Annotated in this window: 87 protein-coding genes, 1 tRNA gene and 3 rRNA genes (2 of these 91 only partly in view); 62 read left to right on the top strand and 29 right to left on the bottom strand. The window is 68.9% G+C overall.

Going from position 1 to position 115343, the window contains the following annotated elements; all coding sequences use genetic code 11:
* Positions 1–374, top strand: the end of a protein-coding gene (gene eccB / locus DEJ48_RS10360; RefSeq protein ID WP_150215867.1) for a type VII secretion protein EccB. Its footprint begins 1159 nt before the window's first position; the window shows 374 of its 1533 coding nt (coding positions 1160–1533); its start codon lies beyond the left edge, outside the window; the stop codon is at positions 372–374.
* Positions 375–392: 18 nt separating this feature from the next.
* Positions 393–1637 carry a type VII secretion-associated serine protease mycosin gene (gene mycP, locus DEJ48_RS10355; protein WP_150221101.1) on the top strand — a complete coding sequence of 415 codons (1245 nt, stop codon included), beginning with the start codon at positions 393–395 and terminating at the stop codon, positions 1635–1637.
* A gap of 6 nt (positions 1638–1643) precedes the next feature.
* Here the strand turns inward: mycP and DEJ48_RS10350 are convergent, their stop codons facing one another.
* The 3 genes from DEJ48_RS10350 to DEJ48_RS10340 are packed head-to-tail and all read right to left on the bottom strand — an operon-like array spanning position 1644 to position 4979.
* Positions 1644–2162: a hypothetical protein gene (locus tag DEJ48_RS10350; RefSeq protein ID WP_150215866.1), complete on the bottom strand. Its 519-nt coding sequence runs from the start codon at positions 2160–2162 to the stop codon at positions 1644–1646.
* Positions 2163–2193: 31 nt separating this feature from the next.
* Positions 2194–4470, bottom strand: a complete 2277-nt coding sequence (locus tag DEJ48_RS10345) for a hypothetical protein (RefSeq protein ID WP_150215865.1) — start codon at positions 4468–4470, stop codon at positions 2194–2196.
* Positions 4470–4979: a hypothetical protein gene (locus DEJ48_RS10340; RefSeq protein WP_150215864.1), complete on the bottom strand. Its 510-nt coding sequence runs from the start codon at positions 4977–4979 to the stop codon at positions 4470–4472. Before DEJ48_RS10340 ends, DEJ48_RS10345 begins: the two co-directional genes overlap by 1 nt.
* A 368-nt stretch (positions 4980–5347) precedes the next feature.
* On the opposite strand from DEJ48_RS10340, the gene DEJ48_RS10335 reads away from it, so the two are divergent.
* From DEJ48_RS10335 to DEJ48_RS10320, 4 genes are all read left to right on the top strand, one after another.
* Positions 5348–5788: a hypothetical protein gene (locus DEJ48_RS10335; RefSeq protein ID WP_150215863.1), complete on the top strand. Its 441-nt coding sequence runs from the start codon at positions 5348–5350 to the stop codon at positions 5786–5788.
* Positions 5789–7394: 1606 nt separating this feature from the next.
* Positions 7395–8573: a S8 family serine peptidase gene (locus DEJ48_RS10330; RefSeq protein WP_150221100.1), complete on the top strand. Its 1179-nt coding sequence runs from the start codon at positions 7395–7397 to the stop codon at positions 8571–8573.
* Between the two features lie 97 nt (positions 8574–8670).
* Positions 8671–9009, top strand: a complete 339-nt coding sequence (locus DEJ48_RS10325) for a WXG100 family type VII secretion target (protein WP_150215862.1) — start codon at positions 8671–8673, stop codon at positions 9007–9009.
* 54 nt (positions 9010–9063) lie between these two features.
* Positions 9064–9366, top strand: a complete 303-nt coding sequence (locus tag DEJ48_RS10320) for a WXG100 family type VII secretion target (protein ID WP_150215861.1) — start codon at positions 9064–9066, stop codon at positions 9364–9366.
* 92 nt (positions 9367–9458) lie between these two features.
* Here DEJ48_RS10320 and DEJ48_RS10315 read toward each other — a convergent pair whose 3' ends face one another.
* Both DEJ48_RS10315 and eccCa read right to left on the bottom strand, forming a co-directional pair.
* A complete protein-coding gene (locus tag DEJ48_RS10315) occupies positions 9459–9764 on the bottom strand; it encodes a DUF397 domain-containing protein (RefSeq protein ID WP_150215860.1) in 306 nt (101 codons plus the stop codon).
* A 95-nt stretch (positions 9765–9859) separates the two neighbouring features.
* Positions 9860–13843 (bottom strand): type VII secretion protein EccCa, encoded by a 3984-nt coding sequence (gene eccCa, locus DEJ48_RS10310; protein ID WP_150215859.1) that lies wholly within the window; start codon positions 13841–13843, stop codon positions 9860–9862.
* Between the two features lie 368 nt (positions 13844–14211).
* Here eccCa and eccD point away from each other — a divergent pair, with 368 nt between their 5' ends.
* The 7 genes from eccD to DEJ48_RS10270 all read left to right on the top strand — a co-directional run bounded on the left by eccD (position 14212) and on the right by DEJ48_RS10270 (position 23039).
* Positions 14212–15738: a type VII secretion integral membrane protein EccD gene (gene eccD, locus DEJ48_RS10300; RefSeq protein ID WP_223831987.1), complete on the top strand. Its 1527-nt coding sequence runs from the start codon at positions 14212–14214 to the stop codon at positions 15736–15738.
* A gap of 93 nt (positions 15739–15831) precedes the next feature.
* Positions 15832–17259 (top strand): PQQ-binding-like beta-propeller repeat protein, encoded by a 1428-nt coding sequence (locus DEJ48_RS10295; RefSeq protein WP_150215857.1) that lies wholly within the window; start codon positions 15832–15834, stop codon positions 17257–17259.
* Positions 17260–17476: 217 nt separating this feature from the next.
* On the top strand, positions 17477–17764 hold the full coding sequence (rpsO, locus tag DEJ48_RS10290; protein WP_055568703.1) for a 30S ribosomal protein S15: 288 nt from the start codon (positions 17477–17479) through the stop codon (positions 17762–17764).
* A gap of 389 nt (positions 17765–18153) precedes the next feature.
* Positions 18154–20370: a polyribonucleotide nucleotidyltransferase gene (locus DEJ48_RS10285; RefSeq protein ID WP_150215856.1), complete on the top strand. Its 2217-nt coding sequence runs from the start codon at positions 18154–18156 to the stop codon at positions 20368–20370.
* On the top strand, positions 20367–21746 hold the full coding sequence (locus tag DEJ48_RS10280; RefSeq protein WP_150215855.1) for a M16 family metallopeptidase: 1380 nt from the start codon (positions 20367–20369) through the stop codon (positions 21744–21746). Before DEJ48_RS10285 ends, DEJ48_RS10280 begins: the two co-directional genes overlap by 4 nt.
* Before the next feature lie 48 nt (positions 21747–21794).
* Positions 21795–22547, top strand: coding sequence for a 4-hydroxy-tetrahydrodipicolinate reductase (gene dapB, locus DEJ48_RS10275; RefSeq protein WP_150215854.1), 753 nt, complete (start codon positions 21795–21797; stop codon positions 22545–22547).
* Positions 22548–22586: 39 nt separating this feature from the next.
* Positions 22587–23039, top strand: a complete 453-nt coding sequence (locus DEJ48_RS10270; RefSeq protein WP_055531432.1) for a tetratricopeptide repeat protein — start codon at positions 22587–22589, stop codon at positions 23037–23039.
* 36 nt (positions 23040–23075) lie between these two features.
* On the opposite strand, the gene DEJ48_RS10265 is transcribed toward DEJ48_RS10270, so the two are convergent.
* Positions 23076–23639 (bottom strand): hypothetical protein, encoded by a 564-nt coding sequence (locus DEJ48_RS10265; RefSeq protein WP_150215853.1) that lies wholly within the window; start codon positions 23637–23639, stop codon positions 23076–23078.
* A gap of 121 nt (positions 23640–23760) precedes the next feature.
* Positions 23761–24000, bottom strand: a complete 240-nt coding sequence (locus DEJ48_RS10260) for a hypothetical protein (RefSeq protein WP_150215852.1) — start codon at positions 23998–24000, stop codon at positions 23761–23763.
* Positions 24001–24200: 200 nt separating this feature from the next.
* On the opposite strand from DEJ48_RS10260, the gene thyX reads away from it, so the two are divergent.
* From thyX to DEJ48_RS10220, 7 genes are all read left to right on the top strand, one after another.
* On the top strand, positions 24201–24941 hold the full coding sequence (gene thyX, locus DEJ48_RS10255) for an FAD-dependent thymidylate synthase (protein WP_150215851.1): 741 nt from the start codon (positions 24201–24203) through the stop codon (positions 24939–24941).
* Between the two features lie 190 nt (positions 24942–25131).
* Positions 25132–26031 (top strand): 4-hydroxy-tetrahydrodipicolinate synthase, encoded by a 900-nt coding sequence (gene dapA / locus DEJ48_RS10250; protein WP_150172901.1) that lies wholly within the window; start codon positions 25132–25134, stop codon positions 26029–26031.
* Between the two features lie 148 nt (positions 26032–26179).
* Entirely contained in the window at positions 26180–27865 is a 1686-nt protein-coding gene (locus DEJ48_RS10245) for a ribonuclease J (protein WP_150215850.1), read from the top strand.
* 517 nt (positions 27866–28382) lie between these two features.
* Positions 28383–29908 (top strand): 16S ribosomal RNA (locus DEJ48_RS10235).
* 312 nt (positions 29909–30220) lie between these two features.
* Positions 30221–33341, top strand: a 23S ribosomal RNA gene (locus DEJ48_RS10230).
* Between the two features lie 87 nt (positions 33342–33428).
* Positions 33429–33545: ribosomal RNA gene (rrf, locus tag DEJ48_RS10225) — 5S ribosomal RNA — on the top strand.
* The 16S, 23S and 5S rRNA genes sit together here, the layout of an rRNA operon.
* Before the next feature lie 115 nt (positions 33546–33660).
* Positions 33661–34323, top strand: coding sequence for a DegT/DnrJ/EryC1/StrS family aminotransferase (locus DEJ48_RS10220; protein WP_150221099.1), 663 nt, complete (start codon positions 33661–33663; stop codon positions 34321–34323).
* Positions 34324–34326: 3 nt separating this feature from the next.
* On the opposite strand, the gene DEJ48_RS10215 is transcribed toward DEJ48_RS10220, so the two are convergent.
* On the bottom strand, positions 34327–35247 hold the full coding sequence (locus DEJ48_RS10215; RefSeq protein ID WP_223831986.1) for an alpha/beta hydrolase family esterase: 921 nt from the start codon (positions 35245–35247) through the stop codon (positions 34327–34329).
* Positions 35248–35364: 117 nt separating this feature from the next.
* On the opposite strand from DEJ48_RS10215, the gene DEJ48_RS10210 reads away from it, so the two are divergent.
* Positions 35365–35437, top strand: a tRNA-Thr gene (locus tag DEJ48_RS10210).
* Positions 35438–35541: 104 nt separating this feature from the next.
* Here the strand turns inward: DEJ48_RS10210 and DEJ48_RS10205 are convergent.
* Complete coding sequence (locus DEJ48_RS10205) at positions 35542–38163, bottom strand: SpoIIE family protein phosphatase (RefSeq protein ID WP_150215849.1); 2622 nt, start codon at positions 38161–38163, stop codon at positions 35542–35544.
* Between the two features lie 348 nt (positions 38164–38511).
* On the opposite strand from DEJ48_RS10205, the gene DEJ48_RS10195 reads away from it, so the two are divergent.
* The 10 genes from DEJ48_RS10195 (at position 38512) to DEJ48_RS40265 (ending at position 53816) form a co-directional block, all read left to right on the top strand.
* Positions 38512–44019, top strand: a complete 5508-nt coding sequence (locus DEJ48_RS10195; RefSeq protein WP_150215848.1) for a HAMP domain-containing protein — start codon at positions 38512–38514, stop codon at positions 44017–44019.
* Positions 44020–44263: 244 nt separating this feature from the next.
* Positions 44264–44947 carry a two-component system response regulator gene (locus tag DEJ48_RS10190; RefSeq protein WP_150215847.1) on the top strand — a complete coding sequence of 228 codons (684 nt, stop codon included), beginning with the start codon at positions 44264–44266 and terminating at the stop codon, positions 44945–44947.
* 146 nt (positions 44948–45093) lie between these two features.
* Complete coding sequence (locus DEJ48_RS10185; protein WP_150215846.1) at positions 45094–47910, top strand: DNA translocase FtsK; 2817 nt, start codon at positions 45094–45096, stop codon at positions 47908–47910.
* A gap of 228 nt (positions 47911–48138) precedes the next feature.
* Positions 48139–49059 (top strand): helix-turn-helix domain-containing protein, encoded by a 921-nt coding sequence (locus DEJ48_RS10180; protein ID WP_150215845.1) that lies wholly within the window; start codon positions 48139–48141, stop codon positions 49057–49059.
* 137 nt (positions 49060–49196) lie between these two features.
* Positions 49197–50669: a 30S ribosomal protein S12 methylthiotransferase RimO gene (gene rimO / locus DEJ48_RS10175; RefSeq protein WP_150215844.1), complete on the top strand. Its 1473-nt coding sequence runs from the start codon at positions 49197–49199 to the stop codon at positions 50667–50669.
* On the top strand, positions 50666–51376 hold the full coding sequence (pgsA, locus tag DEJ48_RS10170; protein WP_150215843.1) for a CDP-diacylglycerol--glycerol-3-phosphate 3-phosphatidyltransferase: 711 nt from the start codon (positions 50666–50668) through the stop codon (positions 51374–51376). The genes rimO and pgsA overlap by 4 nt, the downstream gene beginning before the upstream one ends.
* Positions 51377–51417: 41 nt before the next feature.
* Positions 51418–51975: a CinA family protein gene (locus tag DEJ48_RS10165; RefSeq protein WP_150221097.1), complete on the top strand. Its 558-nt coding sequence runs from the start codon at positions 51418–51420 to the stop codon at positions 51973–51975.
* Between the two features lie 109 nt (positions 51976–52084).
* Positions 52085–52459: a helix-turn-helix domain-containing protein gene (locus tag DEJ48_RS10160; protein ID WP_055564110.1), complete on the top strand. Its 375-nt coding sequence runs from the start codon at positions 52085–52087 to the stop codon at positions 52457–52459.
* Between the two features lie 205 nt (positions 52460–52664).
* Positions 52665–53135: a Dps family protein gene (locus DEJ48_RS10155; protein ID WP_150215842.1), complete on the top strand. Its 471-nt coding sequence runs from the start codon at positions 52665–52667 to the stop codon at positions 53133–53135.
* A gap of 318 nt (positions 53136–53453) precedes the next feature.
* Complete coding sequence (locus DEJ48_RS40265) at positions 53454–53816, top strand: hypothetical protein (RefSeq protein ID WP_411757528.1); 363 nt, start codon at positions 53454–53456, stop codon at positions 53814–53816.
* Here the strand turns inward: DEJ48_RS40265 and DEJ48_RS10145 are convergent.
* From DEJ48_RS10145 to DEJ48_RS10135, 3 genes are all read right to left on the bottom strand, one after another.
* Complete coding sequence (locus tag DEJ48_RS10145) at positions 53764–54534, bottom strand: SDR family NAD(P)-dependent oxidoreductase (protein ID WP_150215841.1); 771 nt, start codon at positions 54532–54534, stop codon at positions 53764–53766. The two genes, DEJ48_RS40265 and DEJ48_RS10145, sit on opposite strands and share 53 nt — an antisense overlap.
* 163 nt (positions 54535–54697) lie before the next feature.
* Positions 54698–55498 (bottom strand): Fpg/Nei family DNA glycosylase, encoded by an 801-nt coding sequence (locus DEJ48_RS10140; RefSeq protein WP_150215840.1) that lies wholly within the window; start codon positions 55496–55498, stop codon positions 54698–54700.
* A 222-nt stretch (positions 55499–55720) separates the two neighbouring features.
* Positions 55721–60415: an ATP-dependent helicase gene (locus DEJ48_RS10135; protein WP_150215839.1), complete on the bottom strand. Its 4695-nt coding sequence runs from the start codon at positions 60413–60415 to the stop codon at positions 55721–55723.
* A 79-nt stretch (positions 60416–60494) separates the two neighbouring features.
* On the opposite strand from DEJ48_RS10135, the gene DEJ48_RS10130 reads away from it, so the two are divergent.
* Genes DEJ48_RS10130 through DEJ48_RS10120 form a run of 3 tightly spaced genes read left to right on the top strand, consistent with a single transcriptional unit; the run spans position 60495 to position 62469 of the window.
* Complete coding sequence (locus DEJ48_RS10130; RefSeq protein WP_150215838.1) at positions 60495–61388, top strand: AraC family transcriptional regulator; 894 nt, start codon at positions 60495–60497, stop codon at positions 61386–61388.
* 59 nt (positions 61389–61447) lie between these two features.
* Positions 61448–62167: an AzlC family ABC transporter permease gene (locus DEJ48_RS10125; RefSeq protein WP_150221095.1), complete on the top strand. Its 720-nt coding sequence runs from the start codon at positions 61448–61450 to the stop codon at positions 62165–62167.
* Positions 62164–62469 (top strand): AzlD domain-containing protein, encoded by a 306-nt coding sequence (locus DEJ48_RS10120; RefSeq protein ID WP_150215837.1) that lies wholly within the window; start codon positions 62164–62166, stop codon positions 62467–62469. The genes DEJ48_RS10125 and DEJ48_RS10120 overlap by 4 nt, the downstream gene beginning before the upstream one ends.
* Positions 62470–62490: 21 nt before the next feature.
* On the opposite strand, the gene DEJ48_RS10115 is transcribed toward DEJ48_RS10120, so the two are convergent.
* Entirely contained in the window at positions 62491–63453 is a 963-nt protein-coding gene (locus DEJ48_RS10115) for a hypothetical protein (RefSeq protein ID WP_150215836.1), read from the bottom strand.
* A gap of 79 nt (positions 63454–63532) precedes the next feature.
* Between DEJ48_RS10115 and DEJ48_RS10110 the strand changes: the two genes are divergently transcribed.
* The 6 genes from DEJ48_RS10110 to DEJ48_RS10085 all read left to right on the top strand — a co-directional run bounded on the left by DEJ48_RS10110 (position 63533) and on the right by DEJ48_RS10085 (position 70862).
* A complete protein-coding gene (locus tag DEJ48_RS10110; RefSeq protein WP_055564104.1) occupies positions 63533–63727 on the top strand; it encodes a DUF3046 domain-containing protein in 195 nt (64 codons plus the stop codon).
* 115 nt (positions 63728–63842) lie between these two features.
* Positions 63843–65120: an AI-2E family transporter gene (locus DEJ48_RS10105; protein WP_150215835.1), complete on the top strand. Its 1278-nt coding sequence runs from the start codon at positions 63843–63845 to the stop codon at positions 65118–65120.
* Between the two features lie 283 nt (positions 65121–65403).
* On the top strand, positions 65404–66528 hold the full coding sequence (gene recA / locus DEJ48_RS10100; RefSeq protein WP_150215834.1) for a recombinase RecA: 1125 nt from the start codon (positions 65404–65406) through the stop codon (positions 66526–66528).
* 3 nt (positions 66529–66531) lie between these two features.
* Positions 66532–67365, top strand: coding sequence for a recombination regulator RecX (recX, locus tag DEJ48_RS10095; RefSeq protein ID WP_150215833.1), 834 nt, complete (start codon positions 66532–66534; stop codon positions 67363–67365).
* 144 nt (positions 67366–67509) lie between these two features.
* Positions 67510–68301: an ArsR/SmtB family transcription factor gene (locus tag DEJ48_RS10090; RefSeq protein WP_223831985.1), complete on the top strand. Its 792-nt coding sequence runs from the start codon at positions 67510–67512 to the stop codon at positions 68299–68301.
* Positions 68298–70862, top strand: a complete 2565-nt coding sequence (locus tag DEJ48_RS10085; RefSeq protein WP_150215832.1) for an ABC transporter permease — start codon at positions 68298–68300, stop codon at positions 70860–70862. Before DEJ48_RS10090 ends, DEJ48_RS10085 begins: the two co-directional genes overlap by 4 nt.
* Positions 70863–70903: 41 nt before the next feature.
* Here DEJ48_RS10085 and DEJ48_RS10080 read toward each other — a convergent pair whose 3' ends face one another.
* The 8 genes from DEJ48_RS10080 to DEJ48_RS10050 all read right to left on the bottom strand — a co-directional run bounded on the left by DEJ48_RS10080 (position 70904) and on the right by DEJ48_RS10050 (position 77538).
* Entirely contained in the window at positions 70904–71323 is a 420-nt protein-coding gene (locus DEJ48_RS10080) for a rhodanese-like domain-containing protein (protein ID WP_150215831.1), read from the bottom strand.
* Entirely contained in the window at positions 71320–71859 is a 540-nt protein-coding gene (locus tag DEJ48_RS10075) for a cysteine dioxygenase (protein WP_150215830.1), read from the bottom strand. The genes DEJ48_RS10080 and DEJ48_RS10075 overlap by 4 nt, the downstream gene beginning before the upstream one ends.
* A gap of 81 nt (positions 71860–71940) precedes the next feature.
* The gene (locus DEJ48_RS40945) at positions 71941–72012 is read right to left on the bottom strand and encodes a putative leader peptide (RefSeq protein WP_317850954.1); all 72 of its coding nucleotides are present in this window, start codon (positions 72010–72012) and stop codon (positions 71941–71943) included.
* Positions 72013–72123: 111 nt separating this feature from the next.
* Positions 72124–73779 carry an FAD-dependent monooxygenase gene (locus DEJ48_RS10070; RefSeq protein WP_150215829.1) on the bottom strand — a complete coding sequence of 552 codons (1656 nt, stop codon included), beginning with the start codon at positions 73777–73779 and terminating at the stop codon, positions 72124–72126.
* A 279-nt stretch (positions 73780–74058) separates the two neighbouring features.
* Positions 74059–75027 carry an amino acid ABC transporter permease gene (locus DEJ48_RS10065; protein WP_150215828.1) on the bottom strand — a complete coding sequence of 323 codons (969 nt, stop codon included), beginning with the start codon at positions 75025–75027 and terminating at the stop codon, positions 74059–74061.
* On the bottom strand, positions 75024–75671 hold the full coding sequence (locus DEJ48_RS10060; protein WP_150186559.1) for an amino acid ABC transporter permease: 648 nt from the start codon (positions 75669–75671) through the stop codon (positions 75024–75026). Before DEJ48_RS10060 ends, DEJ48_RS10065 begins: the two co-directional genes overlap by 4 nt.
* Positions 75672–75791: 120 nt before the next feature.
* Positions 75792–76712: a glutamate ABC transporter substrate-binding protein gene (locus tag DEJ48_RS10055; RefSeq protein ID WP_150215827.1), complete on the bottom strand. Its 921-nt coding sequence runs from the start codon at positions 76710–76712 to the stop codon at positions 75792–75794.
* 46 nt (positions 76713–76758) lie between these two features.
* The gene (locus DEJ48_RS10050; RefSeq protein ID WP_150172958.1) at positions 76759–77538 is read right to left on the bottom strand and encodes an amino acid ABC transporter ATP-binding protein; all 780 of its coding nucleotides are present in this window, start codon (positions 77536–77538) and stop codon (positions 76759–76761) included.
* 313 nt (positions 77539–77851) lie between these two features.
* On the opposite strand from DEJ48_RS10050, the gene DEJ48_RS10045 reads away from it, so the two are divergent.
* Together DEJ48_RS10045 and DEJ48_RS10040 are read left to right on the top strand one after the other, a co-directional pair.
* Positions 77852–78541, top strand: coding sequence for a response regulator transcription factor (locus tag DEJ48_RS10045; RefSeq protein WP_150215826.1), 690 nt, complete (start codon positions 77852–77854; stop codon positions 78539–78541).
* Between the two features lie 16 nt (positions 78542–78557).
* On the top strand, positions 78558–79973 hold the full coding sequence (locus DEJ48_RS10040) for a sensor histidine kinase (RefSeq protein ID WP_150215825.1): 1416 nt from the start codon (positions 78558–78560) through the stop codon (positions 79971–79973).
* 28 nt (positions 79974–80001) lie between these two features.
* Here the strand turns inward: DEJ48_RS10040 and DEJ48_RS10035 are convergent, their stop codons facing one another.
* Positions 80002–80997, bottom strand: coding sequence for a TAXI family TRAP transporter solute-binding subunit (locus DEJ48_RS10035; RefSeq protein WP_150215824.1), 996 nt, complete (start codon positions 80995–80997; stop codon positions 80002–80004).
* Between the two features lie 149 nt (positions 80998–81146).
* Between DEJ48_RS10035 and miaB the strand changes: the two genes are divergently transcribed.
* Together miaB and DEJ48_RS10025 are read left to right on the top strand one after the other, a co-directional pair.
* Positions 81147–82637, top strand: coding sequence for a tRNA (N6-isopentenyl adenosine(37)-C2)-methylthiotransferase MiaB (gene miaB, locus DEJ48_RS10030; RefSeq protein ID WP_150215823.1), 1491 nt, complete (start codon positions 81147–81149; stop codon positions 82635–82637).
* Positions 82638–82676: 39 nt separating this feature from the next.
* A complete protein-coding gene (locus DEJ48_RS10025) occupies positions 82677–83414 on the top strand; it encodes a class III extradiol dioxygenase subunit B-like domain-containing protein (protein ID WP_150215822.1) in 738 nt (245 codons plus the stop codon).
* A gap of 85 nt (positions 83415–83499) precedes the next feature.
* Here DEJ48_RS10025 and DEJ48_RS10020 read toward each other — a convergent pair whose 3' ends face one another.
* Both DEJ48_RS10020 and DEJ48_RS10015 read right to left on the bottom strand, forming a co-directional pair.
* A complete protein-coding gene (locus DEJ48_RS10020) occupies positions 83500–83784 on the bottom strand; it encodes an antitoxin (protein WP_150215821.1) in 285 nt (94 codons plus the stop codon).
* 25 nt (positions 83785–83809) lie between these two features.
* Positions 83810–84109, bottom strand: coding sequence for a hypothetical protein (locus DEJ48_RS10015; RefSeq protein ID WP_150215820.1), 300 nt, complete (start codon positions 84107–84109; stop codon positions 83810–83812).
* Between the two features lie 182 nt (positions 84110–84291).
* Here DEJ48_RS10015 and miaA point away from each other — a divergent pair, with 182 nt between their 5' ends.
* From miaA to hflX, 6 genes are all read left to right on the top strand, one after another.
* The gene (miaA, locus tag DEJ48_RS10010) at positions 84292–85230 is read left to right on the top strand and encodes a tRNA (adenosine(37)-N6)-dimethylallyltransferase MiaA (protein ID WP_150215819.1); all 939 of its coding nucleotides are present in this window, start codon (positions 84292–84294) and stop codon (positions 85228–85230) included.
* A 108-nt stretch (positions 85231–85338) separates the two neighbouring features.
* Positions 85339–85821, top strand: a complete 483-nt coding sequence (locus DEJ48_RS10005) for a hypothetical protein (protein ID WP_223832456.1) — start codon at positions 85339–85341, stop codon at positions 85819–85821.
* Between the two features lie 47 nt (positions 85822–85868).
* Positions 85869–86747, top strand: coding sequence for a diaminopimelate epimerase (gene dapF, locus DEJ48_RS10000; RefSeq protein WP_150215817.1), 879 nt, complete (start codon positions 85869–85871; stop codon positions 86745–86747).
* Between the two features lie 142 nt (positions 86748–86889).
* Positions 86890–89043 (top strand): RelA/SpoT family protein, encoded by a 2154-nt coding sequence (locus DEJ48_RS09995; protein WP_150215816.1) that lies wholly within the window; start codon positions 86890–86892, stop codon positions 89041–89043.
* A gap of 153 nt (positions 89044–89196) precedes the next feature.
* Positions 89197–90681 carry a M1 family metallopeptidase gene (locus tag DEJ48_RS09990; protein WP_150215815.1) on the top strand — a complete coding sequence of 495 codons (1485 nt, stop codon included), beginning with the start codon at positions 89197–89199 and terminating at the stop codon, positions 90679–90681.
* 195 nt (positions 90682–90876) lie between these two features.
* Positions 90877–92367, top strand: coding sequence for a GTPase HflX (gene hflX, locus DEJ48_RS09985; RefSeq protein WP_150215814.1), 1491 nt, complete (start codon positions 90877–90879; stop codon positions 92365–92367).
* 135 nt (positions 92368–92502) lie between these two features.
* Here hflX and DEJ48_RS09980 read toward each other — a convergent pair whose 3' ends face one another.
* Both DEJ48_RS09980 and DEJ48_RS09975 read right to left on the bottom strand, forming a co-directional pair.
* Positions 92503–93714 carry a trypsin-like serine peptidase gene (locus DEJ48_RS09980; RefSeq protein ID WP_150215813.1) on the bottom strand — a complete coding sequence of 404 codons (1212 nt, stop codon included), beginning with the start codon at positions 93712–93714 and terminating at the stop codon, positions 92503–92505.
* A 233-nt stretch (positions 93715–93947) separates the two neighbouring features.
* Positions 93948–95177: a trypsin-like serine peptidase gene (locus DEJ48_RS09975; protein ID WP_150215812.1), complete on the bottom strand. Its 1230-nt coding sequence runs from the start codon at positions 95175–95177 to the stop codon at positions 93948–93950.
* A 385-nt stretch (positions 95178–95562) separates the two neighbouring features.
* On the opposite strand from DEJ48_RS09975, the gene DEJ48_RS09970 reads away from it, so the two are divergent.
* From DEJ48_RS09970 to DEJ48_RS09950, 5 genes are all read left to right on the top strand, one after another.
* Positions 95563–97137, top strand: a complete 1575-nt coding sequence (locus DEJ48_RS09970) for a diaminobutyrate--2-oxoglutarate transaminase family protein (protein ID WP_411757442.1) — start codon at positions 95563–95565, stop codon at positions 97135–97137.
* Positions 97138–97240: 103 nt separating this feature from the next.
* Positions 97241–99292: an IucA/IucC family protein gene (locus DEJ48_RS09965; RefSeq protein ID WP_150215811.1), complete on the top strand. Its 2052-nt coding sequence runs from the start codon at positions 97241–97243 to the stop codon at positions 99290–99292.
* Between the two features lie 35 nt (positions 99293–99327).
* Positions 99328–100095 (top strand): GNAT family N-acetyltransferase, encoded by a 768-nt coding sequence (locus DEJ48_RS09960; RefSeq protein WP_190537309.1) that lies wholly within the window; start codon positions 99328–99330, stop codon positions 100093–100095.
* A 44-nt stretch (positions 100096–100139) separates the two neighbouring features.
* A complete protein-coding gene (locus DEJ48_RS09955; RefSeq protein WP_150215810.1) occupies positions 100140–102173 on the top strand; it encodes an IucA/IucC family protein in 2034 nt (677 codons plus the stop codon).
* 40 nt (positions 102174–102213) lie between these two features.
* Complete coding sequence (locus DEJ48_RS09950; protein ID WP_150215809.1) at positions 102214–104193, top strand: ATP-dependent DNA helicase; 1980 nt, start codon at positions 102214–102216, stop codon at positions 104191–104193.
* A 151-nt stretch (positions 104194–104344) separates the two neighbouring features.
* Here the strand turns inward: DEJ48_RS09950 and lexA are convergent, their stop codons facing one another.
* Positions 104345–105130, bottom strand: a complete 786-nt coding sequence (gene lexA, locus DEJ48_RS09945; protein ID WP_030778599.1) for a transcriptional repressor LexA — start codon at positions 105128–105130, stop codon at positions 104345–104347.
* Positions 105131–105625: 495 nt separating this feature from the next.
* Between lexA and nrdR the strand changes: the two genes are divergently transcribed.
* Both nrdR and DEJ48_RS09935 read left to right on the top strand, forming a co-directional pair.
* On the top strand, positions 105626–106171 hold the full coding sequence (gene nrdR, locus DEJ48_RS09940; RefSeq protein ID WP_150172995.1) for a transcriptional regulator NrdR: 546 nt from the start codon (positions 105626–105628) through the stop codon (positions 106169–106171).
* 137 nt (positions 106172–106308) lie between these two features.
* On the top strand, positions 106309–109206 hold the full coding sequence (locus DEJ48_RS09935) for a vitamin B12-dependent ribonucleotide reductase (RefSeq protein ID WP_150215808.1): 2898 nt from the start codon (positions 106309–106311) through the stop codon (positions 109204–109206).
* Between the two features lie 169 nt (positions 109207–109375).
* On the opposite strand, the gene DEJ48_RS09930 is transcribed toward DEJ48_RS09935, so the two are convergent.
* Positions 109376–109984, bottom strand: coding sequence for a TerD family protein (locus DEJ48_RS09930; protein WP_411757441.1), 609 nt, complete (start codon positions 109982–109984; stop codon positions 109376–109378).
* 111 nt (positions 109985–110095) lie between these two features.
* Here DEJ48_RS09930 and DEJ48_RS09925 point away from each other — a divergent pair, with 111 nt between their 5' ends.
* Positions 110096–110926 (top strand): arylamine N-acetyltransferase family protein, encoded by an 831-nt coding sequence (locus DEJ48_RS09925; RefSeq protein ID WP_150215806.1) that lies wholly within the window; start codon positions 110096–110098, stop codon positions 110924–110926.
* Positions 110927–110959: 33 nt separating this feature from the next.
* On the top strand, positions 110960–111565 hold the full coding sequence (locus DEJ48_RS09920; RefSeq protein WP_150215805.1) for a YdbC family protein: 606 nt from the start codon (positions 110960–110962) through the stop codon (positions 111563–111565).
* 38 nt (positions 111566–111603) lie between these two features.
* Here the strand turns inward: DEJ48_RS09920 and DEJ48_RS09915 are convergent, their stop codons facing one another.
* Positions 111604–112230, bottom strand: coding sequence for a TetR/AcrR family transcriptional regulator (locus DEJ48_RS09915; RefSeq protein WP_150215804.1), 627 nt, complete (start codon positions 112228–112230; stop codon positions 111604–111606).
* A 372-nt stretch (positions 112231–112602) separates the two neighbouring features.
* Here DEJ48_RS09915 and abc-f point away from each other — a divergent pair, with 372 nt between their 5' ends.
* The 3 genes from abc-f to DEJ48_RS09900 form a co-directional block, all read left to right on the top strand.
* The gene (gene abc-f, locus DEJ48_RS09910; protein ID WP_150215803.1) at positions 112603–114213 is read left to right on the top strand and encodes a ribosomal protection-like ABC-F family protein; all 1611 of its coding nucleotides are present in this window, start codon (positions 112603–112605) and stop codon (positions 114211–114213) included.
* A gap of 34 nt (positions 114214–114247) precedes the next feature.
* Complete coding sequence (locus tag DEJ48_RS09905) at positions 114248–114907, top strand: histidine phosphatase family protein (protein WP_150215802.1); 660 nt, start codon at positions 114248–114250, stop codon at positions 114905–114907.
* Positions 114908–115249: 342 nt separating this feature from the next.
* A protein-coding gene (locus DEJ48_RS09900; protein WP_150215801.1) for an ADP-ribosylglycohydrolase family protein crosses the window boundary here: on the top strand, positions 115250–115343 show its start. 815 nt of this gene lie beyond the right edge of the window; the window shows 94 of its 909 coding nt (coding positions 1–94); the start codon lies at positions 115250–115252; the stop codon falls past the right edge of the window.

Here is a 115343-nt window from a genome sequence, read left to right as displayed (position 1 = left end):
TGAGCACATGGGCCGGCACCGACTTCCCAGCCCCGCTTCCCACCGGTTCGTCCAGCGCGTACGTCACACCCGGATCGGGCCAGCTCTACCGCCAGTACCTGGGCTCCGAGACCAAGGCCGGAGGCATCTTTCTGGTCACCGACACGGGTCTGCGGTACGCGATGCAGTCCAACAGCGACAGCGCGACCGATGACGCGGGCATCGGTACCTCCGCGAAGCAGCGCAAGCAGCAACAGCAGGAAGCACAGCAAGCGCAGACTCGCCTCGGATACGGGGACAAGCACATCACGCCCGTCCCCGCGGCGTGGTCCAAGTTTCTGCCTACGGGACCACGACTGTCGACAGCCGCGGCACGCCAGCCGCAGGGCTCCTGAGGCGCGGGGAGTGTGGAAATGACGCACGATTCCGCCGTACGACGCCGCGTCACGATAAGAGCAGCCGGGGCGGTTACAGCCGTGCTGGCCCTCGCGGTGACCACACAGGCTCCGACGGCGGCCGCAGCAGACCCCCCGTCCGGTCAGTGCACGTTTCCGTCCAAGAAATACGAGGGGCGCCCTTGGTCCCTGCAACGCGTACTCCTGGACGAACTGTGGCTGCAGTCGACGGGCAAAGGAGTGCGCGTAGCGGTGATCGACACTGGTGTGGACACCAAGAACCCCCAGCTGAAACCCGCGGTGGACGCGTCCCGTGGCCGTAACTTCCTTCCCGCCAAGGACGAGAAGGGAGAGAAGATCGACCGGGGCAAGGCCAACGGCACAACGGACACGGTCGGTCACGGCACTCGTGTCGCGGGCATCATCGCGGCACGTCCCGCCAAGGGCACCGGCTTCGTGGGCCTCGCCCCGGGCGCGACGATCATCCCGATTGCGCAGAACGACGCGGAGGGCCACGGCACGGCGGCCACACTCGCGAAAGCCGTCGACCACGCGGTCGACGCCGACGCGGACGTCATCAACATCTCCCAGGACACCGCGAATGCGGCGGAGCCGGCCCCGGAACTCAAGCGGGCGGTGGACAGGGCGCTCGGGGAACGACGGGTCGTCGTCGCCTCTGCGGGGAACGACGGCTTGGGCGGCAACATCAAGAAGACCTATCCCGCCTCCTACGAAGGCGTACTCGCGGTGGCGGCCTCGGACCGCAACAACGAACGGGCCGCCTTCTCCCAGTCCGGTGACTTCGTCGACGTGGCGGCCCCAGGAGTCGACATGATTTCCACGGTCCCGGGAGGAGGCCACTGCGCCGACAGCGGCACGAGCTTCGCGGCCCCGTACGTCGCCGGCCTCGCTGCCCTCATCAAATCCAAGCACCCCACGTGGACCCCGCGTCAGATCACGGCCCAGATCCAACAAACAGCGGAACGCTCGGTGCCCGGCCACGACCGCCTGGTGGGGTGGGGGGTGGCAGACCCCGTGCGTGCACTGACGGACGACAGGCATCGGCTCGAGACACCGTCACCACGAGGAGGCGTCACTGTCGGGGAGGCGCCTACCCCTGCGGAGCTGCACCTCGGTGAGACGGCGGAGGAACGAATGGCACGCATTGCCACCTATGTCGTTGTGACCACGGTGATCGTCATCGTGGGGCTGGGTGGAATCGGTGTATCGGTACGGGATGCGCGCCGACGTGGTCGCGGTTGACGACTTCTACTGCGCCTGGCCCCACTTGCGTGTGCACTCTTTGGACGAGGCGACCGACGCGCTATAGGAAGTGATGAACTTCTTCATTTTTTCTTCCGTCGTGGCGTCTGCGGTCCTTACCGACACGTAGATCTTGCCCTTGAGGTCCTTCTGGTTCGGGCAGTCCACAGAGCCAACCGCTCCGGTGGACGAGTAGATGTAATTGTGGTCCGGCGTTGCTCTGTCGAACGGATCGACCCCGATGGCGTCCGTAGCGACGCGCTGCAGAGTGGTTGACGATCCCCACCACTCAACTGCTGCCGAGAATACTGGCTTTGCGTCGATCAGGAGACGGCAGCGCTTGGTGTAAGCGGAAGAAGTTGGGCTCGCGCTGATGGAGCCTCCGTCAGGAAGTACCGGTTCCAACGCGTCCGCGGGAACATCGATGCCACACAATGAGGAGGGCGTGGTATATCCGTCGCCGTCGGATCCCGAGCATCCGGCGATCAGTAGGCCGGCAGCGGAAATAGCGAGGGCGAGATTCATTACGCGTTGTCTGAAGAACATTCCTGCGGCCTCAGCTCTGAATTTCCGTTGTCAAATCGTCTGCCATCGCGCGCCCAGCTGTCGAGGCATCATTGAAGCCATCGGAAGTGCCCTCCCGAATCCACGCCGCTACGTCATCGGTGTGGGTGCCTCCATGTGACTTTGCTGCCTCACTCGCCGCCTTCAGGCTCCAGGCATGATTCTTGTCCTTACTGTCTTCCCAGAGGAGCGCGGAATCTCTCCCCACTCCTTTCAAAGTGTCCGATTCCGAGTCTTTGAAGAGCTGCTCCAGAAGCATGCTGCTGACAGTTCCTGCGACCCCTCCCACGGCTGCGCCAGCCACAGGCGAGGCGGCGAAGCTCATCCCCACACCTACCCCGATACCGGTACCAAGGGCGCCTGACCAGGCATTCTTCTTTTGGCTCACGGCGTTGTCGAAATCTCCACCTTCTGCATTCGCTGGGCCCAGGATGGCTTCCTGCCGCCCGATTGCGACTGTCCCCGAGACCTCAGAAGACCTACGGGCGATTTCTGTTATGGCTTCTCTGGTGGAGTTCGGGTACTTTTGATCCTCTGGCAAGTCGGGGTTCATGTGGTAGTCCATCAGGTTGGCCATGTAGGATTTCTGACCAACCTCCAGGGTGGCGCTACCTTCCGGTGTCTTACCCAAACTGACGAGGAAGCGACTGACGTCTGTGTGTTTCATCTCGGCGACGTCGCCTGCGATGGGGAAGAGCTTGAGGACGCTTCTGTCTTCGGTGGGTGCATCCGTGATGGATCTGTTGATGTCAGGAAGGTACTCCGAGGCGATCTGGGCGATGCTATCGGACATGTACCCGTGATCCGTGAGACTAGCGGGATCCTTTGAGATCGCAGATACGACTGACTCCATCAGCTTTGTCTGCTGTTCGTTGTGGGGCGGCGTGTCTGCCGTCGGAAGCTCACCCGCCGGGTGGCCGGTAGTAGCAGCCTCAAGGGCAAGTGCCAAATTGTTGCGCCCCGTATTGCTTGTTTCCCCTTCGGCGTTGACGTCAATAGGCCAATGTCGTTCCTCGAAGAGATACTGGAAGTTCGACTTTGCCTTCCCGTCGAATGGGTTCTTCTCTTCGTTTGCGGCAACGAAGGGGTCGCTGAAGAATTCGGTCGCGGCGTCCGGACTGTTCGACAGGCTTTTCAGGTATCCGGTCAATGGGTCCCAGCCTGTGTCGCTCTTCGTTCGATTCAAGTGGATATCCGTGCTCGTGCGCTGCCAAGCTCTCCCTTCGCCGTTGGCCGCCCGCTCCTTCTCGGCTGACATCATCCTGGAGCCGTAGTCGCGCAGGAACTGGTCGTCGAAGTCGCCCCAACGCATCAGGTTGCTCATTACCTGGAAACCTGCAGGCCCGCTGTTCCCGATGGGTTTGCTGCCCAGGTCCACCACCTTGCTGGTCCATTCGGTCATGCCGAGTGAGTCGCTCTGGGTAGCCGTGGCCAGCGTAAGGCTGAGATGTTTCTGAAGGTCGTCGAACTGGTCGTGCCGTGCGTTGTTCAACTGAGGGTTCGCATTTGGGTCGTTGATATCGGCCCAGAACTCCAGCGTCCCCTTGGCGCCGAGACTCGTGGCGAACCGTTCGGCGAACAGATCGTTGTCGGCATACTCTTTGAGGCCAGCGTTGAGGCGATCGAACTCCGCAACAGTCAGATCGGATGGGTTCTTCTTTGCCAGCTTGGCGAGCTTGTTCGCTTCCTCCATGGCCGCCACTGCGGTGTCCCTGCTCTTGTACTGAGCATCGGCGAATCCAAACCTGCTGAGGTCTGCGATCGCTTCAAGAGCTTTCGCCGCCGAAGAGTCACTCTTGGTCGCTTTGTTGAGAACCCTTTGAACGTCATCCCGTAGCGTGTCGACTTCAGCTTGACTGTGCTCCGGTACCGATGTGTCTTTAGCGGCACGGTCCGGATGGATGTTCATGGCGACCCGGAATCCGCCTCCGCCAGTCGACGAGACCGTCAAGTTCTTCTTCGCGGCATCCGCGATCAGGCCGACGAGTTCTTCCTGGTGCTTCCGCAGTTCTCCCAGGGTATCCCGCAGAATCCTGCTGATACTCTCGGCTTGGGTGTGCGCATCATCGAACTCACCTGCGGTCTTGTCGATGAACTGGCGGGAGACAGTAGCGTTGTACCCAGCCCAGTCGGCCTTCTTGGCCGCTCCCGTCAGCCCTTTCTCAGCGGCTCCTTTGAGATCATCGAGCCTGCCTACCATCTTCGACCAGTCACTGACAGCCTCATCGAGCAGCTTGAATTCCGCGAAGCGGAGTGCGTCGAGATCCATCAGTCGTCCTTCTTCTTCGGTGGGCCGTAAATGGGGTTGTCTTTTCCGGGCTTACCGACCTGTTCGTCGAAGCCGGCGTCGAGCGCGTCGATACTGCTCATCTGCCGCCGGATGTAATGCTCGTCGTCGGAATGCAACTTCTTGGTTACCTGCATGTGGTTGGCGATGTGTGCGCACGCGTCCCTGAGGGACTTGAGCTGCTCGTCCCAGCGTGTCGATACATGCTGGAGCGCGGAGCCCAGGGCGAAGCCCTGCCCCGTGAGGTCGGCTGCGGCCTTCTCGCTCCCGGAGAGTGCACCCCGCCCTTCTTTCCACAGCCGGTCGTAGAGTTTGAAGGCGTGATCGCCGATCTTCGCCAGATCGGCCTGAGCGACGCGCAGGTCCCCGTAGGAGGCGGGATCAGGTGTGGTACCGCCTCCCATGCCCGGCTCAACCTGGTTCAGTTGCATGTGTGTCGACTGCCGTTCCGCAGTCTGCGACTTCAACTGTTCCCACTCATCCCACGCCACGCGCGAGCCCCTTCCCCGTGTTCGAAGCGCATCTTCGGATGCCAGCTTTGCGCCTCAACCTAGCAACGCACCCAAGTCCAGGCGGCGTTGATCGACGGAGCGCCAACCGGCATGGCCGGAGCGTTGTTGACGCATGTCAGGCATACGGCACTTGGGGCACTTCGGGCGCGGCTCAGGTGGTTTACGCCTGGCTCGTTCTCAACCACGCGTGTAGATGGATGAGTTGGCCGCCACACAGAGTGTGACTAGAGTGACACATGCACGGTAAGTGACCGCCAGCCACACCGCGATCGCGAGAGGGTCGGGCAGGCAGGTAACGGGGAGGGAAGGCCCAGTGCTTTCTGCAGGACGTGCATGGGGGTGCCAGGGTGTCGTCAGGCGCTGATGTCAGACGCGGGCTGGAAGCGTTGAAGACATTCCGGCAGCGCATCAACACGCTTCTCACAGAGTTTGAGGGCTCGGCCGGCGGTTCCGCCAAGGTGGGTGCGCAGAAGGTTTCGCGTGCGTCCTTCAGCGGCGCGGGCAGTGCCTTTCCCGAGGCCGACGGGCTGTACGCGGAGTACGACCAGGTCCACGAGCGGCTGACTTCGCTCTCCAAGATGCTAGGTGACCAGATCGACGCGATGGGGATCGCAGTGCATGGCGCCGACGTCGGCTTCGACAACCTCGAAGAGGACCTGCGTCAGCGCTTCTGGGCCATCCAGACCAGGGTCGGCCGCCAAGAGATGCCGGACGGGCGCGAACGAAGCGGCAAGCCCGACGCGCAGGGCGGCCACGGCAGCGACAAGTCCGACGCAGGGTGGTCCTAGTGGGTTTCGAAGGCCACCGTCTCAACGACATGATCGACCTGGTCGACCAGGCCAGACCGGAGGACATCGAGAGCGCCGGCAAGGCGCTGCAGGGTGCCCGGAACGCGATCGCAGCTGCCGCCCGGGAGCTCGGCGGGCACATCGACCGCGTCGACTGGGAGGGCGAAGCGGGCGAGGCCTTTCGCAAGTGGGGCAAGAATCTGGTCAAGGACACGCACAAGCTGTCTGACTTCGCCGCTGCCGCGAGCTCCCACATGGAGTCGGCAGGGGCGGGGCTGGCGTCGGTGCGTGGCTCCATGCCACCCCGGGACAACCGAGCCGATCCGAAGTCCATGGAGGACATCCCCACCCCGAAGCGAGTCGAGGGGAACGAGGAGTACGACGCGGCCGTCAAGGCAGAGAAACACCGCCAAGAGGCGATCAACCAGATGAACCGGTTGGCGTCCTTCTACCTGGTGTCGCAGGAGGGGATGGCAAGCCAGGAACCGCCAACGTTCTCGGCGATGCCTGACGTGGGTTTGCCGCCCCCTGCGCGACTCTCGCCAGGCGTGGACGAAGGTAGGCAGCAGTCCTTCGTTGGGTCGAGCACGAGTGCCCAACCGCCCAACTCCTTCTCAGGTGGGGCGGACCAGAGCTCGCCCACGGCAGGCGATGCGGAAGCGTCGGGCGAAACCGGTTCGTCGAACGCACCCCCACCGTCGCGCCATGATGCCCTTCCTCCCACGGCTACTTCGGAGCGTCCTGTGGGCACGGAGATCGACAGCGTAGGCACCTTGCCCCCGCAGGACACGAGCCGAGTCCCGGGACCGCAGCCCACGACGACCGGCCCGACGCCGAACGACGGCGGACCGCCGCTGAGCGCGGGCCGCTTCGATCCGACCGCAGACGGCCGGACGGGGCGTACGCCAGGGCCTGGCCGAGACGTGAAGCGCCCCGTGCCGGCTCAGGGACGGACGGGCGCAGCTGGGCCCAAGGGGGTGCACGAAAGCACCGGTCGCGGCAACAGCGCGCCGGTCCAACGCCCAGGCCCTACGGCTCAGGGGCGGACCACCGGTGGGCCACCGCGGTCTGGACAGCCACCCATGGGACGCAGCGTCACAGGCGGCACTCCGAGGCCCATGGCGGCGTCAGGTCGCGACTCCGGCGCTCCGCACAGCACGGGAGCGGGGCATAGCCGGGGAGTCGTGGGAGGACGGCCGGCCTCGAGCTCCTCGCCCGGGGCGAGTGGCTCCGCCGGGGGAAGGGCCCAGGGGCGAATTCCGGGAGGCCGTGGAGGCGTGGTCGGGAGTGAGAAGGGTCCCGCTTCCGCTGCTGCGAGCCGCATGGGCGGATTCTCGGCCGGTGGTGCCGGCCTCGTCCGAGGCCCTTCAGGAGGCGGCCGCCGGAGTGACCCCGGCCGGGGCGAGGGCGACGACGCCAAACGGGCCGATTACGCGGTCGAGGACGAAGGAACGCACCTGCCTGACGTACGGCGACACGTACCACCAGTGATCGACTAGTTGTGAGCGAGGACATGCAGGGCATGGAGTCAGGGTTCGGTGAACGGCATGATGAGCCGCCGCTTGCACGTCGAACTGGGCGAAGAGTTGCCGTCGTTGGCTCCACGATGTGTGCGTTGACCCTGTTGACGTTGCAGTTGGCGCCGTCCGCGAGCAGTGCCGATGTCGAGCCCAAGCAGTGGTACTTGGACGCCATGAGTGCTGAGAAGCTGTGGAAGATCAGCACAGGTGAGGGCATCAAAGTGGCCGTCGTCGATTCCGGCGTAAGGGTCACTCCCTCTCTGAAGGGCCGTGTGCTGCCCGGCAAAGATGTCACCGGTAGGCCGGGCGGCGCCGAGGACGACTACGAGGGGCACGGCACGACCATGGCTGAGCTCATCGCAGGTTCTGGCCGTGGGGGAGGACTGCAGGGTCTGGCTCCGGACGCCGAGATCATTCCCGTTCGCACCACGACGGGCAAAGAGCTGGGCAAGAAGCTGGGCGACACCCCCGCTGCCATCCGGGCCGCAGCCGACAGCGACGCGCGGATCATCAATATGTCCTTTGGCAGCGACTACATGTCCCAGGCCGAAAGGGCTGCGGTGAAGTACGCGGCTTCGAAGGGCAAGTTGTTGTTCGCCGGCGTCGGCAACGATGCGCAGACCAAGAACTTCGTGGGCTATCCAGCGGCTTACCCAGAGGTCGTGGGGGTGTCCGCGGCCGGTCGATCGGGCAAGGTAGCCAAGTTCTCCGAATTCGGAGAGTACGTCGACCTCGCCGCCCCCGGCCTCGACATCCCCCGCTGGTGCGACAAGACCTTCCGCTCCTACTGCGACGAAGGGGGCGGCGGCACCAGCGCCGCCACCGCCATCGCCTCCGCCTCCGCCGCCCTCGTCTGGTCCAAGCACCCCGACTGGACCGCCAACCAGGTCCTCCGTGTCCTGATCGACACGGCGGGGCGCGACTGGCCGAAGGACGAGCCCAGCGACTATCTCGGCTACGGGTTGATCCGACCGGCCCGTAACGTCGTGAAAGGGGAGGGGAAGCCCGGCCCTGCGGACGTCGATCCCATCACCAACAGAAGGACCGACGGTTCCGATTCTGGGGGAGGCGACTCGCCCTCTGGCTCCTCCAAGCCCGCAGAAGTCGGGAAGGAGGCACCCTCGGACGGCGGCGAGAAGACTGCCGCAGAGGTGTCGGGGGACGACGACGGCGACAACCTGCTGTGGCCGGTCCTGGGTGGCCTCGCCGCAGTAGTGGTGATCGGCGGTGCTCTCGCCGCCATGCGTGCCCGACGTCGCGCCTGAACGGACTGAGCACGACCGATCAGCGGGACCATTCGGCACGATCGCGCGGCAGAACCATCCCACCCACCCAACGACAGTTCACGAAGGGAGCCCAGCCGTGGCTGAAGGCCAGAAGTTGAACAGCGAGCAAGTGGCGCTTCTCAAGAAAGAGATCGTGGGCAAGTACGACTCGGTTCAGAAGCAGCTCAAGCGTCTCCAGGGCACGCTCGACATGATGGAAGGCAACTGGCGGGGCATCGGAGCGCATGCCTTCGACAGGAAGCAGACCGAGATCAACGAGCACATGAGGGCGGTCGGAAACATCCTGGTCGACTTCCTCGAAGGCATCAGCGGCAACGAGAAGCTCACCGACGGACTCGAAGACCAGGTCCGGTCGACGATGGACAGTATCGACGTCCAGTACGGCGCACAGCACTCGGCGATCAACAGCTACTGAGTCACGTCGTCCTCGGGGGACGGATTTCCACAACTACTGAAAGACGGGGCAGACATGGCAAACGTGCATCTGGACGAACTCGCCGTCAAGTACGGCGGCCTTGACGCCATCACCACCGAACTCGGCATCCAGGCGAAGCAACTGGAGGCGGACCTCGCGGACATCAAGCGTGCGGTCGCCAAGGTGGCCGAGGGCTGGGAGGGCGAGGCACACACGGCGTACGTCGCCAAGCAGAAGGAATGGGACAAGCACGTCGAGGCCATTCACCGCGCGCTCGTGGACATCGGGCAGAAGGTCGGCCAGGCCGGCGGCGACTACCGGGGAGGCGACTTGAAGGGCGCCAGCTACTTCCGGTGAGCCCGGGCCGGGGCACGGCGTAGACGAGACGGGGTGGACGCGCGCGGGAGGCGTCCACCCCGTCCTACGCACGATCAGTACGCGGCTTCACCTCACTCGGCCGCCGCAACCCCGCCATTGCGCACAGAAGGCTCCAGGTCGAACTCCCCGTCCCGCGCGCCCAGGACGAACGCCCGCCATTCCGCCGCCGTGTACCGCAGCACGGTCTCCGGATCCAGCGACGACCGCATGGCCACGGCGCCCTCCGGCAGGTACGCGATCTCCACCCGCTCCTCGTGCTCCTCGGTGCCCGGCGCGCTGCGCCACTCGATGCCGGAGATGTCGAGGGCGTAGAGCTCCTCCTTCTCGCGTTGCTTGCGAGCCTTTTCCTGCGCCTCGGGGTCGGGTGCGTCGGTCATGGCGGAGGGTCCCTTCACAACGTACGAAAGAGCTGTGGAGCTACCCTACTTGCGGGCTCCGGCCCTGTTCAGAGGTTGGGCAGAACGGCAGCCCATCAGAATTCCCCGTCCACCAGACCCGTCTGCACCATGGGCTTCCCCCGCTTCCGCGACACGAAGATCCCCCGGCCGACCGGCATGGGCCGCGGCCGCACCCCGCCCAGGATGTCGCCCTCGTCCGGATCACCCGCCAGGACCACTCCCTGGGCCCCGAGCTCCTTCACGCGCTGCATGAACGGCTCGTAGGACGCCCGCCCCGCACCTGCCGTCGACCGGGCGATGATGAAGCGCACACCCACGTCACGGGCGAACGGGAGGAGCTCGGTGAGGTTTCCGAGCGGGTTGCCGCTGGACGTGGAGACCAGGTCGTAGTCGTCGACGATCACGTACACCGTCGGGCCCTGCCACCAGCTGCGCTCGCGGAGTTGCCGCGCGGTGACGTCCGCGGGCGGCGTGCGCCGCTGGATCAGATCGGCCAGAGCCGCCATGTGATGGTCCATGGCGTTGGACATCGGGATGTACTCGGCCAAGTGGGAAGCCGGGGCCGCGTCGAGGAGGGAGCGGCGGTTGTCGACCACGAAGAGTTTGCAGACATCGCCGCTGTAGCGCTCCGTCAGCCGCTTGATGAGCAGCCTCAGCAGGTTGGACTTGCCGGACTCGCTCTCCCCGAAGACGAGGAAGAAGGGGTCCTGCTCGAAGTCCACGAAGACCGGTTCGAGGTTGTTCTCGTCGAGGGCGAAGGACAGCCCCCGGTCCGGGAAGACATGGCCCGGGGGCAGCTCGCCCGCCGGCAGCTCGCGCGGCAGCAGACGGACCGCGGGCGCCCCCGGCGCCGTCCAGTGGCGCGCGACTTCCGTGGCCAGGGAAGCCGTGGCCTCGGCGAGATCCGTGTCGGACGACAGTCCGTCGATACGTGGGACGGCAGCCATGAAGTGCTGCTTCCGCGGTGTCTGCCCGCGACCGGGCACTCCGGCGGGGACGTTGGCGGCGACCTTCCGGTCGAACTCGGAGTCCATGGTGTCGCCGAGCCGCAGTTCGAGTCGGTTCATCAGGTGGTCCTTGAGGTTCGCGCGGACCTCCATGGACCGTGACGCGGTGAGGATCAGGTGGATGCCGTACCCGAGGCCCCGCGCGGCGATGTCGAGGACGGCCGGCTCCAGGCCCTCGTAATCGGATCGGAAGTTGCCCCACCCGTCGATGATCAGGAAGACATCGCCCCAGGGCTGGTCGGTCACCGATATATCACCCCTGGCCCTGCGCGCGCGGAAGTCGGCGATGGACGCGATACCCATCGTGCGGAAGTACTCCTCGCGCCGCGACAGCACCCCGTACACCTCGGCGACCGTGCGTCGTACCCGCTCGGGATCGAGACGCGAGGCGACACCGCCGACATGCGGGAGTCCGGCGACGGATGCCATGCCACCGCCGCCGAAATCGAGGCCGTACAACTGGACTTCGTGGGGAGTGTGCGTGAGGCAGAACGCCGCCATCAGCGAGCGCAGCAGGGTTGACTTTCCGGACTGGGGGCCGCCGACGATCTGCATGTGGCCGGCTGCTCCGGAGAAGTCGCACCACAGGGGCTCGCGACGCTGCTCGTACGGCTTGTCCACCAGACCCAGCGGTATGACCAGCCGTCCCGCGCCTTCGTAGCCGGGCTGGGTGAGGCCGCGGCCCTCCACTGCCGTGAGCCCCGTGAGCAGCGCGTCCAGCGGCGGTGGGCTGTCCAGCGGAGGCAGCCACACCTGGTGGGCGGCCGGCCCCTGTGCCTCCAGACGGCGCACGATCACGTCGAGGACGGTGTCGGCGAGAGCGTCGTCCGCGCTGCCCGGGTTCTGACCAGTGGCGGCGCTCGGCTCGGGCACGGTCACGGCCGCGTAGTGCACGGGAACCTCGGCGGCGGTGAACAGCACCGGACGCCGGTCCACGGGACGAGGGCCGCCCGGCGCGGTGGCCTGCCCCGATTCGGGCCGGTACACACCGGATACGTAGGCCGCCTTGAAGCGGACCATTTCGTCCGTGCCGAACTTCAGATAACCGGATCCGGGCACGTTCGGAAGTTGATACGCGTCCGGCACTCCGAGAGCGGCGCGCGACTCGGCCGCGGAGAACGTGCGAAGGCCGACGCGGTACGAGAGGTACGTCTCAAGGCCCCGCAGCCGGCCCTCCTCCAGGCGCTGTGAAGCCAGGAGCAGATGGACGCCGAGTGATCGACCGATGCGGCCGATCTGCACGAACATGTCGATGAAATCCGGCTTCGCGGTGAGCAACTCGCTGAACTCGTCGATGACCAGGACCAGAGACGGGATCGGCTGCAGCGCCGCGCCCGCCGCTCGGGCTTTCTCGTAGTCGTGGATGTTCGCGTGGTTTCCGGCGTCCCGCAGCAGTTCCTGGCGACGGTTGAGCTCGCCGCGGATGGAGTCGCCCATGCGGTCGACGAGGGTGAGGTCGTCCGCCAAGTTGGTGATGACAGCGGCGACATGCGGCATCTGCGCCATGCCCGCGAAGGTCGCACCGCCCTTGAAGTCCGCGAGGACGAAGTTCAGGCTTTCCGAGGAGTGCGTCACGGCGAGGCCCAGCACCAGCGTGCGCAGCAGTTCCGACTTGCCGGAGCCGGTGGCTCCTACGCACAGTCCGTGCGGGCCCATGCCTTCCTGCGCCGCCTCCTTCAGGTCCAGCATCACGGGGCGGCCGTCCTCGCCGACGCCGATGGGGACGCGCAGTCGTTCCGCGAGTGAGCGCGCACGCCATGTCCGCCGCGTGTCGACCGAGTCGGCGTCACCGAGGCTGAGCAGGTCCGTGAACTCCAGGTTGGCCAGCAGGGGTTCGTCGTCGTCGCCTCCGGACGGGACACGGAGCGGGGCGAGCTGCCTGGCCAGTGCCTCGGCTCCCTCGTACGACAGGACATCCGGAGTGCCCTCGTACACGAGGCCGTGGGCCGACTCGATCCGCAGCACTCCTGGATGCACCGCGAGTGACAGCCCGCCACGGCCCTGCGCCAGTTCGCCCGGTATGACCTCCACGACCGTCACGCCCTGCAGGCCCTCCGGCGACGCGAGCGCGGCTGTCGGAGGCGGCGACAGGCCATCGAGTACGACGACGATGTGCGGCTCGTCCGGCAGGGGCGTCCCCTCCGGGTGGAAACGCGGCCGTCCCTGGAGACGGGCGCTCAGCATGGCTTCCAGTTCGATCGGATCACCGGCGATGAGCCGACGGCTGCCCGCCCCGTCCGGGACACCCGGTGTCTGGCTGTGCGGCAACCACTTCGTCCACTCCCAGGCGGGCACGGAAGAGGGGCCCACCCCGACAGCGATCACCAGGTCCTGAGGAGAGTGCAGCGAGGCGAGGGAGGCGGTGAGTGCCCGCGCCGTGCTCCGTGCCGTCTCGGGGTCTCCGCTGACCGTCACGTGGTAGAAGGCGCGCAGGGAGATGGCCATGGGCAGGTCTTCGAGCGTGCTGTGCGCGGCGAGGAAGCGCTGCATCGCGCCCGCGGTCAGCGGCTCCAGTTCGTCCACCGGGGCCGTCTGCGGCGGGACGAGCGGAGTGGCGAGCGATTGTGGTCCGAGCCCGATGCGCACCTGCGCGAAGTCGGCGTCGCCCGTGCGGCGCTCCCAGACCCGGCTGCCCTCGGCGACCAGGGCCCACAGCTGTTCGGGGGAGGGGTGGAGGTAGTACTGCGCGTCGCGCTGTGCCCGCGCCGTCTCGACGGCGGTACGCCGGGTCTGCTTCAGGTATCCGAGGTAGTCGCGGCGCAGGTCCGCCAACTGCCCCTGATTGCCCCGGCGGTAGCGGATCAGCATCGCCACGGACATGGCGACCGTCGACGCCACCATGACCATGCCCATGACCTTCATGAACGGGTGCGCGCTCGGCATGAAGAAGAACACCACGGAACCGCCCATGCCGAGCATCGGCAGCAACTGCATCATCGCGCCCTCCTGCTGCCCACGCGGCAGCTCGGGCGGGGGCTGCAGCACGACCTCGTCGGTGGGGACCGCGGAGGGCAGAGCCCGAGGGGGGCGCTTCACGACGATGTGGCTCACTGAGCACCAATTCCCTTGTAGGGGCGGGCTTTCCGTTCGCCGCCCGGTGGCCGGGCGATGCGATCGCCGTGTGATCCTACTGACACCGGTAGTCACCACTCGGGGATAGGGTGCCCGATGTGCACGTGAGTGACGGCTGATCCAGCCGACCGGGGAGTGGGTCAACTGCCCGAATGGTATGGGCATTTCCCGGTTCGTATCGGGAGCTCCGCTCAAGAATCGGCCAGGGGGGTCAGTTCTCCCACGCCCGCGTCACGCCGTACGAGAGGGTCGGTGGACAGGGCGCGACCGCAACATCAGCAACAAGGGCACCGGAGTTGGTTGTGTCCGGCAGCGGCGCAGGCATCAGTATGGAGGGGGAACAGCAGGTGAGCACGACGGCCTCCACGACGGCCACCGGATTCGGGCGGACCGGCGGCGGGAACCCCCCTGAAAACCTTTCCGGACGCGGTTCGGGTACCGGCACCGGCACGGCCTTCGGCTTCTGCCGGGTCACCATCGTCGCGCCCGACAGCCGCATCGACGTGGCGCTGCCCGATGACGTCCCGGTCGCCGACATCTACCCCGAGGTCCTGCGGCTCTCCCGGCAGGGGCCGGCCGAGGGCGCTCCGGTCGGCTACCACCTCGTACGCCGCGACGGCACCGTCCTCGACAGTGCCCGCACCTTCGCTGCCCAGCACATCCTCGACGGCGAACTCCTCACACTGCGCCCGTTCTCCGAATCGCTGCCACCCGCCGTCTTCGACGACGTGTCCGAGGTCGTCGCGTCCGCGGTGACCCGTGACCACCTGCTCTGGACCGGTGATCTGACGCGCAAAGCCGGACTCGTCGGCGGGACCGTACTGTCGGCCCTGCTCGCCTACGTGGCCTGGGCAGCGGCCCCACACCACGACACACATGGACTGCCGGGCATCCTCGCCGCCGTGACGGGCGTACTGCTGCTCACCCTCGCGGGGGTCCGCGCGCGGGTGTACGACGACCGGGCCTCGGCCCTCGCCCTCGGGCTCGGCGCGCTGCCGAACGTGGCAGTGGCGGGCGCCGGACTGCTCCCGGTGGCCGAGGGACAAGGTGTAGGCAGGCTCCAGTTCCTGCTGGCCTGTGCCGCCGTTCTGACGGCATCCGTGATCCTCGGGCTGCTCTCACCACGCGGTGACGGCCCGTTCGTCGCGTTTGGCTTCGCCTCCGCGACGGGACTGGCCGCGACGTTCCTGGCGGCGCTGTGGCAGCTGACGCCCGTCGAGACCGCTGCCCTGTGCGCGCCGCTCGCGGTGGGGGCACTCGCCTTCCTGCCCGGGCTGTCCATGCGTTTCGCGCGGCTGCCCATCGGCTTCGAACCGCCGCTCGGCACGCGGGGCGGCTACGGAACGGACCCTGCCCCGCAGGAGCCCGTCGATGCCGAGCGCATCGTGGCCCAGGCCCGGCGTGGTCAGGAACTTCTGGTCGGGCTCGTCGGCGGTTGCGCACTCGTGGCGATCGGGTCCGGCGTGGTGCTCGCCTTCGCCGACGACACATGGGGACAGGTCCTGGCCTTGGCCACGGGGATCGCGATGTTGATGCGAGCGCACCTGTTCCGCTACACCGCCCAGGTCGCCGCCGTACTGGCCGCCGGTCTGATGACCCTCGTCCTGCTCGGCGTCGGACTCTGCCTCGCCCTGCCCGTGGCCTCGGCCGGTGACAGCGCGGAACTCGACCTGCGGACCATCTGGCTCGTCGCGGCGATCGCGGCGGCGGCTGCGCTGGTCACCGGTGTCGGCCTCATCGCCTCGCGCACCGGGGTGACTCCGTTCTGGGGCCGCTTCCTGGAGATCGCCGAGGCCTTCGTCCTGCTCACTCTGGTGCCGCTGACGCTCGCGGTCTTCGACGTGTACGCCGAGGCCCGGGCCATGACGAGCTGACCTTCGCCGCGTCCCCCCAACCCATTCGTCCCTGCGCAGAAAGGCTCTATCAGCGTGAGCTTCGGCCCGCCCCCGTCCCCTTTCACCCAGTCCATGCTGGCGGCAGCCGAGGGAAGGAAGCGCCGCACGGCGCTCGTCATCGGCGTGCTGCTCGCGCTGACCGCGGCGCTGTGCGCGGGTGGCTGGGTCCTGTGGGGGAGGGGCGGCGGCACCTCGTCGAATGAGCACGCGGACCGGGTCCAGCCCGCCGATGCCATCAGGGAGACAGTGGAGACGCCTCCCAGGACTCCTGAGGGCGGCACTGCCGCCGAGTACGTGGACAAGACCATCAAGGAAGGCCAGACCGCCTCGGCGAAGGGCACCTGGGCGACGGAGAAGATCGTCGCGAAGGCCATCGTGAACGTCGTCAAGGGCTTCAGGATCGGAGACTCCGAGGAGGTCTGGCAGCTCAAGTTCCCGGGCCCTGTCTGCGCGGTGACGCGCCACGTCAGCGTGGACGGCAGAACGGCCGTTGCCTACTCGGGGGAGCGGCCCAAGAAGGCCGACACGGGTGCCGGAGCCACGTGCGACCGAATCGCGGTGTTCGACATCGACACGGGCAGAAAGGTCTGGGACAAGAAACTGCCCGGTGAGAGCGCTCTGGCGATGGGCGTCAACGTGACGATGACACGGGGGACTGTCGTCGCGGTCTCGGGGCAGGCCTCGGTGGCGTACGACATGACCAGTGGACGGCGGCTGTGGACCGACACCGCGGTCACGCAGTGCGCCGACACGGGCTACGCCGGAGGCCGGGGCCTGATCGCCCTCGTCCGGTGCGGTGACTCCGCGGACCCCGAGTTCCGGATCCAGAAGGTCGCCCCGCGTACGGGAAAGACCCTGTGGACGTACAAGGTCGCCGCGTCGATCAAGGGGGTCCACCTGGCCTCCTCGTCACCGCCCGTCATCGCGGTCGCGGCCGGGAACCTGAGGTCGACCAACCTGATCGCCCTCAGCGACGACAAGGGCAGACAGCGCGGCACCATCCGGCTCGAGGGCGATCGCTACGTACACAGCTGCGACGAAACCTTCAGCGCCGAGGTGGAGCGCTGCACCGGGGTGGTCGTAGGGAAGCGCCAGCTCTTCATGGCGACGAAGCCGCGAGACTTCTCTCCGGAGACGTCACGCGGGCTGGTGGCCAATGAGATCGTCTCCTTTGACCTGGCGACCGGGAACACCGTACGCAAATTCGATGCCAAGCCCGGCCGCCCGATGTTCCCCCTGCGGATGAGCGGCGACCGGGTGATCGCTTACCGGGAGGGAGGGAGCGCGCCTTCCGCAGCCGTCAGCCTGGATCCGGACTCGGGTGAGGAGTCCATCCTGTTGCTCTTCGGGGAGAGCGAGGCCCCGACGATGGACGGTCTGGAGCCGCCGGACGTCGTCTACGAGCGTGGCCGCATCTTCCTCGCCACGACGAGTGTCACGAGGCCCAAGGGCGACGGGCCTCAGCAGTGGGTGATGAGAGGCTTCGAGAGCAGCCGCTGACCGCCGCTCCGGGGCCGTCACGCCGGCTGGTAACCTGTGTAACGACCGTCAGTCTGCATACCCCCGGATCCCGCAGGGATCAGGACGGGAAACGCAGGGACCCGGACCCGCGAGGGCCCGCCCGACGGCTCATCCCGGCCTCCCGAGTCACGGAAGCCCCCCTGAGATGTAGACCAGGGGCACTCGGAGGCACTCGAAGACATCACGAGGAGTACGCGTGTCGCTCGACGCCGCTACGAAGAAGCAGATCATGACCGAGTTCGGCCAGAAGGAGGGCGACACCGGCTCCCCCGAGGTTCAGGTGGCGCTGCTCTCTCGCCGCATCTCCGACCTGACCGAGCACCTCAAGACCCACAAGCACGACCACCACTCGCGTCGTGGTCTGCTGATCCTGGTCGGTCAGCGTCGCCGCCTGCTGCAGTACCTGGCCAAGAAGGACATCCAGCGCTTCCGTGCGCTGGTCGAGCGCCTGGGCATCCGCCGCGGCGCGGCGGGCGCCAAGTAAGACGGCGTGAAGGGAGCGGTTCCCACTCGAAGCACTCGAAGGGGGCCGCTCCCTTTGCTGTACATGCGCAGTGTCACCGACGCTTTGTAGTCTGGTGACATACGCACGTCCCCGGGGCAGGACAATCCCGGGGGCGGCGAGAACGACGTAAGAACGAAAACCCCCACGAGGGAGAGGCGCACCAGCCGCCGCCGGTCCTCGGTAGTGGCCCCCGGGAGACATCCCCGGGTGCTTCGATCGAAGACCGGCCCGCAACGACGGCGCGCTTCTCCACACCGTCCCGGCGGACGCGCACGACGCGCGGACGCAGACGAACGGGACACCGCCCGGGTCCACACGGGATCCAGGCGGGACGACGACACGTAGACACGTAGACACGTAGGAGAACAGTGGAGAACGAGACCCACTACGCCGAGGCTGTTATCGACAACGGCACGTTCGGCACCCGCACCATCCGCTTCGAGACGGGCCGCCTCGCCAAGCAGGCCGCCGGCTCCGCCGTGGCGTACCTGGACGACGACACCATGGTGCTGTCGGCCACCTCCGCTTCCAAGCGGCCCAAGGACCAGCTCGACTTCTTCCCCCTGACGGTGGACGTCGAGGAGCGGCAGTACGCCGCCGGCAAGATCCCCGGTTCGTTCTTCCGTCGTGAGGGGCGCCCCTCCGAGGACGCGGTCCTGACCTGCCGCCTGATCGACCGCCCGCTGCGTCCTTCCTTCAAGAAGGGCCTGCGCAACGAGATCCAGATCGTCGAGACGATCATGGCGCTCAACCCCGACCACCTGTACGACGTGGTCGCGATCAACGCCGCCTCCTGCTCCACGCAGCTGGCCGGCCTGCCCTTCTCGGGCCCGATCGGCGGCACCCGCGTGGCGCTCATCAAGGGCCAGTGGGTCGCCTTCCCGACGCACACCGAGCTCGAGGACGCCGTCTTCGACATGGTCGTCGCCGGTCGCGTCCTGGAGGACGGCGATGTCGCGATCATGATGGTCGAGGCCGAGGCCACCGAGAAGACCATCCAGCTCGTCAAGGACGGCGCCGAGGCGCCGACCGAAGAGGTCGTGGCCGCCGGTCTCGAGGCCGCGAAGCCCTTCATCAAGGTCCTCTGCAAGGCCCAGTCGGACCTCGCCGCCAAGGCCGCCAAGCCCACCGGCGAGTTCCCGGTCTTCCTGGACTACGAGGACGACGTCCTCGAGGCCCTGACCTCCGCGGTCAAGACCGAGCTCGCCCAGGCGCTCACCATCGCCGGCAAGCAGGAGCGCGAGGCCGAGCTGGACCGCGTCAAGGAGATCGCCTCCGAGAAGCTGCTCCCGCAGTTCGAGGGCCGCGAGAAGGAGATCTCCGGTGCCTACCGCGCGCTGACCAAGAAGCTCGTCCGCGAGCGCATCATCAAGGACAAGGTCCGCATCGACGGCCGCGGCGTCACGGACATCCGTACGCTGGCCGCCGAGGTCGAGGCCATCCCGCGCGTGCACGGCTCGGCGCTGTTCGAGCGTGGCGAGACCCAGATCCTGGGCGTCACCACCCTCAACATGCTCCGCATGGAGCAGCAGCTCGACACCCTCTCCCCGGTGACGCGCAAGCGCTACATGCACAACTACAACTTCCCGCCGTACTCGGTCGGCGAGACCGGCCGCGTCGGTTCGCCGAAGCGCCGCGAGATCGGCCACGGCGCGCTCGCCGAGCGCGCGATCGTGCCGGTGCTCCCCTCGCGCGAGGAGTTCCCGTACGCGATCCGTCAGGTCTCCGAGGCCCTCGGTTCCAACGGCTCGACGTCCATGGGCTCGGTCTGCGCCTCGACGATGTCGCTGCTGAACGCCGGTGTGCCGCTGAAGGCCGCCGTCGCCGGCATCGCCATGGGTCTGATCTCCCAGGAGATCGACGGCCAGACGCACTACGTCGCCCTCACCGACATCCTCGGTGCGGAGGACGCGTTCGGTGACATGGACTTCAAGGTCGCCGGTACGAAGCAGTTCGTGACCGCGCTGCAGCTCGACACCAAGCTCGACGGCATCCCCGCCTCGGTCCTGGCCGCCGCGCTGAAGCAGGCCCGTGACGCGCGTCTGCACATCCTCGACGTGATGAACGAGGCGATCGACGTTCCGGACGAGATGTCCCCGAACGCGCCGCGCATCATCACGGTCAAGATCCCGGTGGACAAGATCGGTGAGGTCATCGGCCCCAAGGGCAAGATGATCAACCAGATCCAGGAGGACACCGGCGCCGACATCACGATCGAGGACGACGGCACCATCTACATCGGTGCCGCCGACGGTCCGGCCGCCGAGGCCGCCCGCGCCACGATCAACGGCATCGCCAACCCGACCATGCCGGAGGTCGGCGAGCGCTACCTGGGCACCGTCGTGAAGACGACGACCTTCGGTGCGTTCGTCTCCCTGCTCCCGGGCAAGGACGGTCTGCTGCACATCTCGCAGATCCGCAAGCTCGCCGGCGGCAAGCGCGTGGAGAACGTCGAGGACGTCCTCGGTGTGGGCCAGAAGGTCCAGGTCGAGATCGCCGAGATCGACTCCCGCGGCAAGCTCTCCCTCATCCCCGTCATCGAGGGTGAAGAGGACGACGACAAGAAGGACGACACCGACAAGTGACGTCGCGTAGCACCACGACGACGGCCCGCACCTCTTCGGAGGCGCGGGCCGTCGCCCGTACCCAAACCCTCATCAAGGGCGAGAACGGCATCGGCACCGTCCGCAGGACGACCCTCCCCGGCGGCCTGCGCGTCGTCACGGAGACCCTGCCGTCCGTGCGCTCGGCCACCTTCGGCATCTGGGCCAACGTCGGTTCGCGCGACGAAACGCCCTCCCTGAACGGCGCCACGCACTACCTGGAGCACCTCCTCTTCAAGGGCACCAAGAAGCGCAGTGCTCTCGACATCTCGGCCGCGCTCGACGCGGTCGGCGGCGAGATGAACGCCTTCACGGCGAAGGAGTACACGTGCTACTACGCGCGCGTGCTCGACACCGACCTGCCCCTGGCCATCGACGTCGTCTGCGACATGCTGACGGGCTCCCTCATCCTCCAGGAGGACGTCGACGCCGAGCGCGGCGTCATCCTCGAAGAGATCGCGATGACCGAGGACGACCCGGGCGACTGTGTGCACGACCTGTTCGCGCACACGATGCTCGGTGACACACCCCTGGGCCGCCCGGTCCTGGGCACGGTCGACACGATCAACGCCCTCAACGCGGACCGCATCCGCCGCTTCTACAAGAAGCACTACGACCCGACGCGCCTGGTGGTCGCGGCCGCCGGAAACGTGGATCACAACAAGGTCGTACGCCAGGTCCGTGCCGCCTTCGAGAAGGCCGGCGCGCTCCGGAACACCGACGCGACCCCGATGATCCCGCGCCAAGGGTCCCGCACCCTGCGCACCTCCGGCCGCGTCGAGGTCGTCAACCGCAAGACCGAGCAGGCCCACGTCATCCTCGGCATGCCGGGCCTGGCCCGCACCGACGACCGCCGCTGGGCCCTGGGCGTGCTGAACACGGCTCTGGGCGGCGGCATGTCGTCCCGCCTCTTCCAGGAGGTGCGGGAGAAGCGCGGCCTGGCCTACAGCGTGTACTCGTACACGTCGGGCTTCGCCGACACCGGACTCTTCGGTGTGTACGCGGGCTGCCGCCCCAGTCAGGTGCACGACGTCCTGAAGATCTGCCGCGACGAGCTCGACCAGGTCGCCGAGCACGGTCTGACGGACGACGAGATCGGCCGCGCCATCGGCCAGCTCGCGGGCTCCACCGTCCTCGGCCTTGAGGACACCGGCGCCCTGATGAACCGCATCGGCAAGAGCGAGCTCTGCTGGGGCGAGCACATGTCGGTCGACGACATGCTGGCCAGGATCTCCGCGGTCACCCCCGACGAGGTGCGCGAAGTGGCCCGCGACGTGCTCGGCCACCGCCCGTCCCTGTCGGCCATCGGCCCGCTCAAGGACAAGCAGGCGGCCCGCCTCCACGAAGCGGTCGCCTAGTTTCCGTACGGGCCCCACCTCTCGACACCTCTCGAAGGAATGAAGGACATGAGCAAGCTGCGCGTGGCGGTCATCGGCGCCAAGGGCCGTATCGGCTCCGAGGCCGTGAAGGCCGTCGAGGCCGCCGAGGACATGGAGCTGGTCGCCGCCCTCGGCCGGGGCGACAAGCTGGAGTCGCTGACCGAGGCGGGCGCCCAGGTCGTGGTCGAGCTGACCCATCCCGACGCGGTGATGGACAACCTCGACTTCTGCGTACGCCACGGCATGCACGCCGTCGTCGGTACGACGGGCTGGACCGAGGAGCGCCTCGCGCAGCTGCGCACGTCGCTGGCCGCGTCCCCGGAGACGGGCGTGCTCATCGCCCCGAACTTCTCCATCGGCGCGGTCCTCACGATGAAGTTCGCGCAGATCGCGGCGCCGTACTTCGAGTCCGTCGAGGTCATCGAGCTCCACCACCCGAACAAGGCGGACGCCCCCAGCGGCACCGCCACGCGCACCGCCCAGCTCATCGCCGAGGCACGCGGGGCGGCGGGCAGCGCCCCGCAGCCCGACGCCACGACGACGGCCCTGGACGGCGCCCGCGGCGCGGACGTCGACGGCGTGCCGGTGCACTCCGTGCGTCTGCGCGGCCTCCTCGCCCACCAGGAGGTCCTGCTGGGCGGCGAGGGGGAGACCCTGACCGTGCGCCACGACTCGCTGCACCACAGCAGCTTCATGCCGGGCATCCTGCTCGGCGCGCGCCGCGTGGTGAGCACTCCGGGCCTCACGTTCGGCCTGGAACACTTCCTGGATCTCGGCTGACCCGAGAGCTGCCCGCGAGCTGAAGGACAGCTGAGAGACATGCGCGCGAAGATCACTTACGCCGTCACGGCTGCCGTCCTGGTCGTCTACTTCGTCCTGGTCGGCAGCCGAGGCGTGCTCCTGATACAGCACGGCACCGCGCTCACCGTCACCTTCGGTGTCGCGGTGCTCATCCTGCCGTTCATCGGCATCTGGTTCCTCTGGAAGAACACCCAGTTCGTCCAGCGCGCCAACCGCCTCGCGGCCGAGCTGGAGGCCGAAGGCGGCCTTCCGGTGGACGAGTTGAAGCGCACCCCTGGGGGCCGCATCGACCGCGACTCCGCGGACGAGGTGTTCGCCCGCCGCAAGGCCGAGACCGAGGACGCGCCGGACGACTGGCGCTGCTGGTTCCGGCTGGCCGTCGCCTATCACGACGCCAGGGACACGCCCCGCGCGCGGAAGGCCATGCAGCGGGCCATCGCCCTGCACGCGGGCAAGCCGGTCAACGTCTGACGAGGTGTGACCGAACGGTGTGACCGAACGGTGTGACTAGGCGGTGGGCCGGTACTCGTCGGCCCACACCTCGATGGAGTCGGCCGCGCGGTTGAACGCCTCGTGCCGCGCCAGGAAGTCCGCGTTCCGGTCGGTCAGGAGCAGCTGCTGCGGCCCGGCCGGCTGCTGATCACGTCGTACGAGAACGAGCGCCTGGCCCTGGACCGTGCGGGGGAGTCCCAGCCAGCGCACCGGCTGCTGCGCGGTCCGTACGGCGGAGATCTGCCCCCACGCCAGCGTCTGCGTCGTCAGGAAGCCGACCTTGCGCAGCCCCTGGGCGCTGACCCAGGTGCCCATGCGCAGCAGTCGCAGGGCGCTGACGATGATGAGGACGGCGAGCCCCGCGCAGATGGCGGCGCCCGCCAGGGAGTCCGCGAACGCGATGATCACCGCGGCGAACAGGACGAACGAGGCGAGCAGCAGCAGGACGGCGCCCGCGCCCACGCGCCAGGGGCCCGGACGGTAGGGCCGGCGCCAGTGATCGCGGTCGTCGAAGGGCAGCGCGGCGTCGTCCGCCGCGTCGTCGAAAGCGCGGTCCGCGGTCAGGAAGGGCAGGGGCACGGGCTGATCCTCACTCAATCCACACATGGGCTGTGCCCGGTGAGGCTATCGAGCCGTGCCCCCTGCTACCACCCTTGGGGGTCCGGACGAGTCAGTGCCGGACGATCACGGTCGGCGCCGGTCAGCGATTGTCGGAGGCTTCCGACTTCTGCGTGTGCGCGGGCGACTGGTCGGCCGACATCGCGGGCATCCCGAAGAGCAGGGATCCCACAAGACCGGCCACGACGGTGAGGCCGATCAGCGTGCGGCTCGCGACCTGACTGGCCGACGCGCGCTCGCGGGGAGGGGGAGTGACGTTACTGCGGAACTTGTCGGCTTCGGCGATGAAGGCGAACGGGACGGGCTCTCGCCGACGGAACATGGGGTGCGCTTCTCCTCACGGGTCTCGAACGGAGCTGTGTGAGCTCTGTTACTTGGATAGACGCGTGAATCGCCCAAAAGGTGCCCTGTTTCGGCAAATTAGTCGAAGAATGTCGTGGCGGGTCACCGAACGGCGGATTGTCAGTGCCGGGCCATAGAGTGGGCGCCGCCCGAGTGATGCACATGGAAGGACCCCCGCCAGTGAGCGAGACCCCCACCGAAGACCTCAAGCCCAGCTTCCGCAGCGAGGTCACCGTCGAGCTGGTGAAGCACGCCGCCACCGACTCCGACGTCCTGTGGGCCGCCCGCGTCTCCACGGCGGGCGAGCAGTCCCTGGAGGAGCTCCAGAAGGACCCGGAGCGCTCCAAGGGCCTGATCAACTACCTGATGCGGGACCGCCACGGCAGCCCCTTCGAGCACAACTCGATGACGTTCTTCATCAGCGCCCCCATCTTCGTCTTCCGTGAGTTCATGCGACACCGCGTCGGCTGGTCGTACAACGAAGAGTCGGGTCGCTACAGGGAGCTCCAGCCGACGTTCTACATTCCCGACGCCTCCCGCAAGCTCGTCCAGGAGGGCCGCCCGGGAAAGTACGTCTTCGTGGAGGGCACCGAGGCCCAGCAGGAGCTCACGGGCCGCGTCATGGAGGACTCGTACCGCCAGGCGTACGAGGCGTACCAGGAGATGCTGGCCGCCGGTGTCGCCCGCGAGGTGGCCCGCTCGGTGCTCCCGGTCGGCCTCTTCTCCTCGATGTACGCGACGTGCAACGCGCGTTCGCTGATGCACTTCCTCGGCCTGCGCACGCAGCACGAGCTCGCCAAGGTCCCGTCCTTCCCGCAGCGGGAGATCGAGATGGTCGGCGAGAAGATGGAGCAGCAGTGGGCCGAGCTGATGCCCCTCACCCACGCGGCCTTCAACAAGAACGGACGAGTGGCGCCGTAAGGCACTGATGTGCGGGTGCACCGAGCGAAGTGTCCGGTTTGCGGCACTTCGTGAAGTTCATCTAGCCTGATCAAACGGACCCGGCACTGCTTGAACCCCCGAGCAGGCAGTGCCGGGCTCCACACTTGTCAGGTCCCCACACATCCCCCGAGGGGCGACCCCGCGCTGAGCAGCGAGTAGCGTGTTACCCATGGCTCCGACCTCCACTCCGCAGACCCCCTTCGGGAGGGTCCTCACCGCCATGGTCACGCCCTTTACGGCGGACGGCGCACTTGACCTCGACGGCGCGCAACAGCTCGCCGCCCACCTGGTGGACGCAGGCAATGACGGCCTGGTCATCAACGGCACCACCGGTGAGTCCCCGACCGTCAGTGACGCGGAGAAAAACGATCTCGTACGAGCCGTACTGGACGCCGTCGGAGACCGCGCCCACATCGTCGCGGGCGTCGGCACGAACGACACCCGCCACAGTCTCGAGCTCGCCCGCGCCGCCGAGCAGGCAGGCGCCCACGGCCTGCTGACCGTCACGCCCTACTACAACAAGCCCCCGCAAGAGGGCCTGTTCCGGCACTTCACCGCCATCGCCGACAGCACCGACCTGCCCGTCATGCTGTACGACATCCCGGGCCGCAGCGGCGTTCCGATCAACACGGAAACCCTCGTCCGGCTCGCCGAGCACCCCCGGATCGTCGCCAACAAGGACGCCAAGGGCGACCTCGGCCGCGCCAGCTGGGCCATCGCCCGCTCGGACCTGGCCTGGTACTCCGGCGACGACATGCTCAACCTTCCGCTCCTGTCCGTCGGCGCGTGCGGCTTCGTCTCCGTCGTCGGCCACGTCGTCACCCCCGAGCTGCGCGCCATGCTCGAGGCGCACCTCACCGGTGACGTACAGAAGGCCACGGAGATCCACCAGAAGCTGCTCCCTGTCTTCACCGGCATGTTCCGCACCCAGGGCGTGATCACCACCAAGGCGGCACTGGCCCTCCAGGGACGCCCCGCGGGCCCGCTCCGCCTCCCGATGGTGGAACTGTCACCCGACGAGACGGCCCAGCTCAAGATCGATCTCGCGGCCGGCGGGGTACAGCTGTAACCACAGACTTCACAACTGAATAAGCGAAACCCGCGGGCGCGTCCCAATCGAACAGCCGCCCGCACCCCACACAACAACTGCTACTGCACGAACGTCATGCGCGCCACGTGCCTTGGAGGTACGTGGCGCGTGTGGTGAGGAGAGTCTTTTGAGTCATCCGCATCCTGAACTCGGTGCTCCGCCGAAGCTCCCGAAGGGTGGCCTGCGGGTCACCCCGCTGGGCGGCCTCGGCGAGATCGGCCGCAACATGACCGTCTTCGAGTACAACGGTCGTCTGTTGATCGTCGACTGCGGAGTGCTCTTCCCTGAGGAGGAGCAGCCCGGAATCGACCTGATCCTGCCGGACTTCTCGTCCATCAGGGACCGCCTCGACGACATCGAGGGCATCGTGCTCACGCACGGGCACGAGGACCACATCGGTGGTGTCCCGTACCTCCTGCGCGAGAAGCCCGACATTCCGCTGATCGGCTCCAAGCTGACCCTCGCGCTGATCGAGGCGAAGCTCCAGGAACACCGCATCCGTCCGTACACGCTCGAGGTCGTCGAGGGCGACCGCGAGCACCTCGGCCCGTTCGACTGCGAGTTCGTCGCCGTCAACCACTCCATCCCGGACGCCCTGGCCGTCGCCGTCCGCACCCCCGCGGGCATGGTCGTCGCCACCGGCGACTTCAAGATGGACCAGCTCCCGATGGACGGCCGCCTGACCGACCTGCACGCGTTCGCGCGGCTGAGCGAGGAAGGCATCGACCTTCTCCTCTCCGACTCGACGAACGCCGAGGTCCCGGGCTTCGTGCCGCCCGAGCGCGACATCTCGAACGTGATCCGCGGTGTCTTCGCCGGCGCCCAGAAGCGGATCATCGTGGCGAGCTTCGCCAGCCACGTGCACCGCATCCAGCAGATCCTGGACGCCGCCCACGAGTACGGCCGCCGGGTCGCCTTCGTCGGCCGCTCGATGGTCCGCAACATGGGCATCGCCCGCGACCTGGGCTACCTGCGCGTGCCGCCGGGCCTGGTCGTCGACGTCAAGACGCTCGACGACCTGCCCGACAGCCAGGTCGTCCTCGTCTGCACGGGTTCGCAGGGAGAGCCCATGGCCGCGCTCTCCCGCATGGCCAACCGCGATCACCAGATCCGGATCGTCCAGGGCGACACGGTGATCCTGGCGTCGTCCCTCATCCCCGGCAACGAGAACGCGGTGTACCGCGTGATCAACGGCCTGACCCGCTGGGGAGCGAACGTCGTCCACAAGGGCAACGCGAAGGTGCACGTCTCCGGCCACGCGTCGGCCGGCGAGCTCCTGTACTTCTACAACATCTGCAAGCCCAAGAATCTGATGCCGGTCCACGGCGAATGGCGCCACCTGCGCGCCAACGCCGAGCTCGGCGCCCTCACCGGCGTCCCGCACGACCGCATCGTGATCGCCGAGGACGGCGTCGTCGTCGACCTCGTCGAGGGCAAGGCGAAGATCGTCGGCAAGGTCCAGGCGGGTTACGTCTACGTGGACGGCCTCTCCGTGGGCGATGTCGGCGAGCCGGCTCTGAAGGACCGCAAGATCCTCGGCGACGAGGGCATCATCTCGGTCTTCGTGGTGGTGGACTCCAGCACCGGCAAGATCACCAGCGGTCCGACCATCCAGGCGCGCGGCTCCGGCATCGAGGACTCGGCGTTCAGTGCCGTGATGCCGAAGATCCACGAAGTACTGGGCAAGTCGGCCCAGGACGGCGTCGTCGAACCCCACCAGCTGCAGCAGCTCATCCGCCGCACGCTGGGCAAATGGGTCTCGGACAACTACCGCCGACGGCCGATGATCCTGCCGGTGGTCGTCGAGGTCTGACCCTCACGACCGCAGTCAACTCCGGAGCGGGGCGCCTCGATTTGCATCGGGGCGCCCCGCTCCGTTAGGTTTACGGCTCCGCCAGCGAGGGAAGCCCCGAGCACTCACGTGCCTGGGACCGACCGAGCGGGGCGGGAAATCCGACTCAGAACTTCTGATAAAGTCGGAGCCGCCGGAAAGGGAAACGCGAAAGCCGAAAGGCCGGAGCGGGAACCGGAAAGGCGCCGAGGAAATCGGACACGAAAGAGTCTGATAGAGTCGGAAACGCAAGAACAAAAGAAACACCGAAGGGAAGCGCCCGGAGGAAAGCCCGAAAGGGTGAGTACAAAGGAAGCGTCCGTTCCTTGAGAACTCAACAGCGTGCCAAAAGTCAACGCCAGATATGTTGATAACCCCGGCTCACTTCGGTGAGTTGGAGGTTCCTTTGAAAAAACACAGCGAGGACGCTGTGAACGGACGGGATTATTCCTCCCGACCGTTCCGCTCTCGTGTGTGAGCACCGGATTACCGGTACACATTCACGGAGAGTTTGATCCTGGCTCAGGACGAACGCTGGCGGCGTGCTTAACACATGCAAGTCGAACGATGAAGCCCTTCGGGGTGGATTAGTGGCGAACGGGTGAGTAACACGTGGGCAATCTGCCCTTCACTCTGGGACAAGCCCTGGAAACGGGGTCTAATACCGGATAACACCTTCCCTCGCATGGGGGAAGGTTGAAAGCTCCGGCGGTGAAGGATGAGCCCGCGGCCTATCAGCTTGTTGGTGAGGTAGAAGCTCACCAAGGCGACGACGGGTAGCCGGCCTGAGAGGGCGACCGGCCACACTGGGACTGAGACACGGCCCAGACTCCTACGGGAGGCAGCAGTGGGGAATATTGCACAATGGGCGAAAGCCTGATGCAGCGACGCCGCGTGAGGGATGACGGCCTTCGGGTTGTAAACCTCTTTCAGCAGGGAAGAAGCGAAAGTGACGGTACCTGCAGAAGAAGCGCCGGCTAACTACGTGCCAGCAGCCGCGGTAATACGTAGGGCGCAAGCGTTGTCCGGAATTATTGGGCGTAAAGAGCTCGTAGGCGGCTTGTCACGTCGATTGTGAAAGCTCGGGGCTTAACCCCGAGTCTGCAGTCGATACGGGCTAGCTAGAGTGTGGTAGGGGAGATCGGAATTCCTGGTGTAGCGGTGAAATGCGCAGATATCAGGAGGAACACCGGTGGCGAAGGCGGATCTCTGGGCCATTACTGACGCTGAGGAGCGAAAGCGTGGGGAGCGAACAGGATTAGATACCCTGGTAGTCCACGCCGTAAACGGTGGGAACTAGGTGTTGGCGACATTCCACGTCGTCGGTGCCGCAGCTAACGCATTAAGTTCCCCGCCTGGGGAGTACGGCCGCAAGGCTAAAACTCAAAGGAATTGACGGGGGCCCGCACAAGCAGCGGAGCATGTGGCTTAATTCGACGCAACGCGAAGAACCTTACCAAGGCTTGACATACACCGGAAAGCATTAGAGATAGTGCCCCCCTTGTGGTCGGTGTACAGGTGGTGCATGGCTGTCGTCAGCTCGTGTCGTGAGATGTTGGGTTAAGTCCCGCAACGAGCGCAACCCTTGTTCTGTGTTGCCAGCATGCCCTTCGGGGTGATGGGGACTCACAGGAGACCGCCGGGGTCAACTCGGAGGAAGGTGGGGACGACGTCAAGTCATCATGCCCCTTATGTCTTGGGCTGCACACGTGCTACAATGGCCGATACAATGAGCTGCGATACCGTGAGGTGGAGCGAATCTCAAAAAGTCGGTCTCAGTTCGGATTGGGGTCTGCAACTCGACCCCATGAAGTTGGAGTTGCTAGTAATCGCAGATCAGCATTGCTGCGGTGAATACGTTCCCGGGCCTTGTACACACCGCCCGTCACGTCACGAAAGTCGGTAACACCCGAAGCCGGTGGCCCAACCCCTTGTGGGAGGGAGCTGTCGAAGGTGGGACTGGCGATTGGGACGAAGTCGTAACAAGGTAGCCGTACCGGAAGGTGCGGCTGGATCACCTCCTTTCTAAGGAGCACTTCTAAGCCAGGCTTGCTTGGTTCAGAGGCCACTACGTCGGCAAACGTTCGACGGTGGTTGCTCATGGGTGGAACGTTGACTACTCGGCACACTTGATCGTCTTCTCCTTCTAGTACTGCTCGTCAGAGCGTGGAGCGTTGAGGGAAGCGGTAAGGGTGTCGGGCACGCTGTTGGGTATCTGAAGGTACGGCCGGTTTTCGGCTGCCTTCAGTGCCGACCCCAGTGCACTCACTGGTTTCCAGTGGGGTGATGGGTGGTTGGTCGTTGTTTGAGAACTGCACAGTGGACGCGAGCATCTGTGGCCAAGTTTTTAAGGGCGCACGGTGGATGCCTTGGCACCAGGAACCGATGAAGGACGTGGGAGGCCACGATAGTCCCCGGGGAGTCGTCAACCAGGCTTTGATCCGGGGGTTTCCGAATGGGGAAACCCGGCAGTCGTCATGGGCTGTCACCCGCTGCTGAACACATAGGCAGTGTGGAGGGAACGCGGGGAAGTGAAACATCTCAGTACCCGCAGGAAGAGAAAACAACCGTGATTCCGGGAGTAGTGGCGAGCGAAACCGGATGAGGCCAAACCGTATGCGTGTGAGACCCGGCAGGGGTTGCGCATACGGGGTTGTGGGATCTCTCTTTTACAGTCTGCCGGCTGTGAGACGAGTCAGAAACCGTTGATGTAGACGAAGGACATGCGAAAGGTCCGGCGTAGAGGGTAAGACCCCCGTAGTCGAAACGTCAGCGGCTCGTTTGAGAGACACCCAAGTAGCACGGGGCCCGAGAAATCCCGTGTGAATCTGGCGGGACCACCCGTTAAGCCTAAATATTCCCTGGTGACCGATAGCGGATAGTACCGTGAGGGAATGGTGAAAAGTACCGCGGGAGCGGAGTGAAATAGTACCTGAAACCGTGTGCCTACAAGCCGTGGGAGCGTCGGGATGGAGCTTGCTCCATCCTCGTGACTGCGTGCCTTTTGAAGAATGAGCCTGCGAGTTTGCGGTGTGTTGCGAGGTTAACCCGTGTGGGGAAGCCGTAGCGAAAGCGAGTCCGAATAGGGCGACATAGTAGCGCGCTCAAGACCCGAAGCGGAGTGATCTAGCCATGGGCAGGTTGAAGCGGCTGTAAGAGGTCGTGGAGGACCGAACCCACCAGGGTTGAAAACCTGGGGGATGACCTGTGGTTAGGGGTGAAAGGCCAATCAAACTCCGTGATAGCTGGTTCTCCCCGAAATGCATTTAGGTGCAGCGTCGTGTGTTTCTTGCCGGAGGTAGAGCACTGGATAGGCGATGGGCCCTACCGGGTTACTGACCTTAGCCAAACTCCGAATGCCGGTAAGTGAGAGCACGGCAGTGAGACTGTGGGGGATAAGCTCCATGGTCGAGAGGGAAACAGCCCAGAGCATCGACTAAGGCCCCTAAGCGTACGCTAAGTGGGAAAGGATGTGGAGTCGCAGAGACAACCAGGAGGTTGGCTTAGAAGCAGCCACCCTTGAAAGAGTGCGTAATAGCTCACTGGTCTAGTGATTCCGCGCCGACAATGTAGCGGGGCTCAAGCGTACCGCCGAAGTCGTGTCATTCCAGCAATAAGCCCCAACGGGTGCTGGGATGGGTAGGGGAGCGTCGTGTGCCGGGTGAAGCTGCGCCGGAAGGCAGTGGTGGACGGTTCACGAGTGAGAATGCAGGCATGAGTAGCGATACATACGTGAGAAACGTGTGCGCCGATTGACTAAGGGTTCCTGGGTCAAGCTGATCTGCCCAGGGTAAGTCGGGACCTAAGGCGAGGCCGACAGGCGTAGTCGATGGATAACCGGTTGATATTCCGGTACCCGCTGTGAAGCGTCAAACATCGAGCCCATTAATGCTAAGGCCGTGAAGCCGTCCTGGAGCCTTCGGGCAAAGGGAAGTGGTGGAGCCGCTGACCCAAGGTGGTAGTAGGTGAGTGATGGGGTGACGCAGGAAGGTAGTCCAGCCCGGGCGGTGGTTGTCCCGGGGTAAGGGTGTAGGGCGCTGTCTAGGTAAATCCGGACAGCTTGTGCCTGAGACCTGATGCCGAGCCGATTGTGGTGAAGTGGATGATCCTATGCTGTCGAGAAAAGCCTCTAGCGAGTTTCATGGCGGCCCGTACCCTAAACCGACTCAGGTGGTCAGGTAGAGAATACCGAGGCGTTCGGGTGAACTATGGTTAAGGAACTCGGCAAAATGCCCCCGTAACTTCGGGAGAAGGGGGCCATTCCTGGTGATGAGTCTTGCACTCTGAGCTGGGGGTGGCCGCAGAGACCAGCGAGAAGCGACTGTTTACTAAAAACACAGGTCCGTGCGAAGCCGTAAGGCGATGTATACGGACTGACGCCTGCCCGGTGCTGGAACGTTAAGGGGACCGGTTAGTGCGCTTTCGGGCGTGCGAAGCTGAGAACTTAAGCGCCAGTAAACGGCGGTGGTAACTATAACCATCCTAAGGTAGCGAAATTCCTTGTCGGGTAAGTTCCGACCTGCACGAATGGCGTAACGACTTCTCGACTGTCTCAACCATAGGCCCGGTGAAATTGCACTACGAGTAAAGATGCTCGTTTCGCGCAGAAGGACGGAAAGACCCCGGGACCTTTACTACAGTTTGATATTGGTGTTCGGTTCGGCTTGTGTAGGATAGGTGGGAGACTTTGAAGCGGGCACGCCAGTGTTCGTGGAGTCAACGTTGAAATACCACTCTGGTCGTGCTGGATGTCTAACCTCGGTCCGTGATCCGGATCAGGGACAGTGTCTGATGGGTAGTTTAACTGGGGCGGTTGCCTCCCAAAGAGTAACGGAGGCGCCCAAAGGTTCCCTCAGCCTGGTTGGTAATCAGGTGTTGAGTGTAAGTGCACAAGGGAGCTTGACTGTGAGACCGACGGGTCGAGCAGGGACGAAAGTCGGGACTAGTGATCCGGCGGTGGCTTGTGGAAGCGCCGTCGCTCAACGGATAAAAGGTACCCCGGGGATAACAGGCTGATCTTCCCCAAGAGTCCATATCGACGGGATGGTTTGGCACCTCGATGTCGGCTCGTCGCATCCTGGGGCTGGAGTCGGTCCCAAGGGTTGGGCTGTTCGCCCATTAAAGCGGTACGCGAGCTGGGTTTAGAACGTCGTGAGACAGTTCGGTCCCTATCCTCTGTGCGCGTAGGAATATTGAGAAGGGCTGTCCCTAGTACGAGAGGACCGGGACGGACGAACCTCTGGTGTGCCAGTTGTCCTGCCAAGGGCATGGCTGGTTGGCTACGTTCGGAAAGGATAACCGCTGAAAGCATCTAAGCGGGAAGCCTGCTTCGAGATGAGTATTCCCACCCCCTTTGAGGGGTTAAGGCTCCCAGTAGACGACTGGGTTGATAGGCCAGATCTGGAAGCCCGGTAACGGGTGGAGGTGACTGGTACTAATAGGCCGAGGGCTTGTCCTCAGTTGCTCGCGTCCACTGTGTTGGTTCTGAAACCACGAACAACCCCATGCAAGGTCACGCATGGTGCGGTTGACAGTTTCATAGTGTTTCGGTGGTCATAGCGTGAGGGAAACGCCCGGTTACATTCCGAACCCGGAAGCTAAGCCTCACAGCGCCGATGGTACTGCAGGGGGGACCCTGTGGGAGAGTAGGACGCCGCCGAACTCCTTTTGATAAGAGCTGGTCCCTGAACTTCGGTTCAGGGACCAGCTCTTTTTTGTTTTCCGTCACTTGCCGTTCACGTTGTGCAGCCACGATCCGCTGTATGGGGACAGTTGCAATGTTGCGCGCCGCCGGCGTCGGTACCGGTGACGAAGTCGTCGTACCGGCCTACGGGAACACCGAGGTGGCCGAAGCCGTGATGCTCACCGGAGCGGTGCCCGTCTTCGCGGACATAGAGCCCACCACGTACTGCCTCGACCCCGACGCCGTCGCCGCCGCGGTCACTTCGCGCACGGCCGCCGTCGTCGTCGTGCACCGCTTCGGCAACCAGGCCGACGTACGGCGGCTGAGAGACGTAGGACAGCGGCACGGGCTGCTCGTCCTGGAGCAAGGGGAGTCCGAGACCCCGCGCGACGGGCTGTCGCTCCGACGGCAGCATGCCGCGTATCTCAGCGGGCGGCTCAACGGCGTCGTCACGCCCGACGGCGGTGATGGGCACAGCTACGAGCAGTACGTCGTGCGGGTGCCCGGGAACGGGCGGCCCGACCGGGACGCGTTCGCACGAGCCGTACGGGCCAAGGGCGTCGACTGCCGGGTGCCGGTGAAGACTCCCGTGCACCGCATGCCGCGGTTCTGGCGGGATGTGCGGCTGCCCGAGACCGAACGTGCCGCGGACGAGACGCTGGCGCTTCCCGTCGGGGCCTCCATGACGCGGCGTGAACTGCAGCGCGTCGTGTCCGCGTGCAATGCGCTGGGTGGGCTTCTGCAGCCGGCCTTCTGAGCCCTATCCGGCCTTCCTGATGTGGGACTTGAAGAACTCCCACATCAGGTCGGTCGCGTTGATGCCTGCCGTCGGGTCGGACATTCCGCCGCCCGCACCCTCCGGCCACGCGTGGCCCATGTCGGGCAGCCGGTAGACGATCACGTCCGACCCGTCGCGGCACTTGGCCTCGGTCTTCTTGACGTTGGTCTGCCGGACTCCGCGCGGGTTTCCCGTCGTGCAGGACAGCCGTTCCTGCCAGGTCCTGATGCCCTTGTCCATCGCGGGGAAGTACTGGTCCGCGCCGCCGAGGAACGTGATCACGGAGACCGGGGTCTTCGGTGTGTAGGAGGCCTTCTCGGCGTCCGCGCCGAGGAATCCGCCGCTGACCGGGGCTATGGCCGCGAACCTGTCGGGGAGTTCGACGGCTAGCTTGTACGTCATGTCGCCGCCGTTGGAGATGCCGGTGGCGTAGACGCGGTCCGGGTCGGCGTTCCAGGTGCGGGTCAGCCGCTGTGTGAGCGTACGGATGAATCCCACGTCGTCTTCCGTGCCGCAGCAGATCATCGCGTTGAAACCCTTGTTGAGGCCGTCCGGATAGGCGACGAGGAAGTTCTCGTCGTCCGCCTTCTTGTTGAGGCCGCTGATGGCTGCCGCGGCTCTGCCGTCGCCCGGATACGGGTGCATCGCGACGACGAGCGGGAGGTTCTTGGTGCGGGAGTAAGTGGGTGGGGCGTGGACTGTGTAGACGCGCTTCTCGCCTTTCCAGGAGAGCGTGACCTTCTGGTCTCCCGGGCGTGGGCTCTCCGCGCGCGGCCGCTTCTCGGTGGGTGTCCCGGTCGAGGCTTTGTCGGCTCCCGATCCGCAGGCAGCCAGGGAGAGGAACATGGCGGCGAGGGCCAGGGAACGGGCGTACCGCGCAGGCGTACCGCGTTGGCTCGGCATGGGCGCAGAGTGGCAGCGTCGGAAGGGGCGGTCCAGAGGAAGAAGCGGTTCGAGGCACCTTCGATTTCGGGTATGATCTATTCCGTTGCCGCGGGGAAAACCCCCGAAGGGCAGCAGGCCCCTATAGCTCAGTCGGTAGAGCGTCTCCATGGTAAGGAGAAGGTCAGCGGTTCGATTCCGCTTGGGGGCTCAAACAGGAAAGGCCTCCGCCCAGTTGGGCGGGGGCCTTTCGCGTATCCGGTGTGTCAGGAGTTTCCCGGAGGGGGCCGGGGCACCCTGCGGTGCCCCGGGGCGTCAGTCCTTCTGGAGGCCGGGAACCCGCATCGCGAGGATCGCCATGTCGTCCGACGGCGCGTCCGTCGCGAAGCGCTCCACCGCGCGCATGATGCGGGCCGCGACCGCTCCGGCCGTCAGGCCCGTGCAGGTCGTGAGGACGTCGGCCAGACCGTCGTCGCCGAGCATGCGCGTGCCCTCGCGGCGCTCCGTGACGCCGTCGGTGACACACAGCAGGACGTCACCCGGGTCGAGCGTCGCCGTCTGCTCGTACAGCTCCAGGTCGTCCATGACGCCGAGCAGGGGCTGCGGTTCCGCGTACGGCTCGACCGTGCCGTCCTGGCGCAGGCGCAGCGGCAGCGGATGGCCGGCGCACACGATCTTCAGGACCGCCGAGCCGTCCTCCTGGGGCCACAACTCGCCGTACAGGAGAGTGAGGAAGCGGCTGCGGGCTCCCTCGTCGAGGATCGCGGCGTTGAGGCGTTCGAGGACCGCGGGGCCGCCGAAGCCCTCACGGGCGAGCAGGCGCAGGGCGTGCCGGGCGAGGCCCGTGACGGCCGCGGCCTCCGGGCCCGTGCCGCAGACGTCGCCGATGGCGAAGCCGTACGCGCCGTCGCGGATGGGGAAGAGGTCGTAGAAGTCGCCGCCGACTTCGTTGCCCTCGCCGGCCGCGCGGTAGATGACGTCGACCTCGACGCCCGGCACCTGCGGCAGTCCCGGCGGCAGCAGGCTGCGCTGGAGGGACTGGCTGATGGCCATGCGCTCCGAGTAGAGGCGGGCGTTGTCGAGGGCGAGGGCCGCCCGGCGGGAGAGATCTTCGGCCAATTCCAGGATCTCCTGGCGGAAGTGCTCGTCGGCGGGCTTGCCGAGGGTGAGCATGCCGATGACGCGGTTGCGGGCGACCAGCGGGAGGACCACGGTCTCGCCGCCCACCGCCGAAGCGGTGGAGAGCGTCGTGCCGATGCCCGTGCCGAGGCCGGGCGGCTCGCCGAGGCCCAGGCTGCGCATGGACGTGCGCAGGGCGGCCTGGTGGGCGGCTTCCGAGGGAGCCGCCCAGACGCGGGCGCCGGGGGTGGGGACCGGGTCGGGCGGGGAGATCTTGGAGAGGAGGGCCTTGAGGCCGTCGATGCGCTCCTCGTCCTCGTGCAGAACGTACGAAAGATAGGGCTCGGCGGACTGGTCGGCGATCGTGTAGACCGCGCACCAAGTGGCGAGCGTGGGGACTGTCATCTGTGCCATGAGGGCCAGCGTCTGGTCGCGGTCGAGGGTGCCCGCCAGAAGGTCGGAGGCCTCGACGAGGAACGAGAGCGAACCGCGGCGGAGCCTCTCCAGCTCGCCGAGGCGGGCGGACTCCACGGCCAGGGCGATGCGGTCGGCGGCGAACTGTAGGCGCAGGGCCTCCTCGTTCGAGTACCGCCCGGAGGCCTCGGCGGCGACGCCGAGGGAGCCCGTGAGGCGGCCCTCCACCTTCAGCGGGACGGTGACGACGGAGCGCATGCCGGTGCCGGAGAGCAGGGGGACCGCGCCCGGCACCACCGTGAGGTCCTCGTGGACGGCCGGCATGCGGGCGGAGCCGTAGCGCCCCGGGGCCGACTCGACCTGGACGCGGGCGAAGCGCTGGCGGGCCGAGGGGAGGCCCGTGGAGGCGCGTACTTCGAGTTCGGTCTCGTCGTCGGTGGCCAGGAGCAGGAACGCCGCGTCGCCGTCGAGCATGTCGCGGGCGCGTTCGACGGTGCGCTGGAGCAGCCCGTCGAGGTCGTCGGGGGCGGGGGAGCCGATGAAGACCTCGAAGGGGTCCGCGGCGTGCGGCTCGCTGAGGGAGCCGGGCTCGGGGGCGGTGCCGCGCAGCGGGGTCTGGAGGACGGCGCGCTCGTCGTCGCGTACGAGGAGGCAGACCGTGGAGGGTTCGCCGTCGGCGTCGCGTACGCGCAGGTGCGAGGCGTAGACGGGGACGACTCGGCCGTGGGCGTTGCGGACGCCGTAGCTGCCCTCCCAGCGGGAGAGCTGGAGGGCCTCTGCGATGCCTGTGCTGGTGCCGGGGGTGTGGGGCCAGGCCGCGAGGTCGTTGAGGGGCTTGCCCATGACCTGCTCGGCCACGTACCCGAAGAGTTCCTCGGCGTCCTCGTTCCAGGCGGAGATGGCGCCCAGGCGGTCGATCTGGATGACGGCGACGCGGACTCTGCCGTCGGCGATGGGCAGCAGGTCGGCGGGGAGCGAGGGTCCCGCGGCGCGGGTGCCGACGGAGCGCTGGGGCAGGTCGAGCTGGAACCAGACCTGTTTGTGTGTGGGGGTGTAGTCGACGCCCCAGCGGGTGGCCAGCGCGGCGCAGAGCTGGAGGCCGCGGCCGCCCTCGCGGTCGGGGCTGCCCATGTTCACGGAGGACTGCTGGAGCGGGATCTCGCGTTCCGGATAGCGGTCGGAGACCTCGATGCGGACGGCGTCCTCGCTGCGCAGGCACTCGACGTCGGCGGCCGTGCCGGCGTGCACCACGGCGTTGGTGACCAGCTCGCTGGTGAGGACGACGGCGTCGTCGATGACGTCGGAGAACCCCCACCCCTGGAGGGTGTCGCGCACGAAGGAGCGGGCCGTCGCGACGGAACGTCCGACCGGCTCGAAGGTGGCAGCCGCGCGCGCGGTGATCACAGCACTCCTCGTACGAGTATCGACAGTATCGAGTGTGTCGACTGTATCGACGCCCAGTTCTCCCGAACCCATGGTGCGGCCGCCCCTCCGATGCCCGCTTGTTTCGTGTACCACCGCCCAGGCCGGGCAGGACCGGGGTGGTTGGACAGCCGGATGCAAGGTTACTTACCTTCGCCGTCCATGCTGATGCCGGTCGTCAGTGTTTCCGCCCGGAGGGTGTGCGGACGGTGTGCGAAGCTGCCGAACTGTTATGGCCTGGTTCGGCCATGGTGAAACACTGGGCAAGCTTCATGGAGACAGGTCAGAACAACCCGAGCAGTACCGGTCGACCCTTGCGGGAGGGACACAGTGGAGTCTGGCGCAGCGACGCGGGGCACTAAGACGCGCGCGAAAGACGGACAGTCCCTGAACAAACAGCGCAAACCGCGCAATGGGACGACGACGTCGGTGGATGCGGCGGCTCTGAACAGGCTGCTCGCGGCCCTCGTGGCGATGCGGGACGGCAATTTCCGCAAGCGTCTCACGGTCTCCGGTGACGATGTGATGTCGGAGATCGCCGCCGTCTTCAATGAGGTGGCCGACCGGAATCTGCATCTGACCGGTGAGCTTTCGCGGGTGCGGCGCATGGTCGGGCGTGAGGGAAAACTCACGGAACGGCTGGAGGGCGGCGCGAGCGAAGGTTCGTGGGCGGCCGCGATCGACGCGTCGAACGCGCTCGTCGACGATCTCGTACGTCCGGTCTCCGAGGTCGGCCGGGTCCTGTCCGCGGTGGCGGACGGCGATCTGGAGCAGCGCATGGAGTTGCGGGCGCAGGGGGCCGACGGAAACGGGCATCCGCTGCGCGGTGAGTTCCTGAAGGTCGGGCGTACGGTCAACAACCTCGTCGACCAGCTCTCCACCTTCACGGACGAGGTCACGCGCGTGGCCAGTGAGGTCGGGACCGAGGGCAAGCTCGGCGGGCAGGCCAGGGTGCGCGGGATGTCCGGTTCGTGGAAGGACCTCACGGACTCCGTGAACACCATGGCGTACCGCCTGACCGCGCAGGTGCGGGACATCGCGCTGGTGACGACGGCGGTGGCCAAGGGCGACCTGTCGCGGAAGGTCACCGTTCATGTCGCGGGCGAGATGCTGGAGTTGAAGAACACCGTCAACACGATGGTCGACCAGCTCTCGTCGTTCTCGTCGGAGGTGACGCGCGTCGCCCGCGAGGTCGGCACGGAGGGCGAGCTCGGCGGCCAGGCGCAGGTGCCGGGTGTGGCGGGTGTGTGGAAGGACCTCACCGACTCGGTGAACCTCATGGCCGGCAACCTCACCGCCCAGGTGCGCGGCATCGCGGAGGTCACGACGGCGGTCGCCAACGGTGATCTGTCCCGGAAGGTGACGGTGAGCGCGCGCGGCGAGGTCGCCCAGCTCGCCGAGACCATCAACCAGATGACCGAGACGCTGCGGACGTTCGCGGACGAGGTCACACGCGTGGCGAACGAGGTCGGCGCGGAGGGGCAGCTCGGCGGGCAGGCCAACGTGCCGGGCGCGGCCGGTACGTGGAAGGACCTGACGGACTCGGTCAACACGGTCTTCCGCAACCTCACCACGCAGGTGCGGGACATCGCGACGGTGACGACGGCGGTCGCGAACGGCGATCTGTCGCAGAAGGTCACCGTCGACGTCGCGGGCGAGATGCTCGAGCTGAAGAACACCGTGAACACGATGGTCGACCAGCTGTCGGCCTTCGGCTCCGAAGTGACGCGTGTGGCGCGGGAGATCGGTGTCGAGGGTGAGCTGGGCGGCCAGGCACAGGTGCAGGGCGCGGCCGGTACGTGGAAGGACCTGACGGACTCCGTCAACACCGCCTTCCGCAACCTGACCGGTCAGGTCCGGAACATCGCGCAGGTGACGACGGCGGTCGCGAACGGCGATCTGTCGCAGAAGGTCACCGTGGACGTCTCCGGCGAGATGCTCCAGCTGAAGAACACCGTGAACACGATGGTCGACCAGCTGTCGTCGTTCGCCGACCAGGTCACGCGGATGGCGCGCGACGTGGGCACGGAGGGGCGCCTCGGCGGGCAGGCCCGCGTGGACGGCGTGAGCGGCACCTGGAAGGACCTCACGGACTCCGTCAACTTCATGGCGGGGAACCTGACGTCGCAGGTGCGTCAGATCGCGCAGGTGACGACGGCCGTGGCGCGCGGCGACCTCTCCCAGAAGATCGAGGTCGACGCGCGCGGCGAGATCCTGGAGCTGAAGAACACCATCAACACGATGGTCGACCAGCTGTCCGCCTTCGCGGACCAGGTGACGCGGGTGGCCCGCGAGGTGGGCACGGAGGGGCGCCTGGGCGGTCAGGCGCAGGTGCCCGGCGTGGCCGGTGTGTGGCGTGATCTGACGGATTCCGTGAACGGCATGGCCGGGAACCTCACCGCGCAGGTCCGCAACATCGCGCAGGTCGCGACGGCGGTGGCCCGCGGTGACCTGTCCCAGAAGATCGACGTGGACGCGCGCGGCGAGATCCTGGAGCTGAAGAACACCCTGAACACGATGGTGGACCAGCTGTCCGCCTTCGCCGAGCAGGTCACCCGGGTCTCCCGCGAGGTGGGCACGGACGGCATCCTCGGCGGTCAGGCCGAGGTCCAGGGCGTCTCGGGCACCTGGAAGGACCTCACGCAGTCCGTGAACGGCATGGCGAACAACCTCACCCTTCAGGTGCGGAACATCGCCGAGGTCACGACGGCCGTCGCCATGGGCGACCTCTCCAAGAAGATCACCGTCGACGCGAAGGGCGAGATCCTCGAACTCGTCACGACCGTCAACACGATGGTCGACCAGCTCTCCTCGTTCGCCGAGCAGGTCACGCGCGTGGCCCGCGAGGTGGGCACCGAGGGGCAGCTGGGCGGTCAGGCGCGGGTGCCGGGCGTCACCGGCATCTGGAAGGACCTGAGCGACAACGTCAACCTGATGGCCAACAACCTGACCAGCCAGGTGCGGAACATCTCCCAGGTGTCGGCGGCGGTCGCCAACGGCGACCTGACCAAGAAGGTGACGGTCGAGGCGCGCGGCGAGGTCGCGCAGCTCGCCGACACGGTCAACACCATGGTGACGACGCTGAGTTCGTTCGCCGACGAGGTCACGCGGGTGGCCCGCGAGGTGGGCACCGACGGCATCCTGGGCGGGCAGGCGCGCGTGCCGGGCGTCTCCGGTACGTGGAAGGACCTCACCGAGTCCGTGAACTCGATGGCGTCCAACCTGACCGGTCAGGTCCGCAACATCGCGATGGTCACGACCGCGATCGCCAAGGGCGACCTGACCAAGAAGATCGACATCGACGCCCGGGGCGAGATCCTGGAGCTGAAGACGACCATCAACACGATGGTCGACCAGCTGTCGTCCTTCGCCGAGCAGGTCACCCGGGTCGCCCGCGAGGTGGGCACGGAGGGCCAGCTGGGCGGCCAGGCGCGCGTGCGGGACGTCGACGGCACGTGGCGCGACCTCACCGAGTCCGTGAACGAGATGGCGGGGAACCTGACCCGTCAGGTGCGCGCCATCGCGAAGGTCGCCACAGCGGTGACCCGCGGCGACCTGAACCTGAAGATCGAGGTCGACGCCGCCGGCGAGATCCAGGTCCTCCAGGACAACATCAACACCATGATCGCGAACCTCCGCGACACCACGCTGGCCAACAAGGAACAGGACTGGCTCAAGGGCAACCTCGCGCGGATCTCCGGCCTCATGCAGGGCCGCCGCGACCTGGAGGACGTCGCCTCGCTGATCATGAGCGAGCTGACGCCGGTCGTCTCCGCGCAGCACGGCGCGTTCTTCCTGGCGCTGCCCACGGACGACGGGCAGGATCTCGGGGGCGATCACGAGGACGCGTACGAGCTGCGCATGCTCGGCAGCTACGGCTACTCGATGGGGTCCATGCCGACGTCCTTCCGGCCCGGCGAGACGCTCATCGGGACGGCAGCCAAGGAGCGGCGGACCATCCTGGTGGAGAACGCGCCGTCCGGGTACCTGCGGATCGCGTCCGGTCTGGGGGAGGCGCCGCCCGCGCAGGTCATCGTGTTGCCGGTGCTCTTCGAAGGGACCGTGCTCGGCGTGATCGAGCTGGCCGCCTTCCAGCCCTTCACGCAGATCCAGAAGGACTTCCTCAGCCAGATCGCCGAGATGATCGCGACGAGCGTCAACACCATCAGCGTCAACACCAAGACCGAGGTGCTGCTCAAGCAGTCGCAGGAGCTGACCGAGCAACTGCGCGAGCGCTCCGCGGAGTTGGAGAACCGGCAGAAGGCCCTTCAGGACTCCAACGCGGAGCTGGAGGAGAAGGCAGAGCTGCTTGCCCAGCAGAACCGTGACATCGAGGTCAAGAACACCGAGATCGAAGAAGCCAGGCAGGTCCTGGAGGAGCGGGCCGAACAGCTCGCGGTCTCCATGCGCTACAAGTCCGAGTTCCTCGCGAACATGTCGCACGAGCTGCGCACGCCGCTCAACTCCCTGTTGATCCTGGCCAAGTTGCTCGCCGACAACGCCGACGCGAACCTCACCCCCAAGCAGGTCGAGTTCGCCGAGACGATCCACGGCGCGGGCTCGGACCTGCTGCAGCTCATCAACGACATCCTCGACCTGTCGAAGGTCGAGGCGGGCAAGATGGACGTCTCCCCGACGCGCATCGCCCTGGTCCAACTCGTCGACTACGTAGAGGCCACTTTCCGGCCGCTCACCGCCGAGAAGGGACTCGATTTCTCCGTACGGGTGTCTCCGGAGCTGCCCGCGACGCTGCACACGGACGAACAGCGCCTGCTCCAGGTGTTGCGCAACCTGCTGTCGAACGCGGTGAAGTTCACCGACTCCGGAGCGGTCGAGCTGGTGATCCGGCACGCCAGCAACGACGTGCCCAACGCCATCCGCGAGCAGCTCCTGGAGGCCGGCTCGCTGCGGGACGCGGACGCCGACCTGATCGCCTTCTCGGTGACGGACACCGGCATCGGCATCGCGGCCAGCAAGATGCGCGTCATCTTCGAGGCGTTCAAGCAGGCCGACGGCACGACGAGCAGGAAGTACGGCGGTACCGGCCTCGGGCTGTCCATCAGCCGGGAGATCGCGCGGCTGCTCGGCGGCGAGATCCACGCGCAGAGCGAGCCCGGACGCGGCTCCACCTTCACGCTCTATTTGCCGCTGCACCCGAGCGAACTGCCTCCTCAGGGCTACGCGCAGCTGGCTCCCACCCCCCAGCCGCGGGAGCTGCCCGCTCTGGAGGAGGCTCCCGCGGCCGAGGGCGCCGCACAGCCGGAGGCCGCTCCCGCGCGCCGTGAGGAGCCTCTGGGGCCCTCCGCGCTGTTCCGGCGGCGGCGCCGTTCCGCGCCCGCGCAGGAGCCCTCGGCGCTGCCCGGGCAGCCCGCCCAGGGAGCCCAGGAGGAGCAGCGGACGCAGGAGCCGTGGCCGACCGCGGGCCAGGAGACACCGGTCTCGGCGCGGTCCGGTTTCCACTTCGGCGGTGAGAAGGTCCTGATCGTCGACGACGACATCCGCAACGTCTTCGCGCTCACCAGCGTCCTGGAACAGCACGGCCTCGCGGTGCTCTACGCGGAGAACGGCCGGGAAGGCATCGAAGTGCTGGAACAGCACGACGATGTGACGGTTGTCCTGATGGACATCATGATGCCGGAGATGGACGGGTACGCGACGACGACGGCGATCCGCAGGATGCCGCAGTTCGCCGGGCTCCCGATCATCGCGCTCACCGCGAAGGCGATGAAGGGCGACCGGGAGAAGGCGATCGACTCCGGAGCTTCCGATTACGTGACGAAGCCGGTCGACCCGGATCATCTGTTGTCGGTCATGGAGCAGTGGATGCGCGGCGAGTGACCGAGAAACGGCTTCGTCACACGGAGTTGCTGACAGAGTGTGGCCGAGGCCGTGTAGAACCGCGGTATTCGGGGAACCTTCTGGTCTCCCACCGCGTTTCTGCTACGTGCACAGTGACATCGCGGTGACAGGGTGTGGCGACAGGCGGGGTGCGGCTACCATGACCGGCACAAGGACGGGCGGCGCAAGGGAGTCGTCCCCTGGGGCGGCGCCCGGTGTTTCGCCGGGGCGAGGAGGGCGGGCCATGGTGCAGAAGGCCAAGATCCTCCTGGTCGATGACCGGCCGGAGAATCTGCTGGCGCTGGAGGCGATCCTCTCTGCGCTCGATCAGACGCTGGTGCGGGCATCGTCCGGGGAGGAAGCGCTCAAAGCACTACTCACGGACGACTTCGCGGTCATTCTGCTGGACGTCCAGATGCCGGGAATGGACGGTTTCGAAACCGCGGCGCACATCAAGCGGCGGGAGCGGACGCGGGACATCCCGATCATCTTCCTCACCGCCATCAACCACGGACCGCACCACACCTTCCGTGGGTACGCCGCGGGGGCTGTGGACTACATCTCCAAGCCGTTCGACCCGTGGGTGCTGCGCGCGAAGGTCTCGGTGTTCGTCGAGCTGTACATGAAGAACTGCCAACTGCGGGAGCAGGCGGCTCTGCTGCGCCTCCAGCTGGAGGGCGGCGGCAAAGCGGCGGTCGGTGACGCGAAGGAGCCCGCGGGGCTGCTCGCCGAGCTGTCGGCGCGGCTCGCCGCGGTCGAGGAGCAGGCCGAGGCGCTGTCCAAACAGCTGGACGACGAGTCGGCGGACGCGGCGGCTGTGGCCACGGCCGCCCATCTCGAACGCAAACTCACCGGTCTGCGGCGGGCCCTTGACGCCCTGGAGCCGGGCACCGGCACCGGCGCCCCTTCGGTGCCCTCGCAGAACTGACGCGGCACGAAGCCTCACTGACGAGGTTTCGTGCCGTCGGCATCCGGTGAACCACCGTCAGTTCCAGGCCTCCACAGGGGCGACACGAACGGGTGAAGCAGTGGGCACACGTGTCCACGGTGGCCCGCACCGGTAACCTCACACCCATGGCCTCACGTCAGTCCGCAGCCAAGAAGACGCCCGCGAAGAAGGCGGCCGCGCCGACGAAGGCTCCGGCGAAGAAGGCCGCCGCCAGACCTCCCGCGAAGAAAGCCGCGGCGAAGAAGGCACCGGCCAAGAAGGTCGTCGCCAAGAAGCCCGCACCCAAGCCGGCGCCCAGCCCCACCGGGGGCCTGTACCGGCTCGTGCGCGCCGTCTGGCTCGGCCTGGCGCACGGGGTCGGGGCGATGTTCCGCGGCATAGGACGGGGCGCCAAGGGCCTCGACCCGGCGCACCGCAAGGACGGCCTCGCGCTCCTGCTGCTCGGCATCTCGCTGATCGTCGCCGCGGGCACCTGGTCGAACCTGCGCGGTCCGGTCGGCGACCTCGTCGAGGTTCTGGTGACCGGCGCGTTCGGCCGCCTCGACCTGCTGGTGCCGCTGCTGGTCGGCGCCATCGCCGTACGCCTCATCCGGCACCCGGAGAAGCCCGAGGCGAACGGCCGCATCGTGATCGGCCTGTCCGCCCTCGTCATCGGCGTCCTCGGCCAGGTCCACGTGGCCTGCGGCTCGCCGGCCCGCAGCGACGGCATGCAGGCGATAAGGGACGCCGGCGGCCTGATCGGCTGGGGCGCCTCCACACCCCTGACCTTCACCATGGGCGAGATCCTCGCGGTGCCGCTCCTGGTGCTCCTCACCGTCTTCGGACTGCTCGTCGTCACCGCGACACCCGTCAACGCCATCCCGCAGCGGCTGCGGCTGCTCGGCGTGAAGCTCGGCGTGGTCCAGGCGGAACCCGAGGCCTACGAATTCACGGACGACGACGAGCGGTACGACGAGCAGTGGCGCGAGGCGCTGCCCGCACGCCCCGCGCGCAGGCGCTCCGCCGCCCCCGAGGCGTACGACCCCGACCACGCCGAGGAAGAGGCGCTCACCAGGCGCCGCAGGCCGCGCCGCACCCCCGTACAGCCGGACATGGACCGGCCCATGGACGCCGTGGACGTGGCGGCCGCCGCGGCCGCGTCCCTGGACGGCGCGGTGATGCACGGCATGCCCCCGTCGCCGCTGGTCGCCGACCTGACGCAGGGCGTCTCCGGGGAGCGTGAGGAGCGCGAACAGAGCCGGCAGCTCGAACGGAGCGGGCAGCACGAGCAGAGCGGGCAGCAGGAGCAGGAGCGCAAGGCGCCCGTACCGACCGCGCGCGCCACGGACGCCCCGGTGCCCGGCAAGCTCAAGAAGAAGCCGCAGACGGCCGCAGACAGCGCCGTCCCGGACTTCACCAAGTCCACGCCCGAGACCCATCGCGAGCTGCCGCCGCGCGCCGAGCAGCTCCAGCTCTCCGGCGACATCACCTACTCGCTGCCCTCGCTCGACCTCCTGGAGCGCGGCGGCCCGGGCAAGACCCGCAGCGCGGCCAACGACGCCGTCGTGAACTCGCTGACGAACGTCTTCACCGAGTTCAAGGTCGACGCCGCCGTCACCGGCTTCACCCGCGGCCCGACGGTCACGCGCTACGAGATCGAGCTCGGCCCCGCCGTGAAGGTCGAGAAGATCACGGCGCTGGCCAAGAACATCGCGTACGCGGTCGCGTCCCCGGACGTCCGGATCATCTCCCCCATCCCCGGCAAGTCCGCCGTCGGCATCGAGATCCCGAACACCGACCGCGAGATGGTCAACGTGGGGGACGTGCTGCGCCTGGCCGACGCGGCCGAGGACGACCACCCCATGCTCGTCGCGCTCGGCAAGGACGTCGAGGGTGGCTACGTGATGGCCAACATGGCGAAGATGCCGCACATCCTGGTGGCCGGAGCCACCGGGTCCGGCAAGTCGTCCTGCATCAACTGCCTGATCACGTCGATCATGATAAGAGCGACGCCCGAGGACGTACGGATGGTCCTGGTGGACCCCAAGCGCGTCGAGCTCACCGCGTACGAGGGCATTCCGCACCTGATCACGCCGATCATCACCAACCCCAAGCGGGCCGCCGAGGCGCTCCAGTGGGTCGTCCGCGAGATGGACCTGCGCTACGACGACCTCGCGGCGTTCGGCTACCGGCACATCGACGACTTCAACCAGGCCGTGCGCGAGGGCAAGCTCAAGACGCCCGAGGGCAGCGAGCGGGAGCTCAAGGCCTACCCGTATCTGCTCGTGATCGTCGACGAGCTCGCCGACCTGATGATGGTCGCGCCGCGCGACGTCGAGGACTCCATCGTGCGCATCACGCAGCTCGCGCGCGCCGCCGGCATCCACCTGGTGCTCGCCACCCAGCGCCCGTCCGTGGACGTCGTGACCGGCCTGATCAAGGCGAACGTGCCCTCCAGGCTCGCGTTCGCGACCTCCTCGCTCGCCGACAGCCGCGTCATCCTCGACCAGCCGGGCGCGGAGAAGCTCATCGGCAAGGGCGACGGCCTGTTCCTGCCGATGGGGGCGAACAAGCCCACCCGTATGCAGGGCGCCTTCGTCACCGAGGACGAGATCCACGCCGTGGTGCGGCACTGCAAGGACCAGATGGCGCCGGTCTTCCGCGACGACGTCACCGTCGGCACCAAGCAGAAGAAGGAGATCGACGAGGATATCGGCGACGACCTCGATCTGCTGTGCCAGGCCGCTGAGCTGGTCGTTTCCACCCAGTTCGGGTCCACGTCGATGCTGCAGCGCAAGCTGCGCGTCGGTTTCGCCAAGGCCGGCAGGCTCATGGACCTCATGGAGTCGCGTTCCATCGTGGGGCCAAGCGAGGGCTCGAAGGCACGTGACGTTCTTGTGAAACCTGATGAGCTGGACGGCGTGCTGGCGGTGATCCGCGGGGAGGCTCAACCAGAAGGGTGAGCGAGGCTCACCCGTAAGGGAACGGCAGGCAACCGTTTCTCTTCGGCATACGTCAAGTTGAGGAGAGAAGAGCACGATGTCCCACCATCAGGATGTCCGGCCATTCTGATGGCTGACAAAGTCCGTCTCTGATGGCGTACAAAGTCCGTCCGCCCGGTTGCCCCACCGTTTCATGGCCCCCCTAAAATGAACCTCCGGCAGGTGGCTACACGCTCGAAAGGCGCCCCCGTGTCCATCGGCAACTCCCCTGAAGAAGACCGACCTTCGGACGACCGCCTCGACCGCACCGACCGCGTCACGGACGAGAGTCCGGCAGACGGGAGCCGGGCAGGCGACCGCCCGGCGGACGACCGCCCGGCCGAGCAGCGGCCCTCGATCGGCCACGTCCTGCAGCAGGCCCGCATCGACGCCGGCCTGACCGTCGACGAAGTGAGCACCTCCACGCGCGTGCGCGTCCCGATCGTGCACGCGATCGAATTGGACGACTTCTCGCGCTGCGGCGGCGATGTGTACGCCCGCGGCCACATCAGGACGCTGGCCCGCGCCGTCGGCCTCGACCCGGCCCCGCTGGTCGCCCAGTACGACGAGGGCCACGGCGGCCATCCGCCCGCGCCCACGCCGGCGGCGCCCCTCTTCGAGGCCGAGCGCATCCGCTCCGAGCCGCGCCGTCCGAACTGGACCGCGGCCATGGTCGCCGCGATCGTCGCCGTGATCGGCTTCGTCGGCTTCACCGCGTTCGGCGGCGGCGACGACAGCGACGAAGGCTCCAAGTCCGTCGCCGAAGGCGCCACCGCGGCGCCCACCAAGACCAGCGAGAAGCCCAAGCCCTCCAAGCCCGCCGATCCCAAGCCCGACCCCTCCGACAGCGCCATCGCCGGAGTCCCGCGCGACAAGGTCACGGTCAAGGTTCAGGCCGCCGACGGCCGCAGCTGGATCTCCGCCAAGGACCACAGCGGGCGCACGCTCTTCGACGGCGTCCTCGAGCAGGGCCAGGACAAGACCTTCCAGGACAAGCAGAAGGTCGACCTCGTCCTGGGCGACGCGGGCGCGATCGAGCTGTACGTGAACGGCAAGCAGGTCGAGAACGAATTCGAGCCCGGCCAGGTGGAGCGCCTCACGTACACGAAGGGCGACCCCGAGGCCGGCTGACCGCCCTCCGTACGCCGCTGACCAGCGGTTCCGTGCGGGACGTGGTGACGTCAGGGTGACGCTACGGCGGCCGTCGGCCCACCGCCGGGTAACCCTGGCGGCGGGGGCCGAGGCGTGGACGAAGTAGTCTTGAGACCATGCCCGAACGCCGCACTGTCGCCCTTGTCACCCTTGGCTGCGCCCGTAACGAGGTGGACTCGGAGGAGCTCGCAGGCCGCTTGGAGGCGGACGGCTGGCAGCTCGTCGAGGATGCCGAGGACGCGGACGTCGCCGTCGTCAACACCTGCGGCTTCGTCGAAGCCGCCAAGAAGGACTCCGTCGACGCCCTCCTCGAAGCCAATGACCTGAAGGGTCACGGCAAGACCCAGGCCGTCGTCGCGGTCGGCTGCATGGCCGAGCGGTACGGCAAGGAGCTCGCCGAGGCGCTGCCCGAGGCCGACGGCGTGCTCGGGTTCGACGACTACACCGACATCTCGGGTCGTCTGCAGACGATCCTCAGCGGCGGCAGCGTCGAGGCCCACACCCCGCGCGACCGGCGCAAGCTGCTGCCGATCAGCCCTGCCGAGCGCCAGCTGGCCAAGGCGGACGTCGCGCTCCCGGGCCACGCGGACGCCGCGGCGCCCACGGACCTCCCCGAGGGTGTCGCGCCCGCATCGGGACCGCGCGCCCCGCTGCGCCGCCGCCTCGGCACCAACCCCGTCGCCTCCGTGAAGCTGGCCTCCGGCTGCGACCGGCGCTGCTCGTTCTGCGCCATCCCGTCCTTCCGCGGCTCCTTCATCTCGCGCCGCCCCTCCGACGTCCTCGGCGAGACCCGCTGGCTCGCCGAGCAAGGCGTCAAGGAGGTCATGCTCGTCTCCGAGAACAACACCTCGTACGGCAAGGACCTCGGCGACATCCGTCTCCTGGAGACGCTGCTTCCCGAGCTCGCCGCCGTCGACGGCATCGAGCGCGTGCGCGTCAGCTATCTGCAGCCCGCCGAGATGCGCCCCGGCCTCATCGACGTCCTCACGTCGACGGAGAAGGTCGCCCCCTACTTCGACCTGTCCTTCCAGCACTCCGCGCCCGGCGTCCTGCGCGCCATGCGGCGCTTCGGCGACACCGACCGCTTCCTGGAGCTCCTGGACACCATCCGGTCCAAGGCGCCGCAGGCCGGCGTCCGGTCCAACTTCATCGTCGGCTTCCCCGGCGAGACCGAGGCGGACGTCGCCGAGCTGGAGCGCTTCCTGACGGGCGCGCGGCTGGATGCCATCGGCGTTTTCGGATACTCCGACGAGGAGGGCACCGAAGCGGCCACGTACGACGCCAAGCTCGACCAGGACGTCGTCGACGCACGGCTCGCCCACATCTCCCGGCTCGCCGAGGAGCTCACCTCGCAGCGCGCCGACGAGCGGCTCGGCGAGACCGTCGAGGTTCTCGTCGAATCCCTCGACGAGGAGGAGGGTCCGCTCGGCCGGGCCGCGCACCAGGCCCCCGAGACGGACGGCCAGATCCGCTTGACGGGCGCCATCGGTGGGGATGCCTTGCAGGTCGGCCGTATGGTCGTGGCAAAGGTCGTCGGCACGGAGGGCGTGGACTTGGTGGCCGAGTGTCTCGAGGAGGCCCGCAGATGACAGGAGTCCCGGCACCCGCGGGCGGCTCCGGCGCTCAGGGCGCGTCGAGCGCCAAGCCGGTGCGCGGCGGGAAGCTGGGCGCCGCGGCGGTCAATCAGGCCAGCCTGTGGAACGTCGCGAACCTGCTGACCATGGTGCGGCTGCTGCTCGTGCCCGGCTTCGTGATGCTGCTGCTCGGCAACGGCGGGTACGACCCGGCATGGCGCTCGTTCGCCTGGGCCGCCTTCGCCGTCGCCATGATCACCGACCTCTTCGACGGTCACCTGGCGCGCACGTACAACCTGGTCACGGACTTCGGGAAGATCGCCGACCCCATCGCCGACAAGGCGATCATGGGGGCGGCGCTGATCTGTCTGTCCTGGCTCGGCGATCTGCCCTGGTGGGTGACCGGAGTGATCCTCGGGCGCGAGCTGGGGATCACGCTGCTGCGGTTCTGGGTGATCCGCTACGGCGTCATTCCGGCCAGTCGCGGCGGCAAGATGAAGACGCTGGCGCAGGGCACGGCGGTCGGGATGTACGTGCTCGCCCTGACCGGGCCGCTCGCTACCCTGCGCTTCTGGGTGATGGCCGTCGCCGTCGTGCTGACCGTGGTGACGGGGCTCGACTATGTGAAGCAGGCCGTCGTGCTCCGCAGGCAGGGCATGGCCGAGGCGCGGGCCGAGGCCGCGGCCGCTGCCGCGGAGTCCGCTCGGGAGGCGGCGAAGTGACGTCCCGCGGGCTCTCGGCCGACGAGGCGCCGGTGACGGCCGTGGAGCTTCCGGCCGCCGGTCTGGTGCGGCTGCTGGCCGCGCGCGGCGAGACGCTTGCCGTGGCCGAGTCGCTGACCGGAGGCCTGGTGGCCGCCGAGATCACGTCGGTGCCGGGGGCCTCGAAGGTCTTCCGGGGGTCGGTCACCGCGTACGCCACGGAGCTGAAGCGGGACGTGCTCGGGGTCGACGGCACTCTGCTGGAGGAGCGCGGGGCCGTGGATCCCGAGGTCGCCCGGCAGATGGCGGACGGTGTGCGCCGGGTTCTCGGCGCGGACTGGGGCATCGCCACCACCGGCGTCGCGGGGCCCGAACCGCAGGACGGGAAGCCGGTCGGCACCGTCTTCGTGGCGGTGGCGGGACCCGATTTCGAAAGCATGCGCGGTTACGCCGATGGCGGAGCGCGTGGGAAAGTGGCCGCCCTGCGGTTGAACGGTGACCGTTCGGAAATCCGTAGGGAGAGTGTGCGGAGCGTGCTCACGTTGCTCCGTGAGCGGCTGTCCGGAGAACGTTCCGGGAATGGGCGGGCACAGGATACGGAACAGAACGGGGGGAATTGATGTTTGCAGCCCTGAGTGAACACGACATCGCTCCCCGCACGGCCGCCGCACAAGGCGGTACGGTGGGGCGTGAAGGATGCGGCTACGCGGTCCGAGGAGGGAGCCACCGATGATTCTGCTCCGTCGCCTGCTTGGTGACGTGCTGCGTCGGCAGCGCCAGCGCCAGGGCCGTACTCTGCGCGAAGTCTCCTCGTCCGCCCGAGTCTCGCTCGGCTATCTCTCCGAGGTGGAGCGGGGGCAGAAGGAGGCTTCCTCCGAGCTGCTTTCCGCGATCTGCGACGCGCTTGACGTACGGATGTCCGAGCTCATGCGTGAAGTGAGCGATGAACTGTCGCTCGCCGAGCTGGCTGAGTCTGCAGCAGTCCCGGAACCGGTGCGTGCGCCGGTTCGCTCGATGCTCAATTCCGTGTCCGTGGCCGGCGTGCCACCGGAACGGGTCACGATCAAGGCACCCGCGGAGGCGGTCGACGTCGTCGCGGCGTGATGCGACGCTGCTCCTGAGCAGCTCTGGGAAGTGTGTGGAAGCCCCGACCGGGTACCCGGTCGGGGCTTTCGTTTGTTGAGGAAAGCCCGCCTGGGCCCTCTACCGCATGGTTTGAGGGCAGCCGGTCGCGAATCGACCTATTTGGCTATTTTGTGACATGGTTGGTGGGGATTTACCTCATTCGCTCGTGTGTTGGAGGAGACAGATGTACGTCGTGAAGAGCCCGCTGTCCGATGCGGATCTCAAGGCGGTCTCGGAGGCCCTGCAGGGCGCGCTCGTGGACCTGGTCGACCTGTCGCTGGTCGCCAAGCAGATCCATTGGAATGTGGTGGGCCCGCGCTTCCGCTCCGTGCACCTGCAGCTCGACGAGGTCGTGGACACCGCCAGGCAGCACTCGGACACCGTCGCGGAGCGCGCCTCCACGCTCGGTGTCTCGCCCGACGGGCGTGCGGCGACCGTGTCCCAGAGCAGCGGCATCGGGAAGGTCCCCGAGGGCTGGGTCAAGGACGTGGACGCGGTCGGAACGCTCGTGGACGCGCTCGGCGCGGTGATCACGCGGATGCGTGAGCGCGTCGACGCGACGGGCGAGGCCGACCCGGTCAGCCAGGACATCTTCATCGGCATCACGGCCGACTTGGAGAAGCACCACTGGATGTTCCAGGCGGAGAACAGCTGATCCCGCGCGTGAGGGTTCTCCCCATGGGACGGTTGGGTCCGACGGGACGGCGTGGCCGTTCGTGCGCTGCTTCGTGCGCGGAGAGGCATGCGGTTTTGTGTCCCGAGGGGCGTGCGGTTCGTGTGCCGAGGGGTGTGCGCTCTCGTGCACCGAGGGGTGTGCGATGAAGCGGAAGCCTTCGGCCGCACTCCGGGCGCCTTCGATACGCCCTCCCATGGGGTGAACCCCGCCGTTTAGCGTCGATCTCGCGTTGGGCGGGAGGTGGCATCTGTGGCAGCCGTGAGCGGGACAGCCGTGACATGGCGGGCCGTACGGTGGGTGCCCTTCCTGGTGCTCGGCTCGCTCTGGTGGTGGGGCGTGCTGCGGCTCGTCTTCTCGCCCGACGCGGGAGTTCTCGAGGGGGCCGTCGCGGCCGGCGGGTGGGGACTGAGCGTGCTGCCCGTGCACTGCGTGCCGAGGGCCCGCGCGCTGGGTGAGGCGAGGGCGGCCAGGGGAGCGGATCCCGCGCAGTACGCGCGGCGCCCCGACGGAGAGCTGCGGTGGCCCGGGGAACGCACGGCTCTCGCGTGGTGGGGACGGGCCGCCGTCTCGGCGGGGCGGGTGCGGGGGCGCGCTCTGCGGGTGCGGGCTACCAGGGCATGGCGACGCCGCCGTTCGGGCGGAGGATCTGGCCCGTCGTGAAGGACGCGGCGTCCGACGCCAGGTGCAGCACGGCGTGCGCGATGTCGTCCGGTTCGCCCACTCGGCCGAGCGGTGACATGCGGACCATGGTGCGTTCGGTGTGTGCCTGTTCCTCGGCGTCGAAGCGCGTCGTCATGGGCGTGCGGATCCAACCCGGCGCGACGACGTTCACGCGGATGCCGTGCGGGCCGAGCTCGGTGGCCAGCGTTTTCGAGAGCTGGACGACGGCCGCTTTCGCCGCTCCGTAGCAGAGGAGCCCGGGGGCGCCGGTGTCGACGGCGCCCGACGCCATCGTGATGATGCTGCCCCCCGAGCCGGCGTCGACCATGATGCGTCCGGCGGCCTGGCAGGCGTACAGGACGCCCTTGAAGTTGATGTTCAGGACGCGGTCGAGGTCCTCGTCGCGGGTCTCCAGGACCGGGCTGCTGTGCATGACACCGGCTATGGCGGCGAGGATGTCCAGGCGCGGGACGGCTGCCGTGGCTATCGCCCGGTCGACCTGTGCCCGGTCGGTCACGTCCAAGGAGTACGTGTGGGCGGTGCCGCCCGCCTTGGTGATGAGCGCGGCGGTTTCCTGAAGTCTCGGCTCGTCACGGTCGGCGCAGTGCACGGTGGCGCCCGCTTCGGCGAGGAGCTGGGCCGTCGCACGGCCGATGCCACTCGCGGCGCCGGTGATGAACGCGTTGCGTCCGGTGAGGTCGTACGCCTTGACGGGCATGAGGGGACGGTACGGCTGGAGCTGACGGGGCGTCAACTGGCGCGTTGGTGTGCGTTGTTGGTGGTGTCGAGCGTGGGCCGTGGGTCGTGGGCTGTGGGCTGTGGGCTGCGGGCTGTGGGTGGTGGGTGGTGTTGCTGGTGCCCGTGGTGTCGGTGGTGCTCGGTCAGGGGGTTGGGCCCTGCTGGCAGGTGGGGCACCAGTACGTGGGACGGTCGCGGGAGCCGTCTCCTTGCTGGGCGCGGCGGATCGGGGTGCCGCAGCGCAGACAGGGACGGGGCGCACGGCCGTAGACGAAAAGGCGCTGGCCCGGGCGGTCACGGCCCGTGGTCATGCGGTTGGGGCGGTTCCGGTTGGCTTCCAGGAACTTCTTGGAGATCAGGGGGGCCCGGGCGGCCGTTTCCTCGGTCAGCTCGCCCACCGGGAGCCACGGGGTGACGCCTAGCGCGAAGCAGATGTCGCTCTTGAACACGTTGCCGATGCCCGCGAGGTTGCGCTGGTCCAGGAGGGCTTCGCCGAGGGCGCGGTCGGGCACGGACAGGATGTTGCTCAGCGCGCGCTCCGGGTCCCAGTCCGGGCCCAGCAGGTCGGGGCCCAGGTGGCCCACGGCCTTGTCCTCGTCGGTGGTGCGGAGCAGTTCGAGGACGGGCAGGCGGTAGCCGACGGCGGTGCGTTCGGCGGTGCCGAGGATCGCCCGGATCTGGTGGCCGGGGCCGCCGCGCCAGCGCTCACCGGGGGCGTACAGCTGCCAGGAGCCGTCCATCCGCAGGTGCGAGTGGAGGGTGAGGCCGCCCTCGATGCGGGTGAGGAGGTGCTTGCCGCGCGGGGTGACGTCCAGGACGGTGCGTCCTGTGAGGTCGACCGTCGCGAGTTTGGGGACGCGGAGGTCGGAGCGCGTGATCGTGTGCCCGGCGAGGGCGGCGTGCAGGCGTCGGCACGCCTGGTAGATGGTGTCACCTTCGGGCATGGGTCCAGGGTTGCATGGCGGGGGTGACGGGGGCGCGGGCGGCGGGCGCTCGGGTGATCTCGGGCGGGGTGTTTGTGCGTGGGGTGCTCGTGCGTGGGGCGGTCCCGTGCGGGGTGCTCGTGCGTGGGGCGGTCCCGTGCGAGGTGCTTGTGCACGGGGTGCTCATGCGTGAGGTGCTCATGGACGGGGTGCTTGTGCGTGGGGTGATCTCGCGCGGGGTGCTCATGCGCGGAGCCTTAGACCGCGCGGGGTGGCGTGGAAGCCGGCTCCCTCAAGAAGTGGGGCGAAGGGGGACGTGAGCGCGGCGGCGCCGTTGACCCGCTCCACCGTGACCGTGCCGAGGGAGCCCGCGCGGGCGGCCCCGGCCAGCGCCTCGGAGGCGGCGTGCAGGCGGGGATCGTCGGCGATCGGGGCATCCGGGGCGGCGGGCCAGGCGAGGAGCGTCTTGCCGCCGCGCTCCATGTAGAGCGTCAGTTCGCCGTCGACCAGGACGACCAGGGAGCCGGCCTTGCGGCCCGGCTTGTGGCTCGCGCCGTTCGGCGGCTCGGGCCAGGGCAGTGCGGCGCCGTACGCGTTGGCGGGGTCGGCGGCGGCGAGGACCACAGCGGCCTGGGCGTCCGCGGGACGTGAACCGTCCGTACGGTCGCGGGAGTTCGCGGTCGCGCGCAGGCGGTCCACCGCGCCGTCCATGGCGAACTGCGCGGCGCCGAGCCCCTCGACCACATAGCCACGACGCGCCTGACCGCTGTCTTCGAAGGCCGACAGGACGCGGTACACCGCCGAGAAGCCGCCCTCGACCCCCTCGGCCGCGACCGCGCCGCGCGTGACGACGCCGTGCCGGTCCAGGAGGGCGCGGGCCAGGGCGTGGGCGCGCAGGGTCGGGTCGGGTTCTCTGGGAGGGAGCAGGGACCAGCGGCCCGCGACGGTGGGAGGACCGGTGCGGGACGCGGTCCGGGCGGCCGCGGTCAGGCTTCCGTAGCGTCCGCGCGGGACACCGCGTTTGGCGCGGTGGGCCGTGGAGCCCGCGGTGCGCCCGGAGCCCAGGAGGGAGCGCATCGGGCCGAGCGTGTCGTTCGTGAGCAGGCCGGACCAGGCCAGCTCCCAGATGGAGTCGGCCAGTTGGGGGTCGAGCGCGTCCGGGTGGGTCGTGGCACGCACTTGGTCGGCGATCTGGCGGAAGAACAGCCCGTACCCCCCGGAGAGGGTGTCCAGGATCGACTGGTGCAGGGCGGTGAGCTCCAGGGGGTGCGGGGGCGGCAGGAGCAGGGGCGCGGTGTCGGCCAGGTACAATGAGACCCAGCCGTCCTTCCCCGGGAGGGAACCGGCGCCCGCCCAGATGACTTCGCCGGCCGCCGTCAGCTCGTCGAGCATGGCCGGGTTGTAGCCCGTCACGCGCGAGGGCAGGACGAGCTTCTCCAGGGCGGAGGCCGGGACTGTGGCGCCCTGGAGCTGCTCGACGGCGCGCACCAGGCCGTCGATGCCGCGCAGGCTGTGCTTGCTCAGGTTCTGCCACTGGGGCAGGAACTGGGCCAGAGCGGCGGGCGGCACCGGTTCGAGTTCGTGCCGCAGGGCGGCGAGGGAGCGGCGGCGCAGCCGGCGCAGTACGGCGGCGTCGCACCACTCCTGTCCGATGCCCGCCGGATGGAACTCGCCCTGCACCACACGCCCGTTGGCCGCGAGGCGTTGCAGCGCGCCCTCCGTGACCGCCGCCCCAAGCCCGAAACGGGCCGCGGCCGCGGCGGACGTGAACGGGCCGTGCGTGCGGGCGAAGCGGGCGAGGAGGTCGCCCAGGGGGTCCTTGACGGGCTCGGTGAAGGCCTCGGGGACGCCCACGGGCAGGGCGGTGCCGAGGGCGTCGCGCAGCCGTCCCGCGTCTTCGATGGCCGCCCAGTGCTCGGCTCCCGCGATGCGGACGCGGATGACACGGCGTGCGGCCGCGAGTTCCTCGGCCCACTCCGGTTCGGCGCCGCGCTCGGTCAGCTCGGCCGTGGTGAGCGGGCCGAGGAGCCGCAGCAGGTCGGCGACGCCTTCGGCGTCCTTGACGCGGCGGTCCTCGGTACGCCACTGGAGCTCCTGCTCCAGTTCCGCCAGGACGTCCGCGTCGAGCAGTTCGCGCAGCTCCGCCTGGCCCAGGAGCTCGGCGAGCAGCCGGGAGTCCAGGGAGAGGGCTGCCGCGCGCCGCTCGGCGAGGGGGGAGTCGCCCTCGTACAGGAACTGCGCCACGTACCCGAACAGGAGGGAGCGGGCGAAGGGGGAGGGCTCGGGGGTGGTGATCTCGACGAGCCGGACGCGGCGCGACTCGATGTCGCCCATCAGCTCGGTGAGCCCCGGTACGTCGAAAACGTCCTGGAGGCACTCCCTGACCGCCTCCAGGACGATGGGGAAGGAACCGAACTCGCTCGCCACCTCCAGAAGCTGGGCGGCGCGCTGGCGCTGCTGCCACAGTGGGGTGCGCTTGCCGGGGCTGCGGCGCGGCAGCAGCAGCGCCCGGGCGGCGCACTCACGGAATCGCGAGGCGAACAGCGCCGAGCCGCCCACCTGGTCGGTGACGATCTGGTTGACCTCGCCTTTGTCGAAGGTGACGTCACCGGCGCCCACGGGGGGTTTGTCGGCGTCGTACTCCACAGGGGGAGCCTTGGGCTCCTGGTCGAGCAGGTCGAAGCCCATGAGGTCGGCGTCCGGGAGCCGGAGAACGATGCCGTCGTCGGCGTGCATGACCTGGGCGTCCATGCCGTACCGCTCCGTGAGGCGGGCGCCGAGGGCCAGGGCCCACGGAGCGTGCACCTGGGCGCCGAAGGGGGAGTGCACGACGACCCGCCAGTCGCCCAGCTCGTCGCGGAACCGCTCGACCACGATGGTGCGGTCGTCGGGGATGTGCCCGCAGGCCTCGCGCTGTTCGCCGAGGTACGCCAGGACGTTGTCGGCGGCCCACGTGTCGAGCCCGGTGGCGAGGAGGCGCTCGCGCGCCGCCTCCTGCGAGAGCGCGCCGACCTCGCGGAGGAACGCCCCCAGAGCACGGCCCAGTTCGAGCGGGCGGCCCAACTGGTCGCCCTTCCAGAAGGGAAGGCGGCCCGGAACGCCGGGCGCGGGGGAGACGAGGACCCGGTCGCGCGTGATGTCCTCGATGCGCCACGAGCTCGTGCCGAGGGTGAAGACGTCACCCACCCGCGACTCGTACACCATCTCCTCGTCGAGCTCTCCTACGCGGCCGCCGCCCTTCTTGGGGTCGGCGCCCGCGAGGAACACTCCGAAGAGACCGCGGTCGGGGATCGTGCCCCCGGACGTGACCGCGAGGCGCTGCGCCCCCGGCCGCCCGGTGACCGTGCCCGCGACGCGGTCCCAGACCACGCGCGGCCGCAGCTCGGCGAAGGCGTCGGAGGGATACCGCCCCGCGAGCATGTCCAGCACGGCGGTGAACGCGGACTCCGGCAGCGAGGCGAAGGAGGCCGCGCGACGGACCACCGCCAGCAGGTCGTCGACCTGCCAGGTGTCGAGCGCGACCATCGCGACCAGCTGTTGCGCCAGGACGTCGAGTGGGTTCGCCGGGATGCGCAGGGACTCGATGGAGCCGGTCCGCATCCGCTCGGTGACCACCGCGGCCTGCACCAGGTCGCCCCGGTACTTCGGGAAGACGACTCCTGTGGAGACGGCGCCGACCTGGTGGCCCGCGCGGCCCACGCGCTGGAGGCCGGACGCGACCGACGGCGGCGACTCGACCTGCACGACCAGGTCGACCGCGCCCATGTCGATGCCCAGCTCCAGACTGGACGTGGCGACGACGGCCGGCAGCCTGCCCGCCTTCAGATCCTCCTCGACCTGCGCGCGCTGCTCCTTGGAGACCGATCCGTGGTGGGCGCGTGCCAGAACTGGCGGGGCGCCCTTGGCGGCGCCCGACTCCGCCATCAGCTCCGCGGGGGAGTGGTCCTCGGGGAGCGCCTCGCCGGTCGCCCGCTCGTACGCGATCTCGTTGAGGCGGTTGCACAGGCGCTCGGCGAGACGGCGGGAGTTGGCGAACACGATCGTCGAGCGATGCGCCTGTACGAGATCGGTGATGCGCTCCTCGACGTGCGGCCAGATCGACGGGCGCTCCGCCTCGGCCCCCGGCCCGTCACCGGAGTCGCTGACCGGGGACCCGCCCAGCTCCGCGAGGTCCTCGACCGGGACGACCACCGACAGGTCGAACTCCTTGCCGGAGTCCGGCTGGACGATCTCCACCTTGCGCTTCGGGGACAGATTGCGCGCCACCTCGTCCACCGGCCGCACCGTCGCCGACAGGCCGATGCGGCGCGCGGGCTTGGGCAGCAGCTCGTCGAGCCGCTCCAGGGACAGGGCGAGATGGGCGCCGCGCTTGGTGCCCGCGACCGCGTGCACCTCGTCGAGGATCACCGTTTCGATACCGGTCAGCGCGTCCCGCGCCGCCGACGTGAGCATCAGGAAGAGCGACTCGGGCGTGGTGATCAAGATGTCCGGCGGGCGCGTGGACAGCGCACGCCGCTCGGCGGCCGGAGTGTCGCCCGAACGGATCCCGACCCGCACCTCCGGCTCGGTCATGCCGAGGCGCACCGCCTCCTGACGGATGCCGGTCAGCGGGCTGCGCAGATTGCGCTCCACGTCGACGGCGAGCGCCTTCAGCGGCGAGATGTACAGCACCCGGCAGCGCTTCTTCGCGTCGGCCGGCGGTGGCGTCGACGCCAGCTGGTCGAGGGCGGCGAGGAACGCGGCCAGGGTCTTTCCGGAGCCCGTGGGCGCGACGACGAGCACGTCCGAGCCCTCGCTGATGGCCTGCCATGCCCCGGCCTGGGCGGACGTGGGCGCCGAGAAGGCCCCCGTGAACCAGCCGCGGGTCGCGGGGGAGAAGCCGTCAAGGGGGCTGGGAGCGCTGGAGGCGCCGGAAGCACTGGACGCGGAGCTGACCATGACCCCATCGTGCACCCCGCCACTGACATCGGCGCCGACCTGCGGAAAAGAGGTTGCGCGTCCGTCGCAGAATGGAGGCATGGCGGGTTCGGCGGAGCAGGCGCGGCACTGGCGGTACGCGGCGCTGCCCGACGTCGATCTGCTGCGGGCCCGCTATGTCAGCCGGACTTTCGCGCGGCACACCCACGAGCACTTCGTGATCGCGGCGATCGCCGAGGGCGTCGACGTCTTCCACCACAGCGGTGCCGACCGGCACGCGGGGCCGGGCTCCCTCGCCCTGGTCAACCCCGACACTCCGCACACGGGCCGGGCCGGCGACCCCGGGGGCTGGCGCTACGGAGCGGTCTACCCGGCACCGGACGTGGTCGCCGCCATCGCGGCCGAGACGACGGACCTCCGCGGTACGCCCGGCTTCATCCGTCCGGTGCTCGACGACCCGTACGCCGTGGCCCTGGTGCACCACGTGCTGCGCGCGGCGGAGGAGGGCAACGCGCTCGCCGCCGACACGCTGCTCCGGGTCGCGGTGACCCGGCTGCTGCGGCTCAACGGCGGGAACCTGCCGCAGCGCACCGTGCGCACGGCGGGCGCCAGGACCGCGGCACGCGCGCGTACCGTCCTCCAGGAGAACCTCACGGACCCACCGAGTCTGGAGCGGCTCGCCACGGAACTCGGCACGGGCCCCTTCGCTCTGCTGCGCGCCTTCCGGGACACGTACGGGATGCCGCCGCACGCCTGGCTCACCGACGCGCGCGTGCGCAGGGCCCGCCATCTGCTCGACGCGGGCACCTCACCCGCCGAGACGGCTGTCGCCGTGGGCTTCACCGACCAGCCACACCTCAATCGGCACTTCACCCGCATCGTGGGGGTGCCGCCGGGGGCGTACCGGCGCGAGCGCAAGAACGTACAAGACCCGGCGGCGGACCTGCTCGTACCGTCCGACGCGTGGCAGAACAGAGGCCCCTTGCGGGCATAGACCAAGAAGAGCCCTGCCGGGCGGAGGGTGCCTCCTCACAGGCATGGAAGCAGGCCTCCCTGGCGGCGGCAGAAGCCGACAAGGAGAAGCCGGATGCCGCTGTCGTCCGAGACGCGCTCGGTGTCGGCGTCGCCGTCGGCCTCTCCGGCTTCGCCTTCGGGGTGACCTCCGCGGGCAGCGGCCTCACCCTGCTCCAGACCTGTGCGCTCAGCCTGCTGGTGTTCACCGGCGCCTCGCAGTTCGCCCTGGTCGGCGCGCTCGCGGGCGGCGGGAACCCGTTCACGGCCGCCGCCGGCGCCTTCTTCCTGGGGGTGCGCAACGCGTTCTACGGGCTCCGCCTCTCCCAGCTGCTCGCCCTACCCCGCGCGGTGCGGCCGTTCGCCGCGCACTGGGTCATCGATGAGACCACGGCCGTCTCGCTCGCCCAGCCCACGCGGCGCAGTGCCCGCATCGGCTTCACGGTCACCGGAATCAGCCTGTACGCCCTGTGGAACATCACCACACTGCTCGGAGCCCTGGGCGCGGAGGCGATCGGTGACACCGACGCGTGGGGACTCGACGCGGCGGGGCCCGCGGTCTTCCTGGCGCTGCTCGCACCGATGCTGCGGACCGCGACGGAACGCGCCGTCGCGGGCATCGCCGTCCTCCTCGGGCTCGGTCTGCTGCCGGTCCTGCCGGTGGGTGTGCCTGTGCTCGTGGCGGCGCTCTCGGTGCCGATCGTTCTCTACGTCGAAGGCCGACGGGCACACCGCAACGGCGCGCGGAGGGAGGACCGTTGAACATCTGGATCGCCATCGGAGCGACCGTCGTGGGCTGCTACCTCGTCAAGCTCGCGGGGCTGCTCGTGCCGGCGGGGGCACTGGAACGCCCGCTCGTCCGCCGGATGGCAGCCCTGCTGCCCGTCGCTCTCCTCGCGGCGCTCACGGCCCAACAGGCCTTCGCCGACGGACGGGCGCTCGTCCTGGACGCGAGGGCGGGAGGGCTCGCGGCAGCGGCCGTGGCGCTGCTGCTGCGCGCGCCGTTCCTCGTCATCGCCGCGGCCGTCGCCGTCACAGCGGGGCTGCGGGCGCTGACGGGGTGAGGGACGAGCCCTGGTGCGCTCTCAGGCGATGTCCCGTCCGTACGCCCGGAGCGTGCGCAGCGCCTGGATGGTGACGATGGGCCGCGCCTCCATGGACGTGCCGGGTGCCCACTGCCGCCAGCGCACCGGCCAGCCGCCGTCCGCCGCCTGGTCCCGCACCAGGAAGTCGAGGGAGCGTTCCATCTCCGCGTCGGTGAACCACGAGCGCGCGAGCGATTCCGGGTCTTTCGCGAAGTCGTGCGGAAAGTGGTGTTCTCCCGGTGCGTAGCCGGGCTGCACCGGACAGGCGTCGAGATCGTCCGGATCCAGCGCCACGAGCCGCTGCGCCCGCACGAGGCGGCCCAGACGGTCGGCGGCGGCACGCGCGCGTGGGCGGTCCGGCGCACCGTCCAGGAAGGCGACGGCCGCCTGGATCTCGTAGGAATGCGACTTCTCCAGTGACTCGACGGCCGTCCAGCAGAAGTCCGTGGCCCGGAAGAGCCAGGCGTGCCACACCTCGTTGCGGTGCAGCAGACCCACCACGGGACCGGTGGCGAGCAACTCGCTGGGCGGGTCGTCCACGATCGGCATGAAGGGCGCCGAGGGGTACCCGCGCTGGCTGGGATGGATCGCGGGAAGGGCGCCCTCCGACGTCGACACCGACGTCAGGTAGCGGCACACGCGCTCCACCCGCTGCCCGCCGCAGCGGCGGATCGAGTCCAGGACGCCCAGCGCGTGCCCGGTGTGCAGCGGCTGGCTCACGGGGCCGCGGAGATCGGGCTCGAGCGCGTAGCCGTACCCGCCGTCCGCGGTGGCGTACGAGGTCAGGGCGGTCTCCACCGCGTCCGCGGCCGCGTCGCCGCCCGCGCCTTCGAGGAAGTGGTACGCGAACCGTCGCTGTTCCAGGACGCGCGCGGTGAGCCAGACGAAGCGCTCGGCGCGGGCGAGCGGGGAGAGCGCCGCGTCGGGTGAGGGCACTGCGGGGGATGCTCCGGTTTCGGCCATGCACCGACCGTAGGACGGAAAGCGTTCTCGACGAGCCCCCTGCGCCCGGCTGCACCCTCAGGGGCGTGATACTGGAGTCATGCGGTTGACGGTCTTCTGGCAGCGGATGGCGGCCCACTTCGGTGCGGGGTACGCCGACTCCTTCGCGCGCGATCATGTGATGGCGGAACTGGGCGGCCGTACGGTCCATGAGGCGCTGGAGGCGGGCTGGGAGGCCAAGGACGTCTGGCGTGCGGTGTGCACGGCCATGGACGTACCCGCCGAAAAGCGCTGACCAGGGGCGGTTCGGTGACGCCGGGGAAGCTCCACGCGCGCGTGGGCCGTCCCAAGCCCGTCCCAAGATGTGAGGGTGGCGTCCGATCGACGCCGACGTGGGCGAGACTTGCTCCGTGGCACCGACAGACGAGACCGCGCAGGTCACCCAGGACACCGCTCCGCCCGGCACGACGCCGCCCGCACAGCCCCCCGCCGGGGCCGAGGCAGGGCACGGCGCCCGCATGCCGCGCTGGCTGCCGCGCGCCATGGTTCTCGCCCTCGCGCTCGTCGCCTGCTTCCAGCTGGGCAGTTGGGCGTTCCATCAGCTGACCGGGCTGTTGATCAACGTATTGATCGCGTTCTTCCTGGCGCTCGCGGTCGAGCCCGCGGTGAGCTGGATGGCTGCGCGCGGGATGCGCAGGGGCTTCGCCACGTTCCTGGTCTTCCTGGGCGTCGTGATCGCCAGCGCCGGCTTCGTCGCCTTGATGGGGTCGATGCTCGCGGGCCAGATCGTCGACATGGTCGAGGACTTCCCGGACTACCTGGACAAGGTCATCAGCTGGATCAACCAGACCTTCCACACGGACCTCTCCCGCGTCGAGGTCCAGGACAGCCTGGTCCACTCCGACTGGCTGCAGAAGTACGTGCAGAACAGTGCCAGCGGTGTCCTGGACGTCTCCGCGCAGGTGCTGGGCGGCCTCTTCCAGCTCCTGACGATCCTGCTGTTCTCGTTCTACTTCGCGGCCGACGGGCCGAGGCTGCGGCGCGCGCTGTGCTCGGTGCTGCCGCCCGCCAAGCAGGCCGAGGTGCTGCGGGCCTGGGAGATCGCGGTCGACAAGACCGGCGGCTACCTCTACTCGCGCGGCCTGATGGCGCTGATCTCCGGGATCGCGCACTACATCCTGCTCCAGGTGCTCGAAGTGCCCTACGCGCCGGTGCTCGCCGTGTGGGTGGGCCTCGTGTCCCAGTTCATCCCCACCATCGGCACGTATCTGGCGGGCGCTCTGCCGATGCTGATCGCCTTCACGGTCGACCCCTGGTACTCGCTATGGGTGCTGGTCTTCGTGGTCATCTACCAGCAGTTCGAGAACTACGTGCTGCAGCCGAAGCTCACCGCCAAGAGCGTGGACATCCACCCCGCGGTCGCGTTCGGCTCGGTCATCGCGGGCACGGCGCTCCTCGGCGCGGTCGGGGCGCTCATCGCCATCCCCGCCGTCGCGACGCTGCAGGCGTTCCTCGGGGCGTACGTGAAGAGGTACGACGTGACGGACGACCCCCGGGTGCACGGGCACCGGCGCCGGGTCGGAGCGCCTCTCCTCGCCCGGATGCGGCGAGCGCTGCGGGGGCCGAACCGGCCGGAGGCCCCGGCGGAGCCCGGCGGCTCTTCGCCGAAGCCGGGCAAGCGCCGGTAGGGGAGAGCGGGAGCCGGTAGCGGTGAGTGCCGGGGAGCAGCGGCGAGCGCCGCCGTCCCCGGCGTGCCACGCTTGACACTAAATTCGAACATCCATTCTCATGGGTTGTCCGGCGGCGATTCTGCGGGGCGGGCGGGGGCGTCCCCGGGACGCTCCAGAGGATTTCGGTAGGTGATGACCTCGAGTTATCCACAGGCTGGACGGGCGTCGGGGCGGATTGTCAGTGGCAGGCGTTAGCGTCTTTGACGTGAAGCGATCGACTCAAGCAAATCGGGTGGAACCCATGGCAGGAACCGACCGCGAGAAGGCGCTCGACGCCGCGCTCGCACAGATTGAACGGCAATTCGGCAAGGGCGCAGTGATGCGCATGGGCGAGCGGCCGAACGAGCCCATCGAGGTCATCCCCACCGGGTCGACCGCGCTCGACGTCGCGCTCGGCGTCGGCGGCATCCCCCGCGGCCGTGTGGTGGAGGTGTACGGACCGGAGTCCTCCGGTAAGACGACCCTCACCCTGCACGCCGTGGCCAACGCCCAGCGGGCGGGCGGCGCGGTGGCCTTCGTGGACGCGGAGCACGCCCTCGACCCCGAGTACGCGAAGAAGCTCGGCGTCGACATCGACAACCTCATCCTGTCCCAGCCGGACAACGGCGAGCAGGCTCTCGAGATCGTCGACATGCTGGTCCGCTCCGGCGCCCTCGACCTGATCGTCATCGACTCCGTGGCCGCCCTGGTGCCGCGCGCGGAGATCGAGGGCGAGATGGGCGACTCGCACGTGGGTCTGCAGGCCCGCCTGATGAGCCAGGCGCTGCGAAAGATCACCAGCGCGCTCAACCAGTCCAAGACCACCGCGATCTTCATCAACCAGCTGCGCGAGAAGATCGGCGTGATGTTCGGTTCTCCGGAGACCACGACCGGTGGCCGGGCGCTGAAGTTCTACGCGTCGGTGCGCATGGACATCCGCCGCATCGAGACCCTGAAGGACGGCACGGACGCGGTGGGCAACCGCACCCGCGTCAAGGTCGTCAAGAACAAGGTCGCGCCGCCCTTCAAGCAGGCCGAGTTCGACATCCTCTACGGCCAGGGCATCAGCCGCGAGGGCGGCCTGATCGACATGGGAGTCGAGCACGGCTTCGTCCGCAAGGCGGGCGCCTGGTACACGTACGAGGGCGACCAGCTCGGTCAGGGCAAGGAGAACGCCCGCAACTTCCTGAAGGACAACCCCGACCTCGCCAACGAGATCGAGAAGAAGATCAAGGAGAAGCTGGGCGTCGGCGTGAAGCCCGAGACTCCGACCGAGGAGCCGAGCACGGACGCGGCGGCCGTTGCCCCGGCTGCCGACGACGCCAAGACGGTGCCCGCACCGGCGGCCAAGGCCGCCAAGTCCAAGGCCGCGGCGGCCAAGAGCTAGTCCGTGACGCGACGAACCGACTGGGCGGACCACACCGCCCCCGAAAGCCGCACCGGTGCTGCCGGGCGGGGCCACGGGGGCGGTGTGGATCAGGACGGCGCGGGCCGGTACGCCGACCGGGGTGACGGTGACGGTTTCCAGGACGAAGGCTTCCAGGAGAGCGGGGGATACCAGGACGGCGAAGGCTTCCAAAACGGTGGAGGCTTCCAGGACGGTGGCGGCCGCAGCCGTGGGCGCCGACGCCGCCGCGGTCGATTCGGGGACTCCGACAGCCCCGGCGGCCACCAGGACAGCGGTTCCCCTTCCTCGTCGAGGGCCGAGAAGGGGGAGCCGCCCACGGATCCGGCGGAGCGGGCGCGGGCGATCTGCCTGCGCCTCCTCACCGGGACCCCCCGCACGCGCAAGCAGCTCGCCGACGCGCTGCGCAAGCGGGAGATCCCCGACGACATCGCGGAAGAGGTCCTCTCCCGTTTCGAAGAGGTCGGCCTGATCAACGACAGCGCCTTCGCGGACGCCTGGGTGGAATCCCGGCACCACGGCCGGGGTCTGGCCCGCCGTGCGCTCGCGCGGGAGCTGCGCACCAAAGGCGTGGAGTCCACGCTGATCGACGAGGCCGTGGGCCAGCTCGACGCGGAGCAGGAAGAGGCGACCGCGCGCGAGCTCGTCGCCCGCAAACTCCGCTCCACGCGGGGCCTCGACCGCGACAAGCGCCTGCGCCGCCTCGCGGGCATGCTCGCCCGCAAGGGGTACGCCGAGGGCATGGCGCTCCGCGTGGTCCGGCAGGCGCTCGAGGAAGAGGGCGAAGAGACCGACGACCTGGGGTACGAGGGGTTCTGAGCGGGCCGCCCCCACGGGGGTGGGGCGGCAGCCGGAACGCTCCGCGTGCCTCGGCTCGGGCTCCGCAGGGTGGGGGTAACCCCCCTGCGGAGACGCCGGGTTGCCGCAGTGCACAGCAACCTGTGCACAGGCGACTGTGTACGCATGGCAGAGGAACCTGGCAGGTCCCGCGCGGAACGGCCCGCGACCCGGGCCGACGGCCCGCACGAATCGAGCGAGGCCGAGGGCCCGCGAGAGCTGAGTGACCTGCGCGTCCTGAGGGCGCTCGCGCAGCCTCGGCGGCAGCAGATGCTGCAGCACCTCACCGTGCACGGACCGGCCACCTCCGCGACGCTCGCCCGAGCCCTCGGGCTCAACACCGGTGCGACCAGCTACCACCTGCGCGAACTCGCCCGCTATGGCTTCGTCGAGGAGACGCGCGGCTCAGGGCACGGACGTGAGCGCTGGTGGCGCGCCGTCCCGGGCGACCGGCGATTTCCGCCGCGCAGCAGGCAGAGCCCCGAGATGCGGCTAGTCATGGACGAGCTCAACCGCCTCTCGTACGCGGCCGACCTGGAGCTCTTCGCGCAACTGCAGCGGGAGCGCAGCCGGGGACAGGAGCGGCCGGACGCCTCCAGCACCAGGGTCACCACCGGCACCGGCATCGACGCCAGCACCGGCACTGCCACCGGCATCAGCACCGGCACCCGCACCGGCCCCAGCCCCGCCGAGTGGGCCGACGCACTGCCCTACTCACGCGGCACGATCCGGCTGACCCTCCCCGAACTCCGCGAGTTCTTCGAGGAGTACATCGCGCTGCTCAACCGCTACAAGCGGTCCGATGCCGACACCCCGGACGGCGCTCGCACCGTCCTCACCCGCTTCCTGGCCTTCCCCGCGCCCGCGGCCTCCTCGGCCCCCTCCTCCGACAACCGAAAAGAGTCCGAGCCCTCATGATGCTGCGCTACGCACTGCAGACCGTCAGGGACCGCAAGGGCGGATTCGTCGGCGCCTTCCTCGCGCTGATGTGCGCCGCGGCCCTGATCACGGCCTGCGGCACTCTCCTGGAAACCGGTCTGCGCGGCACGATCAAGACCGAGCGCTACGCCGCGGCCCCCGTGATCGTCTCCGCCGATCAGAACGTGCACCAGACCACGATCAAGCACAAGAAGGGCAAGACCAAGGTCAAGCACAAGGCGAAACCGATCGCCGAACGCGCGTGGCTGCGGGCCGACGCCATCGAGCGCAGGATCAAGAGCGCCCCGGGAGTCGGCTCGGTCGTCCCCGAACTCACCTTCATCGCGCAGCCGATGAAGCCCGGATCCACCACGGGAGCGGGGCCTGCCGACGGGGGCGACACACCCACGTACGGGCACGCCTGGGAGTCCGCCGCCCTCACCCCCTTCCGTCTCGTCGACGGCAAGGCCCCGCGGACCTCGCACGATCTCGTGATCGACCGCGGCCTCGCCGAACGGGCGGGGCTGCGCCCCGGCGACCGCCTCACCGTCCAGTCGACGCAGAGCCCGCGCGACTACCGCATCACCGGAGTGGCCGCGCCCGAGAACGGCGCCCTGCGGCACCAGACGTCGCTCTTCTTCTCCTCCGAGGAGGCCGAACGGCTCGCCGCACACCCCGGAAAGATCACCGCCTTCGGCGTGGTACCGACCGACGGCACCACCGTCACCGAGCTGAAGAAGGCGGTGGAGCAGGCCGTCGAAGGAACGTCGGCGCAGGTCAGCGCCGAGGACGACCGGGGTCCCGTGGAGTTCCTGGACGCGGCGGGAGCGCGCGTCAAGCTCGTCAGTATGGGCGGGGCCATGGGCGGCACCTCCCTCCTCGTCGCCGTCCTCGTGGTGGTCGGCACCTTCGCCCTCTCCATCCAGCAACGCCACCGCGAACTCGCACTGCTGCGTGCCGTCGCCGCGACCCCGAAGCAGATCCGGAGGCTTCTCGGCCGTGAGGCAGTGATCGTCGGTGGGGTGGCGGGCGCCGTCGGTGCCCTCGCCGGGCTCCCGCTCGGCGGTTGGCTGCACGAGCGGTTCGTGGCGACGGGCGCCGTGCCCGCCACCCTCGAGCGCACCGTCAGCGTCTTCCCGCCCCTCGTCGCAGTCGGGGCCGCCGTGCTGGGCGCCTGGGCCGCCGCACGTATCGCCGGGAGAAGGGTCGTCCGCATCCGCCCGGCGCAGGCCCTCTCCGAGGCGCGGGTCGAGCGCCGACGGCCCGCCTGGAGCAGGATCGTCGCCGGTCTGGTGCTGCTTGTCGGTGGCGTCGTCCTGGTCGCCGTGCTGAGCGTGCTCCGCACCGAGGCGGCGTCGACCCCCGTGACGTTCCTGACGGTCGTGGTCTTCGCCGGCGCCATCGCACTCCTGGGCCCGTTCGTCGTCCGAGCGGCGGCCGCACTCCTGCGGGGCCCGCTGCGGATGACCGGTCCCGGCGGCAAGCTCGCCCACGCCAACCTACGCGGAAACGCGGCCCGCATGGCCGCCGTCGTGACACCGCTCGCCCTCCTCACCGGCATGGCCTGCACCGTCCTCTTCGTCCAGCCCACCCTCGACGACGCGGCCCGCGCCCAGGCCCGCGACGGCATCCGCGCGAACTGGGTGCTGGCCGCCCAGGGCCCCGGCGTTCCGGCGCAGGCCGCGCGGAAGCTGCGTACGACCGGCGGGGTGGAAGCCGCCACCGAGGTCGTCCGCACGACAGTGCGCGTGGGGCTCGACAAGTACCCCGCGCAGGGCGTCACTCCCGAGAACCTCGCCCGGACCTGGGATCCGGACGTCACCGCCGGATCGATCGAGGACCTCGGCGCGGAAGACGTCGCCGTCAGTGAACTGGCCGCCGACCGGCTCGGGCTGAAGCCGGGCAGCACGCTGAAGCTCACGTTGGGAGACGGCACGAAGACCGAACTCACCGTGCGCGCCATCTACGCACGCGGGCTCGGCTTCGGGGATCTGACCATGGCGCACGACCTGGTCGCCGGGCACGTGGACAACCCGCTCGCCGCCACGGTCCTCGTCAGGAGCGACCGTACACAGGAACAACTCGCGGCGGCCGTCGATGAGTTCCCGGGCCTGAGTGTGCTCACTCCGGCAGCCGCGGACAGCCTTCAGACGGAGAGCCGCCGCACCAACGCCGAGGTGAACCTGCTGGCGATGGGGCTCGTCCTCGCCTTCACCGCCATCGCCGTCGTCAACACGCTGGCGATGTCCGTCTCGGAACGCATCCGTGAGTTCGCGATGCTGCGCCTGGCCGGGGCGACGCGCCGCCAGGTGCTGCGGATGCTCCGGACCGAGGCTCTGGCCGTCCTGTTGATCGGCACCGCGCTCGGCAGCGGGGTGGCGCTCGCCGTCCTGACCGCGTTCAGCATCGGCATGACCGGGAGCGCGGCGCCGACGGTCGTCCCTCTGGTGTACGTCTCCGTGCTCGCCGTCGCCGGCCTGCTCGCCCTGACCGCGACCGCCCTGCCGGGCCGCGCCGCCCTGAGGCCGCGCCCTGTCACGGTGGCGACGGCCAAGGAGTAGGCGGCGCGGTCAGGGGCCGGGCCGGGCGGCGCGGGCCGGTCTCATGACTCGGTGGTCACCACGGGCAGCCCCGCCGCCCGCCACGCCTGGAAGCCTCCCGTGAGGTCGGTGGCGTGGCGGAGCCCCAACTGCCGCAAGGAGACGGCCGCGAGGCTGGACGCGTATCCCTCGTTGCAGATGACGACGACGGGCAGATCGTGGCCCGTGGCCTCCGGAGCACGATGACTGCCCTGGGGATCGAGGCGCCACTCCAACTCATTGCGCTCGACGACGAGTGCGCCGGGGATCAGCCCGTCCCGCTCCCGCAGCGCCGCATAGCGGATGTCGACCAGCAGGCCACCGGCCTCGGCGGTTTGGTACGCCTCCTCCGGAGAGAGCCGGTCGAGGTCGAGCCGTACGCGCTCCAGCAACTCGTCGATGCCCACCGGCCGGTCGTCGCCCACTGCCTGTTCGTCGCTCACTGCCAGTCCTCAGGGCGCTCGACTGACTCCAGGCGGAGCACGTCACCGGTACGGCTGTAGCGGCGGATCCGTGGCAGCGGCGGGTAGTACGCGTGCACGGAGACGGCATGCTCGGTCGTCGACTCGTTGAGCACCTCGTGCACGTGGTTCCGGCCGAAGGCGCGGCCCTCGCCGGGCGTCAACTCCCGTTCGCGGTCCACGTCGTCGGAGAGCTCCAGGGTCTTCCACCCATCGGTGGGCAGGCGCGCGGCCAGGGAGTTCTCCTTGAGGGTGCCCGCCGCGGTGAGGAAGGCGCCGACTGATTCCGCGTGGTCGTGCCAGCCGGTGCCGGTGCCGGGCGGCCAGCCGATCAGCCAGGCCTCGCTGCCGCCGGGCCCCTCCAGCCGTACCCAGGTACGGCCCTCGGGGTCGAGGGGCAAGGAGGCGATGAGTTCGGAGTCCGCCGCGGTGCGACGGACGAAGGCGAGGAGTTCGGCGGCGGTGGGTGCCGAGGAGCGCGTCGGCGCGGGCGCGGCGGAGGAAGGGGCAACAGACACGGATACCGTCCTGGAGGTTCGCGGAAAGCGCGCACGACACACCCCGGAGAGGTGCTCGGTGCGCGAGGGAGGAGTGCGAATTCAGCAGGACAGGTGACACACGCAGCCTGCGTAGCGGACGAGGTCCATATGGACCCTCCGCCACAGGTGCACATCGGTGTCGGTCACGATCCGGAGTAGACCACGGGGGTGCAGACCGGTCAACCCCGGCTCAACATGCGAACAGGGGCCGTCCACGTACGCCGTTCAGAGTGAACACCGCCTTCATCCCGAATGCCGTGCCGCCCCCGCCGAGCTCTCCTGCTCGCCCGTGACCGTGCTGTCGGACTGCCCCGCGCCGTCCCCGCGCCCTGTCGGAGCGGGACCTCCCAGTGCCGTCTCGGCCGCCGCGTACAGCTCGGCCGGACGTACCCCGGACAGTGCGGTGATCAGGTGGCCGTCGGGGCGCACGAGCAGGACCGAGTGGGCCGCGGCACCGGGGTAGCTCTCCGCGACGAGCAGCTCGGCCGCGTGCGGCAGGGCCGTGACCGCGGCGGCGAGCCGCGGCATGATCCCGGCGGTCACCCAGTGCCGCCGCTCCCACACCATGGTGCCCGGCGCGACGAGGACGACGATCAGGTGCCCGAGGCCGAGGCGGTCGCGCAGCTGAACGAAGGACCCGTCCGGCGCCGTCACCCGTACATCGGCGACCGGAGCGCCCGGCTCCGTCTCGACCGCGGTGACGGACTCCGACGGAGCGGGTGCCAGCGGGGAATCGGCGTACGACGAGGGGGCGCCCAGGGGGCCGCGCCCCACGTGACCGTCCGTGAGGAGCGTGTCGTGCCCGCGGGCGGTTCCGGGGACGTACGAGCGCAGGTTCTTGCTGCCGCGCAGCGCGGGCAGCGACTGGTCGGCGGCGCGCAGCCGCGCGGCCACACCTGCCCGGCGCTCGACCTGATAGCTGTCGAGCAGCGCATCGCGCGCGCCGTGGTGCCAGGCGAGCCCCAGCTTCCACGCCAGGTTGTCGGCGTCCCGCAGTCCTTCGTCGAGCCCCTGGGTGCCGAGCGCGCCGAGCAGGTGCGCGGCGTCACCGGCGAGGAAGGCGCGGCCGACCCGCCACCGCCGGGCGAGTCGGTGGTGGACGGTGTGCACGCCCGTGTCGAGGAGTTCGTACGGCGGTGTGGAGCCCCCGCACCAGCCCGCGAGGGTCTCCCGGATGCGGACGACGAGGGCGTCGGGCGTCACCAGGTCGCCGCGCGGCGGCAGCAGCCAGTCGAGCCGCCACACTCCGCCGGCCAGCGGCCGCCCCACCACCTCGGCGCCCCCGTGGCGCCACGGAGGCATCCGATGCAACAACGCCTGACCGGGCCAGGGAAGTTCCGTGCGCAGTGCGGCCACGGCGTGTCGTTCGACGGCCGTACGTCCCGGGAAGCGGACGTCGAGGAGTTTGCGCACCGTGGAGCGCGAGCCGTCGCAGCCCACGAGGTAACTGCCGCGCCACCAGGTGCCCTTGGGGCCGCGGGTGTGGGCGGTCACGCCGCCGGCGTCCTGTTCCAGGGAGTCGAGTTTGCTGTCCACCGCGACCTTGACCAGCCGCTCGTCGGCGATGGCCTCGCGCAGCGCGGCGGTCAGCTCGTGCTGCGGCAGGTGCAGGGGCGCCGGGGTCGCCTCGTCGAAGTCGAGCTCCCGCATCAGTTGCTTGCGCCGCACCGAGCGCCAGCCCGTCCACCGTGCGCCTGTTTCCGCGTCGCCGAACGAGTGACCCGCGAGGCGCTCGGCGAACGCCGCGGTGTCGTCCCGGAGGACGACGGTCCGCGCGGGTCGCTGTTCGTCCTTGCCGGGTCCCTCGTCGAGGACGACGGTGGGCACCGAGTGGCGGGCGAGGGCGAGTGCGAGCGCGAGTCCGACGGGGCCCGCGCCGACGACGATCACCGGGTCCACGGCGCACATCCTCCGGCCCGGCGGGCTCCGAGGGTCCGGGCTGCCCGGATGCTCTGGACGTACGTACAGGAACTGGCAGTTGGAGCCCGGTGCACGATCACAGAACGTATGCAACCTATTGCCGGTGCTTGCGTCAAGCGACGGCGGCCCCGACGGGACCCACGGCGCCACCCCTCTGTCCGATCGTCACATCGCAGGCCGACGGGCCCGTCCGAAAACGGTAAGGGGCGACGTCCCATGGACGCCGCCCCTTACCTCGACTCGTAAGCCGCGGCCCACTCAGCCCGATTTGCCGGGCGGTTCGTCGGTCTTGGCGGCCGCCTGCTCGGCCTCGACCGTCGGGCCCTTCGGGTCGGACGGGTCGAGCGCCCCCGGAGCCTCGGCGGGCTCGGCTGCCGCGGCGACGGCGATGCCCGTCTTGGCGCGGCGTCCGCGCTTCTCCACCCAGGTGGCCAGGCCGGAGAGCGCCATGCACATCGCCACGTAGATCGTGCCGACGACCATGATCACCGGGACGTAGATGTACTGGCCGTTGACGAGGGTCGTGTTGGCCAGCTGTCGGGCCGCGTACAGGAGCTCCGCGTACGTGATGATGTAGCCGAGCGAGGTGTCCTTGAGCGTGACCACCAGCTGGCTGATGATCGTCGGCAGCATGGACCTGACCGCCTGCGGCAGCAGCAGCATCGTCATCACCTGGGACTTGCGCAGTCCCAGTGCGTACGCCGCCTCCACCTGGCCGCGCGGCACGGCGTTGAAACCGGCTCGCAGCACCTCTGCCTGCACGGCGCCGTTGTAGACGGCCAGACCGATGACCAGGGCCCAGAAGCCGTTGTTCTCGCCGACGAATCCCAGGTCACTCTTGTAGGTGAGGAAGAGCACCCAGAGGGCGTAGATCGTGATCAGCAGCGGGATGGCACGGAACAGCTCGATGAATCCCGTGGCCAGCCAGCGGATCGCCCGGTGGTCCGACGCGCGGGCGACCGCGAGCAGGGCGCCGAGCACCAGGGACAGCGCACCGGCGAGCGCGAAGACCTTCAGCGTGGTGAAGATGCCGTCACGGATGGCGATCCGCACGTTGGCGTAGTTGAAGGTGTTCCAGACCTCGGACGCGAAGTGGCCCCGGTCGGCCAGCCGCATGATCACGAAGGTGATCAGGCCGATGATCGCGAGCGTTCCGATGACCGAGTAGATGCGGTTGCGCATCCGGGCCCTGGGGCCCGGGGCGTCGTACAGGACGCTGGAGCTCATCGTGCGACCTCCAGGCTCCGCTCGAGCAGCCGGAACAGGCCGCTGATGGTGAATGTGATCACGAGGTAGCCGAGCGCCACCCAGAGGAAGAGCCAGGCGATGGCGAAGCCCTGGTCGCTGAGGACCTTCTGCCACCCGAACAGCTCCGTGACGCTGAAGGCGCCCGCGATGGCCGAGTTCTTGGTCAGGGCGATGAAGATGCTGCTCAGCGGCGGCAGAACGGTGCGCACGGCCTGGGGCAGGACGATCGTTCCGAGGGTCTGGAAGAACGTCATGCCGAGCGAGCGGGCGGCCTCGGCCTGCCCGAGCGGGACGGTGTTGATACCGGACCGTACGGCCTCGCAGACGAACGACGAGGTGTAGACGCTGAGCACGATCAGCGCCTTGGTCCACGGGTCGAAGCCGAAGTCGAAGACCTGCGGCACGGCGAACCAGATGGTCAGGAAGAGCAGCGTCAGCGGCGTGTTCCGGAACAGGGTGACCCAGGCGGCGCCGAAGAACCGCAGCGGCGGTACCGGCGAGACCCGGAAGCCGGCGAGCACGACGCCAAGGATCAGCGCGAGCACGCTGCTGGCCACGGTCAGCCAGACCGTGCCTATGAATCCCTCGCGGAATTCCGCGAAGTGGTCGAGCAGTACGTTCACGGGGATGTCCTCGTGGGCGGCAGTGGTCGGGCAGGGTGAGCCGGTCCCCGTACGCACCGTGATGCGTACGGGGACCCGGTCAACTCACTGCCGGGGAGTGGGACGAGCGGTTCGGCGCGGTCAGTAGCGCTCGAGGGCCGGCGGCTCGGTGTACTTGGACTTCGACAGGCCGAGCGTCGCGTCGTACGCCTTCTTGTAGTCGCCGTTCTTCTGGTGCGCCTCGATGGCGTCCGCAATGGCATCGCGCAGGGCCTTGTCGTCCTTGCTCATGCCGACGCCGTACGGCTCCTTGGTGAAGGGCTTCTCGACGACCTTCAGCGCCTTCGGCTGCTGCGCCGCGTACCCCTTGAGGATGGCGTCGTCGGTGGTGACGGCGTCGACCTCCTTGTTGATGAGCTGCTGCACGCACTCGGAGTACTTGGCCAGCTCGACGGTCTTCGCGCCGTACTTCGACTTCTTGATCTCCTGGAGCGGAGTGGAGCCGACGATCGAGCAGACCTTCTTGCCCTTCACGGTGTCCGGACCGGTGATGTCCTTCTCATCCGCGCGGACGAGGAGGTCGGCGCCCGCCATGAAGTACGGACCGGCGAAGCCGACCTGCTTCTTGCGCTCGTCGTTGATCGTGTACGTGCCTACGTAGAGGTCGACGTCGCCCTTGGAGATGGTGGTCTCGCGGACGCCGGAGTCGATCGTCTTGAACTCGATCTGGTCGGGCTTGAAGCCGAGGTCGGCGGCGACCATCTTGGCGATCTCGATGTCGAAGCCGGAGCGCTTGCCCGCACTGTCCTTGAAGCCCAGGTACGGCTGGTCGTCCTTGGCGCCGATCACGATCTTGCCGGCCTTCTGGGCCTTCTTCAGGACCGAGGAGTCGACCTTGACGTCGGACTTCACGTCGTACGTGGGCAGCTTGGGCGCGTTCTTGCCGCCGGTGGGGTCCTTCGGCTTGTCGCCGGCCGTGCCCTCCTCGCCGCCGCATGCCGTGGCGGTCAGGGCGAGAGCGGCGACGACGGCCGCCGCAGCAGCGGACTTGCGGAGCTTCATGGTGAACATCCTCTGTTTCGACTGGTGTTGAGACGGCGTGGGAGCCTCAGTGCTTAAGGATCTTCGACAGGAAGTCCTTGGCCCGGTCGCTGCGCGGGTTGTTGAAGAACTGGTCCGGCACGGCCTCCTCGACGATCCGACCGTCCGCCATGAAGACGACACGATTGGCCGCGGAGCGCGCGAAGCCCATCTCATGGGTGACGACGACCATCGTCATCCCGTCCCGGGCGAGCTGCTGCATGACCTCGAGGACCTCGTTGATCATCTCCGGGTCGAGCGCCGACGTGGGCTCGTCGAAGAGCATCACCTTGGGGTCCATCGCCAACGCACGCGCGATGGCGACGCGTTGCTGCTGGCCGCCGGAGAGCTGCGCGGGGTACTTGTCGGCCTGGGAGGCGACGCCCACACGGTCGAGCAGACCGCGTGCCTTCGCCTCCGCCTCCGCCTTGCCGATCTTGCGCACCTTGGTCTGGCCCAGCGTCACGTTCTCGAGCACGGTCTTGTGCGCGAAAAGGTTGAAGGACTGGAAGACCATGCCGACGTCCGCGCGGAGCCTCGCGAGCTCCTTGCCCTCCTGGGGCAGCGGCTTGCCGTCGATCGAGATGCTTCCCGAATCGATGGTCTCCAGGCGGTTGACGGCGCGGCACAGGGTCGACTTGCCGGACCCGGAGGGGCCGATCACGACGACGACCTCACCGCGGGCGATGGTCAGGTCGATGTCCTGGAGCACGTGCAGAGCGCCGAAGTGCTTGTTGACGTTCTTCAGCACGACCAGGTCGTCCGCCCCGGGCGGTATCGCGTCCTTGGTCACCGATACTTCGGTCACGGCTTGTTGCTCCATCCTCCTCGGTTGGGAGGACAGTAATAACCCAGTGCGACCAGCGTCATTACATCTGAGGGGAAATTGAGCATAACGATCCGGCCGCAACCGGACACTCCGTGTGAAGAGGGTCCACGGAGTGCGTACCGGGTGGGTAACGGAACGTGCTCGTGAGCCGAACCCTCTTGACGTGGTCCTTATGCATCGGCGTGGATGCCTTGATGGCTCGTGCCCCGACGGCGCGTGTCCGGGGTGCCTCCGAGCATCGACCATGATGACCTGCCGCGACGGAACGACCGATGAACTGGAGGGGGCCCCTATGAGACTGCTTCTCGTCGAGGACGACGACCATGTGGCGGCCGCCCTGTCCGCGGTCCTGGCCCGGCACGGCTTCGACGTCAAGCACGCCCGCAACGGCGAGGAGGCTCTGCAGGCCCTGCTGCCCGCGGAAACGCCCCCCTTCGGAGTGGTGCTCCTCGACCTGGGTCTGCCCGACCAGGACGGCTACGAGGTGTGCGGCAAGATCCGCAAGCGTGGCTCGACACCCGTGATCATGGTGACGGCCCGCTCGGACGTACGCTCCCGGATCCACGGCCTCAACCTCGGGGCCGATGACTACGTAGTGAAGCCGTACGACACCGGGGAGCTCATCGCCCGCATCCACGCCGTCATCCGGCGGCCCACCCCCGGCAGTGCGCCGGCTTCGGAGGGCAGCGATCTTCGGCTCGGATCCGTGCACATCGAGCTGCCCACGCGGCAGGTCACCGTGGACGGTTCGGTCGTCCAACTGACCCGCAAGGAATTCGACCTGCTCGCTCTCCTCGCACAGCGCCCCGGAGTGGTCTTCCGCCGGGAGCAGATCATCAGCGAAGTGTGGCGCACCAGTTGGGAAGGGACCGGGCGCACGCTGGAGGTGCACGTGGCCTCCCTGCGCTCCAAACTGCACATGCCGGCCCTGATCGAGACCGTGCGCGGCGTCGGCTACCGCCTCGTCGCCCCGGCCGCGTAACCAGGAGCAAGGACAGGTGCGTTCCCGCCTCCTCCCGCTGCTGATCGTCCTCATGGCGGGCGTACTGCTCGCGCTCGGCTTCCCGCTCGCCGTCAGCGTCGCCGCGGCCCAGCAGCAGAAGGTGGTCGTCGACCGGATCGACGACACGGCCCGCTTCGCCTCGCTCGCGCAGTTCGTCACGAAACGGCCCACCGGCCCCCTTGGTCTGGGCGGCACGGACGAGCGCCGCGAGACACTGCAGAACGAACTGGACGACTACTACGACGTCTACGGCATCCGCGCGGGCGTCTTCTACCGCGACGACGGCGCCATGGCCCAGTCCCCGAACGACTGGTTCCTGCCCCGCCACGGAGCCCTGCGCAGCGCCTTCGAGGAGGCGCTGCGCTCGCGCGGCAGCCACGACCCGGAGCAGGTCTGGCCGTGGCAGCGGGGGCGGCTCGCCGTCGCCTCACCGGTGATCAAGGACGGCGACGTCATCGCGGTCGTCGTCACGGACTCGCCGACCGGACGCATGCGCTCCGAGACGCTGCGCGGCTGGCTGCTCATCGCCGCGGGCGAGTCGGCGGCGATGCTGCTGGCCGTGGGCGCCGCCCTGCGGCTCACCGGCTGGGTGCTGCGCCCGGTGCGCATCCTGGACGCGACCACGCACGACATAGCGACGGGACGCCTCAAGTCCCGGGTCGCGGCGGCGGGCGGCCCACCGGAACTGCGGCGCCTCGCCCGTTCGTTCAACGAGATGGCCGACAACGTCCAGGACGTCCTGGAGCAGCAGCGCGCCTTCGTCGCCGACGCCTCCCACCAACTGCGCAACCCCCTCTCGGCGCTCCTGCTCCGCATCGAGCTCCTCGCCCTCGAACTGCCCGAGGGCAACGAAGAGGTCGCCTCGGTCCGCACCGAGGGCAAGCGGCTGGCCCAGGTCCTCGACGACCTGCTCGACCTCGCGCTCGCCGAGCACGCCGAGGCGGACCTGTGCGTCGTCGACATCGGAGAGCTCACCGCCGAGCGCGTTGCCTCCTGGCGGCCGCTCGCCGACGAGCGGGGCGTGCGGCTGACGGGCGACTGCCCGGCCACCACCGGCTGGGCCGACCCGATCGCCCTCTCCAGCGCGCTGGACGCGGTGATCGACAACGCCCTGAAGTTCACGCCGGAAGGAGGCGCCGTGCAGGTGGCGGTCGCGTCCGGCAACGGAACAACGACCGTCGTGGTCGCCGACGGCGGGCCCGGCCTGACCGAGGACGAGCTCGCCCGTGTCGGCGACCGCTTCTGGCGCAGCAACCGCCACCAGAACGTGCGGGGTTCGGGGCTCGGCCTGTCCATCTCACGGACCCTGCTCGCGGCGGGCGGCGGCTCCATCGCGTACGCACGTCACGAGCCGCACGGCCTGCGGGTGACGGTCAGCGTCCCGCGCAGCGAGCCCCTGGGGGCGGCCTGACGGGCGGCTCGGCGCCGCGGACGACGGGTCAGGGCTTGACCGAGCGGTAGTAGCGGCGCGCCCCGTCGTGCAGCGGGAGCGGGTCCGTGAACAGTGCGGTGCGCAGATCCACCACCTGCGCCGCGTGCACCTGGTCGCCGATGTGGTCGCGGCTGTCGATGACGGTGCGGGTCAGCTGCTCGGTGAGCTCGGGATCGGTGCGGTCCGTGGTCACCAGGAGGTTCGCCACGGCCAGCGTCGGTACGGCGGAGCCCTGTTGGGCCTCGGGATACGCGTCGGCCGGCATCGTCGCGGCCCGGTAGTACCGCGAGCCGCCGCCCTGCTTGTGCAGCGCCTCTACGAGGTAACCCAGCTTCACGAGCTTGATGTCCATCTCCTCGGAGAGGGCACGCACGGAGTTGGTCGGCAGACCGCCGGACCAGAAGAACGCGTCGATGGAGCCGCTCTTCAGGAGGCCGGGCATGGTGTCTATCCCGGCGGCCACCGGCTTGATGTCGGTTTTCGGTTCGAGGCCCGCGGCGTCCAGCACCCGGTCGGCTATCAGCCGCACCCCTGAGTGGTCCTGGCCCACCGCAACGCGCTTGTCGCGCAGATCGGCGACGTTCTTGATCTTCGAGGACCGGGGCACGATGAGTTGCACGTAGTCGTCGTACAGGCGCGTACAGCCCCGCAGCCGGTACCAGCCCGGTGCGGCGTCCAGGCGGTACGTCTCCACCGCGTCGGCGGCCGCGATCGTGAAGTCGGACTTGCCGGTGGCCACGCGCGCGACGTTCTGCTGCGATCCTTCGCTGTTGAGGAGCTTGACGTCGACGTCCGGCATGTCCTTGGAGATCGCCGTCTCCAGGAGCTTGCCGTACCGCTCGTAGACGCCTTCCCTCACGCCCGTGCTGAACGCGATCCGCCCGCTCGGAGACTCCTCGCCCACGGGCAGCAGCCACCACATCAGCAGGCCGAACACGATGAGGGCCGCGGCGGAACCCTGCAGGGCGCGGCGCCTGCTGATCTGGGGGAGTGCCTTGAGCATGCGCGCGATCCTGCCAGCCCACTCACCGTGATGACCAGGGGAGAGGTCACACCGGGCGGTCGCGGAGCCCGGTCGTCCCCGGCCCCCGGGCGCCGCAGTCGCAATCCGCGGGCACGCGCGCGTGGCGACCCCGTACCCTGGGGGGCGAGATGAGCGCGAAGACTTACGAGGTGCGCACCTACGGGTGCCAGATGAACGTCCATGACTCCGAGCGGCTCTCCGGGCTGCTGGAGGACGCCGGCTACGAACGTGCGCCCGAAGGAGCCGATGGCGACGCCGACGTCGTCGTCTTCAACACGTGCGCCGTGCGCGAGAACGCCGACAACCGTCTGTACGGCAATCTCGGCCGCCTGGCTCCGATGAAGACCAAGCGTCCCGGGATGCAGATCGCCGTCGGCGGCTGTCTGGCCCAGAAGGACCGCGACACCATCGTCAAGCGGGCCCCTTGGGTCGACGTCGTCTTCGGCACGCACAACATCGGCAAGCTGCCGGTCCTCCTGGAGCGCGCCCGCGTCCAGGAAGAGGCGCAGGTAGAGATCGCCGAGTCGCTGGAAGCCTTCCCGTCGACGCTGCCGACCCGCCGCGAGAGCGCGTACGCGGCCTGGGTCTCCATCTCCGTCGGCTGCAACAACACCTGCACCTTCTGCATCGTGCCCGCGCTGCGCGGCAAGGAGAAGGACCGCAGGACCGGCGACATCCTCGCGGAGATCGAGGCGCTCGTCGGCGAGGGCGTCTCCGAGATCACCCTCCTCGGCCAGAACGTGAACGCGTACGGCTCGGACATCGGCGACCGCGAGGCCTTCAGCAAGCTGCTGAGGGCCTGCGGCAAGATCGACGGCCTGGAGCGCGTGCGCTTCACCTCCCCGCACCCGCGGGACTTCACCGACGACGTGATCGCCGCCATGGCCGAGACGCCGAACGTGATGCCGCAGCTCCACATGCCGCTGCAGTCCGGCTCGGACCCGATCCTCAAGGCGATGCGCCGCTCCTACCGGCAGGATCGTTTCCTGGGCATCATCGAGAAGGTCCGTGCGGCCATGCCGGACGCGGCCATCTCGACCGACATCATCGTGGGCTTCCCCGGCGAGACCGAGGAGGACTTCGAGCAGACGATGCACGTGGTCCGCGAGGCCCGCTTCGCGAGCGCCTTCACCTTCCAGTACTCCAAGCGCCCCGGGACCCCGGCGGCCACCATGGAGGGCCAGATCCCCAAGGAGGTCGTCCAGTCGCGCTACGAGCGCCTGGTGGCCGTCCAGGAGGAGATCTCCTGGGAGGAGAACAAGAAGCAGGTCGGCCGCACCCTGGACCTCATGGTCGCCGAGGGTGAGGGCCGCAAGGACGGCGCCACCCACCGCCTCTCCGGCCGTGCGCCCGACAACCGCCTGGTCCACTTCACCAAGCCGGACACCGAGGTGCGCCCCGGCGACGTCGTGACCGTCGAGATCACCTACGCGGCGCCGCACCACCTGCTCGCCGAGGGCGCCGTCCTGAACGTGCGTCCCACGCGCGCGGGCGACGCCTGGGAGAAGCGGAACACCGAGGCGGCAGCGAAGCCCGCGGGCGTGATGCTGGGTCTGCCGAAGATCGGCGCCCCGGCACCGCTGCCGGTGGCGACGGGCAGCGGCTGCGGCTGCGACTGACGGAGTCGGGGCCCACCAGGGGGCGTTACGCTGCGGATCATGCTTGTCGCCGCAGCCGTCTGCCCTTGTCCGCCGGTGCTCGTTCCCGAGGTCGCCGCGGGTGCCGCTCCTGAGCTCGATGCCGCGCGTGCGGCCTGTTCGGACGCCATCGCGGTGCTCGCCGCCGCCCGGCCCGACCTCCTCGTCGTGATCGGTCCCGCCGAGGAGAGCGGGCGCGGACCGCATCCGCAGGGCGCGCGCGGGTCGTTCCGGGGTTTCGGCGTGGACGTGGACGTCCGTCTCGGGCCGGTGCCGCCCGGAGGGGAAGCGGAAACCGCTTCCGATGCCGTGCGGCGTGAGCTTCCGCCGTCGCTCGCGGTCGGGGGCCGGCTGCTCGAGCGTGCGCGCTGGTCGGCCGCGCCCGTGGAAGGTCTCGGCGTGGGGGAACCACTCGAGGCCGAGCGGTGTATCCAAGTCGGAGGGGGCATCGGGGCCCGAGCCGACCGAGTGGCACTGCTGGTGATGGGCGACGCCAGCGCGTGCCGCACGCTGAAGGCGCCGGGGTACCTCGACGAGCGGGCCGCCGGCTTCGACGCGGAGGTCGGGCGTGCGCTCGGAGGGGCCGACGTCGAGGCGCTGAAGGCGCTGGACGTGGGCCTCGCGTATGAACTGAAGGCGGCGGGCCGTGCTTCCTGGCAGGTGCTCGCCGGGGCGGCGGACGGCGCGGGTCTGAGTGGCGAGCTGCTCTACGAGGACGCGCCGTACGGCGTGGGGTACGTGGTGGCTGCCTGGTCGTAGCCGGGCTCCCACGGCGGTTCGGCGCGCGCGGACACGCGGAGGCGGCCGCGAAGCGCAGTGCTTCGCGGCCGTCCGCCGCTGCGGTTCAGGAAGCCGGCGGGGGCGACGGAGGCGACTGAGGAGTGGAAGGGCCGGCGCTGCCGCCCGCGTCCTTCTCCCCGTCGGTCCCGGCGATGCGGTCGAGGGCGTCCTTCGCCTTCCCCGTGCCCGCCTGGATCTTGTCGCTGTACTTGCCCTTGGTCTTCTCGTCGACCACCTTGGCAGCCTTGTCGAGGCCCTGGTCGATCTTGCCCCCGTGCTGCTGCGCCAGGTCCGAGACCTTGCCCTTCGCAGGGGCGAGTTTGGCTTTCAGTTGGTCCAGGAAGCCCATGGGTCCACCTTCCCTCGCTGGGGATCTACTTGCGGGCGCCCTCGCCGGCCTCGTTGTCGGCCGCCTCCTCCGCGGACTGCTGCTTCGGAATGTCCACACCCTCCGCATCAGCCGCTTCGGCGGCGTCCGCTGACTTGTCCTCGGCAGCGCTCTCGGTGTCGGTATCGGCACTGGCCTCGGCGGCGGGCTTCGCGTCGCTGTCGGCCTCCGAGGCGGCCTCTTCGGCTCCCTCGGGCTCGGCCGTCAGCGTGGCCGCTGCCGCGTCGGTCGTCGACGCCTCATCGCTGTCCTTGGACTTCCGGCGGAAACGTGCAAAAACGCCCATATCTACTCCATACGTTACTCGTGTGGGCGAAATCCCGCCCCACCCGGTGCGTCCCATTGCGCCGCCCGGGTCATCGGTTCTCGAAACCGGCGGCCGGAACCTCGCAACAGGCAACGACCCCAGAGCCGTGCCGTCACGTAGCTCGTTCGGGGACGGGGGCAGATGTTTGCGAGACTGAGGCAGTGAGTAGCGCAGCCCCCGCCCCGCGGGTCATCGCCGTCGTCGGTCCGACCGCGGCAGGAAAGTCCGATCTGGGCGTTTTCCTCGCCCAGCGTCTCGGCGGCGAAATCGTCAACGCCGACTCGATGCAGCTCTACCGAGGGATGGATATCGGTACCGCCAAGCTGACGCCCGAGGAGCGCGGCGGCGTACCCCACCATCTCCTCGACATCTGGGACGTCACGGAGGCCGCCAGCGTCGCCGAGTACCAGAAGCTGGCCCGCACCGAGATCGACCGACTCCTCGCGGAAGGGCGCTGGCCGATCCTCGTCGGCGGCTCCGGTCTCTACGTCAGGGGGGCCGTGGACCACCTGGAGTTCCCCGGCATCGACCCCGAGGTGCGGGCCCGCCTTGAGGAGGAGCTCACGGTGTGCGGCTCCGGTGCTCTGCACGCCCGCCTCGCCGCCGCCGACCCCGACGCGGCCCGGGCCATCCTGCCCAGCAACGGCCGCCGGATCGTCCGCGCCCTCGAGGTCATCGAGATCACCGGCAAACCCTTCACCGCCAACCTCCCCAGCCACGAATCCGTGTACGACACGATCCAGATCGGCGTCGACGTGGCGCGCCCCGAACTCGACGAACGCATCGCCACGCGCGTGGACCGCATGTGGGAGCGCGGCCTGGTCGACGAGGTGCGCGCGCTGGAGGCCCAGGGGCTGCGCGAGGGGCGTACGGCGGCCCGTGCGCTCGGCTACCAGCAGGTGCTCGCGGCGCTCGCGGGAGAGTGCACCGAGGACGAGGCGCGTGCCGAGACCGTGCGCGCCACCAAGCGCTTCGCACGCCGTCAGGACTCCTGGTTCCGCCGTGACCCACGGGTGCACTGGCTCAGCGGGGCACTGACCGACCACGAGGAACTCCCGGCACGCGCGCTGGCGTTGGTCGAACGACCGGTCACAGCCTGATCACGTGATGGCATCGGGACGCTCCGGCGGTCATCCCGGCACCTGACAGCGTGCCATCATCGACCATCGATCGACCGGTGAAAGTCCGAAGTGGGAGGGCGCGTGGCGATGGAGGCCGGCCCTCGTGACACCGCACATGACGGCGGAGAGCAGCTCAGCCCCGACGGTCCCGACGAGACGTCGGGCGGCGTGACGTCGAGTGGCGTGACGGACGACGGTCCCGACCCCGACGAGATGTCGGCAGCGGCCGAGGTCGAGGTCGAGGTAGAGCTGCGTCCCCAGCCGCGTCTGCGCATCTGGCAGCTCGCGCCCATTGTGATCCTGGCCGCCGTCGGCTCCCTGATGTTCGCCTTTCCGCTCGCCTTCGAGTTCGGCGACGGCGGCGCCGTGGTCGCCATGCTCGGCCTGCTGATCAGCTGCTGCGCGGCCGGCTGGGGCATGATGGCCGCCCGCCGCGTGGGCCACACCTGGCCGGGACTGCCCGAGCGCGGCTCCGGGGACCGCCCGGACTGGCGCGTCGTCTCCGGGTACGCCGTGCTGTTCCTGGGCGCCGTGGTCCTCGCCGTGTGGCGGGTCGCCAGGCTCCGCTGAGCGCACCGCCTGGACCGGGTGTCCTACCCACACCGTACGATCGAGGAATGAGCACGCGGATCGCCTTCCTCAAGGGGCACGGGACCGAGAACGACTTCGTGATCATCCCCGACCCCGACAACGCCATCGAGCTGTCCCCGTCGGCCGTGGCCGCCCTGTGCGACCGCCGCGCGGGCATCGGTGGCGACGGCCTCCTCCACGTCGTACGCTCCGCGGCCCACCCCGACGCCCGCCACCTGGCGGACCGCGCCGAGTGGTTCATGGACTACCGCAACGGCGACGGATCCGTCGCGGAGATGTGCGGCAACGGAGTGCGGGTCTTCGCCCGTTACCTGCAACGCGCGGGGCACGCCGCCGAAGGCGATCTGGCGGTGGCCACCCGCGGTGGCGTGAAGACCGTGCACATCGCCAAGGAGGAGTCCGGCGGCGACATCACCGTCGGCATGGGCAAGGCGGTCCTCCCCGAAGGGGACGTCACCGTCTCGGTCGGCGACCACCGATGGCCCGCGCGGAACGTGAACATGGGCAACCCGCACGCGGTCGCCTTCGTCGACGACCTCTCCGAAGCGGGCAACCTCTACGAAGCACCCCCCTTCAGCCCCGCCTCCGCCTACCCGGACGGGGTCAACGTCGAATTCGTCGTCCCGCGGGGCCCGCAGCACGTCGCCATGCGCGTGCACGAGCGCGGCGCGGGCGAGACCCGCTCCTGCGGCACCGGTGCCTGCGCCGTGGCCGTGGCGGCGGCCCGCAAGGACGGCGTGGACCCGGCCGTGACCGGGACCCCGGCCACGTACACCGTCGATCTGCCCGGTGGGCGCCTGGTGATCACCGAGCGGCCCGACGGCGAGATCGAGATGACGGGCGGAGCCGTGATCGTCGCGGAGGGCGAGATCGCGTCCGAATGGTTCGAAACGGCAAGCGCATGAACTGTCGCTCGAATGGGTGATCCGTTTCACGCTCGGCGAGAGGCGGTCAGCGCCACGTGATGGGCTCGGTAGCATCAAGCACCGGCCCGGACGGAGTACGCCGCCGTCCGCACACCGCCGGTCGAAGCAGCCGGAGGTGCTCATGAGTGCGGAGGCCACGAACCCTGCCACGCCCGTCCCCGCCGTGCCCGGGGTCCAGCGCAAGCGCGGTCGTGCGCGTCTCGACCTGCGCAGGCTCGGCAGGGCCGCCCTGCTCGGATCCGGCACCCGGGACCGTCTGCCCGACGCGATCGGCCATGTGGCGGAGGCCCACCGGAACCACTATCCGGACGCCGATCTGGAGCCGCTGCGCCGCGCGTACGTGCTCGCGGAGTCCTCGCACCGCGGTCAGATGCGCAAGAGCGGTGAGCCGTACATCACACACCCGCTCGCGGTGACCCTGATCCTCGCCCAGCTCGGCGCGGAGATCACGACCCTGACCGCCTCCCTGCTCCACGACACCGTCGAGGACACCGACGTCACGCTGGACCAGGTGCGGGCCGAGTTCGGTGACGACGTCTGCTATCTGGTCGACGGCGTCACGAAGCTGGAGAAGGTCGACTACGGAGCGGCGGCCGAACCCGAGACCTTCCGCAAGATGCTCGTCGCCACCGGCAACGACGTGCGCGTCATGTCGATCAAGCTCGCCGACCGCCTGCACAACATGCGCACGCTCGGCGTCATGCGCCCCGAGAAACAGGCCCGCATCGCCAAGGTCACCCGGGACGTGCTCATTCCGCTCGCCGAGCGCCTCGGTGTGCAGGCGCTCAAGACCGAGCTGGAGGATCTCGTCTTCGCGATCCTCCACCCGGAGGACTGCGCGCAGGTCAAGGCCATGATCGCCGCCAACGCCGAGAGCGAGGGCGACCCTCTCGGGGACATCGCGGGCGAGGTGCGCAGTGTGCTGCGCGACGCGGGCATCACCGCCGAAGTGCTCATCAGGCCCCGGCACTCCGTCTCGGTCCACCGCGTGCACCGCAAGCGCGGCGAACTGCGCGCCTCCGACTTCGGCCGCCTCCTCGTGCTCGTCAACGAGGACGCCGACTGCTACGGAGTCCTGGGCGAGCTGCACACCTGCTTCACCCCGGTCGTCTCGGAGTTCAAGGACTTCATCGCCGTACCGAAGTTCAACCTCTATCAGTCGCTGCACACGGCCGTGACCCGGTCCGACGGAGAGGTCGCCGAAGTCCTCATCCGCACGCACCAGATGCACCAGGTCGCGGAAGCGGGCGTCGTCACCCTGCACAATCCCTACGCTCCTCCTTCGGAGGAGCCGTCCGACGGCGCCGACGACGAGCGGGTGGACCCGACCAGGCCCGGCTGGCTCTCCCGGCTCCTCGACTGGCAACAGGCCGCCCCCGACCCGGACACCTTCTGGTCGACGCTGCGGGAGGACCTCGCCCAGGACCGCGAGATCGCCGTCTTCCGGCCCGACGGCGGCACGCTCGGCCTGCCCGCGGGCGCCAGCTGCGTCGACGCCGCCTACGCCCAGTACGGCGAGGACGCCCACGCCTGCATCGGCGCACGCGTGAACGGCCGCCTGGCGACGCTCAGCACGGTCCTGAGGGACGGCGACACCGTCCAACTGCTCATGAGCCAGGACCCCACGTCCGGGCCCTCACGCGACTGGCTGGACCACGCGCGTACGCCTGCCGCGCGGATCGCCATCCGGCGCTGGCTCACCACCCACCCCGCACCGGCACCCGCGGCGGCCGCGCCGACGTCGTCCCCGCAGCGGCCCCCGCAGCAGACCCCCGCGGGCGTTCCCAAGCCGGAGGACTCCGCGGCCCTGCGGCCCGCCGCGGCGAACGCCGTCGTGGACCGCGAGGGTGCGAGCGTGCGCCTCGCGGGCTGTTGTACGCCGGTGCCACCCGACGACGTCACCGCGTTCGCCGTCCGCGGCGGCGTCGTGACCGTCCACCGGGTCGGCTGTCCCGCCGTGGAGCGCATGAAAGAAGTGGGGCGCCCGGAGATCGGCGTGCGTTGGGGAGACACCGCCGAGTGCCGCGTCACCCTGATCGCCGAATCGTTCGGCCGGGCGCATCTGCTCGCCGACCTCACCGAGGCGATCGCCCTCGAAGGCGTGGCGATCATCTCGGCGACCGTGGAGCCGCCGACCCAGCAGCGCGTACGCCACACGTACACGCTCCAACTCCCCGACGCCGCACACCTTCCCGGGCTCATGCGCGCGATGCGCGAGGTCCCCGGGGTGTACGACGTGAGCCGCGCGCAGCATCCGGCGGCCGCCGCCCACTGAACAGCGGCACGCTCGCCGGCAGGGGGCCGAAGCCTGCCGAGAGGCGGCCGAAGCGTGCTGAGAGGGGACGCACGGCGTCCCGACGGCGACTCGTTCGAGTGGCCCGGCGCGCGCCGTCACCACGCGGAAGACGCGCGCTGATAGCGGTTGTTCATGCTGCTCATCCCTCGGACCACGGCCTCCGGGCCGAAGGCGCTCCGTCCCGCTCGTCCCACCGCCGCACTGATCGCGGCGACCGTGTCCGCCGCTCTCCTCGCGGCGAGCGCACCCTCGCCCGCCACCCCGCTCGGCATCGGCGACCGTCTCTTCCCGCACCTGGGCAACCCCGGGTACGACGTGCAGTCGTACGACATCGCCTTCACCTACCGCGGTGACAACCGCAAGCCGCTGGACGCCGTCACCAAGATCGAGGCCAGGGCGACCGAAGCCCTGGACCGCGTGAACCTCGACTTCGCGCACGGCAAGGTGCGTTCCGTCGAGGTGAACGGCGAACGCGCACGCTTCGAAAGCGGTGGTGAGGACCTAGTCGTGACGCCGTCCGCGCCCGTCGGACGAGGCGACCGGATGCGGATCACCGTCCGTCACACCAGCGACCCCACGTACGCGAAGGGCACCCAGGGAGGCTGGGTGCGCACCGACGACGGGCTCGCCATGGCCAACCAGGCCGACGCCGCCCACCTGGTCTTTCCGTGCAACGACCACCCGGCGGACAAGGCGGAATTCACGTTCCGCGTCACCACGCCCAAGGGGTACACCGCGGTCGCCAACGGCCTCCCCGCCGGCGCGACGCGGCACGGCGCCGCCACCACCTGGGCGTACCGGCACCAGCACCCCATGGCGACCGAGCTGGCCCAGGTCTCCATCGGCCGCTCCTCCGTGCTGCACAGGAAGGGGCCACACGGCCTCCCCGTACGCGACGTGGTGCCCACCGCGGACCGAGAGGTCCTGGAGCCGTGGCTGAGGAAGACGCCCGAGCAGCTCGGCTGGATGGAAGAGAAGGTCGGCCGCTATCCCTTCGAGGTCTACGGCGTCCTGATCGCCCGGGCCAAGACCGGCTACGAACTGGAGACGCAGACGCTCTCTCTCTTCGAGAGAGAGCTCTTCACCCGCCCCGAGTTCCCGGAGTGGTACGTCGACTCGATCATGGTGCACGAGCTCGCGCACCAATGGTTCGGCGACAGCGTCAGCCCGAAGACCTGGTCGGACCTCTGGCTCAACGAGGGCCACGCCACCTGGTACGAGGCCCTCTACGCGGAGGAGAAGGCGAACAAGCCCCTGGCCGACCGGATGCGGCAGGCCTACCGGCAGTCGGACGGCTGGCGCGCGGCAGGCGGGCCCCCGGCCAGGCCGAAGGCGCCCGCACCCGGCAAGAAGATCAGCATCTTCCGCCCCGTCGTCTACGACGGCAGCGCCCTGGTGCTCTACGCCCTGCGCCAGAAGATCGGCCGCACGGCCTTCGAGAGCCTGGAACGAAGCTGGGTCCGCGCCCACCACAACGGCAACGCCGAGACCGCCGACTTCGTGCGGCTCGCCTCCCGGATCGCCGGCCGTGACCTCACGGGATTCTTCGACGGCTGGCTCTACGGGAAGAAGACGCCGCCGATGCCGGGGCATCCGGACTGGAAGACAGGGAAATAACCCGGGTGACGAGACGGGCCGTGCCGTGCAACCATCGTCAGGTCGACGGCACGGGCCCGTCAGGGACATCCCCTCGGGGACATCTCAGGGCACGATCGGCAGGTTCCGGGAATCTCCGGACCGCATCGGGCGTTGTCGACTGTGACGGATCCGGCATCCGTCGCCTTCCCATCGACGGATCGACGTAAGGACCCAATGACCTCCTCTTCTTCCCCTTCCCAGGACGCACAGAGCTTCGCGCAGAACTACCCCGAAGGTCTTCGGGCCGATGCCCTGATGGAAGAGGACGTCGCCTGGAGCCACGAGATCGACGGAGATCGGGACGGCGACCAGTTCGACCGCTCCGAGCGCGCGGCTCTGCGCCGCGTCGCAGGCCTCTCCACCGAGCTCGAGGACGTCACCGAAGTCGAGTACCGACAGCTCCGTCTGGAGCGCGTGGTGCTCGTCGGCGTATGGACTTCCGGCACGGTCCAGGATGCGGAGAACTCCCTCGCCGAGCTGGCCGCTCTCGCCGAGACGGCGGGCGCGCTCGTGCTCGACGGCGTCGTCCAGCGCCGCGACAAGCCCGACCCGGCGACGTACATCGGCTCCGGCAAGGCCTTGGAGCTGCGTGACATCGTGCTCGAGACCGGAGCCGACACCGTCGTCTGCGACGGTGAGCTGAGCCCCGGCCAGCTGATCCACCTCGAAGACGTCGTCAAGGTCAAGGTGGTCGACAGGACCGCCCTGATCCTCGACATCTTCGCCCAGCACGCCAAGTCCCGGGAGGGCAAGGCGCAGGTAGCCCTCGCGCAGATGCAGTACATGCTGCCGAGGCTCCGCGGCTGGGGTCAGTCGCTCTCCCGTCAGATGGGTGGCGGCGGCGGTGGCGGCATGGCCACCCGTGGTCCCGGTGAGACCAAGATCGAGACGGACCGGCGACGGATCCGCGAGAAGATGGCGAAGATGCGCCGGGAGATCGCGGAGATGAAGACGGGCCGCGACATCAAGCGCCAGGAGCGCAGGCGCAACAAGGTGCCTTCGGTCGCCATCGCCGGATACACGAACGCGGGCAAGTCCTCGCTGCTCAACCGCCTCACGGGCGCGGGCGTCCTGGTGGAGAACGCACTGTTCGCCACCCTGGACCCCACCGTCCGCAGGGCCGAGACGCCGAGCGGCCGGGTCTACACCCTGGCGGACACCGTCGGGTTCGTCCGGCACCTGCCGCACCACCTCGTCGAGGCCTTCCGCTCGACGATGGAAGAGGTCGGCGACTCCGACCTGATCCTGCACGTGGTGGACGGTTCGCATCCGGTGCCCGAGGAGCAGCTCGCCGCCGTGCGCGAGGTGATCCGTGACGTGGGCGCGACCGACGTGCCCGAGATCGTGGTGATCAACAAGGCGGACGCGGCGGACCCCCTGGTTCTCCAGCGGCTGCTGCGCAACGAGAAGCACGCCATCGCGGTCTCCGCGCGGACCGGTGCCGGAATCGAGGAGCTGCTCGGGCTCATCGACACCGAGCTGCCGCGCCCCGAGGCCGACATCGAGGCCCTCGTTCCGTACACGCACGGACAGCTCGTCTCGCGGGCGCACGCCGAGGGCGAGGTGCTCTCCGAGGAGCACACCGCCGACGGAACCCTGCTCAAGGCGCAGGTGCACGAGGAACTCGCCGCGGAGCTCGCTCCGTACGTGCTGGCCGCGCACTGAACCTCGGCGCGCCACGCACCGGCGCGCCAGGTGTACGCGCACAAGTGAAGGCCCGCCCCCTGCGCAAAGGGGGCGGGCCTTCGCCGTGTCAGTGACCGTGGCGCCGCGCGAGGGTGAGGCCGCGCGGCCGCGCGCTTACTGAGCGCCGTACTTCTTGCTCATCATGTCGTAGACCTGCTCGGCGCCGCGGCCCAGCTGCGGGCCCGCCAGCCAGGTGTTCTCGGCCGGGCCGATCGAGGTGTTCGACACGAGCCGGGTCTTGCCGCCGGACACCCGGAACCAGCCGCCGCCGGACGAACCGCCGGTCATGGTGCAGCCGATGCGGTACATCGTCGGCAGCGACGGCGAGAGCGAGAGACGGCCCGGCTTGTCGACACACTTGTGCATGATCAGGCCGTTGTACGGGGGAGCGGCCGGGTAGCCCCAAGCGCCCATCGAGCTCACGCTCTGCGCGGCCGGAGTCGAGAAGTCGACGTCGAGCGCGTTGCCGACGGTCTCTTCGAGGGACTTGTCGCCCTGCTCCGGCTTCACGTGCATGACGGCGTAGTCGTACGTCGCACCCGCGCCGCCCGTCGGACCGCCGCCGTTGATCCACTCGTTGGAGGTCGAGACCCAGTCGGCCCAGAACTGGCCGTAGGGGGCAATCTCCTGCGGGGCCGCGTTACGCAGGTCGGCCTCGGACTTGCCCAGGTCGTTGTACGAGGGCACGAAGGCGATGTTGCGGTACCAGCCGCCCTTCGCGCCGGCGTGCACGCAGTGACCCGCGGTCCACACGAGGTTGGACTTGCCGGGATCGCGCGGGTCCTTCACCACGGTGCCCGAGCAGACCATCGAACCCTCGGGGGAGTCGAAGAAGATCTTGCCGACCGGAGCGGCGTTGTCGTGGTACGGCGTCTTCTCCGGCTTGGCCTGGACCGGCGTCGGCTCCGGGTCGGTCGCGCCCTGATCGGCGGTCGCGTCCTTCGCGGCGATCGTCTTGTTCGGGTCCTTGGCCTTCTGCATCCGCTCGGGCTTCCAGAGCCCTTCGATGACCGGGTTGGCGAAGTCCTTGGCCTCCCGGACCCAGTCGCCCTTGTCCCAGTTCTTCCAGGCGCCGTTCTTCCAGTCGTCCAGGTCGATGCCCTTGTCCTTCAGCTTGTCGGCGAGGCCGTCGGGAAGCTGGACATCGGAACCGGAGTCGGAGCCGTTGGCTCCCTGAGACGTGGTGGCGTCCGGCTTGTCGCTCGCCTTGTCGTCGCTGGGACCACAGGCCGTGGCGGTGAGCGCCAGAGTGGCCGCGAGACCGGTGGCGGCGAGCGCCACCCGCCGTCCGCGGCTGCGCGCGAACGGCGCACGAGTGGAACGCATGGTGCTGTTACCCCCGATGGAACGTGAATCTGCCATGTGCGTGTCATGTCGGTCGACGCGGGTCTCCGCGTCGAGCGTCGATGCAACACCCCACTATGCCTGTGGGGTTGGGGACGAACGGCGGCGGGGGCGTGAAGGTTTCCGGCGCCCCGCCGCCGTACAGAAGTCCCTAGGGGGCAGCCCTGGGCCTGCCCCCGGGTGACTGGCATACCAGTCGACGTGTGGGAGCGCGCCTACTTGTCGGCGAACTTCTTGCTCACCGCGCTGTAGATGCCCTTGGCCTCCTTGCCGAGGCGCGGACCGGCCAGCCAACCCGCCGTCACCGGACCGATGGAGGTGTTCGACACGAGCGCGGGCTTGCCGTCCTGGCCCTTGGCGACCCAGCCGCCGCCGGACGAACCGCCGGTCATGGTGCAGCCGACGCGGTACATCGTCGGGTCGGGCTTCGACAGCGACAGCCGGCCCGGCTTGTCAGCGCACTGGAAGAGCTTCTGGCCGTCGAACGGCGGCGCCGCCGGGTATCCCGTCGCCGTCATGGTGTCGATCTGCGGGACGGCCGGGGCGTTGAAGTCCACCGGGAGCGCGGAACCGACCGTCTCCTCGAGCGACTTGCCCTCACTGCCCTTCTCCGGCTTCACGTGGATGACCGCGAAGTCGTACGGTGCGCCCGCACCGCCGGTCGGGCCGCCCTGCTCGATCCACTGGTCGGAGGTCTGCGCCCAGTCGCCCCACCAGACGCCGTACGGAGCGACCTCTTCCTTCGGGGCGTTCTGCAGCTCGGCGACCGACTTGCCACTGTTGTTGTACGACGGGACGAAGACCATGTTGCGGTACCAGCCGCCCTTGGCGCCCGCGTGCACGCAGTGGCCCGCGGTCCACACCATGTTGGACTTGCCCGGGTGGGCGGGGTCCTTCACGACGGTCGCGGAGCAGACCATCGAACCCTCGGGGCTGTCGAAGAAGAGCTTGCCCGACTCGGCGACCTGGTCGTGGTACGGCGCCTTCACGGCGGCCGCCTCCACTGGCTTGGGGGTCGGGTCGGTGACGCCCTGGTCACCGGAGATGTCGTTGTCGTCGACGCCCCGGTCAGGGTTCTTGTCGGCGTCCCGCATCCGGTCCGGGTCCCACAGGTCCTCGATGATCGGGTTGACGAAGTCGCCGGCCTCGCGGAGCCAGTCGTCCTTGTTCCAGTTCTTCCAGGCGCCGTTCTTCCATTCGTCCAGATCGATCCCGTTCTCCTTGAGCTTGTCCTTCCAGGCGTCCGGGATCTGGATCTTGTCGTCGCCGTTGCTGTCACCGGGCTGGGCCGAGGACGAGTCACCGCCGGCGTTGTCCTCGCTGGGACCGCAGGCCGTGGCGGTCAGTACGAGCGCCGCGCCGAGCGCCACAGCCGCCACAGGGGAGGTTCTGGAGCGCATGCTCCTCCTACTGCGAACAGCGAAGAGCGGACGTATGGGTCGCATCGTGAGATTCCCCCTGGGCCTCGAAATTGTTCCAAAGTGCTGGACATCCGGGTGCGGAGCACCCGTTGCCACCGGTGCGGCACCCCCTCGCTCGATTTGCTCGGGTTTGCTCGGGGGAGCGGCGCCACCTGTCGCTGATGAACGGCCCCCACACTATGCCGGTGCCGTTGGGGACGGCCGACGGAAGGGCAACGGTTCCGTCACGGCAAGGATCTTCCACTTGCCCGTGTTCCGCCGGGCCTCTCGTCGTTGGTACGTACGGGGGAGTCGCCGCATGCGTTCATCCCCCTGCCCAACTCGCCTGCGCGTTCGCCCACATGACGCCCTCCTGGGCGTCACCGGACGGCCGCATTCGTCCCCAGCGGGAGGACCAACAGTCGTGGCCGTGACCGACCCTGCGCCCGCGGCGGCGTCCGCAGTGAATTCCGTAACGCAGCCCGCGGTGCAGCACGCGCAGTCCACAGCGCCGCCCGCGCAGAGCACACCGCAGCCCGCGCGGCCCGCGGCGCAGACCACGGCCCACGAGGGCATCCTGCGGCGCCAGGCGGCACGCGAATCGGCCGCCCGCACCTATGCGCGAGCCCTCCCGATCGTCCCGGTCCGGGCACGCGGACTGACGATCGAGGGCGCCGACGGCCGCCGCTACCTGGACTGTCTCTCCGGCGCCGGAACCCTCGCGCTCGGCCACAACCACCCCGTGGTCCTCGAAGCGATCAGGAAGGTCCTCGACTCCGGGGCCCCGCTGCACGTCCTCGATCTCGCGACGCCGGTCAAGGACGCGTTCACCACGGAGCTGTTCCGCACGCTGCCGCCCGGCCTGGCGGACCGCGCACGGATCCAGTTCTGCGGCCCCGCGGGGACGGACGCGGTGGAGGCGGCACTGAAACTGGTCCGCGCGGCCACCGGCCGCGACGGGCTGCTCGCCTTCGCCGGTGCCTACCACGGCATGACCGCAGGCGCGCTCGAAGCGTCCGGCGGCGCATCGACCGTCCGGGTCGCGCGCCTGCCCTACCCCCAGGACTACCGCTGCCCCTTCGGGCTCGGCGGCGCGCAGGGCGCCGAACTGTCCGCCCGGTGGACCGAAAACGTCCTCGACGACACCAAATCGGGCGTACCGGCCCCCGCCGGCATGATCCTCGAACCCGTCCAGGGAGAGGGCGGGGTCTACCCCGCACCCGACGCCTGGCTCCGCCGGATGCGCGAGATCACCGCCGCCCGCGGCATCCCTCTCATCGCGGACGAGGTGCAGACGGGTGTCGGTCGCACCGGCGCCTTCTGGGCCGTCGAGCACAGCGGCATCGTCCCGGACGTCATGGTGCTCTCCAAAGCGATCGGCGGCAGCCTGCCCCTGGCCGTCGTGGTCTACCGCGACGACCTCGACGTCTGGCCCCCCGGCGCCCACGCGGGAACCTTCCGCGGCAACCAACTCGCCATGGCGGCGGGCGCGGCGACCCTCGCGTACGTCCGCGAGAACGGCCTCGCCGAACGCGCCGCCACCCTCGGCTCCCGTATGCTCGCCCAGCTCCGCTCCCTGGCCGCGCATCACCCCTGCATCGGCGAGATCCGCGGCCGGGGCCTGATGATCGGCGTGGAGCTGGTGAATGCGAACACCGAGCCGGCGACGGCGCTCCCGTCGCAGGCCACAACGTCAGGCGCCGCAACCACGGGCCCGGCGCGCACGGGAGGCGTACGCACCGGGACCGCACACGCAGACGAGCACCTCGCTTCCGTCCTCACCGACCTCGCCCCCACCGCACAACCTCACCCCCCGGCGCCCGAACTGGCCGCTGCCGTGCAGCGCGAGTGCCTGCGCCGTGGACTCATCGTCGAGCTCGGCGGCCGCCACTCCAGCGTCGTACGACTCCTGCCTCCCCTCACCCTCACCGACGAACAGGCGGCCGCGGTCCTCGACCGCCTCGCCGACGCGCTGGCCACCGCGGCGCGCGCCCACCCCAGATAGCCAAGACGGGCCCGGGCAGCCCTCCTGCCGGACAGGAACCGCCGAGCACGCCCCGGGCCGCGTCGCCACACGGAGACCCGAACAACCTCACAAGGAAGCCCTCTTGAACGCCACCCCCGCATCCGAAGGCCGCCCCCAACCCGACGCCCCAGGCGCGTGCGGCACGCACACCTCACTGGTGGCGGAGTCCGGTACGGTCCCCCGGCAGAAGGGTGGCGGCCAGGAGGCCGAGCGCCTGCGCGGGGCATCCACCGACTTGTTGGAACACCCCGACCCGCACATCGCCGCACAGGCCGCGGCCGTCGAGAACCTTCTCCGCTGCTGGGTCAGGGAGAACAATCTCCCCGCTCCGGACCAAGGCATCCTTCGGGTCCCCCTCAAGGCCAGCGGAACGGCCCTCCTCGTCCCCGTGCACTACTGGTCGGCCACCGGCTGGCACCGCTTCAGCCTCCCTTACCTGGAGGACGGCCCCGAGAGCGCCCCACCCGTGGACGCCGTCACCGTCGCCGCCCTCCTCGGCCGCGAAACGGCCCGTCGCGCGACCCACGCCGAGTCGGACGATACGGCCAGGACCGCCACCTCCCCTGAACCTGAACCGGTCAGCGCGGACTGCGAGGTCAGCGAGGCCAGCGGAGCCAACGCGGCCGGCACGGTTCACGCGGCCCCAGCAGGCACCACGGCCACCACCTCCGAGCCGGTCGACGGCGCCGACCTCGTCGGCCGGGTGGCCGACTCGGTTAGGCGCACGGCCACCTTCCTCGCCGACCGTCGCGACCGCCCCGCCGACGAACCCGACCTCTTCCTCGCCGCCGAGCAGTCCCTCCTCCTCGGGCACCCCCTGCATCCGACCCCCAAGAGCCGTGAGGGCCTGTCCGACACCGAATCCCGCCTCTACTCACCGGAGTTGCGCGGCGCCTTCGCACTCCACTGGTTGGCCGTCGACCGCTCCGTACTCGCTTCCGACTCCGCATGGACCGAGCGCGGCCGCACCGTCCCCGCCGACCAGCTCGCCGCCCGGCTCGTCGGCGCCGAGTTGCCGCTCCCAGACGGCCGCGCCGCCCTTCCCGTGCACCCCTGGCAGATCCGTGAACTCCGGCACCGGCCCGCGACCGCCGCGCTCTTCGACGCAGGCCTGCTCCAGGACCTCGGCACTCACGGCACCCCCTGGCGCCCCACCTCCTCCGTCCGTACCCTCTACCGCCCAGGCGCCGCCGCCATGCTGAAGCTGTCGCTCGGCGTGCGCATCACCAACTCCCGTCGCGAGAATCTCCGCAAGGAACTCCACCGCGGTGTCGAGGTCCACCGGCTGCTCCGCAGCGGCCTCGCAGAGCAGTGGCAGTCGGTCCACCCCTGCTTCGACGTCATCCGCGACCCGGCATGGCTCGCCGTCACAGGGACCGACGGCGAGCCCGTCCCCGGACTCGACGTCATGATCCGGCACAACCCCTTCCAGCCCGGCGACGACGCCACCTGCATCGCCGGACTGGTCTCACCCCGCCCTTCGGTACTGCCCTCCTGCCAGGACAGTCACGCGATGCACTCCCGGCTCGGCGAAACCGTCACCCGTCTCGCCGGGCGAACAGGGCGTTCGCGAGGCGCGGTTGCCACCGAGTGGTTCCTGCGTTACCTGGAAACCGTCGTACGCCCCGTGCTCTGGTTGGACAGCGAGGCGGGTGTCGCCCTGGAGGCGCACCAGCAGAACACCCTCCTCCTGCTCGACCCCGACGGCTGGCCCGTGGGCGGCCGGTACCGCGACAACCAGGGCTACTACTTCCGCGAGTCTCGGCGCGCCGAACTCGAACGACGACTTCCCGGCATCGGTCGGGACAGCGACACGTTCGTATCCGACGAGGTGACGGACGAGCGGTTCGCCTATTACCTCGGCATCAACAACGTCCTCGGCCTCATCGGAGCCCTCGGCGCCGAACGGCTCGCGGACGAACGTCTGCTGCTCGCCGCCTTCCGTCGCTTCCTGGGCGATGTGGCATCGGGCCCCGCCAAGCTGCGTACCTCGCTGCCCGCGACCTTGCTCGACTCACCCGTGCTGCGCTGCAAGGCCAACTTGCTGACCCGGTTGCACGGGCTCGACGAGCTCGTCGGCCCGGTCGACACCCAGTCCGTCTACGTCACCATTCCCAACCCCCTCCATTCCTGAGGACATGCCACACCTCTGCTGACAGGAGCGACGTCGTGCCTCCCACCGATGCGAGCACCGACACCGGGATCGATGCCGGACCTGATGCCGGACTCAACGCCGGAATCGAATCCGCCGCTACCGGCGCCGACTGCGCGGACACCCTCGACCTGCGGCTGCCCGATGAGCTCGTCGCCCTGATGGCAGAGGGCGAGCGGCGAATCGGTGGGGTGCAGGACGATCTACTGGACGGCGTCGGCGACTGGGGCCCTGTCACCACCGGTGCCGGTGTCTTCCAACTCGTACCCGTACGTCTCGAACGTGACCTCCCAGTGATCAGCCGCTGGATGAATGACCCTGCGGTGGCCGCTTTCTGGGAACTGGCCGGACCCGAAGCCGTGACGGAGACCCACCTCCGGACGCAGCTGGACGGGGACGGACGCAGCGTTCCTTGCCTGGGCGTGCTGGACGGGATGCCGATGAGCTACTGGGAGCTGTACCGAGCGGACCTGGATCCGCTGGCCCGGCACTACGCCTCGCGGCCGCACGACACCGGCATCCACCTCCTCATCGGCAGCGTCGCCAACCGCGGCCGTGGCCTAGGCACTTCGTTGCTCAGAGCCGTGGCCGACCTGGTGCTCGACCACCGTCCTTCCTGCGCACGCGTCGTGGCTGAACCCGACCTGCGCAACACCCCCTCCGTCTCCGCTTTCTTGAGCGCCGGCTTCCGCTTCTTTGCGGAGGTGGATCTGCCCGAGAAACGCGCGGCTCTCATGGTCCGTGACCGGGCCCTGCGCTCCCTGCTCTGGCCTGATCACTCTTAGTAACGACGCTCGACCCGATCCGGTTCCCTCACCGAGGAGTCCCCGTGCCGAATCCGTCCGCCAGCTCGATTCCCCGGCCCTCCATCGAGCTATACGACCCGCCCGAACTGACTCAGGACAGATGGCGAGAGGCCGGGCGCCGACTGCTGGCCAAGATGATCGGGGAGTTCGCGTACGAGGAGATCATTCGGCCCGTGCCGGTGTCCGTGCCCGCGGCTGAGGGGGACCGGGACGGGGACGGGGAGGCGGGCATCTACCGGCTTCGGCTCGAACCGGCCGGACAGGATCTCGAACCGGCCGACCAGGACGAGGCCGCGGACGATGCGCGGAGGCAGGACGAGGTCGCCGATGCGGTGGGGGAGAGGAACGGGACCGCCGGCTCGCACGGGAACGGCGGTTCGCACCGGGCCGGCGACTCCGACGGGACCGACGACTCCCCGGATCGACAAGGCACCGTGCTCACCTTCCGCGCCCGCCGCGGATCGTACGGAAGCTGGTATGTGGACCCGGCCGGCCTGACCCTCACCGAGGGCAACGGGCCGGCCCTCGCATTGAGCGACCCCCTGCGCTTCCTCGTACTCGCCCGCCGGACCCTGGGCCTGGACGGCGCCACACTCGGCCATCTCATCCGCGAGCTCACCGTCACCCTCAGCGCCGACGCCAAGATCGACAACACGGCGCTCAGCGCGGCCCAGCTCGCCGATCTCGGCTACGCGGAACTCGAAGGGCATCAGACGGGCCATCCCTGGCTCGTCCTGAACAAGGGGCGGATCGGGTTCTCCGCCGGCGACACCGACCGTTGGGCCCCCGAGGCGCGCCGCTCCACGACGCTGCCGTGGATCGCCGTCCACACCGACCTCGCCGTGTACCGGGGCGTCGCGGGGCTGGACACCGCCCCGCAGCTGTACGCACGCGAGCTCTCCGCCGACATCCGGGCAGTCTTCGCGGATTTACTGCGCGCACGCGGGTTGGACCCGGCGCAGTACCTCTACCTGCCCGTGCACCCCTGGCAGTGGGACGAGACGGTGCTGCCGCTCTTCGCACCGTCCATTGCCGCGGATGCCATCGTTCCGCTCTGCAGTGACGGTGACCTGCGCCTTCCTCAGCAGTCCATCCGTACGTTTCTCAATACGACCCGCCCCGACCGGCACACCGTGAAGCTTCCGCTGTCGGTCCTGAACACGCTCGTGTGGCGGGGTCTGCCCACCGGCCGCACGGTGGCCGCGCCCGCAGTCACCGCCTGGATGCACGGGCTGCGGGACGCCGACCCCTTCCTGCGCGACGAATGCGGGGTCATCCTGCTCGGCGAGGTGGCGTCGGTGGCCGTCGAGCATCCCGTGTACGACGGGCTGCTTGAAGTCCCCTATCAGTACAGAGAGTTGCTCGGCGCCATCTGGCGAGAGCCCCTGCATCGCTACCTTGCACCCGGTGAACGTGCCCGCACCCTGGCCTCTCTCACGCATACCGACTCCGGCGGCCGGGCCTTCGTCGCCGAGCTCGTGGAGCGCTCGGGGTTGGCGCCCGAGGCCTGGCTGCGGCGGCTCTTCGCCGCACTGCTGCCGCCCTTGCTGCACTTTCTCTACCGCTACGGAACGGTGTTCTCCCCTCACGGGGAGAACGCCATCGTTGTTTTCGACGGTAATGACGTGCCCGTCCGGCTCGCCGTGAAGGATTTCGTGGACGACGTCAACGTGAGCGCGGTACCGCTGCCCGAGCACGACGCGATGCCCGGGGACGTGCGTGACGTACTGCTCACAGAGCCGCCCGCTTTCCTCACCCAGTTCATCCACTCGGGTCTTTTCGTGGGCGTCTTCCGCTATCTCGCGCCCCTCTGCGAGGAACAACTGGGTGTTCCGGAAGCCGACTTCTGGTCCTTCGTGCGGTCCGAGATCCTGCGGCACCAGGCACGCGCCCCCGAGCTGAAGGAACGGTACGAGATGTTCGACCTGCTCACCCCCCGTATCGAGCGGCTCTGCCTGAACCGGAACCGCCTGCACCTCGACGGATACCGCGACCGGTCCCAGCGCCCGCACGCCGCCGTGCACGGAACCGTGGGCAACCCCCTCCACCAACCTTGATCGGCGGATTGTCAGTGGGGCACCGTAGGGTGGTCGCGCTATGACGAAGCCCTCGCTCCCCGAGCTCCTGCACGCCGCCGTCGCCGCTGTCGGTGGTACGGAACGCCCTGGCCAGGTGTCCATGGCCGAGACCGTCGCCGAGGCGATCGACGACGGCTCCCACCTGCTGGTCCAGGCCGGCACCGGCACCGGTAAATCCCTCGGCTATCTGGTGCCGGCCCTCGCCCACGGCGAGCGTGTGGTGATCGCGACGGCCACTCTCGCCCTGCAGCGCCAGCTCGTGGAGCGCGATCTGCCGCGCACCGTGGACGCGCTGCATCCGCTGCTGCGCCGCCGTCCGCAGTTCGCGATGCTCAAGGGGCGTTCGAACTATCTCTGCCTGCACCGCCTCCACGAAGGCATGCCGCAGGACGAGGAGGAGGGCCTTTTCGACCAGTTCGAGGCGGCCGCCCCCACCAGCAAGCTGGGCCAGGACCTCCTGCGGATGCGGGACTGGGCGGACGAGACAGAGACGGGCGACCGCGACGACCTGACCCCCGGGGTCTCCGACCGGGCCTGGTCCCAGGTGTCCGTCTCCTCCAGGGAGTGCCTGGGAGCTTCGAAGTGCGCCTATGGGGCGGAGTGCTTCGCCGAGGCGGCCCGCGAGCGCGCCAAGCTGTCCGAGGTCGTCGTCACGAACCACGCGCTGCTCGCCATCGATGCCATCGAAGGTGCCCCCGTCCTGCCTCAGCACGAAGTGCTGATCGTGGACGAGGCCCACGAGCTGGTCTCCCGCGTCACCGGTGTGGCCACGGGGGAGCTCACTCCGGGGCAGGTCAATCGTGCCGTGCGCCGCGCGGCGAAGCTGGTCAACGAGAAGGCGGCGGACCAGCTTCAGACCGCCTCGGAGGGCTTCGAGCGGCTGATGGAGCTTGCTCTGCCCGGCCGCCTGGAGGAGATCCCCGAGGACCTCGGCTATGCGCTGATGGCCCTGCGGGACGCCGCGCGCACGGTGATCAGCGCGCTCGGCTCGACCCGGGACAAGTCGGTCCAGGACGAGGACGCGGTCCGCAAGCAGGCTCTCGCCTCCGTGGAGTCGATCCACGACGTGGCGGAGCGCATCACGAACGGCTCCGAGTACGACGTGGTCTGGTACGAACGCCATGATCGCTACGGCGCCTCCCTGAGGGTGGCCCCCATGTCGGTGTCGGGCCTCCTCAGGGAGAAGCTCTTCGCCGATCGTTCAGTGGTCCTCACCTCCGCCACGCTCAAGCTGGGCGGTGACTTCAACGGAGTGGGGGCCTCGCTCGGTCTGGCCCCGGAGGGCACCGAATCCGACGACGCGCCCGTGTGGAAGGGGCTCGACGTCGGCTCGCCCTTCGACTACGGGAAACAGGGCATCCTGTACGTCGCCAAACACCTGGCCCGGCCGGGGCGCGAGGGCACCCGCAGCGACATGCTGGACGAGCTCGCCGAGCTGATCGAGGCGGCCGGTGGACGCACGCTCGGTCTCTTCTCCTCGATGCGGGCCGCTCAGGGGGCGGCGGAGGAACTGCGGGGGCGGCTGGACATGCCGATCCTCCTGCAGGGCGAGGAGACGCTGGGAGAGCTGATCAAGGGCTTCGCGGCCGACTCGAAGACCTGCTTGTTCGGGACGCTCTCGCTCTGGCAGGGCGTCGACGTGCCGGGGACCAGCTGCCAGCTGGTGATCATGGACAAGATCCCGTTCCCGCGTCCCGACGATCCGCTGATGAGCGCTCGCCAGAAGGCGGTCGACGATGCCGGTGGCAATGGGTTCATGGCGGTCGCGGCGACCCACGCGGCCCTGTTGATGGCCCAGGGCGCGGGCCGTCTCGTACGGGCCTCCGGGGACCGTGGAGTGGTCGCTGTCCTGGACCCCCGCCTTGCCACCGCCCGCTACGGCAGCTACCTGCGGGCCTCGCTGCCCGACTTCTGGTACACCACGGACCGCAACCAGGCCCGACGCTCGCTGGCGGCGATCGACGCGGCGGCGAAGGCAGCCGAGGCGGCCGAGGCCTAGGCCCGCGCCGGATCGAGCCCGAGCTCTACTACGAGGTTCGGCCGGCGGCTTCGCCCTGCGGAACCTGCGCCTCAGGAACCTCAGGCGGTCGCAGACGCAGCAGGGCCCCGGAACCGGCGCAGTTGGTTCCGGGGCCCGGTCTGGGGCGGAGTCACACCCGCCGGAGCACCGCGACGACCTTGCCGAGGATCGTCGCCTCGTCGCCCGGGATCGGCTGGTACGCGGAGTTGTGCGGGAGCAGCCAGACGTGGCCGTCCTCGCGCTTGAACCGCTTGACCGTGGCTTCGCCGTCCAGCATGGCGGCGACGATGTCGCCGTTCTCCGCGACGGGCTGGCGGCGCACCGTGACCCAGTCGCCGTCACAGATCGCGGCCTCGATCATCGAGTCACCGACGACCTTCAGTACGAAGAGCTCGCCGTCACCCACCAGCTGGCGCGGGAGGGGGAAGACGTCCTCGACCGATTCCTCGGCGAGGATCGGCCCACCGGCGGCGATGCGGCCCACCAGCGGGACGTACGACGCGGCAGGCTTGCCGGTGGTGTCGGTGGGCTGACTGCTGGGCTGGTCGGAGCCCCGCACCTCGTACGCACGCGGGCGGTGCGGGTCGCGGCGCAGGAAGCCCTTGCGCTCCAGAGCCATCAGCTGGTGGGCGACGGAGGACGTGCTGGAAAGTCCGACCGCCTGACCGATCTCCCGCATGGACGGCGGGTAGCCACGCCGCTGCACGGAGTCCCTGATGACCTCGATCACTCGGCGTTGCCTGTCGGTGAGCCCCGAGCTGTCCGCGCGGATGCCTGGAGGTCGGCCCGGCAGGGAGCGAGTGGGCTTGGGCCCCTCCTGGTTCGTGGCTGCGTCATTCATGGCATGCACCGGCTCGAGTCGGCTCTGGGAGCGGTCCTGGGCAGTGATGGTGGCGCTGTCTGCGGTGGTGGTCACGTCGGTCGGCCCCTCTCGAGATGTTCTCTCCCTAGCTAGCCAACGGTAGTTGCTTTCGAAAGGTTGCGCCAAACACACGTTCGAGTGAAAAAACGGAGATTACCTACCGTGATCATGTGTTTGGGTGTATGGCTAGCGCTCGGGCCGAACGGCAATTCGGTTCATTACGGTACGCTTCACCGCCGGGACAGTGAGCCCCTTGGTGGGGCTCCCATACTGCCACCCGGCACCCCGTCAATCCGGCACCGGCCCCCGTCCAGAGCGGCGCGTGTGGCCGTCGGGTGCGTCCGGGGTCACGGGATGCGGCACGACACGCGCGATGTCGAAAAAGCGGCCAAACCCCAGATCTAGTGGTTGGATTGCGGCAGCAGCCCAGAAGTTGTGGTCCCTGGTCTTTCAGGGGCTCCGGGATCGCCTATGCTTGGGGCTGCTTCGAGGGCCCCAAGGGCCCGTTGAAGCTTATGAGTCGTGCCGTGAAGGAGGGTTGGGAGTTCCATGCACTGCCCCTTCTGCAGGCACCCCGACAGCCGCGTAGTCGACAGCCGCACCACTGATGACGGCACGTCGATCCGACGGCGCCGTCAGTGCCCCGACTGCTCCCGTCGTTTCACGACCGTGGAGACGTGCTCACTGATGGTGGTCAAGCGCAGCGGCGTGACGGAACCCTTCAGTCGCACCAAGGTCATCAATGGCGTCCGCAAGGCATGCCAGGGACGGCCTGTGACCGAGGACGCCCTCGCTCTGCTCGGCCAGCGGGTCGAAGAAGCGGTGCGGGCAACCGGAAGCGCCGAGCTCACCACTCACGACGTGGGCCTTGCCATACTCGGCCCGTTGCAGGAGCTCGACCTTGTCGCCTACCTGCGCTTCGCGTCCGTGTACCGGGCCTTCGACTCGCTCGAGGACTTCGAGGCCGCCATCGGGGAACTGAGGGAACAGCGGCTCGAGGCCGAGCCGCGCGACGCGGGCGGAGAGCGCGTCGTGAACGACTGCGGGCCTGGAGGGACTGTCGAAGTCCCGGTGCCCGCCACCGCCGCCGACTGACCGGCTGGCCGACGGGCCGGCGGCGAACCAGACCTGTCGAGGGCCCCCTCCGGGGTGCCCTCGACACCAGACACACATCCGTGCCATGGGAACAACGTGGCACTTCAGGGCGTTTTAGCCTGATATAGGGAGGCGGCATGACCGAGACGACGAGCGGCCCGGCACGAGGTTCCCGCGCCAAGGGTTCCAAGGCCAGCAAGGGTCTGCGTATCGAGCGCATCCACACGACCCCCGGCGTGCATCCGTACGACGAGGTGGCCTGGGAGCGCCGAGACGTCGTCATGACCAATTGGCGCGACGGCTCGGTCAATTTCGAGCAGCGTGGCGTCGAGTTCCCCGACTTCTGGTCGGTGAACGCGGTCAACATCGTCACCAGCAAGTACTTCCGCGGGGCTGTCGGCACCCCGCAGCGCGAGACCGGCCTCAAGCAGCTGATCGACCGCATCGTGAAGACGTACCGCAAGGCTGGTGAGGACTACAGCTACTTCGCCTCGCCCGCCGACGCGGAGATCTTCGAGCACGAGCTGGCCTACGCCCTCCTGCACCAGATCTTCAGCTTCAACTCTCCGGTCTGGTTCAACGTCGGAACGCCCCAGCCCCAGCAGGTGTCCGCCTGCTTCATCCTGGCCGTCGACGACTCCATGGAGTCGATCCTCGACTGGTACAAGGAAGAGGGCATGATCTTCAAGGGCGGCTCCGGCGCCGGCCTGAACCTGTCCCGCATCCGTTCCTCCAAGGAGTTGCTGTCCTCCGGAGGCAACGCCTCGGGTCCGGTCTCCTTCATGCGCGGTGCCGACGCCTCCGCCGGAACCATCAAGTCCGGTGGTGCCACCCGGCGCGCCGCCAAGATGGTCATCCTCGACGTCGACCACCCCGACATCGAGGGCTTCATCGAGACCAAGGTGAAGGAAGAGGAGAAGATCCGCGCCCTGCGTGACGCGGGCTTCGACATGGACCTGGGCGGCGACGACATCACGTCCGTCCAGTACCAGAACGCCAACAACTCGGTCCGCGTGAACGACACGTTCATGAAGGCGGTCGAGGAGGGCGGCAAGTTCGGACTCACCTCCCGCATGACGGGCGACGTCATCGAGGAGGTCGACGCCAAGTCGCTCTTCCGCAAGATGGCCGAGGCCGCCTGGGCGTGTGCCGACCCCGGCATCCAGTACGACGACACGATCAATGCCTGGCACACCTGCCCGGAGTCCGGCCGCATCAACGGCTCGAACCCCTGCAGCGAGTACATGCACCTGGACAACACGTCCTGCAACCTCGCCTCGCTGAACCTGATGAAGTTCCTGAAGGACGACGGCAAGGGCAACCAGTCCTTCGACGCCGAGCGCTTCTCCAAGGTCGTCGAGCTGGTCATCACCGCGATGGACATCTCGATCTGCTTCGCGGACTTCCCGACGCAGAAGATCGGCGAGAACACCCGCGCCTTCCGTCAGCTGGGCATCGGCTACGCCAACCTGGGCGCCCTGCTCATGGCGACCGGCCACGCCTACGACTCCGACGGCGGCCGCGCCCTCGCCGGTGCCATCACGTCGCTGATGACGGGCACCTCGTACAAGCGCTCCGCCGAGCTGGCTGCGGTCGTCGGTCCGTACGACGGCTACGCCAAGAACGCCACGCCGCACAAGCGCGTCATGAAGCAGCACGCCGACGCCAACGCCGCGGCCGTCCGCATGGACGACCTGGACACGCCGATCTGGGCCGCTGCCACGGAGGCCTGGCAGGACGTCGTCCGTCTCGGTGAGAAGAACGGTTTCCGTAACTCCCAGGCGTCGGTCATCGCCCCGACCGGCACCATCGGTCTCGCGATGTCCTGCGACACCACGGGCCTGGAGCCCGACCTCGCCCTGGTGAAGTTCAAGAAGCTCGTCGGCGGCGGCTCGATGCAGATCGTCAACGGCACCGTGCCGCAGGCCCTGCGTCGCCTGGGTTACCAGGAGGAGCAGATCGAGGCGGTCGTCGCCCACATCGCCGAGAACGGCAACGTGATCGACGCCCCGGGCCTGAAGCCCGAGCACTACGAAGTCTTCGACTGCGCCATGGGTGAGCGTTCCATCTCCGCGATGGGCCACGTCCGCATGATGGCCGCGATCCAGCCCTGGATCTCGGGCGCCCTCTCCAAGACGGTCAACCTCCCGGAGACTGCCACCGTCGAGGACGTCGAAGAGGTCTACTTCGAGGCCTGGAAGATGGGCGTCAAGGCGCTCGCCATCTACCGCGACAACTGCAAGGTCGGCCAGCCCCTCTCCGCCAAGAAGAAGGAGGAGGAGAAGGCCGAGATCACCGAGAAGACCGAGGACACGATCCGTGCCGCGGTCGAGAAGGTGGTCGAGTACCGCCCGGTCCGCAAGCGCCTCCCCAAGGGCCGTCCCGGCATCACCACATCCTTCACGGTGGGTGGCGCCGAGGGCTACATGACCGCGAACTCCTACCCGGACGACGGTCTCGGCGAGGTCTTCCTGAAGATGTCCAAGCAGGGCTCGACCCTCGCGGGCATGATGGACGCCTTCTCCATCGCCGTCTCCGTCGGTCTGCAGTACGGCGTGCCCCTGGAGACGTACGTTTCCAAGTTCACGAACATGCGCTTCGAGCCGGCCGGCATGACGGACGACCCGGACGTGCGGATGGCGCAGTCGATCGTCGACTACATCTTCCGCCGCCTGGCGCTGGACTTCCTGCCCTTCGAGACGCGCTCCGCGCTCGGCATCCACTCGGCCGAGGAGCGTCAGCGTCACCTCGAGACCGGGTCGTACGAGCCCGCCGAGGACGAGGTGGACGTCGAGGGTCTGGCCCAGTCCGCCCCGCGGCAGCCCGAGTCCCTGAAGGCGGTCTCCACGCCGAAGGCGGAGGCCGAGGCGGCGAAGGAGGTCCCGCAGCAGGCACACACCAGCGCTGAGCTCGTGGAGATGCAGCTGGGCATCCAGGCCGACGCACCGCTCTGCTTCTCCTGCGGTACGAAGATGCAGCGCGCCGGTTCCTGCTACATCTGCGAGGGCTGCGGCTCCACCAGCGGCTGCAGCTGACAGCCAGCGGATGACGTCCGGCGCGGGACGCTGAGCGTCCCGCGCCGGACAGCGCTGAGCCGCAGCTGAGAGAGGGTGTCGACCATTGGTCGGCACCCTCTTCCGCGTTGGTGGATGCGTCAGGGGGGTGGTCCCGGCCGTCGATCCCGACCAGCGGGGTTCCACTCGGTCAGTGCTCGTTGCCCATCAGGGACGCGAACGTCGTCGGGTCGGCGTCGAAGCCCCGGACGAGACCGCGGAACGACCACGCTCCGGCCTCGTCCCGCGTGAACTGGGCGATCGTCGCGGCCGTGCTTCCAGCGACGTCCGAAAGGTCGCTCTCCGCGAGGTTGTTGTGGCCCTCGCGGATACGGAAGGCGGCGTTCGAGATGTCGCCGAACACCTTCTGTCCCGCCTCCTGCTGTATGGCCACGCCCACCACGACCCGGGTGAACGTCGGCCCGAGCCGGTCCAGTTCCAACGTCATGACCTCGTCGAAACCGAAACCCTGCCCCGTCCTGCTGTCGCGGTTGAGGGTGATCGTGCCGTCAGGGGAGCGGCTGTCGAAGTGCACGAGGTACACAGGAGCGCCGTACGGAGCGTCGGCCGCGTACGTCGCCGCGATGATGTCGAGGTCGTTGGGTGGTGTTCCGGCCGGGCTCGGGTCCCACTTGAGACCGACTTCGACCTTCTTGATGCCCTTGTGGACACTGTTCACTGGACTTCCCCCTCCTTGTGCCCCGGCCGCCGAGACTGCACCAGGCCTGTTCCACCACGTGCACGCCGTGGCGTAACGCACACGCTACGACGTGCGACGGACAACGTCGTAGTGCCCCAGGTCAGAGACTGGGCAGCCGAGGCGCGCCCAAACCTGGTTGGTCCGGTCTGCGTCCCCGGAGATCATGGACCTATGACATGGAACGGGGAAGAACTCGACATCGATGCCTACTTGGCGAGGCTCGGGCACACGGGCAAGACGGAGCCGGACCTGGAGACTCTGCGCACGCTCCACCGGGAGCATGTAGCGGCGATCCCCTTCGAGAACCTCGAGATGATGCTCGGGCGACCGGTTCCGCTGGATCTACCCGCTCTACAGGACAAGCTGTTGCGTCGGCGGCGGGGCGGTTACTGCTACGAACAGAACCTGCTCTTCGCGGCCGCCCTGGAACGCATCGGCTTCGATGTCGCCGGGCTCGGAGCGCGCGTCAGGGCCGGGGCGAGCTCCACGCGCGCGGTGACCCACATGCTCCTCAGGGTGGAGGTGGACGGCCGGGCGTGGCACTGCGACACCGGGTTCGGAGCAGATGGGCTGCTCGAACCGATTCCCCTGTCCGCGGGTGTGGAAATGGAACAAGGGGAGTGGCGTTTCAGCCTCCACCAGGAAGATGAGGACGAAGGCGTCCTGGTGCTGCGGACATGGCGTCCTGGCGAGGGCTGGTTCGACCTCTACGCGTACACCCAGGAGCGGCGCCTCCCGGTCGACTACGTAGTGATGAACCACTACACCTCGACCCACCCCAGGTCGTCGTTCATTCGCCGCCCGGTGTTGCAGAGGGCCGGATCCGAGGTGCGTCGCAGGCTCGTCGGCGATCTGTTCACGCAGATCCTCCCTGACGGCACGACGGTCGAACGAAGCGTTCCTGTGGGCGAATTGATGAGCGTTCTCGACCGCGAGTTCGGTATTGAACTCGATGCCGAGGACTCGGCAGAGCTGATCCGGGTGCACTACGCCGGAGCGTGACCCGGGCCGTGCTCCGCGCCGTACGATGGCGCGGTGCTGGTCAAGTGGATTCGCTGCTCCGTGGTCGATCGTCGGGGGTTCGAACGAGGACAGCGGAAGTGGGCGGGGCTCTTGGGGGAGCCGGGGTTCCGGGGACAGGGTGGGGGGTGGAGTCGGGGGCGGCAGGGTGTCGCTCATGTCTTCACGTTCTGGGAGAGCCGAGCCTTCTACGACTCGTTCATGGCCCGCTCCCACGATCGGCTGGCCGCCGGGCAGTCCGGCACCTACAAGGACCACCGCGCCAAACTCTTCGACCACCGTTTCGACGTGAAGACCGGGTTCGAGCCGCGCTTCACCGACGTGGATGTGGTGCGCGTCGCGCACTGCCGGGTCCGTGAGGCGCGGGTGGAGCATTTCGCGCTGATGCAGGAGAAGGTCTGGAACCCCGCTATGGCCGGCTCGCCCGGCATGGTGCGCGGTCTCTTCGGCGAGGCGCCCGGGTACGAATTCCTGGTGCTTTCCATGTGGTTGTCGGCGGCCGAGCACGGCAAATACCGCGCCGAGCGGGTGGAGCGCCTCTCGCTGCGAGCGCAGACGGATGCCGACGTCGCCGCGCTCGCAGGGGACATCGTGGAGTTGGAACCGTCCTGGACGGTTTGACCCCTTCCTGATCCGGGTGGGGCAGTCCCGCTGGGGCCTCAGCGCCGAGCGAACGCCCCGTCGCGAGTCGCGGCGATGGCCGCTGCCGCCGCCTGATCCGCGAGTGCCGCGTCGACCGGTTCCCGCGTGATGAAGACGCGGAGCAGCAGCGGAGCGGAGACGGCACGGACGAGCGCTGCCGCGTCGGTGTCCGGGGATGCCTCGCCGCGTTCCACGGCACGTTCGACGACCGCCTCGCAGCGTCCGAAGCGCTCGGCGTAGAAGGCGTGGAGGGCATCGGCCGCCCGGGCGGACTGGAAGGCCGCCGCGACGAAGGCGGTGGGGGCCGCCGCGGCCGCGTCGTCGGAGAAGGATTCGACCACTTCGCGGGCGAGTTCCCGCAGATCGCCCTCGAGACTGCCGGTGTCCGGCGGAGTCCAGGTGTCCTCGCCCGCCATTTCCAGGGCGTCGGCGACCATGCCTTCGAGGCCGCCCCAGCGGCGGTACAGCGTGGTCTTGTGGACTCCCGAGTGGTCGGCGATGTATTCGACGGTGAGTCCGGGATACCCGTGGTCGGCCAGGCCGCTCAGTACGGCGTCGCGGACGGCTGCGCGGGTTCGGGCCGTTCGGCCGCCGGGGCGACGGGTGCCTGGGGCGGCCGGGGTGGACGGGGTGGCCGGGGCCACCTGGTCCGCGAAGTCCGCCAGGTCGGCCGGGGGTGACGAAGCGGCCGGGACGGTTTCCGTCCCGGCCTTTTCGGTCCGATCGGCTGGATCGGTTTGCTTCGGACCGTCCGAGTCTCGTCGTCCGCCCGAGCGGCGTCCGTCCGCGCCGCGTCCGTCTGAGCCGCCTTCCCCCGAGCCGTGTCCCCCCGCGCTCGGTGTTCCACCGCCCTGAACAGCAATAACAGTCTCGTCCTTCATCGACCCGTCCCTTCCCCGCCGTATCGCCCGGATATTTATCGCTACTCGGGTTGCGTTAGCTGCGCCAGTCTGCCACACTCATCGTAATGCGACAGGCGTTGCGTTTGCTTGGGTGGATGGAAACCGGGGGTTCCTGTGCCTACTCAGATTTCTCTGCACGGTGTGACCAAGGCCCGTGGGGATCGGCTGATCCTCGACGCGGTGTCTCTCGCGATCAGGCCGGGCGAACGCATAGGCGTTGTGGGGGAGAACGGTGCGGGCAAGTCCACGCTGCTGCACCTGATGTCCGGTGACCTGCGGCCCGACGAGGGCGAGGTGGTCACTGTCGCCGAACGAGGGGCCGGCCTGCTCGCGCAGACTCCTCAGCTTCCCGCGGACCGGCACGTCGGCGATGCCATCGACGCCGCCCTGGGCGAACTCCGTTCGATGGAGCGCCGATTGCGGGAACGCGAGGCGGAGCTCGGTTCAGCGAGCGAGCGTGACCTGGGTGAGTACGGGGACCTGCTCACCGCCTTCGAGTTGCGCGGGGGATATGAGGCGGACGCGCGCGTGGACAAGGCGATGCACGGTCTGGGGCTCGGTCACATCGGCCGGGACAGGGTGCTGGGCAGCCTGTCCGGCGGCGAACAGGCCCGCCTCGGCCTGGCCTGCCTCATCGCGGCCGCACCCGAGGTGATGTTCCTGGACGAACCGACCAATCATCTGGACGAGAGTGCACTGGACTGGCTGGAGACTGCCCTCTCCGCGCACCGCGGGACGGTCGTCGCGGTCTCGCACGACCGTATGTTCCTGGAGCGCGTGACCACCGCGATCCTCGAAGTGGACGCCGACCGTCGGTCGGTGGTGCGACACGGCGGTGGCTACCAAGGACTGGTCGCGGAACGGGCCGCGGCCCGCCAGCGCTGGGAGCAGCAGTACGCGGAGTGGTGCGAGGAGACGAGTCGTCTTCAGGAGTTCATGGCGACCACTGCCCATGCGGTGGCCGGTGGCCGGGGAATGAAGGACAACAACAAGATGGCGTACGACCGAGCCGGCGGACGGGTCCAGGCCTCGGTCGCGGGGCGGGTCAGGAACGCTCAGGAAAGACTGCGAAGGCTGCGGGACCAGCCGGTGCAGCGCCCGCCAGAACCGCTCAGCTTCACGGCACGCCCGCTGGCAGGTGCGACGCAAGGTGAGCTGGTGAGCCTGCGCGATGTGACGGTGGGAGAGCGGCTCGCCGTGGAGTCGCTCACCGTCTCGGCAGGCGATCGGCTGCTGATCCACGGAGGCAACGGTGCCGGCAAGTCCACGCTGCTGCGCATCATGGCAGGGGTGCTGCAACCCGACCAAGGCACGGTCGTCCGCAGAGGGCGGATCGCCTATCTCGCGCAGGAGATATCGGTACGGCGCCCGACCGAGCGCGTCCTCGAAGCCTTCGGCAAGGGACTCGGGCTGACCGACGACGAGGAGCGGGAGCTGCTCCTCTCCTACGGCCTGTTCAGACCACGTGACCTGCACGTCCAGGTTGGCTCACTGTCCGCCGGGCAGCGACGGAGGCTGGCCCTCGCACGCCTGCTGGCCAGACCCGCCGATCTCCTGTTGCTGGACGAGCCGGCGAACCACCTCGCACTGGGTCTGGTCGAAGAACTGGAGGCGGCGCTGGAGCAGTGGACAGGAGCGCTGGTCGTCGTCTCGCACGACCGATTGCTCCGTCGGCGCTTCACGGGCCGAATACGCCGGATGGAGTCCGGGCGGCTACCCGACTGAGCAGCTCACCCGGGACCCGATCTAGGGTTTCCGTATGGCACGCCCGCGGCGCATCATCCTGGTCAGGCACGGCGAGTCGGCAGGCAACGCCGACGACACCGTGTACGAGCGCGAACCCGATCACGCTCTCGAGCTCACCGAAACGGGGTGGTCGCAGGCGGAAGACACGGGGAAACACCTGCGGGAACTGCTCGGCCGCGAGCGCGTGAGCGTGTACGTGTCGCCGTACCGCCGCACCCACGAAACCTTCCAGGCGTTCCGGCTCGACCCGGAGCTGGTGCGTGTACGGGAGGAGCCGAGGCTGCGGGAGCAGGACTGGGGCAACTGGCAGGACAGGGACGATGTGCGGCTGCAGAAGGCGTACCGCGACGCGTACGGGCACTTCTTCTACCGCTTCGCACAAGGAGAGTCGGGGGCTGACGTCTACGACAGGGTGGGGGCCTTCCTGGAGAGCCTCTACCGGAGCTTCGAAGCACCGGACCATCCGCCGAACGTCCTGCTGGTCACGCACGGGCTCACCATGCGGCTGTTCTGCATGCGGTGGTTCCACTGGTCGGTGGCCGAGTTCGAGTCGCTGTCCAACCCGGGCAACGGGGAGATGAGGGTGCTGGTGCTCGGCGACGACGGCAAGTACACGTTGGACCGGCCGTTCGAACGCTGGCGTGAGCCCGAGTCGTACGGCGTCACGGGCTAGGGCCTGTGTCGGAAGTCCCGCCTGCCCCGCGGCGCCCGGCACGCACTCCCCCACGCCTGAAGGGCGCGGGGGGACCCCCAGCGGCGTTGGAGGGTCGTCCCGGTACGACCAGTATCGGGGCGACCCTGCGCCTTGCGATCGCACGCGCCGGACGCCGCGGGGCCCGCCCTCCGGGCGGACGACGGGACTCCCGACACAGGCCCTAGGCGACTTCGGAGGTCGTGAGGGCTCTCCGGGGCCGGAGCTGTGACCGGGATATCACCGGCCGGCGGTTCCGGCGGGCTCGGAGGAACCGATTGAGTGGTGCTGGATCCGTTGGCAACGAATTAGAGTGGCAGGGCGATGACCGCTGATTCCTCTCCCGACCGGCGCCTCGAGCGCGCTCTGGCCAGCCTGCGCGGACTGGCGGTGGGGGACGCGCTGGGCTCACAGTTCT

The sequence above is a fragment of the Streptomyces venezuelae genome (genome assembly GCF_008642315.1).
In the GTDB taxonomy this organism is placed as follows: domain Bacteria; phylum Actinomycetota; class Actinomycetes; order Streptomycetales; family Streptomycetaceae; genus Streptomyces; species Streptomyces venezuelae_D.
Note: the sequence above shows the minus strand (reverse complement) of the source record. Positions and strands in the feature narration are given on the sequence as shown.

What these genes read in the sequence shown, in the direction of transcription:
- mycP (WP_150221101.1), top strand. Translation starts at nt 393, where the DNA reads ATGACGCACGATTCCGCCGTACGACGCCGCGTCACGATAAGAGCAGCC.
- DEJ48_RS10350 (WP_150215866.1), bottom strand. Translation starts at nt 2,162, where the DNA reads ATGAATCTCGCCCTCGCTATTTCCGCTGCCGGCCTACTGATCGCCGGA.
- DEJ48_RS10345 (WP_150215865.1), bottom strand. Translation starts at nt 4,470, where the DNA reads ATGGATCTCGACGCACTCCGCTTCGCGGAATTCAAGCTGCTCGATGAG.
- DEJ48_RS10330 (WP_150221100.1), top strand. Translation starts at nt 7,395, where the DNA reads ATGTGTGCGTTGACCCTGTTGACGTTGCAGTTGGCGCCGTCCGCGAGC.
- DEJ48_RS10320 (WP_150215861.1), top strand. Translation starts at nt 9,064, where the DNA reads ATGGCAAACGTGCATCTGGACGAACTCGCCGTCAAGTACGGCGGCCTT.
- DEJ48_RS10315 (WP_150215860.1), bottom strand. Translation starts at nt 9,764, where the DNA reads ATGACCGACGCACCCGACCCCGAGGCGCAGGAAAAGGCTCGCAAGCAA.
- DEJ48_RS10295 (WP_150215857.1), top strand. Translation starts at nt 15,832, where the DNA reads ATGCTGGCGGCAGCCGAGGGAAGGAAGCGCCGCACGGCGCTCGTCATC.
- dapB (WP_150215854.1), top strand. Translation starts at nt 21,795, where the DNA reads ATGAGCAAGCTGCGCGTGGCGGTCATCGGCGCCAAGGGCCGTATCGGC.
- DEJ48_RS10270 (WP_055531432.1), top strand. Translation starts at nt 22,587, where the DNA reads ATGCGCGCGAAGATCACTTACGCCGTCACGGCTGCCGTCCTGGTCGTC.
- DEJ48_RS10260 (WP_150215852.1), bottom strand. Translation starts at nt 24,000, where the DNA reads ATGTTCCGTCGGCGAGAGCCCGTCCCGTTCGCCTTCATCGCCGAAGCC.
- dapA (WP_150172901.1), top strand. Translation starts at nt 25,132, where the DNA reads ATGGCTCCGACCTCCACTCCGCAGACCCCCTTCGGGAGGGTCCTCACC.
- DEJ48_RS10220 (WP_150221099.1), top strand. Translation starts at nt 33,661, where the DNA reads ATGTTGCGCGCCGCCGGCGTCGGTACCGGTGACGAAGTCGTCGTACCG.
- DEJ48_RS10215 (WP_223831986.1), bottom strand. Translation starts at nt 35,247, where the DNA reads ATGCCGAGCCAACGCGGTACGCCTGCGCGGTACGCCCGTTCCCTGGCC.
- DEJ48_RS10190 (WP_150215847.1), top strand. Translation starts at nt 44,264, where the DNA reads ATGGTGCAGAAGGCCAAGATCCTCCTGGTCGATGACCGGCCGGAGAAT.
- DEJ48_RS10185 (WP_150215846.1), top strand. Translation starts at nt 45,094, where the DNA reads ATGGCCTCACGTCAGTCCGCAGCCAAGAAGACGCCCGCGAAGAAGGCG.
- rimO (WP_150215844.1), top strand. Translation starts at nt 49,197, where the DNA reads ATGCCCGAACGCCGCACTGTCGCCCTTGTCACCCTTGGCTGCGCCCGT.
- pgsA (WP_150215843.1), top strand. Translation starts at nt 50,666, where the DNA reads ATGACAGGAGTCCCGGCACCCGCGGGCGGCTCCGGCGCTCAGGGCGCG.
- DEJ48_RS10160 (WP_055564110.1), top strand. Translation starts at nt 52,085, where the DNA reads ATGATTCTGCTCCGTCGCCTGCTTGGTGACGTGCTGCGTCGGCAGCGC.
- DEJ48_RS10155 (WP_150215842.1), top strand. Translation starts at nt 52,665, where the DNA reads ATGTACGTCGTGAAGAGCCCGCTGTCCGATGCGGATCTCAAGGCGGTC.
- DEJ48_RS10145 (WP_150215841.1), bottom strand. Translation starts at nt 54,534, where the DNA reads ATGCCCGTCAAGGCGTACGACCTCACCGGACGCAACGCGTTCATCACC.
- DEJ48_RS10140 (WP_150215840.1), bottom strand. Translation starts at nt 55,498, where the DNA reads ATGCCCGAAGGTGACACCATCTACCAGGCGTGCCGACGCCTGCACGCC.
- DEJ48_RS10135 (WP_150215839.1), bottom strand. Translation starts at nt 60,415, where the DNA reads ATGGTCAGCTCCGCGTCCAGTGCTTCCGGCGCCTCCAGCGCTCCCAGC.
- DEJ48_RS10130 (WP_150215838.1), top strand. Translation starts at nt 60,495, where the DNA reads ATGGCGGGTTCGGCGGAGCAGGCGCGGCACTGGCGGTACGCGGCGCTG.
- DEJ48_RS10115 (WP_150215836.1), bottom strand. Translation starts at nt 63,453, where the DNA reads ATGGCCGAAACCGGAGCATCCCCCGCAGTGCCCTCACCCGACGCGGCG.
- DEJ48_RS10110 (WP_055564104.1), top strand. Translation starts at nt 63,533, where the DNA reads ATGCGGTTGACGGTCTTCTGGCAGCGGATGGCGGCCCACTTCGGTGCG.
- recA (WP_150215834.1), top strand. Translation starts at nt 65,404, where the DNA reads ATGGCAGGAACCGACCGCGAGAAGGCGCTCGACGCCGCGCTCGCACAG.
- DEJ48_RS10090 (WP_223831985.1), top strand. Translation starts at nt 67,510, where the DNA reads ATGGCAGAGGAACCTGGCAGGTCCCGCGCGGAACGGCCCGCGACCCGG.
- DEJ48_RS10085 (WP_150215832.1), top strand. Translation starts at nt 68,298, where the DNA reads ATGATGCTGCGCTACGCACTGCAGACCGTCAGGGACCGCAAGGGCGGA.
- DEJ48_RS10065 (WP_150215828.1), bottom strand. Translation starts at nt 75,027, where the DNA reads ATGAGCTCCAGCGTCCTGTACGACGCCCCGGGCCCCAGGGCCCGGATG.
- DEJ48_RS10055 (WP_150215827.1), bottom strand. Translation starts at nt 76,712, where the DNA reads ATGAAGCTCCGCAAGTCCGCTGCTGCGGCGGCCGTCGTCGCCGCTCTC.
- DEJ48_RS10045 (WP_150215826.1), top strand. Translation starts at nt 77,852, where the DNA reads ATGAGACTGCTTCTCGTCGAGGACGACGACCATGTGGCGGCCGCCCTG.
- DEJ48_RS10035 (WP_150215824.1), bottom strand. Translation starts at nt 80,997, where the DNA reads ATGCTCAAGGCACTCCCCCAGATCAGCAGGCGCCGCGCCCTGCAGGGT.
- miaB (WP_150215823.1), top strand. Translation starts at nt 81,147, where the DNA reads ATGAGCGCGAAGACTTACGAGGTGCGCACCTACGGGTGCCAGATGAAC.
- DEJ48_RS10025 (WP_150215822.1), top strand. Translation starts at nt 82,677, where the DNA reads ATGCTTGTCGCCGCAGCCGTCTGCCCTTGTCCGCCGGTGCTCGTTCCC.
- DEJ48_RS10020 (WP_150215821.1), bottom strand. Translation starts at nt 83,784, where the DNA reads ATGGGCTTCCTGGACCAACTGAAAGCCAAACTCGCCCCTGCGAAGGGC.
- DEJ48_RS10015 (WP_150215820.1), bottom strand. Translation starts at nt 84,109, where the DNA reads ATGGGCGTTTTTGCACGTTTCCGCCGGAAGTCCAAGGACAGCGATGAG.
- DEJ48_RS10005 (WP_223832456.1), top strand. Translation starts at nt 85,339, where the DNA reads ATGGAGGCCGGCCCTCGTGACACCGCACATGACGGCGGAGAGCAGCTC.
- dapF (WP_150215817.1), top strand. Translation starts at nt 85,869, where the DNA reads ATGAGCACGCGGATCGCCTTCCTCAAGGGGCACGGGACCGAGAACGAC.
- DEJ48_RS09995 (WP_150215816.1), top strand. Translation starts at nt 86,890, where the DNA reads ATGAGTGCGGAGGCCACGAACCCTGCCACGCCCGTCCCCGCCGTGCCC.
- DEJ48_RS09990 (WP_150215815.1), top strand. Translation starts at nt 89,197, where the DNA reads ATGCTGCTCATCCCTCGGACCACGGCCTCCGGGCCGAAGGCGCTCCGT.
- hflX (WP_150215814.1), top strand. Translation starts at nt 90,877, where the DNA reads ATGACCTCCTCTTCTTCCCCTTCCCAGGACGCACAGAGCTTCGCGCAG.
- DEJ48_RS09980 (WP_150215813.1), bottom strand. Translation starts at nt 93,714, where the DNA reads ATGCGTTCCACTCGTGCGCCGTTCGCGCGCAGCCGCGGACGGCGGGTG.
- DEJ48_RS09975 (WP_150215812.1), bottom strand. Translation starts at nt 95,177, where the DNA reads ATGCGACCCATACGTCCGCTCTTCGCTGTTCGCAGTAGGAGGAGCATG.
- DEJ48_RS09950 (WP_150215809.1), top strand. Translation starts at nt 102,214, where the DNA reads ATGACGAAGCCCTCGCTCCCCGAGCTCCTGCACGCCGCCGTCGCCGCT.
- nrdR (WP_150172995.1), top strand. Translation starts at nt 105,626, where the DNA reads ATGCACTGCCCCTTCTGCAGGCACCCCGACAGCCGCGTAGTCGACAGC.
- DEJ48_RS09935 (WP_150215808.1), top strand. Translation starts at nt 106,309, where the DNA reads ATGACCGAGACGACGAGCGGCCCGGCACGAGGTTCCCGCGCCAAGGGT.
- DEJ48_RS09925 (WP_150215806.1), top strand. Translation starts at nt 110,096, where the DNA reads ATGACATGGAACGGGGAAGAACTCGACATCGATGCCTACTTGGCGAGG.
- DEJ48_RS09905 (WP_150215802.1), top strand. Translation starts at nt 114,248, where the DNA reads ATGGCACGCCCGCGGCGCATCATCCTGGTCAGGCACGGCGAGTCGGCA.